Origin of the sequence: Falsiroseomonas sp., assembly GCF_051860665.1 — a bacterium.
Taxonomy (GTDB): Bacteria; Pseudomonadota; Alphaproteobacteria; order Acetobacterales; family Acetobacteraceae; genus Falsiroseomonas.
Genome location: NZ_JBHYDM010000002.1, coordinates 222,380 through 335,840, shown reverse-complemented (window position 1 = coordinate 335,840; position 113,461 = coordinate 222,380). Strand labels below are relative to the sequence as shown.

Sequence of the window (113,461 nt, the reverse complement as noted above, 5' to 3'; positions counted from 1 at the left end):
GCGGCGCATGCCGGCGCGGGAGGGGGAGGTGCCCTATCGCCCCGCCCCGCCGGACCGCCTCTATATCGACCATGACGGCTGGATCGAGATGCTGGAGGAGGCGCGGGTCTTCGCCTTCTCGCCCTTCGACCAGCCGGACCATGCGCCGGGCATCGACGCCGGCGGGCGGCTCGGCCGCATGTTCAACGATGTCCGCGCCGAGGGCCGCAACGTTTTCCAGGCCTACGGCGAACACGCGGCGGCGCTGGCCAAGCGCAACCTGCGGCCGGTGCTGGCGGCCTGGACGCGGGGCTCGCGCGAGCGGCTCGGCAATCTGCTGCGCGAGAACAATGTCCCCGCCGAGCCGGTCGAGCATTTCCTCGATGTCCAGAAGCTGAAGCTCGGCACGGTGGCGCTGGCCATCGTCGGCATCGAGCGTGGCTTCGTCGCACCCTCCGACAAGCACAGCGACGGCCTGGCGCTGGTCTGCGAGCAGGACCTGCTGGGCGAGCGCATCGCCCGCCCGCCGCGCCGTCGCAAGCGCGCCGACCAGTTCATCGCCGATGCGACAGAGATCGCGCAGGGCGACCTGGTGGTGCACCAGGACCACGGCATCGGCCGCTATGACGGGCTGGAGACGATCCGTATCAGCGAGGCGCCGCATGAATGCCTGCGGCTGATCTATGACGGCGGCGACAAGCTTTTCCTGCCCGTCGAGAACATCGAAGTCCTCTCTCGCTTCGGCTCCGATGCCGCCGGCGTTGCCTTGGACAAGCTGGGCGGTTCCACCTGGCAGGCCCGAAAAGCCAAGGCGAAGAATCGCATCCAGGAAATGGCGGCGGCGCTGATCCGCATCGCCGCCGAACGCCAGACCCGCGACGCCCCCGCCGCCATCCCGCCCGAAGGCGCCTGGGACGAGTTCTGCGCGCGCTTCCCCTTCGCCGAGACGGAGGACCAGCAGCGCGCGATCGCCGATGTGCTGGAGGATCTGGCCGCCGGCCGGCCGATGGATCGCCTGATCTGCGGCGATGTCGGCTTCGGCAAGACGGAGGTGGCGCTGCGCGCCGCCTTCGCGGTGGCCATGTCCGGCAACCAGGTGGCCGTCGTGGTGCCGACCACGCTGCTGGCGCGCCAGCATTTCCGCATCTTCTCGACGCGCTTCGAGGGGCTCCCGATCAAGGTCGCGCAGCTGTCGCGCATGGTGAATGCGAAGGACGCGCAGGCGGTGCGCGATGGGGTGAAGGACGGCAGCATCAATATCGTCGTCGGCACCCATGCGCTGCTGGCGAAGTCGATCGAATTCGCGGACCTCGGCCTCGTCATCGTCGATGAGGAACAGCACTTCGGCGTCGCCCACAAGGAACGCCTGAAGCAGTTCAAGGCCGATGTGCATGTGCTGACGCTGACCGCCACGCCCATTCCGCGCACCCTGCAACTGGCGCTGACCGGCGTGCGGGAGATGAGCGTGATCGCGACGCCGCCGGTCGATCGGCTGGCCGTCCGCACCTTCATCACGCCCTGGGACAGCGTCGTGATCCGCGAGGCGATCCTGCGTGAGCGGTTCCGCGGCGGCCAGGTCTTCTGTGTCTGCCCGCGGCTGGAGGATCTGCCGCGGCTGCGGGAGCGGCTGACGGAAATCGTTCCCGAGGCGCGCATCGTGGAGGCGCATGGGCGGCTGGCGCCGACCGAGCTCGAACGGGTGATGACCGAGTTCGGCGACCAGAAATACGACATCCTGCTGTCCACCAATATCGTGGAAAGCGGCCTCGACATGCCGGCGGTGAACACGCTGATCATCCACCGCGCGGACATGTTCGGGCTCGCCGGCCTCTATCAGCTGCGCGGGCGCGTCGGGCGCGGCAAGCTGCGCGGCTATGCCTATCTCACCTGGCCGCAGACGCACCGGCTTTCCGCGGCCGCCGAGAAGCGGCTGGAGGTGATGCAGACGCTGGACAATCTCGGCGCCGGCTTCACGCTGGCCAGCCACGACCTCGATATCCGCGGCGCCGGCAACCTGCTGGGCGACGAGCAGTCCGGCCATATCCGCGAGGTGGGCATCGAGCTCTACCAGCAGATGCTGGAGGATGCGGTCCAGAACCTGAAGTCCGGCGCGCGGGACGAGGAGGCGCGGGAGGATCGGGACTGGACGCCGCAGATCAACCTCGGCCTGCCGGTGATGCTGCCCGAGGCCTATGTGCGCGACCTGCCCGTCCGCCTCGGCCTCTATCGCCGCATCGGATCCCTGCAGAGCGAGGCGGAGATCGAGGCCATGGCGGCGGAGCTCGCCGACCGCTTCGGCAAGCTGCCGGCGGAGGCGGAGACGCTGCTGCAGGTGGTCTGGCTGAAGGCGCTTTGCCGCCAGGTGGGGGTGGAGAAGCTGGATGTCGGGCCCAAGGGCATCGTGCTGGCGTTCCGGGGCAACCGCTTCCCGAATCCGCCCGGGCTGATCGAATGGGCCACCCAGCAGCAGGGCTTTGCCAAGCTGCGGCCGGACCAGAAGCTCGCCTGGGCGCAGGAGATGCCCTACGAATCCCGCATCCGCACCGCGCGGGAATTGCTGGGCACCCTGGCCGAGGTGGCGCAGGGAAGGGTGCCCAAGGCTGCGAACCCGCCGCCGAAGCCGCAGGCCCCGCCGCCCGCCAAGCCCGCCGCCAAGGGCGCGCCCGCCTTCAAGAAGACCGTCTTCCGCGCCGGCAATGTGCCACCGGCGCCGAAGGGCGCCTCGACCAAGCCGATTCCCTTTCCGGGGCGGTGGAAGCGGTAAAGCATTTTCAAGCCTTGAGGCTTCGCAAGGCGACTCGGAAAATGCGCAAAGACTTCAGCTAGGCCTCAGCCCTCCACCACCGCCACGTCCAGCAGCCGCTCGATCACCTCCGGCTCCTGGGCGCCCGCGATGGCATGCCGCCCCTGCACCACGAAGCAGGGCACGCCATTGATGCCGAGGCGATGGGCGCGGAGATTGTCCGCATGCACCGCCTCCGACTCCGCCGTGCCGGAGAGCAGCCGGCGGGTGGCGGCGGGATCCATGCCGAGGCTGGCGGCGATGCCGACCAGCACCGCCAGCCCCCCGATATCCTGGCCCTCGCAGAAATAGGCCTGGAACAGCGCATCCACGGCATCCGCCGCGACCCCGTGCCGGTCCGCCAGCCTTACCAGGCGATGCGCATCGAGGGAGGGCGGGATGCGGCGGATGCGGTCGAACTGGAAGCCCAGGCCCTCGCCGCGGCCGAGCTCCGCAATCGTGGCATGCAGCCGGCGGGCCCGGTCCTCGCCGCCGAATTTGCGGATCACGTAGTCCTGCCGCGGCACGCCGCCGGGCGCGATATCCGGGTTCAGCAGGAAGGGCCGCCAGGCGATATCCGCGGCGATATCCGGCCGCGCCCGCAGCGTCCGCCGCAGCCGGCGCGTGCCGAGGAAACACCAGGGACAGACGAGGTCGTAGACGACCTCGATCTGCAGGCGGGCGCGCGGTGGGGCGAGGATGTTCACGGGCGGATGATAGCACCGCCCGGGGGCGGGAGTCAGGCGGCCGCGTGCAGGGGCGGGCCGGAGGGGCGGGCGGCCGTCATCATCACTTCCGCCAGCAGGCCATAGGCCGTGGTCCAGGCCTCCCGCACCTCCGCGGTGAAGCCCGCGCCCAGCGCGCCCTCCAGCGTCTCGATCAGGGCGCGGCCGACGGTCGCGTAATGCGCCTCCTGCACGCCGTAGCCGGCATGGCGGGCGCCCATCGCCGCCACCACGGGCAGCAGCTGGTCGGGCACCTTCAGATTGGCGACGACGAAGCCCAGCGCCTGCATCAGCTTGCGGCCCTGGGCCACGATATCCGTATTCCGGAACAGCGGCCGCAGGCTGGGGTCCAGCTCGAAAAGGCGCGCGTAGAAGCCGGCCGCCGCGGCCTCGGCCTGCGGGGCGACGAGGCGGAAGCTGCGTTCGATATGGTCGATCTGTCGGGGTGTCATGGAACTGCTCCGGTTGCGGGCGCAGCTATCCCAGGGTCTTGTTGCCGCCGGATATCTCCGGATTTCGGTCCTGCTGCGATGCAGCGAAACGCGCCTGAAACAGGCAGAGCAGCGGGGTCACCCCCAGCTCCATCATCAGCGCCGCGGCCATCGGCCAGCCGGGCCAGCCCTGCAGCGGCAGGGCCGCCGCCCGCCCGAGCCCGCCCAGCACCACGATCGCGGTCAGCAGGCGGAAGCGCGCCGTGCGGTGGGGCAAGGCGGGGATGGTGCTCCAGAAGCCCAGCCCGATTCCGAGCAGCAGGCCGGAAAGGTAGCGGAAGTGGCTATCCGCGGCCGCATCCGCCGCGCCGGGCAGGTTGCCCGCCCCCACAAAGCCCGCCTCTACAAAGCCTGGCCCCAGCAAAACCCCGCCCAGGCCGGCGCCGACCGGCACGCAGCCGCCCAGCGCCACGGCGAGGCGCATTGCCAATAGTCCGGGCGGGGTCGCGGCGGTGGCTACCAGCGCAGCAGCGGATCGTAGGGCTTGACCTGCGAAGGCGGGTCAAGCGCCGCGCTGACCACGTCGCCAAGACCGAGCGCCAGCGCCACCAGGCCAAAGACCGCCGCCGCCAGGGCTGCGGTGCGGATCAGGCGCTTACGGCGGATCTGCAAGGGGGTCGGCTGCATGGGCGGAACCTAGGCCCGCGCCGCGGCGGCGTCTACTCAAGGTTGCGACGGCGGATCGAGGACTCGCGCGCGACGCCCGGCGCCATCTCGTAACGATCGGAGTTGCGTCGCCCAGCGTGAATCGTAGGCAATCCGCCATCTTGGGCCATGCGGGCGGCGCGGGAGATATTAACGAAATCGTACCGAATCCAGCCTTGCGGGATTCGCAACGGTCCATGCGCCGAATTGGCATGCTGCGAGAAGGTCCGAAGGCGTGCCCGACTCGTTTCACATTCGCGTGAATCGACGGCGCGCCACGGCGGCTAAAGCTCGCCCAGCGCCTGCGTCGTCGCATCCCGCGTCGCGACCAGCGCGGCCAGCATGGCGCCGGCCTGCTTCACCGCCGCGGGCTCGCTGGCGTCGAGATCCGCGACCTGCTCCTCGGCATGGCCCACGCCGGCGGTCAGCTGCTCGTGCAGCTCATCCAGCCTTTCCCGGATCTCCAGCGCATCCGCCTCCGGCGCCGCGCGCCACTCGCCGGCGATCAGCGCGACCTCCCGCGCCATGCGGCCGGGGGCGACGCCCTTGCCGGCGAGCGCCAGCAGCCGGGTAATCGCGGCATCGACCGGCCGCACCGGTCGCTGCTTGCGTGCAGCCATGATCTTGAACCTCTCCGGCACCCATGAAGGACTCGCAGCGTATCATATTCTGGTTTTGTTCCAAAGAGCCTGCTGGATCAGCCGGGTGGCAGGCTGTGCCGGTCGAAAAAATCCAGCATGGCGCGGGAGGCATCGGGGCCGCGCGGATCGGTATAGCTGCCCGCCGGGTCGCCGCCCGACCAGGCATGGCCGCCGCCATGCACCAGCCACTGCTCCAGCAGCACCTGCCCGGCGCCGTCGCGATGGCAGGTCCGGGTGAAGCCATGGCCGCCCGGCACCGCGCCGCGCAGGGACTCGGCGCGCAGCCCGGCGGCGCCGGCGCGTGCCATCACCTGGTCGCCATTCACCGGATGCACGGTCTGGTCCTGGTCGGCATGGAAGACGATCGTCGGCCGCCCTGGCCCGGCGGCGGCGGCAGGGCTGCCGCCCTGGCGCATGGCCGCGAAGGCGGAGGGCACATCCCGCGCCGCGCCACAGGCGAGGCCGGAATGCACGCCGACCGCGGCAAACAGCTCCGGGTAGCTCTCCCCCATGATCGCCGCGGCCGCCCCGCCGGCGGAGAGGCCGGCGACATGCACCCGCCGCGGATCCACCGCATGCCCGCGCATCACCTGCCGCACCATGCCGGCGATGAGGCCCGGCTCGCCGTGGTCCCGTCGCTGGTCGGCCGGCTTGAACCAGTTCCAGCAGCGCTGCGCATTGGCCGCGCCCGATTGCTCGGGATAGAGCACGAGGCGCGGCGCGGCCTCGGCCAGCGCATTCATCCGCGTGCCGGTGGCGAAGTCCTCCGGCGTCTGGGTGCAGCCATGCAGCATGACCAGCAGCGGCACCGGCCCGGCCGGAAGGCTGGCCGGAATGTACAGCCGCCAGCCCCGCTCCCCGGCCGCGGCGCTGAAGCCGCCGCGCAGGAAGCGCGCGCCGGCCGGCATGGGCGGCGGCGCCGGGCGCGGGCGGCCCGGAGCCTGGAAGCCGCCTGGGCGCCCGGCACGGCCGGGCGGCGCGGCGGCGCCGGTCTCGGGGTCCACCTCGAAGATCCGGCCGGGCGGGGCAGGGCGGTCCGCGGCGGGCGCGGGGCGGGCGGGCGGCGCCTCCTTCCCGCCTCCCGCCAGGCTGCGCTGCAGCAGGGCGGTGGCTTCGCTCAGGCGGCCCTGGCGGGTCAGCCGCGCGGCCTCGGCGAGGCCGGGCGGGAGGCCGGATGGGGTGATACGGAACATGGGCGGGATCTTTCGGGTCAGGCGGTGCGGTCGGCGAGGGCGGCACGGACCGCGGCGCTCGCCTGCAACACGCCGAGGACGGAGACATGGGCGATGCTGGCGCGGGCCAGCTCCGGGGTGACATCCGGCGCGATGCTGGCCAGGCCGAGCACGCGGATCTCGATCATCCGCCCCTCGGCCCGCGCGGCCTCCAGATCGGCCCGGGTGAAATGGCGCAGGCCGAGATCCAGGCTGCGGCGCCGCACGGCGCTGCGCGCGGCCTCCGCATGGCGTTCCACCTGGTTGCGGATGGCGGTGCGGATGAAGTCGGTGCGATTGGAATAGAAGCCGTCCTGCACCAGCAGGTCGATATGGCCGAGGTCGACATAGCCGAGGTTGATGGTGATCTTCTCCGACTCCCCCGTCGCCCGCGCCCGCACCGCCTCGCTCATGCCATCCATCCGCCATCCAGGTGGATGGTAGATGGAGGGTGAGTGGGTCCCGAACAAGACGGTGAAGCTGTCACGGGCGCGGCATCCGGGCGGCTGTGATGCCGCTGCGGCGGGCCGGCCTAGGGCGCCAGCACCTGGCTCCACTCCGCCTGCGCCTGGATGCCCGCCCAGCCATGGAGCATCGGCACCATCGCCGTGCCGGCCCAGACCGGGTGCTGATCCGCGTAATGCGGGCTGCCGGGATGGCCGGAGGAGCCGTGGAACACGGACCAGCGGCTGTTCTCCCAGGCGCCGACATCGAAGGCGTAGCGCGCCAGGGCGCCATAGCCTGCGGCATTGCCGCCGGCGGCGAAGAAGCCGGTGGCCAGCACCGTGTCCATGTCGCCGCCGATCGGCAGGGAGGGCGGGTCCAGCAGCGTCGCCCAATCCGGGAAGAGGGGCGACAGCGGGTGGGTCAGGCGCGGGCGATGCACCTCGCCCCAGGGGCGTGCGCCGGCCGCCTCCGGCGCCGTGCGGCGCAGCGCCTCGGCCAGGGCCTCGGGCCAGCTCATGCCGTCCAGCAGGCTGGCATCATCCTCCCGCAGCAGGGTCGGCAGGGTCCACCACAGCTGGTTGATGGGCGGCACGCCGGGGCTGACGGACAGCGCCTCGTGCCCGGCCAGCGCGCCAAGGCCGCTGCGCTCCGCCAGGATCGCGGTCAGCGCCCGGCGGAAGGCGACATAGGCGGCGGGGGCGCTGGAATCCGCCGCCATGCGCCCGTCCCAGTCCAGCAGGCGCTGGCGCAGCGCGGCGGCCTCCGGCTCCGCGGGGGCGGGCAGGCCAGCGAGCTTCGCGCGGAACAGCAGCGCGTTCAGCGACAGCGTGTCGCCCTGCAGGCTGGCCGCCCCTTCCACGCTGCGGGCTTCCGGCGCCGCCCGCAGCCGGTCCAGCACGCGCTGGGCGCGGTAGGGCGGGTGGCAATCGGTGCAGAGATAGTCCGGCCCGTCATCCGCCACGACGCGGTTATTGGCGGTGACGATCAGCCCCTCCGGCGGATCCATCACGCGGGGCATGGCCTCATGCGCGATCATGCCCTGCCAATCCGCCTCGGCCCGCCAGCCGGGCACCGGCAGCCAGCCATTGGCGCGCGGGCGGCGCGGCACCAGGGCGCGGATCTGGTGGCCGATATGCCCGCTGGTGTCGCCGGCCACCAGATTGTGGTCGATCAGCCCCCAGCCGCGCGTCGCCTCGAACAGCGCCGCCACGGAACCCGCGCGCAGCATGCGCGGCAGGCAGTCGAAGGACAGGTCCGTTTCGGCGAATTGGACGGAGCGCAGGGACAGGGCGGCGCCGCTGCCCGGGTCGCCGGCGATCACCGGGCCGTGGCGTGTTTCCACCACCTCGAACGCACGTGCCGCGCCGCCGCGGATGGCGATGCTCTCCTGCCGCCGCTGCACCGGGACCCAGCCATCCGGGCCGAGCACGCTTGCCGCGCCGGCATCGAAGCGCTCGACAAAGACATCATGGATATCGACGAAGGCATGGGTGACGCACCAGGCGACCTGGCCGTTATGGGCGAAATGCGGAAAGCCCGGCACGCCGGGCACGGTCAGCCCGACCACGTCGAACTCGGAACAAGCCAGGTGCCCCTGCGCATACATATTGGGGATCTCGAAGACGCGGTGCGGGTCGCCGGCCACCACCGGGCGGCCGGTGGCGGATTGCGCCGGGGCCACCGCCCAGTTGTTGCTGCCGCCGCCCGTCGCATCCGGCGGCGCGCCGCCGAGCAGTGCCTCGATCGCCGGGCGCAGCGCGGCCAGGTCCGCCGCCAGGCGCTTCGCCTCCGCCCCCGGCGGCATCGTCAGCAGGTCCTGGCCGCCATCATCGTAGCGCAGCTTCGCCGTCTGATTCGCGCCCAGCAGCGGCAGCGCCGCGGCGCGCCACAGCTTGAACCAGACGGAGCCCATCAGCAGGCCGAGGCGCCGCATCACGGCGATGGCGTGCCAGCCCTCCCAGCGTTCCGGCACCGCCTCCAGCAGCGTGTATTCGATGGGCCGCGGCGCGCCGGAGTCGAGGAAGGCGTTCACGCCGGCCGCATAGGCCTCCAGCATCGCCCGCGCCTCCGCCCCCAGGGCCGCGAAGTCGCGCCGGCTGGCCGCCTCAACCCCCAGGCGGCGGGCCAGGATATCGCCCTCCGCCGCCGGGGCGCCCAGCCATTCGGCGCTGCGGCCCAGCGCGCGGCGGCGGTTCAGCTCCATCTGGAACAGCCGGTCCTGTGCATGCACGAAGCCCTGGGCGCGGAAGGCATCCTCGGCGCCGCCTTCGGTGCGGATATGCGGGATGCCCCAGCGGTCGCGCAGCACCGTGGCGGGCTGGCGCAGCCCGGGCAGGGGCAGCGTGCCATCCAGCGGCGGCAGGGCGGCGCGCAGGGCCTCATATCCGGGGGCGGGCGGCATCGGCGGTCCCTCCTGCGCGGTCGGGATTGCCGCGGGGTGGATATATCAAATACGATGGAGCGATGAGCGCAAGCGCCCCTAACCCCGACGACATCGCCTTCCTGTCCCCCGTGGGGCGGGAGAACCTCACCGGTCGCGTCTATGGCGAATTGCGCAATGCGCTGATGGAAGGCCGCATGCGGCCCGGCCAGCGGCTGAAGATCCGCGAATTGGCGCAGCAGCTCGGCACCTCCGAAACTCCGGTGCGGGAGGCGGTGATGCAGCTGGTGCGCGAACGCGCGCTGCGGATGGAACAGGCCAAGGCGATCACCGTCGCCGGCCTCACGCTGGCGCAATACCAGGAGCTGCGCCTGGTGCGCGCCGCGCTGGAAGGCCTGGCCGCCGAGACGGCCGCACGCCATATCACGCCCGCCGCGATCCGCGCCTTGGAGCGCAGCCATGCCGAGCTGGTCCGCGCCGAGGCGGCGGGGGAGGCGGCGCCCGCCATCCGCGCCAATTGGCGCTTCCACCACGGTCTGTATCGCGCCGCCGCCATGCCGGAACTGCTGGCGGTGATCGAGGGCATCTGGCTGCGCAATGGCCCGATGCTGACCTACCTCTACCCCGACGCCCGCCCGACCTATCCGGGCCGCCATCGCCACCTGGACATCCTGGACGGGCTGCGCGCGCGGGACGCGGCGGCCACGCGGGCGGCGGTGCAGGCGGATATGGAGGAGGGCGGCGCCGGCCTGCTGCGCCACCTCGCGGCGATGGAACAGGCCGCGAAGGGCAAGGGAAACGCCGCGTGAAGCTCAGCCCCATCGCCACCGAGACCCCCTGGTTCCGCCTGGAGGTCGAGGAAGCCGACTGGGCGGCGGAGGACCCCGCCGACCTCGCCCGCTGGATGGAGCAGCTGCTGCTGATCCGCCGCTTCGAGGAGAAGATCCTCGACCTGCACGGCGCCGGGCTGATCCATGGCCCGGCCCATGCCTCGATCGGGCAGGAGGGCGGCGCGGTGGGCGCGCTGTCGGTGCTCGGCACGCAGGACAAGATCAACGGCACGCATCGCGCGCATCACCAGATCCTGGCCAAGCTGCTGAACGCCGCGACGCCCGAGGGCTACGACCCGCGGCGCGATGAGGTGCCGGGGGAAGCGCGCGCCCATGTGCAGCGGACCATGGCGGAGATCATGGGCCTGGCGCAGGGCTATAATGGCGGCCGCGGTGGCTCCATGCATATGCGGATCGCGGAGGCCGGCGTGGTCGGCTCCTCCGCCATCATCGGCGGCAATGTGCCGCATGCGGTGGGCTACGGCCTGGCCGACAAGGTGCTGGGGCGGGACCATGTCTCGGTCGCCTTCTTCGGCGACGGCACGCTGATGGCCGGCCAGACGCTGGAGGCGATCAACCTGGCCGCGCTGTACCGGCTGCCGGTGGTCTTCTTCCTGGAGAACAATTTCTACGCCGTCTCCACCCATGTCGGCGAGCAGACGCGGGAGACGCGGCTGACCACGCGCGGCGCCATGTTCGGCGTGCCGTCCATCGAATGCGACGGCATGGATGTGCTGGCGGTGCGGCGCGCCATGCAATGGGCGCGCGCGCAGATCGCGGAGACCGGCGGCCCCGTCTTCGTGGAGGCGATCTGCTACCGCTTCCTGCACCAGTCCGGCCCGATGCTCGGCAGCCAGTTCGGCTATCGCGACAAGGCGGAGGAGGAGTTCTGGCGCGCCCGCGATCCCGTCACCACGCTGCCGCCGGTGCTGGAGCGGCTGGGCGTGCTGGATGCCGCAGGGCTGGCGCGGCTGGAGGCGCGGGTGCGCGCGGTGGTGGAGCAGGCGGCGGAGGCGCTGGTGGAAACGCCGCCTGGCGCCAATGCCCCGCAGCTGCGGCCGGGCCTGCTGCCCGATGTCGTAGATATCGAGCAGGGCATCCGGGGCGACCTTTCGGAACTGCGCGGCGCCAGGGTGCAGGAGGCCGATGCTTCCGTGCCGGCGCAGCCGACGAAGTACATCGACGCCATCGCCGCCGCGCTGCTGCACAACATGGAACGCGACCCGCGCATCGTGCTGATCGGCGAGGATATCCACCGGCTGCGCGGCGGCGTCTCCGGCTCCGCCCGCGGCGTGATGGAGAAGTTCCCCGAACGCGTCTTCGCCACGCCGATCTGCGAGAACGGTTTCACGGGCATGGCGCTGGGGGCCGCGCTCTGCGGGTTGCGGCCGGTGGTGGACATCATGTTCGGCGACTTCACCATCGTCGCGGCGGACCAGATGTTCAACGGCATCGGCAAGTTCGCGCATATGTTCGGCGGCGGCTTCGGCATTCCGCTGGTGGTGCGCGCGCGCGTCTCGCCGGCGGCGGGCTACGGGTCCCAGCATTCCATGGACCCCTCCGGACTCTTCGCCGCCTATCCCGGCTGGCGCATCCTGCATCCCTCCACGCCGCATGACTACGTGGGGCTGATGAATGCGGCGCTGGCCTGCGAGGATCCGGTGCTGATGATCGAGCATCAGGGCCTGTTCCAGACCAGCGGGCCGGTGCCGCAGGACCTCGACTACATCATCCCCTTCGGCAAGGCGCGCACCGTTCGCAGCGGCACGGCCTGCACCGTGCTGACCTACGGCGCCATGGTGACGGAGACGGAGGCGGCGGTGGCTGCGACCGGCATCGATGCCGAGATCCTAGACCTGCGCTGCCTGGATATCGAGGGCATGGACTGGCCCGCCATCGAGGCGAGCATCAAGCGCACCAACCGCGTGCTGATCGCGGAGCAGACGGCGCATGGCACGGCGCACGGCGCGCGCTGGGTGGATGAGATCCAGCGCCGCTGCTTCGACTGGCTGGATGCGGAGATCGGCCGCGTGCATGGCAGCCGGGCGGCGCCCGTCGTCTCCCGCCCACTCAATGCGGCGGCGCTGGCGGATGCGGCGAAGGTGGCGGAGGGGCTGCGGCGGCTGATGCGGTAGCCAAAAGCACCCTCTCCCCCTGACAGGGGGAGAGGGCTCCCGTCCGATTCAGCCGCCGCGCAGCCCCTGCACCCGGATCAGGCCGTCCGGGATCAGGCGCAGGCCGCTGACCGCCGCGGTGGTGCCGAAGAAGCTCTGCGGGTGCCACAGGTAGATATAGGGGCGGTCGCGCAACAGCACTTCCATGGCGCGGCCATAGGCGGCCAGCCGCGTCGCGGGCTCGACGCTGGTGCGGCCCTCGCGCAGTGCGGCGTCCGCCTGTTCGCTGCAGTAGCGCCCGCCATTCAGGCTCTCGCCGCAGGCGTTGAAGCCCCACAGATTGCCGTCCACATCGGTGCGGCCGGACCAGGCGATGATCAGCGCCTCGAAATCCCCGGCGGTCCAGGCGCGCAGCAGCGTCGCCACCTCCACCACCTGGATCTCCAGCGCGATCCCGGCCTCCGCCGCCATCGCCTGGATCACCTCCGCCGCCTGGGTGTATTCCGTGGTATTGGGGACGGAGAATTTCACCCGCACCCGCTCATGCCCCGCCTCCCGCAGCAGCGCGCGGGCGCGGGCCAGGTCGCGCCCCGGCACGGGCAGGGCGGCGATATGGTGCGGGTGGCCGGGCGGGGTGGACTGGTTGCCGGGGCGGTACAGCCCCTCGAAGGCCACCTGGTTCAGTGCGGTGCGGTCGATCGCCAGCTCCAGCGCCTGCCGCACCCGCGCATCCTGGCCGAGCGGCGTCCGGGCGCGGTCGCCATTGGCGACGTTGATGGCGATATAGACGGAGGCCAGCGACGGCCCCTCCAGCAGCTTCACCCGCGCATCGCGCCGCAGCGTGGTGACGTCCGAGGGGTTCACCCGCTCGATCACATCCAGCGTGCCGGAACGGAGATTGGCGGCGCGGACGGTGGTATCCGGGATCGGCCGGTACACGACCCGGTCGAAATGCAGCGCGCCGGCATTCCAGTATCCCGGAAAACGCTCCAGCTCGATGCGGTCCTGTGGCACGCGGCGCGTCAGGCGATAGGGGCCGGCGCAGGCGGGTTCCTTCTGGAAATCGGCGCCCAGCACATTCGCCTGGCGCGGCGAGACCAGCATGCCGGCGCGATCGGACAGCGCCGCCAGCAGCGGCGCGAAAGGCTCCGACAGGCGGATGCGGATCTGCATCGGCCCGGCCTCCTCCACCGTCGTCACCGGCCCCAGCTCCCCGCGTCGGGTGGAACCCTGGGCGGCAATGTGGCGGTTCAGCCCGGCCACGGCGGCGGCCGCATCCAGCGCCACGCCGTCATGGAATGTGACGCCGGGGCGGAGCGTCAGCAGCAGGGCGCGGCCGCCCTCCTGCCATTCCCAGGCGGTGGCGAGCTGCGGCACCAGCGCGCCCTGCTCATCCACCTCGATGAGCTTGTCGCACATCGCCATGAAGACCTGCCGCGCGGCGACGCTGCGCGACAGGGTCGGGTCCAGCACATCGGGGTCGGAGGCGATGCCGATGCGAAGGGTTTGGGCGCTGGCGGGCCAGGCCAGTGTCAGCCCCAGAAGGGCGGCGAGGAGTGGTCGCATGCGATCTTCTCCGTGTCTCTCCACGCATCCTTGAATCGTTTTCGCGGCCTGTCACCATATGATATATCCGCCCTCAGCCGATGGAGCGCCGGATGCCTGATACGCACACCACCAATCTCAGCCGCGACGCGGTGCTGCGCGAGCGGGCGGCGCGGGTGATCCCCGGCGGCCTCTGGGGCCACCTGAACGCGGCCCGCCTGCCCACCGGCTACCCGCAGTATTTCAGCCGCGCCGAGGGCTGCCGTCTCTGGGACGTGGATGGGCGGGAGGTGGTGGATTTCATGTCCTCCTGGGGCCCCATTGTGCTCGGCCACCACGACCCGGTGGTGGAGGAAGCCGCGCGGCGCCAGGCGCAGCTGGGCGATTGCATGAACGGCCCGGCGCCGGTGCTGGTGGAACTGGCGGAGCGGCTGGTCGCCACCATCCCGCATGCCGCGTGGTGCCTGCTGGCGAAGAACGGCACGGATGCGACCACCGCCTGCGTCACCATCGCCCGCGCTGCGACGCGCCGGCGCAAGGTGCTGGTGGCGCGCGGGTCCTATCACGGCGCGGTGCCCTGGTGCTCGCCCTCCACCGCCGGCGTCACGGCGGAGGATCGCGCGCATCTCGTGGCCTATGACTACAACGACCTGGACTCGGTGCGGGCGGCGGCGGAGGCGGCGCGGGGGGATCTGGCCGGCATCCTCGTCACCGCCTTCCGGCACGACATGTCCCGCACCCTGGAACTGCCGGATCCGGCCTTTGCCCGCGCGCTGCGCGCCATCTGCGACGAGACCGGCGCGGCGCTGATCCTGGACGATGTGCGCGCCGGCTTCCGGCTGGATCTCGGCGGGTCGTGGGAGACGGTGGGCGTGCGGCCGGACCTCGCCGCCTACAGCAAGGCGATCGCCAATGGCCATCCGCTGGCCGCGGTGACCGGCGCCGAATGGCTGCGCCGCGCGGCGACGGAGGTCTTCACCACCGGCTCCTTCTGGTGCGGCGCGGTGCCGATGGCGGCGGCGCTGGCGACGCTGGAGGAGTTGGCGCGCATCGATGGCCCGGCGCGGATGCAGGCGATGGGCCTGCGGCTGCGCGACGGGCTGGCGACGGGGGCGGCGCGGCATGGCCTGCGCATCCTGCAATCCGGCCCGCCGCAGATGCCGCTGCTGCAATTCGCGGGCGATGACGATTTCCGCCTCGGCGAGGCCTTCTGCGCCGCGGCGCTCGCGGCCGGCGCCTATTTCCACCCGCGCCACAACATGTTTCTCAATTGCGCCCATGACGCCGCCGCGGTGGATCGCGGGCTGGAGGCGGCGGAGGAAGGCTTCGCCGCCGTGGCGCGCCTCTCAGGCTGAAGGTGGCCGGTGCTGCGCCCAGGGGCGGTCCTGTTCCAGGATCGCGCCCAGGCGCAACAGGGACATGTCCGCCCCCCAGGGGCCGACCAGCTGCACCGCCGTCGGCAGGCCGTCCTTCGCGAAGCCGGAGGGGATGGTCAGCGCGGGGTGCCCGGTCAGGTTGAAGGGGTACATGTAGCTGGACCAGCCCTGCCGGGTGATGCCGCAGAGCTCGCCCTCGATCTCGATCTGTCCATCGGCGGCATCGAAATCCGCGGGCAGGGCGGTGCGCGTCAGCGTCGGCGTCACCAGCACGTCGTAGCGGCCGAACAGGTCCTGGATGGTGCGGAACAGCCGCGTGCGGGCGAATTGCGCCTCGCGGAACTGGGTCAGGGAGAAGCCCGATCCGCGCTCCATGAAGGCCAGCAGCACCGGGTCCATCTGGTTGTGCCATTGCGCCAGGTGCGGCGTGCAACTGACGAAGAAGCCGGCCTGGTACATGATGCGGCCGGGCAGCTCCATCCAGTCGATGGCATCCGTCACCTCCTCGACGAAGGCGCCACGGAAGGCCAGCGCGTCCAGGCTCGCCAGCGTATTCGCCGCCATCTCCGCCTGCACCTTGGCATTGCAGGCGCGCGCGATATAGCCGACCCGCAGCCCGTTTAGGTCGCCGCCGATCAGCCCCGGCGGCAGCGGCGCGAGGCCCGGGCCGCGCAGGCTCTGCGCGTCGCGCGCGCTCGGCCCGGCAATGACGGAGAGCATCACCGCCGCATCGCTGACCGTGCGCGTCATCGGCCCGGCATAGACGTTGTTCGCAAAAGTGTCGGCGGAGGCCTCCCAGGGCACGCTGCCGAGCGTCGCCTTCAGGCCCACAAGGCCACAGCAGGCGGCCGGGATACGGACGGAGCCCGCGCCATCCGTGCCCAGGCCGAGTGGCGCGAGCCCCGCGGCCACCGCGGCCGCGGCGCCGCCGGAGGATCCGCCGGTGGTGCGCGACAGGTCCCAGGGATTGCGCGTGGTGCCGAAGGCGGGCCCGTCCGTCAGGCCCTTATGGCCGAATTCCGGCATGGTCGTCTTGCCGACCAGGATGCCGCCCGCCGCCTTCAGCCGCGCCGCCGTGGCATCGTCCCGCACCGGCACATTGCTGGCGAAGATGGCGGAGCCATGCGTGGTCAGGACATCCGCCGTATCCACCTGGTCCTTGATATGCAGCGGCACGCCATGCAGCGCGCCGAGCGGCGCGCCGTCCATCACCGCCTGTTCCGCCGCCCGCGCCGCCGCCATCGCCTGGTCGTGCAGCACGGTGACGAAGCAGTTCAGCCGCGGCTGTTCGCGGTCGATCGCCGCCAGCACCGCGCGTGTCAGCTCCACCGGCGAAAGCTGGCGCCGGCGGATCAGCGCGGCGGCCCGCGTTGCCGGCATGAAGCGCAGTTCCGTGTCGTCCATCGCCCGTTTCCTTCTTGCGCATCCCGCGTCCCGGGCGTCATGCTGGCATAGGATATATCGAACGGCGAGGGGCCAACCCCGCCAGGGGAAGAGGAAATCGAGGCATGTCCGAAAGCTTGATCGGCCGCCGGGGCCTGATGGCGGCAGGCAGCGCGCTCGCCGCCGCCGGCATCATCCGCCCGCCGGGCGCCCGCGCCGCCAGCCAGCTCAACCTCGTGCTGGAATCGGAGGTGGTGATCCTCGACCCCTATATGACGACCGCGGCCATCACGCGGACCTTCGGCTTCCACATCTTCGATACGCTCTATGCGATGGATGGCCAGGGCCGCATCCAGCCGCAGATGGTGGAAAGCCACACCACCTCCGCCGACCGGCTGACCTGGAACTTCACCCTTCGGCCGGGGATGAAGTTCCATGACGGCTCGCCCGTCACCTCCACCGATGTGGTGCTGTCGCTGCAGCGCTGGATGCCGAAGGATGCGCTGGGGCGCATGCTGCGGGATGCGCACGAAAGCCTGACGACCAAGGGCACGCTGGGCTTCGAGCTGGTGCTGAAGCGGCCCTTCCCGCTGGTGCTGGACGTGCTGGGCAAGCCCAATGCGCCGGTGCCCTTCATCCTGCCGGAGCGCCTGGCGCGCACGCCGGGCGATGCGCGGATCACGGAGATCATCGGCTCCGGCCCCTTCCGCTTCCGCCCGGACCAGTACCGCCCCGGCAACTACATGGTGCTGGAGAAATTCGCGGACTACGTGCCGCGGCGGGAGGCGCCGGACTTCCTTGCCGGCGGCAAGGTGGTGAAGGTGGACAGCCTGTCGCTGCGCGTATTGCCGGACCAGGCGACGGGTGCCACGGCGCTGCTGGCGAATGAGATCGACTACCAGCAATACGTGCCCTTCGACTGGATCCCGCGCCTGGAACGCTCGCGCGACATCCGGCTGCTGTCGCTCGGCGGGCTGCACCAGTTCCAGGGCAACTTCCGGCTGAACCATGCCGCGCCGCCCTTCGACGATCCCGCGGTGCGGCGCGTGCTGTGGAAGCTGGTGGACCAGGCCACGGTGCTGCAGGCCATCGGCGTGCCGCCGCGCTTCCGCGCGCCGCAATGCGCCAGCTTCTGGATGTGCGATGCGCCCTACAGCACCGATGCGGGGGCGGAGGCGGCGAAATTCTCCATCGCCGAGGCGAAGGCGGAGCTGGCGAAGACCGCCTATCGCGGCCAGCCTGTGGTCTTCCTGCAGGTGGCGGGCTCCATCTCCCAGACCGCGGCGGCGGTGCTGGTGCAGAACATGAAGGAGGCCGGCTTCACGGTGGACGAGCAGCAGATGGATTGGGGCACCGTGCTCGCCCGCCGTGCGCGGCGGGAGGGCTGGAGCATGTTCGCCGTCTATTCCAACGGCGTCGACATGCTGACGCCGCTGACGCATTTCTACGTGGCCAATACCTGCGCCGACTATCCGGGCTGGTCCTGTGACGAGCGCATTCCGCGCCTGACGCAGGATTTCGCCAATGCGGAAACGCCAGCCGCGCGGCAGCGCCTGACGGCCGAGATCCAGCGGCTGTCCTATGAGCTGACGCCCTCGGTCATGTGGGGCCAGTTCACCATCCCCGCCGCCTATCGCACCTCGCTGCGGGGCCTGATGGAATCCTCCTTCCCGATCTTCTGGAATGTGGAAAAGGCCTGACGCCACCTGTCTCCGCTTGCCTTCGGGGGCGCGTGGTTCCTAGGCTTCCCCGGGTTCAAACGGGGAAGCAAGACAATGACGATCGGACGCAGGACGCTCGGCAAGGGCCTCGCGGCGGCGGGTGGAATCACGCTGCTGGGCCAGGAGGCGCAGGCGCAGAAGGCGCAGGACACGCTGCGCCTGGTGTTCCGCGACGCAGTGCCCAATATCGACGCCTATTTCAACAGCCAGCGCACCGGCCTGATCCTCGGTCACCAGGCCTGGGACGGGCTGGTGCATCGGGACCCCGAGACCTTCCGCGTGGTGCCGGCGATGGCGACCGAATGGCGCTGGGTGAGCCCGATGCTGCTGGAATTCACGCTGCGCCAGGGCGTGAAGTTCCATGACGGCAGCCCCTTCACCGCGAAGGATGCGGTCTACACGCTCAACACCGTCTCCAACCCGGAAACCCGCGTCGCGACGCCCAGCAACTATGCCTGGATCGACCGTGCGGAGGCGGATGGCGACTTCAAGCTGCGCATCCATCTGAAGCGGCCGACGCCGGCGGCGCTGGACTACCTGGCGCTGGTCACGCCGATCTGGCCGCAGGCCTATCGCGAAAGGGTGGGCGCCGAGGGCTACGGCCGCGCGCCGGTCGGCGCCGGGCCCTACCGGATCACGAAGTTCGATGTGGCCAGCGGCGTGGAATACGAACGCTTCGACGATTACTACCAGGGCGGCCCGAAGGGCAGGCCGGCGATCCGCCGCCTGAATGTGCGCTTCGTGACCGATGCGGCGACGGAGCTGACGGAGTTGCTGGCGCAGCGCGTGGACTGGATCTGGAACATGAACCCGGACCAGGTGCCGAACGTCAACCGCATTCCCTTCCTGCAGACGCTGCGCCAGGAATCCATGCGCATCGGCTATCTCAGCCTGGATGCGGCGGGCCGCAGCGGCGACAATCCGATGAAGAACCTGAAGGTGCGCCAGGCGGTGTGGCACGCGATCGACCGCACGACGATCGCGGAGCGTCTGGTCACCGGCGGGTCCCGCGTGCCGGTGGCCCCCTGCTACCCGACGCAGTTCGGCTGCAATGCCGATGCCGCCGTGCAGTATGACTACAACCCGGACAAGGCGAAGCGGCTGCTGGCCGAGGCCGGCTATCCGAACGGCTTCGACATCGAGCTGACCAGCTATGTCCAGCCGCGCCAATGGTCCGAGGCGGTGCAGAGCTATCTGCAGGCCGTCGGCATCCGCGCGCGCCTGAACCTGCTGCAGGTGGCGGCGCAGATCCAGCGCGCCTGGCGTGGCGAGCTGGCGATGTCGATGGGCAGCTGGGGCAGCTATTCCATCAACGACGTCTCCGCCATCCTGCCCAACTTCTTCGGCGACACGAACGACGACTACGCCCGCGACCCGGAGCTGCAGCGCCTGCTGGTGGAGGGCGGCTCCTCCGCCGATGAGGCGGTGCGCAACGCCGCCTATTCCGCCGCCATCAAGCGCATCACGGAACAGGCCTACTGGGTGCCGCTGCACACCTACGTCAATACCTATGCCTTCGCGCGCACGCTCGACTTCAAGGCCTTCCCGGACGAGCTGCCGCGCTTCTACCTGGCGAAGTGGAAGTGACTCACCCTTCCAGGTGACATTCGACGAGGCCCGCCGCGTAGGTGGTGGGCCTCGGCACCTCGGTCGCGCAGGGCGCGAAGACTTTCGGGCAGCGCGGGTGGAAGCGGCAGCCGGACGGCACATTCGCCGGGTCCGGCATGATGTCGCCGAGACCCACATCCGGCACGCCGAGCCCGGGTTCCGGCGTCAGCACGCTGGCCAGCAGCGCCTGGGTATAGGGATGGCGCGGATTGGCGAAGAGCGCCCCGCTCTCCTGCCGCTCCACGATGCGGCCGAGATACATCACGGCCACCTCGCTGGCCACGTGTTCCACCACCGCCAGGTTGTGGCTGATGAACAGATAGGTCAGGCCGAGGTCGCGACGCAGCTCATCCAGCAGGTTCAGGATCTGCGCCTGCACCGAGACATCCAGCGCGCTGGTCGGCTCGTCGCAGATGACGATGCGCGGCCGCAGCACCAGCGCGCGCGCGATCGCCACGCGCTGCCGCTGGCCGCCCGAGAGCTGGGAGGGGAAGCGCCCACCCTGTTCGGCGGAAAGACCGACGCGCTCCAGCGCCTCCGCCACCCGTCGCGCCACCGTCGCGCGATCGATGTCGCCCTGCGCCACCAGCGGCATGGCCACGATATCCTGCACCCGGCGGCGCGGGTTCAGGGAGGAGAAGGGGTCCTGGAACACCGGCTGGATCAGCCGCGCGCGCGCCTTGCGATCCATGCTGGACAGGCGCTGCCCATCCACCAGCACCTCCCCGGAGGTGGGCGGCAGCAGGCCGAGGATCATGCGGGCCAGGGTGGATTTGCCGCAGCCGCTTTCCCCCACCACACCCAGCACGCTGCCCGGCGGCACGGCGAAGGACACGCCATCCACCGCGCGCACCTGGCGCGGCGGCGCGAAAAGCCCCTGGCGCACATCGAAGATGCGGCGCAGATCGCGCACCTCGATGGCCGGCGTCATGCCGCCAGGTCCAGCGTGCACAGCACCTCGTGCCCTGGCCCCGCCTGCTGGCGCGGGATCGGGCCGGTGCAGGCGGCCTGGGCATGGTCGCAGCGATCGCGGAAGGCGCAGCCCCGAAACCCGGGCGGAATGCGCGGCACCACGCCGGGAATGCTGCCCAGCGGATCGCCCCGCTTCACCTTGCCCGGCACCGGCACGCAGGCCAGCAGCCCGCGCGTATAGGGGTGGCGCGGATGGGCGAACAGCTCCGCCGTCGGCGCGGATTCCACCACCTCGCCCGCATACATGACGGAGACGCGGTCCGCGATGCGCGCCACCACGCCGAGGTCATGCGTGATCAGCAGGATGCCGAGGCCGAGGTCGCGCTGGAGCCCGGCCAGCAGCCGCAGGATCTGCGCCTGCACCGTCACGTCCAGCGCCGTGGTGGGCTCGTCCGCGATCAGCAATTCGGGGTCGCACATCAGCGCCATGGCGATCATCACGCGCTGCCGCAGCCCGCCCGAAAGCTGGTGCGGAAACTGCCCGAGCCGCAGCCCCGGTGCCGTGATGCCGACGCGGCCGAGCAGCTCCGCCGCGCGGTCCACCGCCTGGGCGCGCGTCGCGCCACGGTGCCGGCGCAGCACCTCCGTCATCTGGCTGCCCACCGTATAGGCGGGGTTGAGGCTGGTCATCGGCTCCTGGAAGATCATCGCCATGCGGTCGCCGCGCAGGCGGGACATCTCCCGCTCGTTGAAGCCGCCGATCTCCTGCCCCGCGAAGCGCAGCGCCGTCGCCTCCCGCCGCCCGCCGCGCGCCAGCAGGCCCATGATGGCGAGCGAGGTGACGGATTTGCCGCAGCCGCTTTCGCCGACCAGGCAATGCGTCTCCCCCTTCTGCACCGCGAGCGACGCCCCGCGCACGGCTGCCGTGCCGCCGAAGGTCACGCGCAGGTCCTGCACCTCCAGCAGCGTGGTCATCGCGAAAGATCCGTGCCGAGCATGTCGCGCAGCGCATCGCCCAGCAGGTTCACGCCGAAGACCAGCACGAAGAGCGCGACGCCCGGCACCAGGATGACCCAGGGGGTGAAGAACATGTATTCCTTCGCCTCCGAGATCATCAGGCCCCAGGAGGGCAGGGGGGCCGGCACGCCGAGGCCGAGGAAGGACAGCGCCGCCTCCAGCAGGATGGCCAGCGCCATTTCCAGCGTCGCCACCACGGCCAGATGCGTCGCGATATTGGGCAGGATTTCGCGCAGCAGCACGCTGGCATGCGACGACCCCGCGCACCACGCGGCACTCACGTAGTCCAGGGTGCGCAGCTGCATGGTGGTGGAGCGGGCGACGACGGCAAAGCGGTCCCACAGCAGCAGGCCGAGCACCAGGATCACCAGCAGGAAGCTGGTGCCCAGCAGCCCCGCCACGGCGAGTGCCACGAGCACCACCGGGATCGAAAGCCGTGCCGTGATCAGGAACATCACGACATCGTCGATGCGCCCGCCGTAGAAGCCGCCCAGCACGCCGAGCGTGGTGCCGATGAGGCCCGAGGTGATGACGGTGGCGACGCCGATGATCAGCGAGATCCGCGCGCCGTAGATCAGACGCGACAGATAGTCCCGCCCGAGCTGGTCCGTGCCCAGCCAATTGGCCGTCGTGCCGCCCTCCATCCAGGCGGGCGGCACCAGGCGGCGGCCGAGGTCGATGGCATAGGGATCATAGGGCGCGATCCAGGGCGCCAGGATCGCGACCACCACCACCAGCCCCACGATCAGCGCGCCGATCACGAAGGTCGCGTTGCGCAGCAGCCTCCGTGTGGCGCTGCGGCCGGGCAGGACGGCCCCGCTCACGCCGTGCGCAGCCGCGGGTCGAGCACGGCGTTCAGCAGATCCGCCAGCAGCGTCAGCGCGATGTAGATCAGCGCCAGCACCAGGATCACCGCCTGCACCACGGGGAAGTCGTTCTTGCTGATGCTCTCCCAGGCCAGGTAGCCGACGCCATGCATGGCGAAGACGGTCTCGATCACGATGGAGCCGCCCAGCATGAAGCCCAATTGCACGGCGGCGATGGAGACCACCGGAATGGCCGCATTCCGGAACCCGTGCTTCACCAGGATGGAAATCCGGGACAACCCCTTGGCGCGGGCCGTGCGGATATAGTCGGACGACAGCGCCTCGATCATCCCGCTGCGTGTCAGCCGCATCAGCGACGGGATGGCGGAGAAGGACAGTACGATGCCGGGCATGACATAGTACTTCCATCCCCCGGTGCCCGAGATCGGCAGCCAGCCGAGGTTCAGCCCCAGCACCACCATCAGGATCAGCCCGAGCCAGAAGGAGGGCATGGCCTGGCCCAGCAGAGCCACCAGCATCACGCCGCGATCCACCCAGCTGCCTTCCCGCACCGCGGCGATGATGCCGAGCGGAAGCGCCACGACCAGCGCCAGCGCCAGCCCGACAAGCCCCAGCGTCAGGGTGATGGGCAGGCGATGCGCGATCAGGTTGGCGACGCGGTCCTTGAAGAAGTAGCTCTCGCCGAAATCGCCCTGCACGGCGCGCAGCAGCCAATCGAGATATTGCTGCGCCAGCGGCCGGTTCAGCCCATAGGCCTGGCGGATCAGCTCCACATCCTGCTGCGTCGCATTCGGCCCGGCGATGGAGATGGCGAGGTCGCCCGAGAGCCGCGTGAGCAGGAAGCTCAGCGTCAGTACCGTCAGGGCCACCAGGATCGCGACGGTGAGCCGGCGCAGGAGGAAACGGACCATGTGACGCCAGCCTAGTCATGCGCTGCACGGCCTTGCAAGCGCGCTGTCCGGCGGCGCGCTCGTGCCGGGATGCGGCCGCGGCCTGGGCTGTGCTGCTCCCTTGACAGTGAAAACCGCATGTCGGACGAATCGATCATCGCCTCGCCTTCCCCGCCGACCGGAGATCAGCCGTGACGATGCGCGCGCTTGCCCTGTTCGGCCCGGGCCTTCTGCGGGAAGGGGCGGTCGAGCAGCCGGGCGTGTTCCATCTCGATGGGCAGGCCCTGTCCTGCGGCATCCTGCGGCGCCCGCGCCCGCATTTCGATCCGGCCGACCCGGCGCAGGCCGAGCTTGTGCTCCTCCGCGTGCTGGCCTTCTCGGTCAATTTCCGGGATCGCGCCCTGGGCCTGCGCGCCGCGCTGCACGCGCCGCATGAGGATTGGAGCTACGCGCTCGGCTCGGAATTCTGCGCGCGGGTGGAGGCGGTGGGGCCGGCCGTCACGGGTCTCGCGCCCGGTGGGATGGTGATCGGCAATGGCGCCTGGCCGGAGAGCGGTGTCGCAGGGCTCCTCGCCGGCATCCCGACCAACCACGCCTCCCGCGAATGGCATGTGCTGCACCAGGCGAAGCTGCTGCCGGTGCCGCAGGCGATGTCGCCTGTCCATGCCGCGGGATTTTCCATCGGCGGGCAGACCGTGGCCTCGATGCTGCGGCGCCTGTCGCTCGCGCCCGGCGCCCGCGCCCTGGTCACGGCGCCGACCTCCAACACCTCGCTCTTCGCCATCGCGATGCTGCGCGCGGCGGGGGTGGTGGTGGATGGGCTCAGCCGGGGTGGACGGCATCGCGAAGCGCTCGAGCGCCTCGGGATCCGCCACCTGCTGGTCCATCAGCCCGCCGGCCCGCCGCTGAGCGAGCGGGCGGAGGTGCTCGCGCTGCTGGCGGCGGAAGGCGGCTACGATGCGGTGATCGATCCTTTCTCGGATCTCTGGCTGACCCACACCATCCCGCTGCTGCGCTCCGGCGGGCGCTACATCACCTGCGGCTTCGAGAACCAGTCGCCGGTGCCGCGGCAGGCCGCGCCGCCCCGCCAGGCCGGCGGGTCCCTGATGACGCGCGTCATGCAGATGAACCTCTCGATCATCGGCAATTGCATCGGCCAGACGGAGGATCTGCAAAGGGCCATCGCCGAGCACGCGACCGGCCGCCTGCCGGTGGTGATCGACAGCGTGCACGAAGCCGACCCCGCCGGCTTCCTGGCGCGTTCCTTCGTCGATCCGGCGCGCTTCGGCAAGGTGATCTGGAGGTGGAGCTGAGCCGGGCCCGGCCTGTCCGATGAGCCTTTCCGCCAGCGAGCGAGCCCGGCTCGCCGCCGCCGCGAGCTGGCCGGCGGAGCGGGACGCGGCGGGGCTGGTGCCCGTCGCGGATCCGCTCGCCGTGGCCCACCATTTGGCGCAGTGGCGGCAGCATGTGGCCAAGGGGGATGTCGCGGTCTTCGAACGTGTGCTGCGCTGGCGCGGCCTGGACCCCGCCCAGGCCGCGGCCCGCCTGGCGCCGGTGCGGCTCGCCGACCAGGCGCGGCTGCCCGACTGGATCAATACCCTCGCGGGGCTGCTCGCGCCGGCGCAGCCGGCGATCCTGGCCGAGCTGGCCGCCCTGGCCGAGGGCCTGCCCCATGCGGCCCTGCTGGCCCCGATCGTGGCCCAGGCCAGCCGGGCCCCGCTGCGCCGGCTGCGCGCCCTCGGCGCGGCGCCGGCCGCGCTCGCGCCGCTGCAGCGCGACCTGCTGCGCCTGCTGGGCCGCATGGCCGGCGAGGCCCTGGCCGGGCAGGCCGATGCCGCGGATCCGCTGCGGCAGGCGCTGCTGGCCCATCCTGTGCTGGCGCGGCTGATGGCGCGCTGCTGCGCCAATTGGACCGCGGCCCTGACGGAGATGCTGGACCGGCTGGCCGAGGATGCCGCGATCCTGGCGGATTTCCTCGGCACCGAACCCGGCCCGCCCGAGGCGCTCGAGACCACGGATGCGGACCCGCATGATGGCGGGCGGATGGTGGTGCTGCTGCGCTTCGCGGACCATCGGCGGGTCGTCTACAAGCCGCGCGACCTGCGGCTCGACCTGGGCTTCGCCGTCCTGCTGCGGGATCTCTGCGGCCGGGGGCTGGATCTGGAAGGGGCGGTGCCGCGCTGCCTGCCGCGCCAGGGCTATGGTTGGGTCGCCTTCATCACGCATCGCCACGCCGCCGATGCGGCGGAACTCGCGCGCTTCTGGACCCGCGCGGGACAGCTGCTGGGCGTGCTCTGCGCCATCGGCGGCACCGATATGCACGCCGGCAATGTCATCGCCGCCGGCGACAGGCTGGTGCTGATCGACCTCGAGACCGTGCTCTCCCCGGCGCTCATCGAGCCGCCGGACCTGCCCCCGGCCGGGGAGGATGCTGTGCAGCGGCTGGGTCGGCTGCTGGTGCACAGCCCCCAGCTCACCGCCATGCTGCCGCTGCTCTATCGCGGCACCGGGGAGCGGGTCTCGCACTACGGCGCCTTCGGCTCCCAGGGCGAGCCCGGCGCCACGCACCGCGCAACGCCCGGGCCCATCGAGGCCGAGTTGCGCCTGCACCATGCCACCATCGAAGCCGGCTTCCTCAAGGCGATGCGGGTGATGCGCGAGGCGGCGCCGGACCTCACCGGCGCGGCGGGGGCGCTGGCGGCGCTGGCGCCCGGCAGCGTGCGGCTGCTGTTCCGCGACAGCCGGATCTATGCCCAGATCCTGCGATCCTCCTTCCAGCCGGCCTGCCTGGCCGATGGCGCGGCCTGGGACGTGCACCTGGAACAGCTGGCGCGGATGCTTGCCCCCTTCGCGGCGCCGCCGCGCTTCGCGGGCCTTGTCGCGGCGGAGAAGCGGGCGCTGGCCGAGCTCGACATCCCGCGCTTCGACCTCGTCGCGGAAGGCACCGACCTGCGCGACCGGCAGGGCGTGGTGGTGGCCGGCATCGCGCCGCACGGGCCGCTCGCCAATGCCCGCCGGCGCCTCGCCCGCCTCGCTGCCGCCGACGAGGATTTCCAGCGCCGGGCGGTCGGCATGGCGCTGCAGCTGCGCATCCTGGGCCACCGGCCGGCGGACCCCGAACCGCCCCCTGCGCCGCCGATGCCGCCCCTGGCCGGCGCCCTGGCCATCGCCCGCAGCCTGCGCGGCACCGCCGTGGCGGGGCATGACGGCAGCCTGACCTGGCACTGCCCGCGGCACGACGTGCGGCTCGGCGCGATGGAACTGCTCGGCTTCAACTTCAGCCTCGCCGACGGCACGCTGGGCATCGCGGTCTTCCTGGCGGCCCTCGCCGCGGTGCAGCCGAGCGCCGAGACGCTGGCCTGGCGCGACGGCGCGCTGGCGGCGCTGCGCCCGACCGGCCTGCCCCCGGCCCAGACCAGCCTGGCGGAGCCACAGCCGGGACTGCTGGAGGGCATCGGCGGCGAGGCCTGGGGACATGCTGCGCTGGCCCGGCTCGGCGGGCCCGCCTGGTGCGCGGACCGCGCCCAGGCGCAGGCCGGGCGCCTGCTGGACCTGCAGGCGCGGGAGCCGAGCCTCGGCACGGGGCTGGCGGGGGCGGTGCTGGCGGTGCTGGCGGTGCATCGCCTGGATCCCGCCCGGCTGGCGCTGGCCGCGCTGGCGCCCCTGCTGCGTCGGCTGGAGTCGCGGTCCGCGGAGGTGGACGATGCCGGGCTGGTCACCGGCCGGGCCGGCATCGCCCTCGCGCTCCGCCGCGCCGCCCGGGCGGGGCTGGAGGTCGCATCCCCCGCCGGGCCGCCAATGGGCAGCGCGCCGGTCGGGGGCGGCTGGGGGCGGGGCGCGCTCGGCGTCGCGCTGGCGCAGGGCGCGCCGCCCGATGCGGCCATGGTGAACGCGGCCGTGGCCGGCGGGGACGGGCTCTGGCGCGGCCGCGCCGGCTTGCTGATGGCGCTGGACGCCACCGGCCAGAAGCGGGCGGCGGCGGCGCTCGCGGGGGAACTGGCCGGGCAGGCCTGCGCCGGGGCGCTGCGCCCGGTCCTGCCGGCCCTGCCGGGGGTGGTGATGCCCGGCCTCTGCAACGGCGTGGCGGGCATCGGCTACGCCCTGCTGCGCCACCTCCGCCCCGATCTGCCGGACCTCGCCTTGTTCGACTGAGGCGCTATCGCGGCTTGCGGACGCTGCCGTGCAATTCGCTGGCCGCCAGCGCCTCCCACAGCGCGCCGGCCGCCTCCGGCGACAGGGCGGCCAGATGGGCGCGCACGCGGTCCAGGCTTTCGGTCAGATGCGTGCGCAGGCGCGCCGCGCCCTCCGGATCCAGGCCCTGCCGGTCCGTCCCGGGCAGGCGGGCCGTCAGGGCACGGTGGGTCACCGGGTCGCGCATCAGCAATTGCTGCAACAGCTCCGCCGTGGTCATGCCGAAGGTTGCCAGCGTCAGCGCCAGGGACCCGCCCTGCGCCTGCGTCCGGTGCCAGCAGCCGGCGGGCAGGTAGAGCAGGTCGCCGGGCTCCAGCAGCACGCTCTCCAGCGTGTCATCGGCGGGGGCGCTCACCTCCCCCCAGGGCAGGGCGACCGTCTGGCGGTCGGGCGGCATCTGGAAGCTGCCGCCGGGCCGCACCGCGCCAGGGTGCCGCGAATACCACCAGCGCTTGCGGCCCTCGAGCTGCAGGATGAAGACCGGATGGTCGTCGAGGTGCAGCCGGAAGCCCAGCCCGTCCGGCGAGTAATAGGCGTTGAACTGCGCCACCCCCGCCAGGCGCAGCCCGGCCTTGTAGGAGGCGAGGAAGGCGCCCAGCGCGCCGGTCGGGCGCAGCTGCGTGGCGCAGAGCCCCATGCCCGCCTCGATCATGCGCGGGGCCTGGGCGGGCTCGATCTTCAGGTCGGCATACCAGCCCTTGGCGTCCCGGAACCCCGCCTTGACCACGGCGGCCTCGCCCAGCGCGGCCATGAAGCCCTGGAAGTTCAGCAGAGGCGCGAAGCGCCCGGGCGTGCCCTTGGCGTGGAAGGCCTCGCGTTCCCAATGCCTCGCGAAGAAGGTCTCCCGCGCCTCTCCCAGCATCAGGTCGAGCGCATCCGGTGCCGATGTGCCGCTGTCCATGGCTTTTCCCTCCTGCTTCATGCCGTGTCGCCCCGCGCGCCGAGCCCGGGGCGGTAGTCCAGCCCCTCGACCAGCACCCGCACCACCACGATGCCGCGTGCCGGCCCGGCGAGGCGGATGCGCCAGGCGCCGCGGCTGCCCCTGGCGATCAGCGCGCCGAGCAGCGCCGCGCTGTCCCGCGCCGTGCCCGGCGCCACCGCGGACCAGGGCAGCGCCGCCGGCATGTCGCGGAACCAGGCCTCCAGCCGGTCATGATGCGCGGCCGGGCGGAAGGCCTCGGGGGCGAGATCCTCGCGCGCCGCATGGATGAAGGTCAGCCGGGCCTGCGCGGCCTCCAGCAGCGCCGCGGTGGCGGCCCGCAGCGGGTCAGGGTGGCTGGCATGGCCGAGATTGACCCGCGTGGCGGCGCCGCTGGCCGAAGGGTCGACCAGCGCAGCCAGGAAGGTGGGGGCCACGGCATCGCGCAGCAGCACCAGCCGCGGCTCGACCCCGGCCGCGCGGATCTGCGCCACCAGCCCGGAGAGCGGCGCGGGCAGCTGGTCCAGCGCCAGGCCCGATGCCGCGTCGCCGAGGGCGAGCCCGCCCCGCAGCCCGCGCCGCACCGCATCCCGTTCCACCGCCTCCAGCAGGGCGTGGCGGGTCGCCGCCTCCAGCGTGAAGCCCGCGGCCAGGCCGTTGCTGCCGAAGGGCAGGACGAGCCGCGCGGTCAGATAGGCCGCCGCCGCCGGCAGCAGGACCGGCCTGCCCGTCGGCAGCCACTCGCCGGCGACCCAGGCGATGCGCCGCGCCGGCGTCCAGGCGCCGGCCTCCTCCCGATAGCCGGGCAGTTCGGCGGGGGAGACGGCCGGCCGGCCCTGTGCCTGCAACTCCTCCAGGCTGGCCTCGGCCACCGGCGCGGGCGGCACCTCGGCGAAGCGCTGCTCGGCCGCCTCCATCACCGCGCCCACTGCCGCGGCGGCCGGGCTCAGCCCCTTGCCGTTCGAGACCTGCAGCAGCACGGCGCACGGCCGGATCGCCGCGATGGTGGGCAGGCCCAGCCGGTCGAGCCCGGTGAGATCGGCGAGCCGCGTGATGCCCAGCCGCGGCAGTTCCGGCGCGAGCGCCGCGAGGGCCGCGCGCGCCGCCTCCTCGCCGGGGAAGGCGCAGGGGGCGCGCCGCCGCAGCGCGGCCGGGGCAGGGGGGCGGGGGGGCGGCAGGCCGCGCCAGCGGCGCCAGGCGGCCGCGGCGAGGGACCAGCCCGGCTGGCCGATGCCGCCCGGGCCGAGGGCGAGCAGCCGCCGGCGCAGCGCCGCCTCGCTCTCCCCGGGCAGGGGGCCCAGCCCCTCGGCCCGCGCGAAGGCCAGCGCCTGGGCGCGGCGCGCCGCGGGGTCGGGGTGGTGCGGATCGATGAACCAGCCGACCACCGCCGCCCGCAGCAGGGCCTGCCAGCCGGCCTCGTCCAGCGCGCAGCGGCGGCGCAGCGCGGCAAGCAGGGCCGGCTCCTCCACCGTGTCGAGCCCCATCTCGCCGGCCATCCGCGCCGCGCCCCACAGATCCGGCGCGGCCCCGGCGGCGGGCACCGTGCGGCGCCGCGCGGGGGTCCATCGGGCGGCAAGGCGCAGCGCGGCCCGGGCATCGGCGCGCTTGCGGTCGAAGCGGCGGGCCCGGCGCGCGGCGGCCAGCCAGGGCGCCGGCAGGGCCGCACCCTCGGCCGCGAAGGCGTCGGCGAAGGCCGTCCAGTCGCGCCGCGTGAAATCGAGCGCCTTGAGCCGCGTCACCGCCCCGGCGGCGGCCTCGGCCCGCACCAGCCCGGCCGCGACGGCCCCCCGCGCTGCGGCCCGCAATTGCACCAGGGGGATGCTCAGCGCCATGAAGCCGAGCTCCGCGGGCCCGTGCAGCAGGGCCACTTCGTCATCGCCGGTCAGCCGGCCGGCGCGGTAGTCGGCCCAGATGCCGCCGACGCCGCGCATGCCGAAGGGGGCGAGCTCCGCCGCGCGCAGCGCGCCGATCGAACTGGCGCCCAGCACGGTGCAGCCGCCCCGCAGCGCCTCCAGGATCTCGCGCTGCCAGACCGAGGGTTGCTGGTGGAAGACGCCGTCGATCAGCAGGATCCGGCGCGCGCCCTGCGCCACGGCGTGCCAGACATCGCCCCGCCGGGCCGGCGGGTGGTAGCTGGCCGGCAGCAGCGCCTCGGCCTCCGCCCGCCGCAGGCTGGGGCCGAGGAAGACGGTCCAGGGCGGCTCGGCCGGCGTCACAGCTGCGCCAGGCCGGTCTTCAGCGGCCCATCCGCCACCGTCGCCAGTTGCGCGGCGAGATAGGCCTTGGCCAGGGTCGGCCGCCCCGGCTCGAGCACCAGCTTCACATGGTGCAGCCGCCGCACCAGCACGGCGGAGGCGCCGGTGCCGGGGGCGAGGATCGCGCCGCTGAGCGCCGCGGGCCATTGCGCGCGGTGCCGCTGCTCATGCGTCAGGCCGTGCCAGGCGCGCAGCCCTCCCCGTTCCTGCACCGTGCAGAGGCCGAGCGCCGCGAGCCGGTCGAGATAGGCGTCGATCGCGTCCAGCCCCTCGGGTGGCGGCCATTCCAGGTGCAGGCGCGGCCCGATCGCGTCTTTCAGCAGGTCGAAGCCGAGGTCCAGGCGCGCGGCGACCGGTGCGAGGCTGTCGAGCACGCCGGGCAGCTCCGGGTGGTCCGCCGCGGGGTGGCCGCAGGCCCGCAGCAGCGCGGGCAGCAGCGCCGGCAGATTGGCCGCGCGCGAGAGGCCGCGGAGGCAGAGGCGCACCGCGCCCGGGCCACGGCCCAGCATGGCGCCGAACTGGAAGGGCAGGACGCCCGGCGGCATCGCCGCCAGCACCCGCGCCACGGCGGGCACCGCGAGGCCGAGCGATTGCAGCACCGCCGGGACGCTGGCCGCGCCATCGGCCGATCGCGCCACGCCGAAGAAGCAGCTCGGCGGCGGTTCCGGCGCGGCGGCGCTGTCGAATTCCAGCCAGACATTGTGGATGCTGCGCGCCCAGGGCGCCGCGCCATCGGTCCAGTCGCGCAGCACCCCGGCGACCTGCCGCCAGGCGGGATCGCCGCCTTCCGCGCGGCGCGCCGCGGCCGCGGCCAGCGCCGCGCCCTCCGCCCCGGCGCGGCTGCAGACCAGGATGTCGGGCGCGCCGGCCTGGCCATCCAGCCGGACCTCGAAGCCGAAGAAGCAGGTGGCGGCCGCGGGCAGAACCGCGATGGCCTGGAGCGCGGCGGCGGCCCGCGGCCGCGCGAAGAGCCGCGCCTGAGTATCGTCCGCCAGCGCCAGGGCGACCAGCGCGGCGCAGCCTGGATCCGGCGGCGGTTCAGCGGACAAGATAGGCCGGCAAGGCATGCGCGCCGAGATAGGCGAGCTGGCCGGCGGACTCGTAGCGCGGGTGCCGCGGCGGCAGCCCCGCCAGGGTCTCGTCCGGATCGGCCTGGCAGCCCAGGGCGCGCAGCGCCAGCGCGGTGACCACCGCGCGGGCCGTGTCCTCGTAGAGCGTGACGCGCAGATGGTGCGGCCCGATGCGCAGGCCGGGCTGCGGCAGCAGGGGCAGGGGATGTTCGCCGGTGGCGCGGGAGGCCGCGTGGAAGGGCGCCTCCACCGGCCAGCGGTTGCTGGAATCGAGCAGGCCGAGCAGGGCGATCTGCGCCCGCAGCAAGGCACGCCCATGGCCACCCGAGATGCCGAGCACCAGCGCCGCCGCCGCGGTTGCGGTGGCTGGCGCGAAGCGTCCGAAATGCCCCTCCGGCTCCTGCGCCGCGGCGACCTCGGCCGCGAGGCGGTCCAGCAGGGGGCGTCCCGCCGGATCATCCTGCAGCGCCAGGGCCAAGGCGAGGTCGGTGAGGAAGGGCGAGGCGAAGAACAGGCCGCCGCGCCGGGGAAACCAGGCCTGCAGATGCGCCAGCTGCGTGCTGCCCGGCAGCCCTGCGCGACGCTGCAGATGGCGCACCAGGCAGGTTGTCGGGAAATCCTCCTGGCACCAGAAATCCACCACCTCTCGCGCGCGCATCGTGCCGTCGCCGCCGGTCGCGCTGGTCCGCTGCGGCAGGAAGCCGGGGCCGCCGGGATCGGCGAAAGGGGCAAGGCAGGCCACCGGGGGCGGGGCCATGCCCAGCATGACCAGGGCGCTGTCGGTCGCGGTCGGCAGGCCGCCGGATTGGAAGGCGAAGGGGCCCTCCGGCGCCGGCCCGCGCAGGCTGCGTTCGGCCAGCTCGGCGGCCGCGGCGTTCTCCGGCGCGGGTTCGGCGCCGCGCAGGCCCCAGAGCGCAAGGCCCAGCGCCACCTGGTCGCCGGTCGGGCGGGTGCGGGCGGGTGCGGGCGGCACCTCGGTCATCGCATGCGGATGCTGGCGCAGCGACAGGATGGTCTGGCGCAGCTGTGCGGCGGCCAGCGCTCGGCCCTGGCGGATCCGCGCCGCGGCCGCCGCCTTGAGGCCACCTTCGATGACCGGGTCGATCTCGCAGCCCTGCACGAAGAAGCGGTTGCAATGCCCGGTGCGCGCATAGCCGGAGACGAGGCCCGCATGCAGGTGAACCGCGGTGTCGTGCGCGAAGCGCGCCGCGACACCGCCGCCCGGCTGCGGCTCATTGCCCAGGTGACGCAGGCCGATGGCCGGCAGCAGGTCGTAGTGGCGCGTCCCGGGCGCCTTCGGCAGCAGCGCCCGCGCCAGGCCGACGTCGCGTGCCACGCCGGCCGAGGCGAGCCGCGGCAGGACGAGCCAGGTCGGCGGCTGTCCCTCGCGCCATGTCACGCCGAGGCAGTCCGGCGCGGCGGGGAGATCCTCCAGCGCCTGCGTCATCGACCAGGAGGTCCCTGTCGGCAGGGCCGGCTGCTCGGGCGGCAAGGCCTGCGTGGCGAGTGGCGCGATGGCGCCATCGGCGGCCACCAGGTGCCGCCGGCCGGCTGACAGCGCGATATAGGCGACGTCTGCATCGGCCGAGGCGAGTGTGGCCGCCGCGGCATCGGCCAGGTGGAACATGGCGCCGATCTGCTCGGGGCCCGCGAAGGCGCGCAGGGCATCAAGACGGAAGGCGACGCACCAGCCGTGATCCTCGGCCAGGCGGCACAGCACATCGGGCAGGCGGATGGCCGCCTGTGCCGGCACGCAGGTGTCGTGATGCGTCTGCGACATTCTGTAATGGACGCTCCGACGACCCGTGCAATACTTGTGCGGCCGGCAGGTTTGCGAACCGCTTCGCCGGAGTCAAGAATCACGTTGCACCCGAACGCGGCCGGCTGCCGCCATGGCTGGGACGAAGGGACGCAGGATGAACAAGGCCGTTTCGCAGGTCTCCATCAGCGTGGCGCCGGAGGCCGAGGAAGTGCCGCGGGTGCTTGACGCCATCGAGGGATTCGCGAGCGGGATCAGCCTGACGGCGCGCGTCGCCAATCGCCTTTCCGTAGTGGTCGAGGAGCTGCTGGCCAATGTCGCGATGCATGCCCAGGGCGCGACGCAGGTCGGCATCAAGGTCGCGCTGATGGGGGATGCGCTCGAGGTGACCGTCGAGGATGATGGTCCCGCCTTCAATCCGACGCTCGGCGAGATCCGCACCGTCGACGAGGATCTGGACAATGCCGTGATCGGCGGCCTGGGCCTGAGCCTGGTCCGGCAGATGAGCTCGTCGCTGACCTATGAACGCAGCGACGGGACCAACCGGCTGACGGCGGTGCTCACGCTGCAATGACACTGCGCCGATGACAGGCACCGACGACACCGTTCATCGTCATCGCGCCGATAATATTGTTTCGATGTAACGGTGTCGACGACACTTGAAAAATCGGCTCGCGTGCCATGCCAGCTGGCCCCGCCCTGAATCGCCTGCCGGAATGAATCACGAGCACGTGAAGCCTCGCCACGACGTTGCGCGATCGGAAAACAACCCTGGCGCGAGTCATTCCTGAACGGCATAGTCCCATCGAGCCCGAGGGACACTCGCCGCTGAACGGGCCTCCGGTCGGAAGAGTCGCTGCCTCACGCAGGCTTTTCCCAGGACCGACGCGACCCGGCGGGGCAATGGAATGGAGGCGACGAAACCGTGAGCATCAGTTTTGAAGAGCTGCCCCAGAAGATTGCGGCGCGGGCTGCGAACAACCCCGAGTTCCGCGCCGAGTTCATGGCCGATCCGAAGGCCGCCTTCGCGAAGTACACGGACCTCACCCTGCCGCCCGAGCTCGAGATCAAGGTGCATGAGCAGAAGCCGGGCCAGCTGCATTTCGTTCTTCCGCCGGTGGTCCCGACCGGCAAGCTGAGCGACGAGGATCTGGAGCGCGTCGCCGGCGGGGTCGAGATCGGCTTCACCATCGCCTCCGCGATCATCAGCGGGATCTCCTTGTCGGTGACGGCCGTGAGCGCGGCCAATGACGCCGAGGATTTCTGGTAAGGGTCGCCCCGCCAGCTTCGGCCTGGCGAGAACGGAAGCGACGACGGGATCGGTTGATCGCGACCGGCGATCAACCGTTTCGTGTCGCTCAAGTCACGATCGGCCGTGGACGGAAGCGCGGTCCGCGAAAAGGCGCGCGGATGGTGCGCCAGGCCTAGTGCTGGTGATGCCGGGGATGCGCTCTCGCTCGCTCGGCCGGAGGGGATGCGTGCCCGGGCTGCACGGTTGAACGATCGCATGGCAGAAGCAGGAAACGGCGGTGGCAGAGCGGGCGCAGGGCGACACGCTTTTCCGAAGCGCGGCGCTGGACCGGGTCCATTCACCCGACCAGCTCGATCGTGTCCTCAAGGTCACGGGCCGGGGCGAGTGGATGGGCGTGCTGGCCATCTTCTCCCTCATCGCGACCCTGCTCGGCTGGGGCCTCTTCGGCTCCGTCGCCACCACCGTGGCCGGCCAAGGGCTGATGGTGCAGGAAGCCGGCGCCGTCTCGCTCGCCATCGCGCCGAGCGGGGGCGTGCTGACCCGTCTCCTCACCACGGAGAATGCCCGCGTCGAGGCGGGTGACCTGCTGGCCGAACTCTCCCGACCCGACCTCGTGGAGCAGATCGCGAGCTTCCGCGCGCTGCTGGAGGCGCGCGAGGCGGATGTCGAACGCGTGCGCGCCGATGCCGGACGCGCCGCCACCTTGCGCGCCTCGTCCCTGGGACGGCAGCGCGCGGCGCTGGATTCCAAGCTTGAATCGGCACAGGCTTCCGCCGCCTTCCTGCGCGAGCGGGTGCAGGGCGAAAGCCGCCTGCAGGCGCAGGGCTTCACCACGCGCAACCAGGTGCAGCAGACGCGCAACCAGCTGAACCAGGCGCAGCTCGACATCGCCGATACGCTGGCGCGGATCGCCGATCTCGATGCGCAGGCCGCCGCCAGCGAGGCACAGGACCAGGAACGCATCGTGCAGGCCGAGCGCGCCGCCCTCGATGCCCGCCAGCGCCTGCGTGAGCTTGAGGTGCAGGCGCTGTCCGCCACCCGCGTCACCGCACCGCTCAGCGGCAGGGTGGTGCAGATCAACGTCCGCCCCGGCGCGCAGATGAATGCCGGTGCCGAGATCCTGGCGATCGAGGCCGGACGCGGCGGGCTGCAATTGCTGCTGTTCCTGCCGCCGCGCGAGGCGCGCACGGTGGTCCCCGGCATGGCGGTGCGCGTCGTGCCGACGACGGTGCAGCGCGAGGAGTTCGGCAATATCCTGGGCGAGGTCGAGGACGTCTCCGACTTCCCGCTCAGCGAGCAGGGGCTGCGCGGCTTGTTGCAGAACGAGGCCCTGGCCCGCACCTTCATGCGCAACGGCGCGCCGCATCGCGCGCGCGTGCGGCTGCTGACCGACCCTGCCCAGCCCGGCCGCCTGCTCTGGACCTCGAATCGCGGCGCCGAGGTGCTGGTGGATGTCGGCATGTTGGCCGATGCGCTGGTCGAGGTGCGGCGGCAGGCGCCCATCACGCTCGTGATTCCCCTGCTGCGTCGCTACACCGGCCTCGAATGACGACCGCCGCGGCAGCGCCGGCCAAGGCCTGGCCGCGGTCGGCCCCGCGCCGTCGCGTGCCCTCGGTCCTGCAGCTCGAAGCCACCGAATGCGGCGCGGCGTCGCTGGCGATGGTGCTCGGCGGCTATGGCCGCTTCGTGCCGCTGGAGGAGTTGCGCGTGCTGTGCGGCGTGTCCCGCGACGGCTCCAAGGCCTCCACCCTGCTGCGCGCCGCGCGGGGCTTCGGCCTCGAGGCCGCGGGCTATCGGCTGGAGCCGGAGGAGCTGCCGCAGCACGGCTATCCGCAGATCGTGCACATGAACTTCAACCACTTCATGGTGCTGGAAGGCATCGATCCGCGCCGTGACCGGGTCTTCCTGAACGACCCCGCCGGCGGCCCGCGGGTGATGAGCCTGAAGGAGTTCTCCGACGCCTTCACCGGCGTGACGCTGACCTTCACGACCGGGCCCGGCTTCGCGCCGGGCGGCCGCAAGCCCAGCCTGCGTGGCCGCTTCGGGCCGCTGCTCGGCAGTTCCCGCGGCGCATTGCTCTTCGTCGGCCTGATCGCGCTGGCGCTGATCGTGCCGGGCATCGTCCTGCCGGCCTTCACCCGCGTCTTCATCGACGAGGTGCTGATGGCGAACCGCGACGCCTGGCTCACACCGCTGCTGATCGGCCTGGTGCTGACCGCCCTGTCGCGCTGGGGGCTGAGCTGGGCGCAGCAGGTGATGCTGGCGCGGCTCGAGATGCGGCTGGCCATCACCTATTCGGCCCGCTTCGTCTGGCACCTGCTGCGGCTGCCCTCGGGCTTCTACGCACAGCGCCACCCCGGCGACCTCGTCAACCGCGTCACCGCGAATGACCGCGTGGCGACGGCGCTGTCCGGCCCCCTGGCGGCGGCGGCGGTGGGCTTCCTGCAGATCGCCTTCTTCATGGCGGTGATGCTGACCTACGACCCCGTCCTGGCGCTGATCGTGGCGCTGCTCGCCATGGTGAACGTGCTGGTGCTGCGCGCCCTCGACGCAAGCCGGGAGATGGCCGCCAAGCGCCAGGTGCGGGAGGCGAGCATGCTCGCCGCCGTCGCCTCCTCGGGCCTGCAGCAGCTCGAGAGCCTCAAGGCCTCGGGGGCGGAGGACCAGTATTTCGCGCGCTATGCCGGCAGCCATGTGCGCACCCTGGCGGCGGCGCAGGAAGGTGGGCGGCTCAACGTGGTGCTGACCTGGGTGCCGGAGGCGCTGGGCGCGCTGACGGTCGCGGCCGTCACGGCCTATGGCGGGTTCCTGATCATGCAGGGGGCGCTGACCGTGGGCGGGCTGGTCGCCTTCCTGCAACTCACCGGCAGCCTGCTGGAGCCGATCCGCCACATCGTCACCTTCGGCTCCTCCGTGCAGGTGGTGAAGGCGGACCTGGCGCGGATCTACGATGTGCAGGACCAGGCGCTGCTGCCCGAGCTGGCCGGGGAGGAGACACCAGAGCAGGTGCCGGAGCAGGTGCCGGAGCAGGTGCCGGAGCGGGTCCCGGAGCGGGTGCCGGAGCAGGAGCCGGTGACGGTCCCGGCGCCCGCCATCCAGCCCGGCCGGCTGCGCCTGACCGGGCGGGTGGAGGCCGAGGCGATCACCTTCGGCTACAATCGCAGCGAGAAGCCGCTGATCCAGGCGCTGAGCTTCACCATCGCGCCGGGCCAGTGGCTGGCCCTCGTCGGCGGCTCGGGCAGTGGCAAGTCCACCGTGGCGAAGCTGGTCGCCGGCCTCTACCAGCCCTGGGAGGGCGAGATCCGCCTCGACGGCATCCCGCGGCCGGAGGTGCCGCGGCGGCGCGTCTTCGCCTCGGTGGCGACGGTGGACCAGGAGATCTTCCTGTTCGAAGGCACGCTGCGCGAGAACCTGACCATGTGGGACCCCACCGTGCCCACGCCGCTGTTGACCCGCGCCCTGGCCGATGTCGGGCTGCTCGACGTGGTGGCGATGCGGCCCGGCCGGCTGGATTGCGCGGTGGCGGAAGGCGGCACCAATTTCTCCGGCGGGCAGCGCCAGCGGCTGGAGATCGCCCGCGCCCTGGTGGGCGAGCCCAGCCTCCTCATCCTCGATGAGGCGACGGCCGCGCTGGATCCGGTCGCGGAGCTCCAGGTGATGAAGGCACTGCGCCGGCGGGGCTGCGCCTGCCTGGTGGTGGCGCACCGGCTGTCGACGGTGCGCGACTGCGACGAGATCATCGTGCTGGCGGCCGGCCGTGCGGTGGAACGCGGCAGCCATGCCGCGCTGATGCGGGCCGAGGGGGCCTATGCCCGCCTCGTCGGGGGGCACTAGCCATGGCCGACGACCCGCATCCGATCGTCATGCCCGAGACCGGCTGGGCGCCGGCGATGGCCGCCTACAACGACCCGCTGCAGCTGGATGACCCCTTCGCCCCCTATCGCATGGAGGCCGGTACCGGGACGCTCTTCCTGCAGGCGCTGCGGGATGGCCAGCCGAGCGGGGCAGCCGTGCCGCTGCTCGACCTCGGGCCCGGGCAGTTCGGCTTCGGCATGCCGGCCCTGGAGGATCCGGCGGAGCCTGGCCTGGTCCACGCGGTGCGCCTCGCCGCGCCACCCGATGCGGCGGTTGCGCGCGGCCCCCGGCTCTGGGACCTGCCCGCGGACAGGCGCGCGGAGGCGCTGGCCGGCTGGGTGCGCGGCTGGTGGGATGCGCTGGCGACCTTCACCGGCATCGCCGGCACCAACCTGCTGACCGCCCAGGCCGAGCCGGTCGTGCTCGCGGCCGGCCGCCGGGCCATGGGGCGCGAGGGACGGCTGGTCTGGGTGCGCCTGCTCGCCGGGGCGGCCGAGCTGCAGGGGCTTCCCGGCCGCCCGCTGGTGCTGGAGCCGGACGGGACACCCGTGGCGCTGGCGGGCGCCGTGCAGGTGGTGACCGGCCCGCGCGGCGCGACGCTTGCCGTGCAGGACACGGCGACGCTGCTGGACGGCCCGCGGGCCATGGCGGAGGCGACGCTCCTCGCCTTCAGCCAGGCCGCGATGCGGCTGACGCTGGAACAGCAGCAGCTGCGCGAGGCGCGGATCGCGACGCGCGAGCAGCACCGCGCCGCCAGTGCCACGCGCCGCTTCATCGGCGCGCTGGAGGGGCTGGGCAGCATGCTGCGCGGCCGGCCGGCGGAGGAGCCGCCGGAGCGGGACGATGCCCTGCTCGGCGCCTTCCAGCGCGTCGCGGACGCCATCGGCATCGCGCGGCGGATCGTGGCCCCGCCACCCGTCGCCACCGGGCGCGCGGCGAACGAGGACCCGATGCAGCGCCTCGCGCGCAGCAACGGGCTGCGCAGCCGCCGTGTGCAGCTGGAGGCCGGCTGGCAGCGGGGTGGCGGGCCGGCGATGGTGGGCTTCCGCGGCAAGGACGATGTCATCCCCGTCGCGCTGCTGCCTTCCGGCCGCGGCTATGTCGCCGTCTCCCCCCTGACCGGCAGGCGGGAGAGCGTGGATGAGACGCTGGCCGCGGAGATCGCCCAGGCCGCGGCCTACCTGCTCTACCGCCCCCTGCCGCGGGAGGCGCCGGACGCCACCACCCTGTTCCGCTTCGCCCTGTTCGGCCGGCAGCGCGACGTGGCCGCCGTGCTGGCCGCCGGGCTGCTGGTGGGCCTGCTGGCCATGGCCCCGCCCTACCTGACCGGCACCATGCTCAGCACCGTCATCCCCATGGCGGACCTGCCCACCCACCTGATCCTGTCCCTCGGGCTCTTCGTCGTGGCGCTCAGCCAGTTCGCGCTGCATCTCGTCCAGGGGCGCGCGATGCTGCGGCTGCAGTTGCTCATGGACCACGACGCCCAGGCCGCGATCTGGGACCGGCTGCTGGCGCTGCCCTCCAGCTTCTTCCGCGGCACCACCGTGGGGGACCTGTCCGACCGCGCCAATGCGGTCTCGGAGATCCGCTCGGTGGCGGCGACGGCCTCGGCGGAGGGTGCGCTGGGCGCGGCGACCACGGTGTTCAGCCTGGCGATGATGTTCTGGTATTCCTGGGAGCTCTCGCTGGTCGCGCTGGGGATGCTGGTCGTGCTGATCCTGGTGACGGGGGCGCTGACCAGCGCGCAGGCGCGCCGGCACCGCAACCTGCTGCGCCTGGCCGGGCGGATGGAGGGGATGCTGCACCAGCTGGTCTCCGGCATCTCCAAGCTGCGCACCTCGGGCGCCGAGAAGGCCGCCTTCTGGCGCTGGGCGCAGGCCTTCCGGGCCCAGCGCAGCGAATCCTTCGCGCTGCGGCGGCTGAAGGGCGCGCAGGTCGCCTTCAATGCGGGTTTCGCGGGCCTGTGTACCGCCGCGGTGCTGGCCTATGTCGGCCTCTCCCTCCTGCCCGCGACGCGTGAGGCGGATTCGCTGGAGGTCTTCGACGTGGCCGCCTTCATCGCCTTCAACGCCGCCATGGGCCAGCTGTTTGCGGCCTCGCTGCGGGTCGCCGCCGTGGCGGGGCAATTGGCCGCGGTGCGGCCCCTGTTCGAAAGGCTGCGCCCCGTGCTGGAAGCGATTCCGGAGGCGCGGGAGGGTGGGCAGGATATCGGCGCGATGACCGGGGCGCTCGAGCTGCGCAATGTCAGCTTCCGCTACGCGGAGGGCGGCCCGCCGGTGGTGGACAACGTCTCGCTCACCTTCCAGCCGGGCGAATTCGTCGCCATCGTGGGCGCCTCGGGTTCCGGCAAGAGCAGCCTGCTGCGCCTGCTGCTGGGCTTCGAGAAGCCGAGTTCGGGCGCCGTGCTGGTGGATGGCTACGACCTGGCGACGCTCGACCTGGTGTCGGTCCGCCGGCAGATCGGCACGGTGATGCAGGATGCGAGACTCGGCGCCGGCACGATCCTCGACAACATCGCCGCGGCCAATCGCCTGACCACGGCGGAGGCGCTGACGGCGGCGAAGCAGAGCGGACTGACCGAGGATCTGCGCCAGCTGCCGATGGGCCTCTACACGGTGCTGCCGGAGGGTGGTGGCACGCTGTCCGGCGGGCAGCGGCAGCGGCTGCTGATCGCACGCGCCTTCGCCCAGCGCCCGCGCGTTCTGATCTTCGACGAGGCGACCAGCGCGCTCGACAACCGCACGCAGGAGATCACGATCCGCGCGCTGGAGAGCCTGCAGATCACGCGCATCGTGGTCGCGCATCGGCTGTCCACCATCCGCAATGCCACGGTGATCCACGTCATCCATCGCGGCCGCGTCGCCGAGAGCGGGTCGTTCGACGAGCTGATGGCCAAGGGCGGCCTCTTCGCCGAGCTCGCGCAGCGCCAGCTGGCCTGATGTCGGATGCCGGGCGGTTCCGGCCGGTGGCTGGACAGGGTGGGGGACGGGTCCCTGGCGGATGGGGTGGGATTCGAACCCACGGTGGGCGTGAACCCACGGCGGTTTTCAAGACCGCTGCCTTAAACCACTCGGCCACCCATCCGGCGAGCGGAGCCTAGCCCAGACCGCTGCCGCAGGGAATCACCCGGCCAGGGCCAATTCCCCGATGAAGCCCAGGACCGTGTCGATATGCGTCGGCCAGTCCGGCGCCTCCCACCCCGCCAGGCGGCGCAGCTGGGCCTCGCGGCGGGGGGCCTGGGGGATGGCGTAGTCCTGCACCGCGGCGAGCCAGGCGGGCAGGTCGAGCGGGTCGAGGAAATCGGGCACCGCGCCGCCGATCTCGCGATGCGCCGCGATGTCGCTGCAGAGCACCGGCGTGCCGCGGGCCAGGGCCTCCGCCACCGGCAGGCCGAAGCCCTCGACGAAGGAGGGCATCAGCAGGGCGCGCGCCTGGTCCATCAGCCCCGCCACCACGGCATCGGAGACGCCGCCGAGCTCCATCACATGCGGCCGCAGCCGGGCGCAGCGGTCCAGCAGGTCCAGCACCTGTTCATTGTCCCAGCCGCGATTGCCGACGATCACCAGCTTCGGCACAGGGCCGGTCGCGGTCTCCTCCACCAGCCGCCGCCACAGATGCAGCAGCATCAGGTGGTTCTTCCGCGGCTCGATGGTGCCGAGGCAGAGGAAGAAGGGCAGGCCGCGCAGCGCCGGGGGCAGGGCCGCCGCCTGGCGCGGCGCGACTCCGAGCGGCGCGGGCAGCAGCGGCAGGCCCGGCGGCAGCAGCGGGGCGAGGCGGGCTGCGGTGGCGGCGGAATTGGCCACCACGGCGCTGGCGTGGCGGGTGATGGTCGCCATGCGCCGCTGGTGCCGCAGCGTCTCCGCCTTCCCCACGTATTCGGGCCAGTCCAGCGGGATCAGGTCGTGCACCAGCGGCACCAGGCGCGCGCCGCTGCGCGCCAGCATCCGCGCCACCGCCGCGGTCTGCGCCAGGGGGTGGTGCGAGACATTGAGATAGACCGGCGGCAGCGCGCCGGCGGCCGGCCTCGGCAGGGGGCGCAGCCGCGCGAGGCTGCCGGTGAACAGTGCCAGCGCCGAAGGTGCCAGCCCGGCCAGGGTGCCGGCCTGCCAGGCGGGGCCCACGGCGCGCACCAGCGCGGCGGTGCGCGCCTGCGGCAGCAGGCCGAAGCCGCCGCGATAGTCGTAGGCGACGAAGCGCAGCCGCTCGCCGGCCTCCATCAGCAGATGTTCGGCATAGGCCAGCTCAACCCGGTCCACGCCGGTCAGCGTGCCGCGGAAGACGCGCCACAGCAGGCGGGAGAGGTCGAGCCAGATGGGCGGCTGCGCGCTGGCGCGCCATGCAGGGCGCGCGGGCGGGCGGGGGGGTGGCGGCGGCGCGACCGGCGCGTCCAGCAGGCCCAGCGCGGCGGGCGTCATGCGCGGCACCCGGCAAGCTGCGGCGATGAGCCAATCTCAAAAATACTACAATTTTTGCGAATCATGACCGACATCTTGTCGCCAGGGTTGAACATCGTCGGGCCCACACTCTTGCAAAGCGTTGACGCAAAGGTGTATTGATCTACCCTGAGTTGCTGAACAAACGCAAACAGGAACGCGCAGGCTGTGCACATTGCAACCAAAACGCGTCACTCGGCTCATCGGATGACGCAGCGCCCGCGCCTTGCGATCGTCAGCACCTATGACGAGCTCTGCGGAATTGCGGGCTATACCAGGGCCTTGGAACAGCAGTTGCGCGACAGCATGGCGGTTCAGGTCTTCGACCTCGACCAGTATCTGCTCCGCAGCAACCACCATCGCGTGCAGCAGCTGGGTGATGCGCACATCCAGGAAATAGCGTCGCGTCTCTCGGATTTCGACAGCGTCAATCTCCAGCTCGAACACGGCACGCTCGGCCGGACCGTGCCGCAGATCCTGCGCCGCCTGCGCATGCTGGCGCGCGCGGCGCCGGCGCTTTCGGTCACCTTCCACACCATCCTGGATGAGGCGGTGCCGCCCATGGGGCAGGTCTGGCAGCAGGCCGCGCGCCTGAAGCTCGGCGCCGCCACCGCCGCGGCGCTGGATGGACTTCGGTCCTGGACGCTGGCGCATGGCGTCTATGCGGAGCTGCGCCGGCAGCAGCGCCGCAAGCCGGTGCATGTCATCACCCATACGCGGCGCGACATGCGCCTGCTGCGGGACGTGCATCGGCTGGCCGATGTGCATCACCACCCGCTGTCCTTCGTGCCGCCGGAGACCGCCGCCGCCATCCGCGCCGCGGCGACGCGCGACGCCTTCCCGATGATGAAGCGCCTGCCGCCGGGCGCGAAGCTGATCGGCACCTTCGGCTTCCTCTCGCCCTACAAGGGCTTCGAGACGGCGGTGCAGGCGCTGCGCTACCTGCCGGAGGATCACCACCTGCTGGTCTTCGGCGGCATCCATCCCCAGGCGATCGCCCGCAACCAGCCGCGCGACCGCTACATCACGCAGCTGCTGCAGGAAGGCCATATCGGCCAGAGCGTGATCGACACGCTGCGCGAAGGCAGCGCAAGCACCAGCCTGGCGCTGGATGGCTCCGCCGCGCAGCTGCTGGCGCGGCACCCGCAGGACCTGCACGACCGGCTGCATTTCATGGGCGTGCTGGACGATGCGCAGTTCATGACGGCCATGGCGCTCTGCGACACCGTCGTGCTGCCCTATCTCGAAGTCGGCCAGTCCAGCAGCGGGCCCATCGCCATGGCGGTGGAGATGGGCTGTCGGGTCATCGCCTCGCGCACCCGCGCCTTCCTGCAATTCGCCCGCTACCATCCGGGTCGCGTCGAGTTCTTCGATATCGGCAACTTTGCCGAGCTTGCCCGGCGGATCGAGGCCGGGCCGCCGCCGCCGGCCGAGCCGCGCGGCCCGGTGCATGACACGGCGAGCAATGCCGCGCTCTACCTCCGGGTCAGCCTGCCGCCGGGCATGCTGCCGCCCGAGGCGGCGGTGGCGGAGGCCGAGCCCTTGAGCGCCGCCCCGCAACGCGCCGAAACCGTCGGCTAGCGGGAAGGGCGCAGGCATGGCGGCGGGGCAGGATGCTCGGCGGCCTCTCGCGGCGATCGGCGCCGCGATCGAGGCCGGGTTGCCAGGACAGGCCGCGGCCTTGTTCGAGGCCTGGTCCGATCCGGACCCGGCCGCGGCGCTGGTCGCGCTGCTGCTGCTCGACCGGCGCGAGGGCCTGGCCGCGCTGCTGCCGCGGGCGGAGGCGCCAGGGTCTGAGGGGGGGCTGGCGGCGGCGCTGCGCGAGCTCGGCCTGCCGGTCGGCGGGCCGGGGCCGGATATGGTGGCCGCGCTGCTGGGCCTGGCGCGGGGGCCGGAGGACGAAACGGCCCGGGTGCATTTCGCCTCCCTCGTCCTGGTCGCCGGGCGGCACCGGCTGGCGGAGGCGCTGCTGCTGCCGGCCTGGGCCGGCCATGCCAGCAGCGCCATGGTGGCGCGCGCCCTCTCCGGCACCTGGATGCTGCTGGGGCGTGAGGCGGAGGCGCTGGAGGCCGCGCGAATCGCGGCGGAGGCCGCGCCCCAGGCGCCGGAGCCGATGGAGCATCTGGCCGGGCTGCTGTTGCGCGCCGGCCAGCCCGGCCCGGCGCTGCTCGCCGCGGGGCGGGCCATCGGTGCCGCGCCGCAATCGCACCAGGGATGGCGGCTGGCCTCCACCGGGCTGCTCGATCTCGGCCAGACGGCGGAGGCGATCGCGGCGGCCAATCGCGCCGCGCGGCTTTCGGCCCTGCATGCGCCGCATGCCGAGCAGATCCGCACGGCGCATGCGGCGGACCTGCCCGCCGCCGAACCCGCGCCGGCCGCGCCACCGCGGGCACAGGCCGGCTGGGCACAGGCCGGCTGGGCGCAGGCCGGTTGGGCGCAGGTGCCGGCGCAGGTCGCACCGCCGCCGGCGCCGCCGCTGGGCCGCGCCGTGGTGGCGCGCGCGCGCATCGTCGATGCGCTGCTGCTGCGGGAGACGCGCACCATGTTCAGCGCCAGCCGCCTCGGCTACGCCTGGGCGCTGGTCGAGCCGCTGTCGCATGTGCTGCTGCTGAGCGCGGTCTTCTTCTTCCTCGGCCATGACAGCCGGCCGCCGATCGGCGATGCCATGCTGACCTTCTACATGACCGGCGTGCTGTCCTTCCTGTTCTTCGCGCATATGACGGAGCGCGCGATGGACCTGCCGGCGGCCAACCGGTCGCTGCTGCTGGTGCCCGCCGTCGGCCTCTTCGACATCCTGGCGGCGAAGTCGGTGCTCTCCGCGGTGACGGATCTCGTCGTCGCCGCCGTCACCTTCGCGCTGCTCATCGCGCTCGGCGTCGGCAAGCTGCCGGAGGATCCGGCGGCGATGGTCGCCTGCTACCTGGTGCTGTTCCTGCTGTCCTTCGGCGTCGCCTGCGTGAACATGGTGGCCTCCAGCGTCACCTCGGCCTGGGAGAAGCTGTGGCCGAGCTTCCTGCGCCTGCAGTATTTCACCTGCGGCGTCTTCTACCATCCGCTCGACATGCCGGAGGATATCCGGAACCTGATCCTGCTGAACCCGCTGGTGCATGTCACCGAATGGATGCGGCAGGCCTATTTCCACGGCTACGAGAGCCCCTTCCTCGACGTTCCCTATCTGCTGCAATGGACCATCGGCTGCCTGCTGGCCGGCACCGCGCTCTTCGCCGCCAGCGCGCGGCAGATGCGGCGGCCCGCCTGATGGTCATCCTCGATGGCGTCAGCAAATCCTACCGGACGGCGGATGGCGGCAGGCGGGCGATCCTGCGCGACGTGACGCTGGCCTTTCCCGCGGGGCTGAAGGTGGGTGTGCTGGGGCCGAATGGCGCGGGCAAGTCCACGCTGCTGCGGCTGATCGCGGGGACGGAGCCGCCGGATGCCGGGCGCATCCACCGGCATGGGCGCGTCAGCTTCCCCATGGGTTTTTCCGGCACCTTCCACCCGCAGCTCAGCGGGCGGGAGAACCTGCAGTTCCTGGCGCGCGTCTATGGGCTGGATGCGGCGGCGATGGTCCGCTCCGTCGCCGACTTCACCGAAATGGCCAGCGAGATGGACGCGCCGCTGGAACACTACTCCTCCGGCATGATGGCGAAATTCGCCTTCGGCGCCTCGCTCGCCATCGATTTCGACGTCTATCTGGTGGATGAGATCACGGAGGTCGGCGATGCGCGCTTCCGCGCGCGCTCCGTCGCCGCCTTTCGCGAAAGGCTGCGCCAGGCCTCGCTCATCCTGGTCTCGCACAACAGCCACACGATCCGCAGCCTCTGTGACTGCTGCGCCATCCTGCATGGCGGGGACCTGATCGCCTTCGACACGGTGGATGCGGCGCTGGAGCGCTATGCGGAATTGATGGGAGTGGCCGATGCTTGAGACGGTGACCCGGCCGGCGCCGGTGCTCGACAAGGTTCGCGCGGCGGAGGCCGGGCTGCAGCGCCCGCCGCCGCAGCGCCCGCCGCCGCCCTCCCTTCCGGCCAAGCGCTGGCGGCCGGGTGCCTGGTTCGGCTTCCTGCTTCTGGTGGTGCTGCCCACCCTCGGCTTCGGCGCCTGGCAGGTGTTTGGTGCGGCGGACCAATATGCGGTGGAGATCCGCTTCGCCGTGCGGCCGGCCGATCCGGCGCGCGCCGCGCTGCCGGCGGGCATGCTGGCGGGCGCCACCGCCGGCAACACGGATGCCTATGCGGTGGTGCAGCACCTGCAGAGCCGTGCGGCGATCCTCGCCGTCTCCCGCTACACCGATGTGCGCGGCATCCTCGGCCGGGCGCAGGCCGATCCGCTCGCCTGGCTCGACCCCGCCGCGCCGCTGGAGATCGCGCTGCGCGCCTGGCGGCGGCAGGTGCAGCCCTATTTCGACCGCGCCAGCGGCATCGTCTCCGTCGAGGTGCGGGCCTTCGGCGCGGCCGATGCGCTGGCGCTCGCCCAGGCGGTGGAGGCGGCCTCGGAGGAGCTGGTGAACGGCATGTCCGAACGCAGCCGTGCCGAGCTGATGGCGGCGGCGGAGCAGGAGGTGGCGCAGGCGGAACGCCGCTTCGCCGCCGCGCGTGCCGCCGTGCAGGCCTTCCGCGACCGCAGCCAGGAAGTGGACCCGCGGCGGGACGCGCAGGCCTATGCGGAACACCTGGTGAAGCTGCGCTCCGAGCTGATCGCCATGCAGGGCCAGCTCGCCACGCTGCGCGCGGTGATGAGCGACACGGCGACGCCGGTGATGCAGCTGCTCGGCAATATCCGCAGCACCGAGCAGCAGATCGCCGCGGTGCAGGGGCGGCTGACGGAGCGCGATCCGGGCAGCCGCACGCTGAGCCACAGCATCGGCGGCTTCGAGGCGGTGGAGACCGAGGCGATCTTCGCCCAGCGCGCCTATGAGGCGGCGATGGCCGCGCTGGACCGCGCCCGTGCCGAGGCCTCGCGCCAGCAGGTCTATCTCGCCCCGGTGGTGCGGCCCGTGGCGCCGGAGCGCGCGGTCTATCCGGCGCGCATCGCCAATACGCTCACCGTCTTCGCCGCCGCGCTGCTCGCCTGGTTCGTCGGCCTCATCGCCCTGCGGGCGCTGAGGGAACACCTGGCATGAGCTACCTGCAGAAGGCCACCGGCACGGTCAGCGAGGCGCGGCCGCGGGACCGGCGGGTGCTGCCGCTCGGGCCCGGCGAATTGCTGGTGGAGGCGGCCTGGGGCGGCTTCATGGTGGTGCCGGCCTTCAACCTCGATGTCGCCATCGGCGTGACGCGCGACGGGCTGCATGAGCCCTGGACCACGCGGCTGGTGCAGGAGCTGCTGCGGCCCGGCGATACCTACCTGAATGCCGGCGCCAATTTCGGCTATTTCGTCTGCCTCGCCGGGCGGCTGGTGGGGCCGGGGGGGCATGTGGTGGGCGTCGAGCCCAATCCGCATATCCTGCCCTTCCTGATGAAGTCGCTCTACTGGAACGGCAGCATCGGCAATACGGAGATCATCGCCCGCGCCCTGGCGGAGACGCCGGGCGAGGAGATCGCCTTCCACTTCGACCCGCAATATCTCGGCGGCGGCGCCGCCAGCGGCCTGCCGCAGGACGCGCCGCCGGGCGAGGGCGCGCCGCCGGGCTTCACGGATGTGCTCTGGTCCGCCGCGACGGTGGGCCGGCTGCAGGATGGGGCGGGGCGCTGGATCAAGGGCATGGGGCTGATGCTGCCCTTCACCGCGCGCAGCACCACCATCGACACGGTGCTGACGCATCTCGCCCTGCCGAAGCTCGACCTGCTGCACCTGGATATCGAGGGCGCCGAGCCCTTCGCGCTGCTCGGCGCGCTGGAGACGCTGCGCGTCTCGCCGCGCCTCAAGCTCATCACCGAATGGTCGTCAGGCCATTACCGCCTGGGCGCGCCCCGTCTGCGCGCGGCCTTCGATGCGGTCTGGGGGCATCTCGCGGCGCTCGGCTACCGGGTGCGGCTGCTGCAGCCCTCGGTCGCCGCAGATGGCGCCATTCGCCTGACGCCGCCGCTCAACCACGAGACCATGACCACCACCGCGCCGCATGGCGACTACGTCTGGATAAAGACCGAGGAGGATCCCTTTCCATGAACGCACCCGTCACGGCGCTGCCGCCCCGGCATGAGATGGTCAGCGGCCCCGGGGCGCGGCAGCCCGGCTGGGCGGCGGGCCTGCGGCTGGCCTTCCTGCATATTCCGAAGACCGCCGGCACCGCCTTCGGCGCGGCGCTGGCGCAGCACTTCGCCGAGCACGAGATCGCCAGCACCCTGCGCATGGCACTGACCGCCGGCACGGCGGATCCGGCGCTGCAGCAGATGGCGCCGCATTTCCGGGCGCTGGGCATCGGCAGCCACCTGGACCACGACCAGCTGGATGCGATCGCCGCCGGCCTGCCGGCGGGGGAGCGGCTGTTCACCGTGACCATGCTGCGCGACCCGCGCGCCCGGCTGATCAGCCAGTACCGCTACTGGCGCCGCAAGGTGGATTCCAGCCTGGCCGATCTGCCGGAGGAGCAGCGCAACGCCTTCCTCGCCGCCCGCGACCTGACGCTGTCCGAATTCCTGGAGGCCAGGATCCCCTATGCGGAGGCGCATTTCCGCAACCTGCAGGCCCGCATGATCTGCGGCCTCGGCACCTCCGAGGTGATGGACGAGGCGACGCTGCTGGCCACCGCGCGGGCCAATCTGGCCGCCTTCGACGTGGTCGGCACCACGGATGCGGTGGATGAGGCGCTGGCGCGGATCGCCGAGGCCTATGGCTGGTCGCCGCCCGACCCGGTGCGGCCGCTGAACGTGGCGCCGGCGGAGCCGCCGCTTCTGCTGGGGGCGGAGGCGGAGGCGCTGCTGGCGGAGTATACCGGCATCGACCAGCTGCTTTGGGAGGAGGCGCGCGGCAGCCTGACCACACAGCCGCCGCCGCGCCGCGGCCGCAGCTTCCACCGGCCGGACCCCGCCCTGGTCGCCACCCTGCTGGATGGCGCCAGCACCCGCTTCCGCATGGCGGATGCGCTGGATGGCCAGGGCTGGCATGTGCGGGAAGGCGAGGGGGAGACCCTGTCGCGCTGGACCGGGCCCGGCCGCCGCGCCAGCATCCGCCTGCGCGCGCCTCAGCTGCGCCAGCTGGAATTGTCCCTGCACCTTGTCTCGGTGCTGGACTGGGCGATGGTGGAGCAGGTGGCACTGACGCTGGACGGCGTCCCGCCCAGCGCGCCGCCGCAGGTGGAACACGGCCTCGCCCAGCCCATCCTGCGCGCCCGCTTCGACCTGCCCGATGCCGGCGACGGCTTCCGCATGTTGGCCATCGAGGTGCCCTTCACCCGTTCGCACCAGGAAATCGACGCCAGCATCGACGATAGCCGGCAGAAGGGCCTGGCCATCGGCGACATCGTGCTGGCGGCGCTGCCCGAGGCCGGCCAGCCTCCGGCAAGCCTGGGCGCGCTGTTCTGGCCGGGCCAGCCCTGGTCCGAGACGGCGCCGGCCAATCTGCTGGACCTGCTGAAGCGCGGTCCGGCCGAGGCCACGCCGCCGCCCTGCGAGCGCAACCTGGTCTTCGACCTGCCGCTGCTGCGCGGCCTGCTGGATCTGGTGGCGCCCGACCATGTCTGGGCCGCGGCCCGGCGCAGCATCCTGGAGCCCCTGGAACGCGGCCGGCCGCTGGCCCTGCCGGCGCGCGGCGGCAGCCTCGCCATCATCGCCACGCTGTTCGAGATCGCGGGGCGCGGCGTGCCGATGGCGCAGGTGGCGGCGCGCCACGAGGCGGCGGTGCTGGTCCTGCCCTGCGCGGAGGATTTCCGGCTGCGCGAACTGGCGGCCAGCCCGCTGCTGGCGCCCTTCGTCCATGTCATCGGCTGCACCAATGCCATCCTCGTCGCCAATCTCTCGGCCATGCGGCGGCAGGGCGGGCCGGGGCGGGTGGAGGCCTTCCTGCTGCTGCTGGACCGCATCTCCACCACGCTGCCGGAGAAGCTGGGGGTGCTGCGCGGCGAGTTCGGCGCCAGCTACATGCTGCAGCAGCTGGATGCGACGCTGCGCGGGGCGGAGGCGCTGAATGCCGGCCGCGCCGCGCCGCGCGACATCCTGGCCACGCTGATGCTGGACCGGGTGCCGGAGCCGCCGACACCGCAGGCGCTGCAGGACCGGGCGCGCCACCTGCTGCAGGCGCCGGGCAGCCCCATCCAGCTGGTCGACCCCGACCTGACCCTGCGGCTGTCCGCGCTGATGCAGCACCTGGCGACGCTGCCGCCGGGCGAGGATCTTTGGAATGCCGCCGTGGCCGCGCAGGAATGCGCCTTCCGCATCACCGCGCTGCTCGCCGGCTGGGCGCGCTTCGACCTCAAGGCGAACCGCACCGCGCAGCTGGCCCTGCGGCTGCGGGCGGAGGCGCCGCGCCCGCCGCTCTACCCGAAGCCCGCGAAACCCTTCGGCGAATACATCGACTTCTACAAGGCGGAGGCAGCGGCCATGGGCGCGCATGCGCCGGCGCCGGGCCTCGTCACCCGCCTCGATTCGCTGCGCGGCGGGCTCGATCATGTGACGCGGCTGAACCAGGCGGCGCGGGAGATCGAGGTGGCGCTGCGCCTGCTCGGTGACCGCTTTCCGGAGGAGGAGATCCTCTGGGTGGATGCCGGCTGCTCCTATGGCGTCATCATGAATGCCGTGCAGCCGCCGCGGAACATCCAGGGCCGCTGCAGCTTCCTCGGCTTCGACTTCAACGCGCCGGCGATCCGCACCGCACGCGCGGTGGCCGGCAATCTCGGCCTGGCGCATTGCCGGTACGAGGTGGGCGATGTCGCGGAAGCCCGCAGCCTGGCGGCCGGCCGGCGCATCCACCTGATCACCGCCTTCGAGGTGCTGGAACATTGCCCGGACCCGCTGGCGGTGCTGGCCGAATACCGGGCCATGGAGCCGGGCATGCTGGTGGTGGGCTCGCCGCTGGCGGAGCTGCAATCCATCTTCCCGGCGGAACAGCATATCTGGGCCTTCAACGCCCGCGGCTTTGCCGCGATGGCGGAGGCGGCCGGCTTTGCCGTGATCGGCCTGAACCAGCGCCAGGTCGGCGCCTTCGTCGGCGGGCATGACTGGGTGACGGTCACCGCCACCACCGGGGCGGCGGAGGCCATGGGCATGGTGTGATGCCGCGGATGTGACCGCCCCGGGTGCGATGCCAGGGTGCCGGGGGCGGGGGCGGGCGTTTGCTTGCGTCCCCCGCAACGGATAGATCGCGCCATGCGCCAAGCCACCCTGCTGCCCCTCCTTCTCCTCGCCACCTCCGCCCTGGCGCCGGCCGCCCTCGGCCAGGGCGTGCTGCCGGCCCTGCCAGCCCTGCCGGAGGCCCTGACGCCCACCATCGGCACGGTGACGCCGCCGCCGCCCGACCCCTATGGCAGCTGGACCTTCAACTACGAGAACGACACGCTGGGCGGCACCGACCGCAACTATACCAGCGGCCTGCAGATCGCCTGGCGCTCGCCCTCGGCGGAACTGCCGACGCCGCTGCGCTGGCTGAACGAGCAGGCCACGCGCCTGCTGGGCCCCGGCCAGGTGCGCTGGGGTGCCGGCCTGGTGCAGGCGATCTACACGCCGGAGGATACGCAGCGCCGCATCCCGGACCCGACCGACCGGCCCTATGCCGGGCATCTCTACGGCGCGCTGGTGCTGCAGCGGGAAACGGGCTTCTCGCTGAACACGCTGGAACTGCAGGCCGGCGTGGTGGGCCCCTCCGCGCTCGGCGAATTCGTGCAGAACACGGTGCATGAGGCGATCCGCGTCGATACCACCAAGGGCTGGGACCGGCAGCTGAAGGACGAGCTGGCGCTGAACCTGGTCTTCGAGCGCACGCTGCGCAGCGCGCCGCTGGAATTCGGCAGCCTGCAGGCGGATATGCTGACCTCCTATACCGTCTCGCTGGGCAATGTCTCGACCTATGGCGGCCTCGGCGCGACCTTCCGGGTGGGGCAGGGGCTGGAGGCCGATTACGGCGCGCCGCGCATCCGCCCGGGCCTGGTGGGCTCGGCCTTCTTCCAGCCGCGCGAGGAATTCGGCTGGTATGCCTTCATCGGCGGCCAGGGCCGCGCCATCGCCCGCGACATCTTCCTGGATGGCAATACCTGGCGCGACGGCGGGCCCTCGGTCGACAAGCGGCCGCTGGTGGTGGATGCGACGGCGGGCGTGGTGGCGCATTGGCGCGGGTTTCGTCTCGCCTATAGCCATGTCTGGCGGACCGAGGAGTTCTACGGCCAGCGCGGTGGGCTGGCGAGCTTCGGCTCCGTGGGCTTCACCGCGCGCTTCTGAGGATCATTGGGTCGCGTGATTCAGACCTTCGGTGCCTTCGCACCTGCGGTCATCACGCTATCCTCCCAGCAGGGCCGCGCGCTGGCGCTGGAACAGCGCGGCCACGGCCTCCGCCACCGCGCGGACGGCCGGCAGCGGCGCCAGGTCCTCATGCATCACCAGCCAGGCATCCTCGTCGCACTCCGGCGGGATGCTGGCGATCCGGCGCAGCCGGCCGCTCGCCTCGGCCGGCAGGCAGGGCAGCAGCGCCAGGCCTAGGCCCTGGATGCAGGCGCGCAGGCGGATCGGCGTATCGTCCAGCACCGCGATGGGCGGGCGCAGCCCCACCAGCGCCTCCAGCGCCCGCACCGTCTGGGACTGCGCGGCGGGGCGGGCCAGGCCGATATAGGGCAGGGCGCGCAGATCCGCCGCCGCCGGGTCCGGCACCAGCGACGGCGCGGCATAGAGGGCAACCCGCACCCGCGCCAGGCGGCGCATCACCAGGCTGCCGGAATCGGGCGGGGTGCGCATGCGGATGGCGATCTCCGCCTCCCGCCGCGCCAGGCTGAGGATGGCCCGCGACGGCAGCAGGGAGATGACGACGCCCGGCGTCGCCTCCGCCAGCGTGGCCATATGCTCGACCAGCACCAGGGCCATGGAGGCGGTGGCGGAGATCCGCACCACCTCCTGCTCCCGCTCCGCCGTGGCGCGGCGGATGCTGTCGGCCGCCTGGCCCATCTGCTGCAGCGCCGCCATCACCCGGGCGCCGCGCGGGGTCAGGCGCAGCCCGTCGGGGCGGCGTTCCAGCAGCTTCTCCCCGGCCCAGGCCTCGAAGGCATCGACGCGCCGGCTGGTGGTGGCCGCGCTCAGGCCGAGCCGCGTGGCCGCGCGGCGCCAGCCGCCGGCCTCCACCACCGCCGCGAAGATCTTGGCATCGTCCCAGGAGAAGTCGCGCATCCGCCACCAGGGTCCCTACCGATCCAGCGCGCGCAGCGCGTACCAGGGCAGGGGCCAGGCGGAGAGGTGGCGTGGCGCGGCGTGCTGCAGCTGTTCCGGCGCAGCATAGACCGGCCGGCGGCTGGCCCGGAAGGCGCCCTCCAGCCCCGGCGCGGCGCCGAGCAGCACCGCCGCATCGCAGAAGCGGGCGAGGCGCCGGGCGGCCCTGGCGCCGGGACCGTCGCTGGCCAGCGCCTGTTCCAGCGCGGCGGCATCGATCGGCAGATGGCCGGACTGGCGCAGCGTCTCGGCCGCCTCCTGCCAGCCGCGCCCGGCCGGGGCCGAGAGGAGGATGAGGAGTTCGGGGTGGGGCATCGCAATCTCCGCCGTGGCGGGCGGGAGAGTGGCGGCCGGCGGGCGGGCGGGGGAGGGGCCAAGCCTGCAACGCGGCGTTTCAGCCACGGGGACGGCTTGCAGATGCAATCGATTGCGGGCATCCTCCGGCCGCTGGCCTTCCGGTGCGGGGGGCGGCGGGAAGAAACGGACCCTGCAATGAACAAGACCGAAGCCCAAGGGCTCGGCCGGCGTGGCCTGCTGGCCGCCGGCACCGTGGCGCCCCTGCTGGCGGGGCTCGCACGACCCGCCGCGGCGCAGGCGCCGTCCGCGCTGCCGGCCGCCGGCCAGCCCATCCTGATCCGCGGCGCCTTCATCCTCTCCATGGACCCCGCCATCGGCGACCTGCCGCAGGGCGATATCCTGGTGCAGGACGGCGTGATCCGGGCGGTGGCCGCCAGCATTCCCGCGCCGGAGGGTGCGCTGGTGCTGGAGGGCGCCGGGCGCATCGTGCTGCCGGGCATGGTCAATGGCCATATCCACCTGGCGCAGACCATGCAGCGCGGCCTTTCCACCGAACATTCCTTCGGCGGCTATTTCCAGACCATCGTGCTGCGCCATTCCAACCGGATGACGCCGGCCGATGTGCAACTGGCCGACCAGGCCGGCGGGTTGGAGCAGATCGCCGCCGGCGTCACCACCGTGATGGACTGGTCGCGGGAGACGATGTCGCCCGACCATGCCGATGCGGCGCTCGCCGGGCTGGACGCCGCCGGCATCCGCGCGGTTCTCGCCTATACCGCCCCCCCCATCCCGCAGGGCGGCGACGCGGCCGCGATCAATGGCCGGATGATCGCCCATGCCCGCAGCCTGCTGGCCGCCCGCGCCGAGGGGCTGGTGCGGATCTGGACCTGCCTGCAGGGCCCGGACTTCACGCCGCTGGCCCCGGCGCTGGCCGATATGAAGCGCCTGGCCGAGCTCGGCGTGCCCATCGCCATCCATACCGGCGCCGGCATCTATCCCAATCGCAAGACCCGCCTGCTGGCGCAGCTGGATGCCGAGGGCCTGCTGAACGAGCGGCTCCAGATCGTCCATGCCAATACCCACGAGGCGGATGAGTACAAGCTGGCCGCCGATCGCGGCGTGATGCTGTGCTCGACGCCGGAGGTGGAGATGCGCATGGGCCATGGCCACCCTTCCATGTTCCAGGCGGCCGCGGCGGGGATGAAGGTCTCGGTCGGCACGGACATCCCCTCCATGGTCGGCGGCGGCATCCTGCCGCAGCTGCGCGTGGCCATGGCGGCGGAGCTGCACCGGATCAATGCGGCGGCGCTGGCGGCCGGGCAGGGGGTGCCGGCGACGCCGCCCGTCACGGCGCGTCAGATGCTGGAATTCGCCACCATCGGCGGCGCCCGCGGCCTGGGGCTGGACCGCGTGACGGGCAGCCTGACGCCGGGCAAGCGCGCCGACATTCTGGTGGTGCGCGCGGACCAGCCGCTGACCACGCCGCGCTCCGACCCCGCCGGCCTGGTGCTGCTGCAGGCGGGCGCCGGGGAGATCGAGACGGTGCTGGTCGATGGCCGCATCCGCAAGCGCGACGGAAGGCTGACCGTACCGGGCTCGGACGCCGTCTTCGCCCGGCTGCAGGCGCGCGCCGAGGAGATGGCGGCCGCCGCCCGATAGCAGGTGGCGGGCGCCGGGCCGGGGGCCAGCGCAACCGTGCGTTGCCCCGGCCCCCCGGCCTGTGGCATCCAGCGCCGATGGTTCCGACTCGGCGCATCCTCCTCTCCCTTCCCGCCCTGCTGCTGGCCCCGCGCGCGCAGGCGGCCAGCGAGAGTTTCCCGGCCTTCCTCAACGGGGTGCGGGCGGAGGCCCGCCGCGCCGGCGTCTCCGCCAATACGCTCAGCCGGGCGCTGGACGGGCTGCAGCCGAATGACCGGGTGCTGGAGCTGGACCGGCGGCAGCCGGAATTCACCCAGACCTGGGAACAGTATCGCGATGCCCGCCTGTCGCAGCAGCGCATCGATGCCGGCCGCCGCGCCTTCGCCGACAATCGCGCCACGCTGGAGACGGTGCAGGACCGTTTCCGCGTCTCGCCCCGCATCGTCACGGCGATCTGGGGGCTGGAGACGAATTATGGCGGCTTCACCGGCAATATGAACGTCATCCAGTCCCTGGCGACCCTCGCCTGGGACGGCAGGCGGTCCAGCTATTTCCGCAACGAGCTGTTGGCCGCGCTGAAGATCCTGGATGCCGGCCATGTCACGCCGGATCGCATGCGCGGCAGCTGGGCCGGCGCCATGGGTCATCCGCAATTCATGCCCAGCAACTTCGACCGCCTGGCGGTCGACATGGATGGCGATGGCCGCCGCGACATCTGGGACAATCGGGCCGATGCGCTGGGCTCGATCGGCAACTACCTCGCCCGCTCCGGCTGGCGCGACGACGAGCTCTGGGGGCGGGAGGTGGTGCTGCCCGCCGGCTTCGACACGGAGCAGGCGCGGCGCGAGAATATGCGCCCGCTGCGCGACTGGGTGCGGATGGGCGTGCGGCGGCCGGATGGGGTGGAGCTGCCGGCGCTCGACATGCAGGCGGCCATCCTGATCCCAGGCCCCAGCGGCCAGGCTTTCGCGGTCTATCACAACTTCAACGTGATCCGCCGCTACAACCCCTCCAACTTCTATGCACTGGCGGTGGGCATGCTTTCGGATCGCGTCGCCTGATGCGGCCGGCCCGCTTCGGGCTGGTGGCGGCGCTGGCCGCGGCGGTGCTGGCCGGCTGCGCGCCACGCCCCCCGGCGCCCACCGCCCAGCCGCGCTACATGATCGGCGAGCCCTATCAGATGGGCGGCCTCTGGTCCTATCCGCGCGAGGATTTTGCGCTGGAGCAGACGGGACTGGCCACCGTGGCGACGGATAGCCGCGCCGGGCGCCGCACCAGCAATGGCGAGATCCATGACCCCGCCGCGCTGACCGCCGCGCATCGCACGCTGCAACTACCCGCCGTGCTGGCTGTGACCAACCTGGAAACCGGCCTGCGCATCGAGGTGCGGGTGAACGATCGTGGCCCCCAGAACCCCGGGCGCGTGGTGGCGCTGTCGCGCCGCGCGGCGGAGCTGATCGGGATCCGCCCGGGTGGGGCGGCCCAGGTGCGGGTCGAGGTGGTGGGGGAGGCCTCCCGTGCCCTGGCCGGCGGCCTGCCGAGCACGGAGGCGCAGACGCTGGAGATCGCCGCCGCCCCGCTCGGCGCCGTGGGGCGGGAAGAGCTGGCCCCGCCACCGGGCGCGACGCAGGCCACCCGGCTGCGCCAGGCGCGGCAATTCCCCGGCGCCGGCGCCGCCGGTGGCGCCACCGCGGCCAGCACGGGCCCGGCCCCGCCGCTGCGCCTGCCGGAGCGTGTCTCCCGCGTGCCGGCCCGGCCCGGGCTACTCTGGGTGGAACTGGCCACCTTCTCCCGCCGCGACATGGCGGACCGGCAGGCGGCGCGGCTTTCCGGGCTTTCCGCGCGGGTCGATGTGCTGGGCGGGCGGGGCCGCGGCGCCCAGCCCAGCTACCGCGTGCGGCTCGGCCCCTTCAATGCCGTGGCGGAGGCCGACAGGGCGCTTGAGGGGACTCTGCGCGCTGGCGTATCCGAGGCACGCATTCTCGTGGACTGACCACGAGTCGAACTTATAACGCATTTGCCGAAGCGACCGCCTTGTGCCGCTGCAAGGCCTGGAATGCTTCAGGAGGGAGGCTGCCGATGCGCCGCCGGGACATGATGGGGGCCGCCGCCGGCCTCGCCACGGGTTTGGCCGCCACCGAGAGCCTGGCACAGCAGCGCCAGGCGCCGGCGCCGCGCGCCGCGCGCCCGGCCCCGCCGCCGACCAGCCCGGCCAGCACCCCGCTCGGCCCGCTGGATACCGCCGCGCGGCATGCGCTGATCCTGGATTTCGACACCGGCGCGGTGCTGCTGGAGAAGGCGGCGGATGACCGCATGCCGCCTTCCTCCATGTCCAAGCTGATGACCATGTATGTGGTCTTCGAGCTGCTGAAGAATGGTCGGCTGCGCATGGATCAGCAGCTGCCGGTCAGCGAACGCGCCTGGCGCATGGGCGGCAGCAAGATGTTCGTCGAGGTCGGCAGCACCATCAGTGTCGAGAACCTGTCGCGCGGCGTCATCATCCAGTCGGGCAACGACGCCTGCATCGTGCTGGCCGAGGGCATCAGCGGGTCCGAGACGCAATTCGCCGAGCTGATGAACGAGACGGCGCGCCGCATCGGCCTGCGCGACAGCACCTTCCGCAATGCGACGGGCTGGCCGGACGCGGAACACCGCATGACGTCCCGCGACCTGGCGACGCTGGCGCGCCGGATCATCCGCGACTTCCCCGAATACTACAGCCTCTACAACGAGCGCAGCTTCCGCTGGAACGACATCACCCAGGAGAACCGCAACCCGGCGCTGAGCCGCGTGGCGGGCGCCGATGGGCTGAAGACCGGCCATACGGAGGAAGCCGGCTATGGCCTGACAGCCTCCGCCATCCGCGGCGGGCGGCGGCTGATCCTGGTGGTGAACGGCCTGCCCTCGATGCGCGCCCGCGCCGAGGAAAGCGAGCGGCTCTTCGAATGGGCTTTTCGTGAGTTCGAGAACGTCGTGGTGTTCCGCGCAGCGGACACCGTGGAAGAGGTGCCGGTCTATCTGGGCGAGCGTCCGACCGTGCCGCTGGTCGCCGGGCGCGACCTGGTGCTGACCCTGCCCCGGCAGTGGCGCCGCAACCTGGAGGTGCGGGTGCGCTACGAGGCGCCGGTGCCGGCGCCGGTCAGCAAGGGCCAGGGCATCGGCACGCTGCTGATCGCGGGCCAGGGCGTGCCGGAGATGAATGTGCCGCTGATCGCCGGCGCCGATGTGGACCGGCTGGGCCTGCTGCCGCGCATCCCGGCCGTGATCGGGCGCTGGTTCGGCAGCTGAGGGCCGCTAAAGCCCTCTCCCTCCGTCCGGGGGGAGAGGGTTTAAGAGACCCGCGACGGCCTTAGGCGGCTCGGATGCCGGCCAGGAACTTGTCCACCTGGCTGCGCAGCCCCTCCGCCTGCCGCGACAGCACGCCGGAGGCCGCGCGCACGTCGTTCGCCGCCTGATTGGTGCGTTCGGCGCCATCGGCGAGGCCGGAGGCATTGCGGCTGGCATTCTGGGTGCCATTGGCGGCTTCCGCCACCGAACGGCCGATTTCCTGCGTCGTCGCCGCCTGTTCCTCGGCCGCCGCGGCCACCTGGGCGGCGATGCCGTTGAGCGACTGCACGGTGCGGGCGATGCTCTGGATGGCGGATACGGCGGCCTGGGTCTCGGCCTGCATCTGGCCGATCTGGCCGCCGATCTCCTCGGTCGCCTTCGCGGTCTGCGCCGCCAGCGTCTTCACCTCGCTCGCCACCACCGCGAAACCCTTGCCGGCCTCGCCGGCGCGCGCGGCCTCGATCGTCGCATTCAGCGCCAGCAGATTCGTCTGGCTGGCGATATCGCCGATCAGCCGCACCACATCGCCGATCTTCTGCGCGCCGGCGGCGAGGCTGGAGACCGCCTGGTCCGTGGCGCGGGCTTCCTCGGCCGCCTGGTTGGCGACGCGGGCGCTTTCCGCCACCTGGCGCGCGACCTCGGCGATGGAGGAGGCCATTTCCTCGGTCGAGGCAGCGACCGTCTGCACATTGGCGCTGGCCTCCTCGGCCGCGGCGGCGACCGTGGTGGCCTGGGACGCGCCCTGTTCGGCGGTGCGGCCCATCTCGCCGGCCGTCGCATCCAGCTCCGTCGCCGCGGCGCTGACGGCGCCCAGCACTTCCGCCGCCTCCGCCTCGAAGCCGCGGACCAGCGCATCGATGCGCCTGGCGCGCTCGACCTGCGCCTGGGCGGCTTCCTCCTGCGCCTCCCGCGCCTTGCGGCCGGCGGCCAGGCCATCGCGCAGGCGCAGCAGGCTGGCGGCCATGCGGCCCACCTCGTCATGCCGGTCGGCACCCTGCACCGCCGTGGTGTCGTCGCCGTCGCGGATGCGGCCCATGGCGGCCTCCAGCTCCGTGATCGGCCGCACCACGCTGCGCTGCACGAAGGCCAGGACGCCGAGCGCCACCGCCAGCAGCAGCAGCGCGATGCCGCCAAGCACCGTCAGGGCCGTCTGCCGGCCCTCCGCCTGCATGGCGCGAGCATCGCTGCGCACCTTGTCGCGCATCGTCTGCGCGAAATCGGCGATGCGGTTGTACAGGCCGAGCACCGCGGCGCGGCCATCCGGGCTGGTCCACAGCGCCTCGATCGCCTCATGGTGCCCAGGCGCGCTGGCGCGCTTGGCCGCGATGATCTGGTTGGTGATTGGGCGGATGCGCGCGACCGTGGCGCGGGTCTCGGCCACCATCTGGGCCGCGATTCCCTGGCCGGTCTGCTCCATCAGCCCGGCGCGCCGCTCGACCTCGGCCAGCAGCGCGTTGACCGAGCTCTCCAGCGGCGGAAGCGCCTCCGGCTGGTTGTTCAGCAGGCGGATGTTGTTGATCTGGCGCGCCATGTTCTGGATGTCGCCACGGATGGTCAGCGCATGGCCCACCACCTCGACCTCCCGGCCCAGCATATCGTCGTACTCGCTGCCGTCATTCAGCCAGTGCGAGACCAGGAAGCCAGCCGAGCCCAGGTTGAGGACTCCCAGAACGGCGATCACCATCAGGATCTTCACCCTGAGACTTGCCTGGGAAAGCCATGCCATTGCGCATCATCTCCATGAATCCACGGCGCGGCCGTGTCACCGTTCACGGCATTGTGCCGGATGCGGCTTAACGGCGCGTTTCCCGTGGCACCCGGCTTGAGTGCCGCGCAGGAAGCGGCGAGATAGGGCCATGCGACAAAGCGGCAGGTTCATCACGCTCGAAGGCGGGGAGGGGGCGGGCAAGTCCACCCAGGCCCGGCGGCTGGCCGCGCATCTGGCCGCGCGCGGCCTGCCGGTGCTGCTGACGCGGGAGCCGGGCGGCGCGCCGGGGGCGGAGGCGATGCGCCGGCTGCTGCTGGGCGGGCAGGGGCTGGATCCGGTGGCGGAGGCGCTGCTGGTCTTCGCCGCGCGCCGCGACCACCTCATCACCACCATCCGCCCGGCGCTGGCCGCCGGACTCTGGGTGATCTCCGACCGTTTCGCGGACAGCACCCGCGCCTATCAGGGGCATGGGCAGGGCGTGGCGCAGGCCGCGATCGCGCAGCTGGCGGCGGTCGCGCTGGAGGGGTTCGCGCCGGACCTCACCCTGGTGCTGGACCTGCCGGTGGAGACCGGCATGGCCCGCGCGCGCGGCCGCGGCGTGGCGGCGGATCGCTACGAGCGGCTGGACACCGCCTTCCACCAGCGCATCCGCGACGGATTTTTGGCGATCGCCGCGGCAGAGCCGGCGCGCTGCGCCCTGGTGGATGCGACGGCGGGGGTGGAGGTGGTGGCCGCGAGCATCGCGGCGCTCGTCGATGCGCGCCTGCCATGAGCCGCGCACCCCGGGCGCCCAAGGAACAGGTCTTTGCCGAGGATCCGGACCAGGCGGTGCGCGCCATGCCGGAGCTGTTCGGCCATGTGGCACAGGCCGAGACGCTGCAGCGCGCGGCGCTCTCCGGCCGGCTGCCGCATGCCTGGATGCTGGCGGGGCCGCCCGGCATCGGCAAGGCAACCCTCGGCTACCGCTTCGGCCGCTGGCTGCTGGCCGGCGGCGCGGAGGGCAGCCTGCCCCTGGGCGGCACGCCGCTGCACCTCGACTCCCAGCACACCACCTTCCGCCGCATCGCCGCCGGCGCGCATGCCGACCTGCGGGCGCTGCGGCCGAATACGGGCGAGAAGGGCGGCGTGAAGCTTGTGATCCGGGTGGAGGATGTGCGGGATGCCATCCGCTTCCTGGCCATGACGCCCGCCGAGGGCGGCTGGCGCTTCGTGCTGGTGGATGGCGCGGAGCTGCTGCGCCCCGAGGCCGCCAATGCCCTGCTGAAGACGCTGGAGGAACCGCCGCCGCGTGCCGTGCTGGTGCTGACCACGGCGGCGCCGGACCGCCTGCTGCCCACCATCCGCAGCCGCGTCCGCCGCCTGGATCTGTCACCACTCGATGCCGCCGCGCTGGACCCGCTGCTGATGCGCCTGCTGCCGGAGCTGAACGCGACCGAACGCGCTACGCTGGGCCGGATCGCGGAAGGCTCGGCAGGGCAGGCCGTGGCGCTGGCGGAAGGCGAGGGGCTCGCGCTGCAGGCGCTGGTGGACCAGGCGCTGTCCGAACTGGGTGAGCGGCGGCATTGGCACAGGATCGCGGAGGCGGTGGCCGCCAAGCGCGACGGCAGCGGTTTCTCGACATTTGTGGCGCTGCTGCGGCGCGCGATCTCCTCGGCCGTGCGGCAGGCGGCGCGTGGTGAGAGCGCGCCGGCCTGGCTCGGGGCGCGTCCGCTTGCCGAGTGGTCGACCCTGTGGGATAGCCTGGGACGGCTCGCAGCCGAGACGGATGTGCTCAGCCTGGACCGCAAGCAGGCGGTGCTGACGGCGCTACTCTGGCTCTCGCCGTCCCGTCGCTGATGGATGGGCGCTGATGGGCGAAAACCGGAAGCGAATGCTGTGACCCAAGGCTCCTACATCACCACGCCCATCTACTACGTGAACGACAGGCCGCATGTCGGCCACGCCTATTCGACGCTGGCCGCCGATGTGCTGGCGCGCTGGCGGCGGCTGCAGGGGCGCGAGGTCTTCTTCCTGACCGGCACGGACGAGCACGGCCAGAAGGTGGAAAAGGCCGCGCAGGACGCCGGCATGGATCCGCAGGCTTTCACGGACAAGGTCAGCCAGTCCTTCCGCGACCTGACCGCCACCATGGGTTTCTCGAACGACGCCTTCATCCGCACCACCGAGGAGCGCCACAAGCGCGCCTGCCAGGCGCTGTGGGAGAAGCTGGTCGAGCGCGGCGAAATCTACCTCGGCGCCTATGAGGGCTGGTACGCGGTGCGCGACGAGGCCTTCTATGGCCCCGACGAGCTGGTGGAGCGGGACGGCCAGAAATACGCCCCCTCCGGCGCGCCGGTGGAATGGGTGAAGGAGCCCTCCTACTTCTTCCGCCTGTCGAACTGGGCCGAGCGTCTGCTCGACTATTACGAGGCCAATCCCGACTTCATCCTGCCGGCCAGCCGGCGGAACGAGGTGGTGGCCTTCGTGAAGGCGGGCCTGTCCGACCTCTCCATCTCCCGCACCTCCTTCACCTGGGGGGTGAAGGTGCCCGGCGACGACAGCCATGTGATGTATGTCTGGATCGACGCCTTGACCAACTACATCACGGCGCTTGGCTATCCGGACGAGGCCGCGCCGGCATGGAAGCTGTGGCCGGCGGAGCTGCATGTGGTCGGCAAGGACATCCTGCGGTTCCACGCCATCTACTGGCCGGCCTTCCTGCTGGCGGCCGGCCTGCCGGCGCCGCAGCGCGTCTTCGCGCATGGCTGGTGGACCAATGAGGGGCAGAAGATCTCGAAGTCCCTCGGGAACGTCATCGACCCGGTGGCGCTGGTCGAGGAATTCGGCCTGGACCCGCTGCGCTACTTCCTGCTGCGGGAAGTGCCCTTCGGCCAGGATGGCGATTTCTCCCGCACCGCGCTGGTCAACCGGCTGAATGGCGAGCTGGCCAATGCGCTGGGCAACCTCGCCAACCGCACCCTCTCGCTGATCCAGCGCAATGCCGAGGCCCAGTTGCCGGAGGCCACCGCGCCGACCGAGGCCGATGCCGCGCTCGCTGCCCAGGTGGAGGCGCTGCCCGGCGTGGTCGGCGCGCATCTGGATCGCCAGGAATTCCACCTGGCGCTGGAGGTCATCATGGCCGCGGTGCGCGATGCCAATGGCTATATCACCGTCGCCGCCCCCTGGGCGCTGAAGAAGACCGACCCGGCGCGGGGCCTCGCCGTGCTGCGCCACCTGCATGACGCGCTGCGCGCCTTCGCCACCGTGCTGCAGCCCTTCATGCCTGGGACCATGGCGAAGCTGCTGGACCAGCTCGGCGTGCCGGAGGCGGCGAGGGGGCTGGATGCCCTCGCCACCCCGCTGCCCGCCGGCCTCGCCTTGCCGCCGCCGGAGCCGCTGTTCCGAAAGATCGAGGCTGCCGCCTGACCATGCTGATCGTCGACAGCCACTGCCACCTGGACCACTTCGCGGGGCAGGAGCAGGAAGATGTGGTGGCCCGCGCCAAGGCGGCGGGCGTGGGGGTGATGGTTTCCATCGGCACCCGGCTCGGCGAACAGGCGGCCACCGTGCGGGCCATCGCGGACAGGTACGAGGGCGTCTTCTGCACCGTCGGCGTCCACCCCCAGAATGCCGGCGAGGCGCCGGTGCCGGAGGTGGCACAGATCCTGGCGGAGGCGGATCATCCGCGGGTGGTCGGCCTCGGCGAAAGCGGGCTCGATTATTTCTACGACAAGGCGCCGCGGGAGGTGCAGCAGGCGGGCTTCCGCCGCCACATCGCCGCCGCCCGGCAATCCGGCCTGCCGCTGGTGATCCATGCGCGGGACGCGGATGCGGATATCGCCGCGATCCTGGAGGAGGAGGATGCGGCGGGCAAATTCCCCTTCCTGCTGCACTGCTTCTCCTCCGGCGCCGAGCTGGCGCGCACCGCGGTGCGGCTGGGCGGCTATATCTCCTTCAGCGGCATGCTGACCTTCCCGAAGTCCGATGCCATCCGCGCCGTGGCCGCCGAGACGCCGGCGGACCGCCTGCTGGTGGAGACGGACAGCCCCTACCTCGCCCCCGTGCCGCTGCGCGGCAAGCGCTGCGAGCCGGCCTATGTGGTGCATACGGCGGCCAGGCTGGCGGAGGTGAGGGGCCTCGGCATGGCGGCGCTGGCCGAGCTCACCACCGGGAATTTTCGTCGCCTGTTCAACCGGGCGATCTAGATGCGGGTGACGCTGCTGGGCTGCGGCGGCTCCGCCGGGGTGCCGCAGATCGGCGGCGCGGAGGGGCGCGGCGCCTGGGGCGTCTGCGACCCTGCGGAGCCGCGCAACCGGCGCAGCCGGACCTCCGCCGTGGTGGAGGATGCGGCCGGCAGCCGGCTGCTGATCGATGCCGGGCCGGATCTCCGCCATCAGTTCCTGTCCTGCGGGATCGCAACGATCGATGCGGTGGCCTTCACCCATGCGCATGCCGACCATGTGCTGGGCATCGATGACCTGCGCAGCGTCAACCGGCTGACCGGCAGCGCGCTGGAGGCCTTCGGCAGCGCCGAGACCCTGGAGCTGCTCGCCCAGCGCTTCGACTATGCCTTCCGCCCGCCGACGCCGCCCGGCTTCTACCGGCCCGCGCTGACGCCGCGGCGCATCGTCCCTGGCGAGGCGGTTCAGATGGCCGGGATGGCGGTGCAGGTCTTCCGCCAGGACCACAAGGTGATGGAGACGCTGGGCTTCCGCATCGGCCGCTTTGCCTATTCCACGGATGTGGTGGCGATGCCGGAGGAGACGCTCGCCGGGCTGGTAGGGCTGGATACCTGGGTGGTCGGCTGCTTCCAGCGCACGCCGCATCCGGTCCATGCCCATGTGGCGCAGGTGCTGGACTGGGTGGCGCGGCTGCGGCCGCGGCGGACGGTGCTGACGCATATGGGCATCGACCTGGATTTCGGGGAACTGCGCCGGACGCTGCCCGCGGGCGTGGAGCCGGGGCATGACGGGATGGTGCTGGAGGTTCCGGAGGGCTGAGTTCACCCTCCGTTCCAGCGGTCCCTTGGACGTCCAGCCTGGCAAGCGGCCTTCATCCCGGATCTGAACTTCTCCCCAGCTTATCCCCAGGGCTTTTCTTTCCATAATATTGATTATGCGACAAGCCGACATGGGGATAAGAGGCGGGAGGGTTTTGGGATTGCCGGGGCTGCGCCAGGATGCGGCCGCCTTCCCCGGAGATTCGCCGCCCATGTCCACCGACCCCGCCTCGGCCCTGACGCGGCTGCTCGAGATCATGGCCCGGCTGCGTGCACCCGATGGCTGCCCCTGGGACCGGGTGCAGGATTTCGCCTCCATAGCGCCCTACACCATCGAGGAAGCCTACGAGGTCGCCGATGCCATCGGCCGCGGCCCCGATTTTCCGCAGCTGCTGGATGAGCTGGGCGACCTGCTGTTCCAGGTCGTCTACCACGCCCAGATGGCCGCCGAGGCCGGGCATTTCGGCTTCGCCCAGGTGGCGGAAGCCATTTCCGCCAAGATGATCCGGCGCCATCCTCATGTCTTCGGCGAGGCCGCGGCCCGCGACGCCGGGATGCAGGTCGCGGCCTGGGAAGCGCAGAAGGAAGCCGAGCGCGCCGCCCGCGCCGAGACCGGGACGCTCGCCGGCATCCCGACCGGCCTGCCTGCCCTCACCCGCGCCCTGAAGATTTCCCGCCGCGCCGCCCGCGTCGGCTTCGACTGGGCGGAGGCCGGCCAGGTGCTGGACAAGCTGGAGGAGGAAGCGGCGGAGCTGCGGGCGGAGCTGCCTGCCATGGACAAGGCGCGCCAGGCGGATGAGCTCGGCGACCTGTTCTTCGTCATGGTGAACCTGGCCCGCAAGCTGGACCTCGACCCCGAGGCCTGCCTCGCCGGCGCCAATGCCAAGTTCGAACGCCGCTTCCGCGCGGTGGAGGCCCGCCTGGCGGCGCGCGGCCTGGCGCCGGCGGATGCCGGGCTGGGCGCGATGGAAGCGGAGTGGCAGGCGGTGAAGGCGGCGGAGAATCGATAATGGATGTAGTAGCGCTACATAGATTTCGTAGCGCTACTACAGGCTGACGCCGCGCATGCGTGCCACCGTTCCGCAGAGACCACTCGAACGGAGGGTGAACGTTGCGGGTCGCCTCAGATAGGCGTTGCCTGAGGCGCATCCACCGGGCTTTCATTTCGACAAAAGTCGATCCAGGTGGTCCAAGTCGATGGAAGTCCGCTCAGGCCTGCAGGAGCGCGTCCGGCGCCTCTGGCGCAAGCTGGACTTGCGCCAGCGGCGCATCGCCAGGCTGATCCGCACCGGAAACCAGGCCCGGGACCGGCGGGACTGGCCCGGGGCGGCCACGGCCTATGCGGCGGCGCTGGCACTCGACCCCCGGCGCGCGCCCATCCAGGTCCAGCAGGGCCATGCATTGAAGGAGATGGGCGATCACGCCGGCGCGCTGGCGGCCTATCGCGCGGCCTGGGAACTCGCCCCTGAAAGCGCCGATGCGGCGCTGCATTTCGGCCATCTGCTCGGCCGGCATGGCGACCGTCGCCAGGGCCTGGCACTGCTGCGCGCGGCCCTCGCCCGCTGCGGCACGGATCCGCGCCTCTCGGCCGCGATCGCGGATCTGGCCTGCCTGGAATTCAGCGAAGCCTGGCAGGCGGCCGAAGCCGCCCTCACCCGCGGCGACCGGACCGAGGCCGCGGCGCACTACCTGGCCGCGGCGGCCGAGGTGCCGGCGGATGCGGTGGTGCTCGCCGGGTTGGCGGATCGTCTCTATGAGACGGGTGCCCGCAGCGCCGCTGCGGCGGCCTGCCGGCAGGCGCTGGCCCTATGCCCCGACCAGCCCCAGGCCGAGACCGTGCTGGCCCTGGTGGAACGCGATGAGGGCGCGCTCGAGCCCGCCTTTGCCCGGCTGGAGGCGACCCTGAAGCGGCAGCACGCCAATCCCCGCGCCTGGGCGGCAATGCGGGAGCTGCGCGCCGAGTTGAACCTCCGCATTCGCCGACGGATCGCGGCCGAGCGCGGCCGGCGGGCCGAGGATCTGCCGGCGGCCTTCGATTTCGTCTGCTTCGGCACCACCGGCAGCTGCAACGCCTCCTGCATCCATTGCCCGACCAACAAGCCGGAAACCGCCCACGCGCCGCGCCACCCCATGCCGATGCCGCTCTTCGAAGGCATCCTGCGGCAGATGGCGGAGCACCACTTCTCCATCCGCGGGCAGATCTCGCTCGGGCTCTGGGGCGATGGGCTGGTCGATCCCCTGGTCGTCGAGCGCGCCCGGCTGGTGCGGGCGCTGCTCCCGGAAGCGCTGGTCTCGGTCAATACCAATGGCGCCGCCTACAACCCGCAGCGGCACAGGGCGCTGTTTGACAGCGTCACCCAGATCGCCGTGCACCTGGAGTCCCTGGTGCCGGAGACCTACACCGAGCTGATGGCACCGCTGCGGCTGGAGCGGGTGCTGCCGAAGGTCGAGGCCATCCTCCGGGACTTCCCCGGCAAGGTCTATGTCAGCGTCCCCGTCAGCCGGCTGAACCTGGCGGAGTTGCCGGCGATCCGCGCCTGGTTCATGGAACGCGGCGCCAATGGCGTGGCCTTCGACGGGCTGGCCAGCCGCTGCAGCCGCGACCGGACCAGATTCGACCGGCTCAGCCTCGGCGCCCGCCCGATCCGCTGCCGGCCGGAGCAGGTCTCGGACTGCCTGATCGTCGATTGCGACGGCACGGTGATGATCTGCTGCATGGATTTCGAACGACGCGAGCCGGTCGGCAACCTGGCGCGGGACAGCCTGATCGACACGCTGCTCTCCCCCGCCCGGCGGGAGGTGCTGGAGCTCTTCGCCGCGGGACGCCATGCGGAGCGTGAAAGCTGCCGGCTCTGCTACGGCGACCCGCAGACGGTCGTGGCCTGAGCCTCAGCTGGTCGGCGACCCCTCCCCGGCCCGGACCACCTTCCGCTCCGGCAGCGGGATCCACTCGGTCTCGCCCGGCACGGGCATGCCGAAGCGGTCGCGCGCCCAGTCCGCCTTGGCCTGCTCGATCCGGTCGCGGGAGGAGCTGACGAAATTCCAGAACAGGTAGCGCGGGCCATCCATGCTGGCGCCGCCCAGCAGCAGCAGCCGCGCCCCCTCCGGCCCCGCCCGTAGCGACATCCGGTCCCCGGCGCGGAAGACCAGCATGCGGCCGGCCGTAAAAATCTGGCCCGCCACCTCGACGCTGCCGGAGAAGACATAGGCGCCGCGCTCCTCCTGCTGGTCGGGTAGCGGCACCTGCGCGCCGGGGGCGAGCACGGCGTCCGCGTAGAACAGCTCGCTCGGCGTCACGACCGGCGAGGCGAGGCCCCAGCCCTGCCCGGCCACCAGGCGCAGCTTCACCCCCTCCGCATCCAGCGTCGGCAGCGTGGCGCTGCCGTGATGCACGAAGGCCGGCGCCGTCTCCTCATGCGACTTCGGCAGCGCCACCCAGGACTGGATGCCGGAGAGGCGATGCGGCGCCACGCGGCGGGGTGCGGCGGTGCGCTCGGAATGCACGATGCCCTGCCCGGCCGTCATCCAGTTCACGTCGCCGGGCGCGATGGGCAATTCGGTGCCCAGGCTGTCCCGGTGCAGGATCTCGCCCTCGAACAGATAGGTCACGGTGGACAGGCCGATATGCGGATGCGGGCGGACATCGACGCCCTGGCCGGTCAGGAACTCGCCCGGCCCCATCTGGTCGAAGAAGATGAAGGGGCCGACCATCTGCCTCTCGCGGGCCGGCAGGGCGCGGCGCACCTCGAAGCCACCGATGTCATGGCTGCGCGGCAGGATGACGGTCTCGATCCCGGCAGGCATCGGATTGGCCGGATCGGCGAAGTTGGACATGGCGCTGTCTCCCCTGGGGTCGATGCACCAGATGGACCGGCGGCATCCCCAGCGCGAATCATCGCCCCGTATGACCGCCATCCGCAAATCGCATCAGCGCGCCAGGCGGAATTCCGCCAGCACGCGGCGCCCTTCCGGCGACATGCGCGGCGCCACCTCCTGCACCAGGGCGGCCAGTTCCACGGCCAGATCCGCACGCCCTTGCTGCACCACGGCGAGGGTGGAAGCCAGCGAAGCAGGGTCCACCACCTCCCGCAGCAATTCGCGGCGCACCGCCATCAGCGCCTCCCGCTGCGCCATGAAGCGCGCCAGCACGGCCTGGCGGCGTGGCACGAAGGCCTGGCGGAGCTGCGCCGCATCGGCCTCCGGCAGCGCCTCCATCAGCCGCCGCAGCGGGCGCTCGCTCAGCTCCAGCGCGAGGCCGGCAATCTCGGCCGGCGCCGCGCCGCGCCAGGCCTGCGCCGCCAGATAGCCCCCGGCGAAGAGGTTGAGCGCAAGCGAGGCGAGCAGCGCCAGGCGCAGGCGGGCAAGGCCGGTCACGAGACGTCCTCCTCGAAGAGCGAGAGCGGTTCGGTCAGCAGCAGGTCCAGCACCGGGTCACCGCGCGGCGGCAGCGGCAGCAGGCCCTGGCCGGCGAACCAGCCGGCCAGCACCATTCCCGCCAGGCCAAGCCCGACGGGGCGGGCGAAGAGCCAGCGCCATTCCTGCCAGAGCCGCGCGGCGGGTCCGGCCTCGTGCCGCGCCGTCTCGGCGCGGATGCGGGCCATGCTGGCGGCGACCACGCGGGCGGCGCGCAGCCGGTCCCCGGCGGTCTCGGGCGGCCGGTCGCGCAGCAGCGCATCCAGCCGCGCCGCCTCCCGCCAGGCGGCGCGGGCGGCGGGGTCGCGGTCCCGCAGCGCCAGGGCGGCGGCCCGCAGGTGCTGGGGCCAGCGCGCCGGATCGGCGCCATGCGTGTCGAGCAGCTGGCCAAAATCCTGGATCTGCATGGTCATTCCCCCCGCATGCGGGCGCGCAGCGCGGCCCGGCCCCGGCGCAGCAGCGACCAGAAGGCCCTGAGGTCCAGCCGCAGCACGGAGGCAGCCTCCGGCCCCTCCATTTCCTGGTGGTAGAACAGCGTCAGCGCGGCCCGCTGGCGCTCCGGCAGCGCCGCCAGATTCGCCTCCAGCGCCGCCAGCTCCGCCTGCCGGCTGGCCAGTTCCAGCGGCGAGGGTGCAGCATCCCGCGTCTCGGCCGCCGCCTCCAGCGGCAGTTCCGCGCCGCGCCGGCGCAGCCGGTCCAGGCAGAGCCGCCAGGCGATGGCATGCAGCCAGGTGCCCAGGCGGGCCCGGTCCGCATCGAAGCGGCCGGCCTGGCGCCAGAGCCGCCAGAGCGTCTCCTGCACCACCTCCTCCGCCTCCGCCCGGCCACCCAGCATGCGGTCGGCGAAGCGCAGCAGGGGGGGCGTGTGGCGCTCCGCCAGCAGGCGGAAGGCGGCCTCCTCCCCCGCCGCGACGCGGGCCATCAGCGCCGCCTCGCCAGCCTCCGCCATCGCCGGGGTCGCGGCCCATTCCGCCGTCACGCCCATCCTGCCGTCCGCATCGGCCCCACCATCGCAGCGGCGCCCCCGCGGCGCACGCCATCCTCGGGCTGATACGGCCGGCGGGGGCGGAATCGTCGCGGGGGCGGGCGAAAATTTTCGGCCCTCCGGCACGGCGACTTTTCCCGGGCGCGCCGTATCAGCCCCGATGACCCGCACCAGCCGCCTCGCCCTGCCCCGGCGCCTTTGCCTCGCCGCCCTGCTGCCGCTCGCGGCTTGCAGCGGGCAGAGCGTGGAGTGCCTGACCCTCGACCTGGATTCGGGCCTGGCCTGGCGGATGCGCGGCGATTCCTGGCGGCTGCTGGGTGCGGCCGAGCCGATGGCCTGTGCGCCACCGGCCCTGCCGCCGCCGGAGGGCCGGCCGCCGGCCCTGTCCCCCCCGGGCCGCCCGCCGGAGCCGGCGCCCATGCGCACCTGATTGAAAGGAGAACCGAGATGTCCCGCAAGCTGATCCTGGCCGCGCTGCTCGCGGCCGCCACCGCCCTGCCCGCCGCCGCCCAGCAGGGGCCGCAGCAGCGCGCCCTGATGCAGGCCTGCGGCGCCGATTACCGCGCCCATTGCGCCAATACGCCGCGTGGCGAGGGCCGTATCCTGGCCTGCCTGCGCCAGAATTCCGCGCAGCTTTCGCAACCCTGCCGCGATGCGCTCTCGCGGCTGCCGAGCCGGTGACCGCCATGCGGCGCATCCTGGCGCTCGCCGCCCTGGCGATGCTGGCAGCCCCCGCCGCCCGCGCCTGGGAGCGATCGGGCAGCCTGACCACGCCGAACGGGACCTGGACCGGCAGCCGCTCCGCCAGCTGCGCCGATGGCAGCTGCAGCCGTTCCGGCAGCCTGAGCAATCCGCAGGGCCAGTCCTGGACCCGCCAGGGCCAGGTCACCCGGCAGGCGCCCGGCCAATGGAGCGGCAGCCGCAGCGCCACCGGCCCGAATGGCCAGGGCTATGCGCGGAGCTGGACGCGCAGCCGGTAGGTCAGGCCGCGGGATAGGCGATCGACACCACCTCGATCTCCTCCGCCCCCGCCGGCGTCCGCAGTTTCCGCGTATCACCGACGCGCGCGCCCAGCAGCGCGCGGGCGATGGGTGCGACCCAGGAGATGCGGCCGGCGGCGCTGTCCGCCTCATCCACGCCGACGATGGTGATGGTCACCTCGGCATCGTCCGAGGCGCGGGCATAGGTGACGGTGGCGCCGAAGAAGACCTGGTCACGCCGGCTCTGCGCCGCCGGATCCACCACCTGCACCCGCTCCAGCCGCTTGCGGAGGAAGCGCACGCGGCTGTCGATCTGGCGCAGCCGGCGCTTGCCGTACTGGTAGTCCGCATTCTCCGACCGGTCGCCAAGGCCGGCGGCCCATGAGACGACCTCCACCACCTTCGGCCGCTCCTCGTCCCAGAGCTTGCGGAGCTCCGCGCGCAGCGCCTCATGCCCCGCCGGGGTCATGTAGAAGGGCGTGCCGGTGGGCAGGCCGGGCGGGCCTTCCTCCCCCTCATCCTCCTCCTCAGCCAAGCAGCGTGTCCCGCGCTTCCTGCCAGGAAGCCTGGTCGGGGGCGCAGATCAGCCCGCCGGAGACATGCTCGGCGGCGCGGTAGCCGCTGCCGTCGAAGCGCGCCGAATAGCCGCCGGCCTCCCGGTGCAGCAGCCAGCCGGGCGCGTGATCCCAGGGCATCAGCTTGTTGTAGAACAGCAGATGCGCGTGCCCGCTCGCCGCCAGGCGATACTCATGCGCCGCGCATCGAAAGTTCACGATGCCGGCCAGCTTGGGCAGGCGGGAGGCCACCTGGCTGCGCTGCGGTTCCTTGAGAAAACCCCAGGAGACGGCGCCGATCATGCGCCCCATGGGCACCGGCGCGGCGACGCGCAGATCAGCGAAGCGGTGGCCCTGCGCATCCTCGAACCAGGCCCCCTCCCCGCGCAGCGCCACGGCCGTGTCGTCGCCCAGCGGGTCGTGGATCCAGGCGCCCACCACCTCGCCCTTCACGAAGGCCGCGGCCATGCAGCCGAACAGCGGCATGCCGGCGGCGAAATTGGCGGTGCCGTCCACCGGGTCCACCACGAAGGCGAGGTCGGCATCGGCCAGCTTCGCCAGAAGGGAGGCATCGGCCGCCGTCGCCTCCTCCCCCACCACCACGCAGCCGGGAAAGCGGGCGCGCAGCGCGGCCTCGATCATGCGTTCGGCAGCCTCGTCAGCCTCCGTCACCAGGTCCAGCGGGCTGGACTTGGTGCGCACATCGCCGGCGGCCAGGCGCCGGAAGCGGGGCAGGATTTCCGCCCTTGTGGCGTCGCGCAGCAGCACGGCCACGTCGCGCGCCGCCTTGGTATCGAAGCGCATCACTGCCCCCGTTGTTCGAAGCGTGCCCGATCGGCGGGGGTCAGACGGACGGAGACGCGGATCGTCTCCTCCGTATCCTCCCGCGCCAGCACCTCGCCATGCTCATAGAGCCAAGCGAGGCTGGCGCCATCGGCGGGTGCCAGGCGGTAGTCGAGGGTTTCCATCCCCGCCGTCATCCGGGCGTCCAGCGCATCGCGCAGCGCATCCAGCCCGTCGCCGGTCAGCGCGGAGACGGCGATGGCGCCGGGGATTCCGGGCACCGCATCCACCCCGCCCATCAGATCGGCCTTGTTCAGCACCTCGATGACGCGGGCCGGCCAGCCCTCATCCATGGTGGCGTCCTCGCCCTCCGCCATCTCGGCGAGCACGCCCAGCACATCGGCGCGCTGGGCGGCGCTGTCGGGATGCGCGGCGTCGCGGACATGCAGGATGATATCGGCCGCCGCCACCTCCTCCAGCGTCGCCCGGAAGGCTTCCACCAGCTGCGTCGGCAGGTCGGAGATGAAGCCCACCGTGTCGGAGAGGATCACTGTGCGGCCGGAGGGCAGCTTGATCGCCCGCATGGTGGGGTCCAGCGTGGCGAAGAGCTGGTCCTGGGCGAAGACGCCGGCGCCGGTCAGGGCGTTGAACAGGGTGGATTTCCCCGCATTCGTGTAGCCGACCAGCGCGACCACGGGATAGGGCACGCGGGCGCGTGCGGAACGGTGCAGGCCGCGGGTGCGGCGCACCTGCTCCAGCTCCTTCTTCAGGCGCACGATGCGCTCGTCGATCAGGCGGCGGTCGATCTCGATCTGCGATTCGCCGGGGCCGCCGAGGAAGCCGAAGCCGCCGCGCTGCCGCTCCAGGTGGGTCCAGGACCGCACCAGGCGGGTGCGCTGGTAGGACAGATGCGCGAGTTCCACCTGCAGCGAGCCTTCCCGCGTGCGCGCGCGCTCGCCGAAGATCTCCAGGATCAGGCCGGTGCGGTCGATGACCTTGGCACCCCAGGCGCGTTCCAGGTTGCGCTGCTGCACCGGGGACAGGGCGGCATCCACCACCACCACCGTCACGCCATGGCGCGCGCATTCCTCATGCACCATCTCGACCTGCCCTTCGCCGAGCAGGGTGGAGGGCCGGGTGGTGCGCAGCGGGAAGATGGCGGAGTGGACGATGGTGAGGCCGATGGACGCGGTGAGCCCCACCGCCTCGGCCAGCTTCGCCTCCGCCGCGCGATTGGCGCCGGATTCGCCATGCGCCGTGCTGCCGCGCAGCGATCGGTCATGGGGCAGGATGACGGCGGCCTTCACGGGGCCGCCGCCGGTCTCCAGGGACTTGCCCTCCCCGGTCTTAATCGCGCGATCCGACAGGGTTCACCTCGCGGCCCAGGGTCAGACGGCTTTCACGGAGTGGGGCGGCCGCGCCTTCGGCGGATTGCGCCGGCGGCGCCGCGCCGGCGCCGGCCGCGGTCGCATCGAAGAGCATGATCGGCGCGCCGGGCATCACGGTGCTGATGGCGTGCTTGTAGACCAGCTGGGTATGCCCGTCCCGGCGCAGCAGGACGGAGAAATTGTCGAACCAGGTGATGATGCCCTGCAGCTTCACGCCGTTCACCAGGAAGATCGTCACCGGGGTCTTGGACTTGCGGACGTGGTTCAGGAAGACGTCCTGCACGTTCTGGGATTTTTCGGCGGCCACGGGGCGGTGATCCTTCTTCTTCTTGGCCGTTGATCGGCCGGATGAGGGCGGCGCGCCGGGCGACAGGTGGCATTGGACCACCATCAGCCATCCGGCGACGTCATCCGGCAACCGGGGCCAACCATGGGGGGCGAACCAGCGGCGCGGACGCCGCTAATCTCCCTCGCCGACCCCTGCCCTGGCAAGGTGCTGCAACCCTGCCGCGAGCGCATGGCCGTCATCGAATACGAGATCCGGCCGCGCCGCCGCCACGCCCCCGTCATGCGGGGCGCGGCCGAGCAGCACGGCGGTGCAGCCGGCGGCCCGCGCCGCGTCCATGTCCAGCACCGTATCGCCGATATACCAGACCGAAGGGCCGGGCTTCACGCCGCAGGAGTCGAGCGCCATCAGCAAGGGCGCCGCGCTCGGCTTGTCCGCGCTGGCATCGCCCGCGCCGACCAGGGCGGTGAAGTGGCCAGCCCAGCCGAGATGCGCGGCCTCCGCCCGCAGCAGCGGCCCCTGCTTGTTGGAGACGACCCCCTGCGGGCCGAGCGCGGCGGCGGCCCGAATGGCCTCGGCGGCGCCGGGCATGGGGTTCAGCACCTCCAGGTGGCAGGACCGCACGGCGGCGTAGAAGATATCCCGCGCCCGCTCCCATTCCGCGCCGAACATGCCCGGGAAGGTGTCCCGCAGGGACCCGCGGACATTGGCCAGCACCGTCTCCCGGTCCCAGGACGGCATGCCGAACTCGCGAAAAGTCGCGTTCAGTCCGTGCTGGATGGCGGCCCAGCCATCGACCAGGGTGTTGTCCCAGTCCCAGAGGATGCAGGTTGGGATGCAGGCGGGGCGGGTCACGCCGCGTTCTTCACGTCGCCCTTCACGTGGCGGGCAAAGATGTCGAAGAGCCGCCGCACCACCGGGCCGACCTGGCCATCGCCCACCGGCTGGCCGTCGATCTTCGTGATCGGCTTCACGAAGGAGGTGGCGGAGGTGATGAAGGCCTCCCTCGCCCGGCGCATCTCCTCCAGCGAGAATTCGCGCTCGTCATAGGCCATGCCCAGCGTCCGCAGTTCCGCCATCAGCGCGGCGCGGGTGCAGCCGGGCAGGATCACGTGGTCCAGGAAGCGGGTGCGGATGGCGCCATTCTCATCGACGATCCAGAAGGTGGTCGCCGCCCCCTCCGTCACCATGCCGGTCGCCTCATCATAGAGGATCGCCTCGATCGCACCGGCCTCCCGCGCCTTCTGCCGGGCCAGGCAATTCGGCAGCAGGTTCACGGACTTGATGTCCCGCCGCGCCCAGCGCTGGTCCGGCAGGGTGATGCAGGCGGCCTGCCACTTGTCGACATTCGTGGGATAGGGCGGCACCCGGCGGATGGTGACGACCAGCGCCGGCGGCACCGGCCTGGTCGGGAAGGCATGGTCGCGGCGGGAGACGCCGCGGGTGACCTGCATGTACAGCAGCCCTTCCCGCACCCGGTTCCGCTGCGCCACCTCCCGCAGCACCATGGAGAGCGCGGCGCGGGACATGGGCATGGGCAGCTGGATCTCGCCGAGGGAGCGTTCCAGCCGCGCCAGGTGCAGCTCCTCATCCACATAGCGGCCGTCATGCAGGTGCACGACCTCGTAGATGCCGTCGCCGAACTGGTAGCCGCGATCCTCGATATTCACCGAGGCTTCGGACTGCGGCAGGTAGCGGCCGTTCACATAGGCGATCTTCGACATCTTCGGCTTTCCTAGGCGGCCTGCCACCGCGAGGCTCCGGCGGCAGATTGGGCGAAATGGGTGAGGCCGGGTCAGCTCCCGGCCGCGGCGGCCGGGGCGCGGTCCTCGGCATGAACCCCCAGGAACTTCAGCTTGCGATGCAAGGCGCTGCGTTCCATCCCGACGAAGGCCGCCGTGCGGCTGATATTGCCGCCGAAGCGCAGCAGCTGCGCCTCCAGGTATTGCCGCTCGAACAATTCCCTGGCTTCCCGCAACGGCAGGGTCATGATTTCGGAGGAGCGGTCCAGCTTCAGCACCGCGGGGGCGGAGGCGCCGACCTGGGGCGGCAGCATGTCCGGCCGGATCGGCTCCCGCGCATCGCCGGGGGCCATGATGAGAAGCCAGTCGATCAGGTTGCGCAGCTCCCGCACATTGCCCGGCCATTCATAGGCCTGCATCGCCGCCAGCGAATCCTCGGACAGCTCGCGCGGCGGCATGCCGCTGGTCTCGCCGGAGCGCGCCATGAAATGGCGGGCCAGCGCCGGGATATCCTCCCGCCGCTCCCGCAGCGGCGGAATCTTCAAGGGCACCACGGCGAGCCGGTAGTACAGGTCCTCCCGGAACCGCCCGGCCGCGATCTCGGCCTGCAGGTCGCGGTTGGTCGTCGCGATCACCCGGACATCGACGGTCACGCGCTGCGCGCCGCCGATGCGGACAAATCCCTGCTCCTGCAGGGCGCGGACGATCTTGCCCTGGGTCTCCAGCGGCATATCCGCCACCTCGTCCAGCAGCAGCGTGCCGCCATGGGCGCGTTCCAGCACCCCGGCACGCCGCGGTGCGGCGGTGGGGTCCGTGCCGGCCTCGACGCCGAACAGCTCCTCCTCGAAGCGGGTCGGGGCCAGCGTCGCGCAGTTCAGCGCGACGAAGGGCCCGTCGCTGCGCCGCGACCGCGCATGCAGCATCCGCGCCGCCACTTCCTTGCCCGAACCGGCCGGGCCGCTGATCAGCACGCGGGACCCGGTCGGCGCCACCCGGTCGATCGCCTGGCGCAGCTGCGTCACGGGGCCGGAGACGCCCACCAGCTCCGCCTCCGCCCCCGCCCGCAGCCGCAGCTCGCTATTCTCCCGCTGCAGGCGGGACGCCTCCAGCGCGCGGGAGATCACCAGCAGCAGGCGGTCGGCCTTGAAGGGCTTTTCGACGAAGTCATAGGCGCCGTTCTGGATGGCCTGCACCGCCGTCTCGATGGTGCCGTGGCCGGAGATCATCACGCAGGGAACGCGGGGCTCCTCGCCATGCAGCGCCGCCAGGATGCCGAGGCCATCCAGCCGGGAGTTCTGCAGCCAGATGTCGAGCACCACCAGCGAGGGCCGGCGCGCCTTGAAGGCCGCGATCGCCTGGTCCGAATTCGCCGCCTGCCGCGTCTCGTAGCCCTCATCCGAGAGGATGCCCTCGATCAGGGCACGGATGTCCGGCTCATCGTCGACGATCAGGATTTCATGCGCCATGATCAGCCTGCCCCATCGCCGCGCCCAAGGGTTGCGCCCACGCCCGGCGGTTCCTCGCGCTCTTTTACCTGAAGCGGTCCCGAGTCCTTTGCATCCCTCGGCGCGACCCGCGGAAGAATCAGCAGGGCCCGGGCGCCAGGACCATCGGGACGATCCTCGAGTTCGAGGCGCCCCCCATGGTCCTCCATGATCTTCTTGACGATGGCAAGGCCGAGGCCGGTGCCTTTCGCCTTGTGGGTCACATAGGGTTCGGTCAGCCGCGCACGCTCCTCGCCATCCGGCAATCCAATGCCGTTATCCTCGACCACCACCGCGAAACCTTCCGCCACCGGCTCCACCCGCAGGCCGATCCGGCCCTGCTCGCCTTCCTCGCGCGGGGCGGAGGTCACCGCATCGGCGGCGTTCTGCAGCAGATTGGTCAGCGCCTGGCCGATCAGCCGGCGGTCCATCGGCAGCAGCGGCAGATCCTCGGGGAATCCCGTCTCGTAGCGGATATCCGGATGCGCGCCCTGCTGCAGCACCAGCGCCTCCCGCACCACCTGGTCCAGCCTTTCGGGGCGTATGACGGGCTGCGGCATCCGGGCGAAAGCCGAAAATTCGTCCACCATCCGGCCGATATCGCCGACCTGGCGCACGATGGTGTCGGTCAGCGTCCGGAAGGTCTCGGGATCGCTGCCGATCTCCTTGAGATATTTGCGCTTCAGCCGCTCGGCGGAGAGCATGATCGGGGTCAGCGGGTTCTTGATCTCATGCGCGATGCGCCGCGCGACGTCGGACCAGGCGGCCTTGCGCTGGGCGGATTGCAGCTCGGTGATGTCGTCGAAGGTCAGCACGAAGCCGGCGACGCGGCCGGGCTGGCCCTCGGCGCCGATGCGGGCGATCAGGCTGCGCCGATGTGAGGGCGGGCCGATCGGGATCTCGGCCGTGCGCACCCGGTCCGGCTGGCCGCGCGCCTCCGCCACCAGGGCGGCGAATTCGGGGGCGACGCCGGCCAGCGGCAGGCCGATGGCCGCCTCCAGGTCCACGCCCAGCAATTCGCTGGCGGTGCGGTTCGGCAGGTTGATGCGGCCTTCCGCATCCAGCCCCACCACGCCTGCGGAAACCCCGGAGAGCACCGTTTCGGTAAAACGCCGCCGCTCGTCGATCTGGCGATAGGCCTCCATCAGCTCGCCGCGCTGGGCCGAAAGCTGGCTGGTCATGCGATTGAAGGCGCGGGAGAGGCTGGCGAGCTCGTCATCCTGCGTCCCCTCCTCCACCCGCGTGGCCAGGTCGCCGGCCCTCACCCGCTCGGCGGCGGTGATCAGGCGCGAGATCGGCCGGGCCATCTGATTGGCGAAAACGAGGCCGACGAGCACCGCTGCCAGCAGCACGAGCAAGGCCGCGCAGGCGAAAATGAGAGCAAACGTGATCTGCAGGCTGCCGCGGTTGCGGTCCAGCTGGTCGTATTCCTGAAACGCCAGTTCCGTGGTCCGCATATGGTCCAGCACGCTGCCATCCAGCGGCCGCCCGATCAGCAGCAGCAGGCCGGGCGGGATGTCGAGGTTGGTCACGGCGCGCACCCGCGCATCCGATTCGCCCGGCACCACGGCGACCTCCCCCTGGCGGACCTGTTCCAGGGCCCAGCCGGGCGGCGGCTCGATCATCGCGCCGGGGGTGAAGCCGGCGGCGGCCACCACGCGGCCGAGCGTGGGTTCGAAGACCACCGCCTCGGTCAGGCCGCGAATCGAGGTCTGGGTCGCCAGCAGCCGCTCGAAGGCCGGCATATTGTCGGGCAGGAAGACCTGGGCGGCGCGGTTCAGGTCGGCCGCCATGGCCAGCGCATCGACCCGGATCTCGTCCCGGTGCTGGTCCATCCAGGCGCGGGAGGCGACCAGCGAGGCCTCCAAGGTCGAGCGCACCCGGTCGCTGAACCAGGCCTGGATGCCGAGGTTGAAGAAGACGGCGGCGAAGGCGGCGACGATCAGGGCCGGCACCACGGCGACCCCTCCGAACAGCAGCACCAGCCGCACATGCAGCCTGGCGCCCGCGCTGCCGCGGCGCCGTTCCGCCCAGACGCGGACGAGGCGGGAGGCGAGCGAGCCCGCCAGCAGCAGCAGCACGCCGGCATTGCAGAGCACCACGGCGACGATCTGCCCCGGGCTGGTCGGCCCGAAGGGGCTGCCGCCGGCCAGCAGCACGAAGGTGGCCACGCCGAGCAGCACGGCGGTGATCGCCAGGCCCAGCGTGGTGGCGCGGCCGAGCAGGATATCGCTCAGGCGTCGGGTGAAGGTGGCGGTCATGCCCGGCCCCTTATGCCCGAGCCGGGGCGCGAGGCGAAGGGTGCCCCCCCGCCCGGCGCGATCAGGGCAGGCCCCGCACCACCGGCAGGTCCAGCTCCCGCAGCTTCTTGCGCAGCGTATTGCGGTTCAGCCCCAGCATGGCGGCGGCCTTGATCTGGTTGCCGCGGGTGGCCGACAGCGCCAGCTTCAGCAGTGGCCGCTCCACCTCCGCCAGCACGCGGTCGTACAGGTCGCGGATCGGCATGCCGTCCTTGTGGGCGGACATGAAGCCGGCCAGGTGCCGCTCCACCGCCTGTTCCAGGGTTTCGGGCGCGCGCGGGCCTTCCTCGGGCGGGGCGGCGGCTTCCGCCAGCTCGGCGCCCACGGCATCGGCGCCGATGATCTCCTGCGGATAGAGCGCCGCCATGCGGCGCATCAGGTTTTCGAGTTCGCGCGCATTGCCTGGCCAGGCGTGCTGCTTGAGGCGGTCCAGGGCGCCCTGGTCGAGCTGCTTCTGGGGCAGGCCAGCGGCGCGAGCGCGTTCCAGGAAATGGCGGGCCAGCAGGGGGATATCCTCCAGCCTTTCGCGCAGCGGCGGCAGGCGGATGGGCACCACGTTCAGGCGGTAGAACAGGTCCTCGCGGAACATGCCGCCGCGGATGGATTGCCGCAGGTCGCGATGGGTGGCGGCGACGATGCGGACATTGGCCTTGATCGGCTGGCGACCGCCGACCGTGGTGAATTCGCCTTCCTGGAGGACGCGCAGCAGCCGGGTCTGCGCCTCCGGCGGCATGTCGCCGATCTCGTCCAGGAACAGCGTGCCGCCGGCGGCCTGTTCGAAGCGGCCGACGCCGCGGTTCAGCGCGCCGGTGAAGGCGCCGCGCTCATGGCCGAAGAGCTCCGACTCGATCAGCTCGCGCGGGATCGCCGCCATGTTGATGGCGACGAAGGGCCCGCTGCGGCGGCGGCCGTAATCGTGCAGCGCGCGCGCCACCAGCTCCTTCCCCGTGCCGCTCTCGCCCGTGATCATCACGGTGAGGTCGGTGGTGGTGAGGCGGGCGACCGTCCGGTAGATCTCCTGCATGGCGGCGGAGCGGCCGACCAGCGGCAGCCTTTCCTCCGTCTCCTCCGCCTCCACCTCCGAGGGCTGCGTCGGCGCCGCCAAGGCGCGGCCCACCACGGCCAGCAATTCCTTCAGATCGAAGGGCTTGGGCAGATAGTCGAAGGCACCGCGTTGGGTCGCCTTCAGCGCGGTCGAGAAGGTGGATTGCGCCGACATCACCACGACCCGCAGATCCGGCCGCACGCGGCGGATGCGCGGCACCAGGTCCAGCCCATTCTCGTCCGGCATGATCACGTCGGTGATCACCAGGTCGCCCTCGCCATCCTCCACCCAGCGCCAGAGGGTGGCGGCGGAGGAGGTTGCGCGCACGTGGTAGCCGGACCTGCCAAGGGCCTGGGACAGAACGGTTCTGATGGCCCGATCGTCATCCGCGATCAGGATGGTGCGGGTGGTGGCGGAGACCGCGGCAGCGTCACTCATGCGGCAACTCCGGATCGGCGGGGGTTGGGGGGCGGCACGGGGAGCGAAAGGCGAAAGGCGGTGCGGCCCGGGCGCGTGTCGCATTCGATCAGCGCGCCCTGGTCGGCCACCAGCTTGGCGACGAGCGCGAGGCCCAGACCCTGCCCGCCCCGCTTGGTGGTGACGAAGGGCTCGAAGAGGGTGGCGCGGACGGCATCCGGAATGCCCGGCCCATTGTCCCGCACCACCACCTGCAGCGGCAGGTCCACGCGTTCCTGGCTGCCCGGCACGGCAATGCGGACGCCATGGTGGTAGGCGGTGCCGAGCCAGATCTCGCCATCACGCGAATCAACGGCTTCTGCTGCGTTCTTCACCAGATTCAGCAGGATCTGGATCAGCAGGTCCCGATTGCCCCAGACCGGCGGCAGGGAGGGGTCATAGTCCTGGTGGATCTTCAGATGCGCCGCGAAGCCCGACAGCGCGATGCGGCGGACGTGGTCCAGCACCTCATGGATATTCACCTCCGCCTGCTCCACCGGGCGGTCGGAGAACATGTCCATCCGCTCCACCAGGTTGCGGATGCGGTCCACCTCGTCCTGGATCAGCTGGCACAGCTCCCGGTCGCCCTCGCTGGCGCCCTGTTCCAGAAGCTGGGCGGCGCCGCGGATGCCGGAGAGCGGGTTCTTCACCTCATGGGCGAGCATTGCCGCCATGGCCGAGGCGCTGCGCGCGGCGCCGCGAAAATTCAGCTGCCGGTCCAGCATCTGCGCGGTGGAGCCATCCTGCAGCGTCAGCACCACCCCGCCCGGCATTTCCGGCAGCGGCGCCCCATGGGCGGCGACGCCGAGCCGGCGGAGACGCGGGCTTTCCAGCGCCAGGTCGTGGTCGGAGACCGGCGCATCATGCGCCCGGATCTGCGCCAGCATGGCAAACAGCCGGTGGTCGGCCGGCAGCAGGTCACCCAGCGCGTAGCTGCGCAGGGAGGCGGCGGAATGCTGGAAGAACAGCTCCGCCGCGGGATTGGCGAAGCGGAAGCGGTCCTCGGCATCCAGCACCACGGCGGCGATCGGCAGGGCGCCGAGCACGGCGATGGAATCGGGCGGCAGGGGCGCGGCCGCCGGCATCGGCAGCCGCAGGGCGCGGGCGGCGCGCGTCAGGGCGGTGGACCTCATGCGGCCAGCCGCTCCTCGGCCCCGCGCTCCATCAGCGGCAGGTAGAAGCGGTCGATCAACTCCAGCACGGCTTCCACCGAATCCGTGCGCATCACCTCTGACCGGAATTCAGCCGAGCCGTGCAGACCCTTGGAATACCAGGATATATGCTTACGGGCCAGGCGCATGCCCGGATCCCGCCCATGGTGTTCCAGCATGGCGTGGTAATGCGTCAGCAGCGTCGCATATTGCAGGGCGATGTCCGGCTCCGGCTCCAGCACGCCGGTCTGCAGGAAGGTGGCGACGCGGCGCGGCAGCCAGGGGCGGCCATAGCAGCCGCGGCCGATCATCACCCCATCGGCGCCGGACTGGCGCAGCGCCTCCGCCGCATCCTCCGGGCTCAGGATGTCGCCATTGACGATGACGGGCAGGTCGACCGCCGCCTTCACCTGGGCGACGAAGGCCCAGTCGGCGGTGCCGTTGTAGAACATCTGCCGGGTGCGGCCATGCACCGTCACCATGCGGATGCCGCTCTCCTGCGCGATGCGGGCGAGCTTCGGCGCGTTCAGCGACTGGTGGTCCCAGCCCATGCGCATCTTCAGCGTGACGGGCACCGGGACGGCCTTCACCACCGCCTCCAGGATCCGCGCCGCGCCGATCTCGTCCCGCATCAGGGCGGAGCCGGCGGATTGGCCGAGCGCGACCTTCTTCACCGGGCAGCCGAAGTTGATGTCGACGATGGCCGCGCCGTGCTGCACCACCAGCTTCGCGGCCTCGGCCATCACCTGCGGATCGCAGCCGGCGAGCTGGACGGAGGCCCCTTCCCCATCCACTTCCGCCATTTTCAGCGTGGTCCGATTCTCCCGCACCATGGCGTTGGAGGCGATCATCTCGCTCACCACCAGGCCGGTACCCTGGGCGCGGGCCAGGCGGCGGAAGGGCAGGTCGGTCACGCCGGACATCGGCGCCAGGATCACCGGCGTTTCGATCACGGCGCCGCCGAGGTCGATCGGGCGCAGTCGGGGAACGGGGGCAGTCGCGGTGATGCTCATGATTTGGGCAAGATAGGGCTGGCCTCGCCTTTCGGCAATGCGAAGCATGCGGCGCCAAGGGGCTCTGCCGCTTTATCCGGCAACCCCTTCCCTCACCGCCCCGCCCTGGGCCGATCCGCGGCGCTCGGCTAGCCTGGGTGCATGACCTGCATCGCCCTCCTGATGGCCGCCGGCAGCGGCAGCCGCTTCGGTGCCGACCGGCCGAAGCAGTACCTGGACCTCGCCGGCCGCCCCGTGCTGCGTCATGCGGCGGAGGCGCTTCTCCGAGACGCCGGTGTGGACGCCCTGCTGCCCGTCTGCGCGCCCGATCAGCGCGCGACGGTGGCGGCGATGCTCCAGGGCCTGCCCTGCCTGCCGCCCGTGGCCGGCGGCGCCACCCGCCAGGCCAGCGTCCGGGCGGGGCTGGAGGTGCTGGCCGCCAACCCGCCGGAGTTCGTCCTGGTGCATGACGCGGCCCGCCCGGTGGTGCCGCCCGGCACCATCGCCGCCCTGCGCGCGTCCCTCGCCGACCACCCCGGCGCCATCCCCGCCCAGCCGGTGACCGATACGCTGAAGCGCGGCGCCGCAGGGATGATCGCGGAGACGGTGCCCCGCGCCGGCCTGTTCCGCGCCCAGACCCCACAGGCTTTTCGGTTCATCGCCCTGCTGGAGGCGCATCGCGCCAGCACGGCGGAGGCCACCGACGATGCCCAGCTGCTGGAAGCCGCCGGGCTGGCGGTGGCCCTGGTGCCGGGGCACGAACAGAACATCAAGATCACCTGGCCGGAGGACCTGGCCCGGATGGAGGCGGCCCTGACGACACCCATGATCCCCCGCATCGGCACCGGCTTCGACGTGCATCGCCTGGTCGAGGGCCGCCCCATGGTGCTGTGTGGCGTCACCATTCCCGGGCCGATGGGCCTGGATGGCCATTCGGATGCCGATGTCGGCCTGCATGCGCTCTGCGACGCCATCTATGGCGCGCTGGCGGAGGGCGATATCGGTCGCTGGTTCCCGCCCTCCGACAACCAGTACAAGGACGCCGACAGCGCCCGCTTCCTGCGGCATGCCGCCGGCCGCATCGCCGCCCGCGGCGGAACGCTGGCCAATGCCGATGTCACGCTGATCTGCGAGCGGCCGAAGATCACCCCGCATGCGACCGCCATGCGCGAAAGGCTGGCCACGCTGCTCGGCGCGCCGCTCGACCGCATTTCGGTGAAGGCGACCACCACCGAGCGGCTGGGCTTCCCCGGCCGCGGCGAGGGCATCGCGGCGCAGGCGGCGGTCTGCCTGCTGCTGCCGGGCTGACAACCCGCGGTTAAGGCGTGCCGGCGCATCCTGCGGTCCCACCGCGATGCTGGATGCCACGATGCGCAGGATGAGTCTGACGGCGCTGCTCTACCTCCTGGCCGCGCTGTCCCTGGTGAGCGTGCTCGCCATGGCGGCCCCACAGGCGGAGCGCGTCTATGCCGTGTGGCGGGAGACCGACCGCATGCTGCGGCTGGAGGCGCTGAGCAGCAGCACGACCCGCGTCCTGGCCAGCCTGCCGATCGAGGCAACGAGCTCGCTGCCGGTCCTGCAGCAGGGCACGCCGGAGGCGATCGCGACCAATGCCGCCGCGGCGCGGGAGACCGATGCCGCCATGGCCGAGCTGCGCGCCCGCGCCGCCGCGCTGCCGAACCTCTCGCCCGTGGCACGGGAGCTGATCGGGCGCATCCTGGGCCAGGAACCCCGCATCGCCGAATTCCGCCGCGGCCTGGCCGCACGGACGGTCGGTCCCACCGATTCCGCGGCGCTCTTCGTCCCCATTTCCGAAACCGCCCTGGCCCTGGCCGGGCAGATCGCCATCGCCACGCAGGATGGCGAGCTGGTGCGGATCGGCCTGGCCATCCACGCCCTGCTGAACCTGCACAATGCCAATATGATGGAGCGTGGCGGCGGGCTGCGGATGCTCGGCTCAGCCACGCCCCCGCCGCCGGCCGTGGCGCTGTTCCGGCGCGGGCTGGTGATGCAGGACGTCTATCGCGAGCGGGTGGGCAGCCTCGGCTCCCCGGCGCTGAACGCCCGCCTCGCCGCCTTCGATGCCACGCCGGCCCGCGCCGGCCTGCTTGCGCAGCGCGCGGCGATGCAGGCGGACCAGGGCACCAGCATCCCCGCCGCCAACTGGATGGCGGGCTTCTCCGCGCAGACGGATGCCTATAGCGAGATCATCGCCGCCGGGCAGCGGGAGCTGGCCGAGGCGGTGGCGGAGCGGCGCGAGGATGCCCAGCAGCAGGCCCTGCTGCTGATCGCCGGCCTCGGCGCCATCCTGGCCGTGCTGTTGCTGGTGACGCGGCAGATCCTGCGCATCGTCTCCCGCATCGTCGGCGAGATGGGCGAGAGCCTGCGCGCGCTCGGCGAGGGCCGCTTCGATGTCGCCATCCCCGGCGTGGACCGGAAGGACGCGCTGGGCCTTATCGCACGCTCGGCGCAGCAGATGCGCGAGAGCCTGGCCGAGGGCCGCCGCCTGCAACAGCAGCAGGAGGCCGAGGCAAGGGCGCGGGAGGAACGTGCGCTGCGGGTTGCCGGCCATGTGCGCGGCTTCCAGGAGACGATCGGCACGCTGGTGCGCACCGTCTCCGACGCCTCCTCCACCCTGGAGCAGACGGCGCGCGGCATGAGCCAGGGCGCGCGCCAGGTGGACGACCAGAGCCAGCAGGTGGCCAGCAGCGCGGGGCTGGCCGATTCCAATGTGCAGTCCGTCTCGGCTGCGGCGGAGGAGCTGGCGAGCTCCGTGCAGGAGATCAGCCGCCAGCTGGCGCGCTCCACCGAGGTGACCAGCCGCGCGGTGGAGGAGACCCGGCGCAGCGACGGCCTGGTCGGCTCGCTCGCCGAGACGGCCCAGAAGATCGGCGATGTGCTCGGCCTGATCTCGAACATCGCCGGCCAGACCAATCTGCTGGCGCTGAACGCGACCATCGAGGCTGCCCGCGCCGGCGAATCCGGCAAGGGCTTTGCCGTGGTGGCGAGCGAGGTGAAGACGCTGGCCGCCGAGACCGCCAAGGCGACCGAGGAGATCGGCGCGCAGATCGGCCAGATCCAGGGCGCGACGCGCCATGTGGTGGAGGCCTTCCGCAGCGTCTCCGCCGTGATCGAGGAGGTGAACCAGATCGCCGCCGCCATCGCCGCGGCGGTGGAGGAACAGGGGGCGGCGACGCAGGAGATCGCCCGCAGCATCCAGGCGGCGGCGAGTGCCACGCGCGATGTCGCCGGCACCATCCAGTCCGTGCGCGAAAGCGCCTCCGGCAGCGGCCGCGCGGCGAATGACGTGCTGGGCGCGGCCGAGATCCTGTCCGCCCAGGCGACCACGCTTTCGCGGGAGGTGGGGACCTTCATCGGGCGGGTGGAGGCGGCCTAGGCGAGGAGGGCCTCCAGCTCGACGGCCGGAAAGATCCAGTTCTCCGGCAGCTCCGTCACCGCGCCGGAGGCGACGCGGGCGGAAAGCTGGTCGATGAAGCCAGCGATATCCTCCGGGTCCAGGTCGGCGAAATCCGTGTAGCGGTAGCGCCACCAGGCGAGGTCCAGAAGGCGCGCAATGACCTTCTCCTCGAAGCGGAAGCGCTTGATGCGGGCGGGGGAGCCCGCGACGATCGCATAGGGCGGCACGTCGCGCGTGACGATGGCGCGCGCGCCCACCACGGCGCCATGGCCGATGGTAATTCCCCGCTTCAGCAGCGCCTCCTGGCCGATCCAGACGTCATGGCCGATGACCGGCGCCGGACCCATCACCGCAAAAGGGCGCAGCGGGTAGTGCTTGCCGAATTCCGCCGCGCCGAAGGACTGGAAGCTGCCGCGATAGCTGAAGACATGGGTGGAGACCCGCTGCATCGGGTGCTCATCCGCGCTGACGGCGATGCGCGCGGCCAGCGAGCAATAGCGCCCGGCCTGCAGCCCGGGGCTGTGGCTATAGCTGAAGGCGCCGAGGCTGGCGGTGCCGCGCCGCGGCATGGCGGAATAGGCCTCCGTCTGCCAGGCATAGGGCAGGCTGACCGTCTCCCCGTGCTGGAAGACGCCTTCGACCTTCAGCGGATGGGCGAGGAAGACCCGGCGCCGGCGGAAGAAGTCCTCGATCTCCGCCGACCAGGTGCAGGTGAAGGATCCGGTCCGCTTCGGTCCCGGCGCCTGGCTCACACGCACTCCAGGATCGAGCAGTAGTTCGCCACCGCGGCGCCGCCCATGTTGAAGACGCCGGCGCGGTCCGCCTTGGCCAGTTGCATCTCGCCCGCCGTGCCGGTGAGCTGCATGGCGGCCAGCACATGCATCGAGACGCCGGTGGCGCCGATGGGGTGGCCCTTGGACTTCAGCCCGCCGGAGGGATTCACCGGCAGCCGGCCCTCCTTCGTGGTCCAGCCCTCCAGCGCGGCACGGGCGCCCTGCCCTTCCGGCACCAGGCCCATCGCCTCGTATTCGATGAGCTCCGCCACCGTGAAGCAGTCATGCGTTTCCACGAAGGACAGGTCGGACAGGGCCATCCCGGCCTGGCCCAGCGCCTGGCCCCAGGCGGCGCGGGCGCCTTCGAAGCGGATCACGTCGCGCTGCGCGATGGGCATCAGGTCCGTGGCCTGCACCGCGGCCCGGAAGCGCACAGCCTTGGCCATGGACTTCGCGGTTTCCTCATCGGTCAGGATCATCGCCGCGGCCCCGTCGCTCACCAGGGAGCAGTCCGTGCGCTTCAGCGGCGGCGCGACGAAGGGGTTCTTCTCGGATTCGGCGCGGCAGAAGGCGAAGCCGAGGTCCTTGCGCATCTGCGCATAGGGATTGGCCACGCCGTTCCTGTGGTTCTTGGCCGCGATGGCGGCCAGGGCGTCGGACTGGTCGCCGTGCCGCTGGAAGTAGCTTTCGGCGATGCGGCCGAAGACGCCGGCGAAGCCCGCGGGGATCTCGCCCTCGTCCTTCCGGTAGCTGGCGCCGAGCAGGATGTCGCCCACCTGCGCACCGGGCGTCGCCGTCATCTTCTCGGCGCCCACCACCAAAGCGAAGCGGCCGCGCTTGGCGGCGAGGAAGTCGAGCGCGCCATGGATGGCGGCGCTGCCGGTGGCGCAGGCATTCTCGTAGCGCGTGGTCGGCTTGAAGCGCAGTTCCGGCACCGTCTGCAGCAGGAGCGATGCGAAGAAGTCCTGCTTGGAGAAGCCGCCATTGAAGACGCCGACGAAGGCGCCATCCACCTCCGCCGCGCCGATCCCCGCATCCTCGATCGCCGCGCGGGCGACGCGGCCGAACAGGCTCTCGATATCCGGATCCTCGAGCTTGCCGAAGGGCGTATGGGCCCAGCCGACGATGCAGGCGGTCATGGCAAGATCCTCCCGTTGCTATGAAGGCCGCTGACAGGCGGTTGATGCAGCCTGCATCACCCGAGCGGCCGAATGGCCGCCGCGGCCCGTGCCGCGAAGCCAGGTCGGCGAAGGCCGACGCCCGGCGTCCGAGGGCAAGGTCACGCCAGCATCCAGCTGGGCTTGCGGCGCTGCTTGAAGCTGGCGATGCCTTCCTCGGCCTCCGGGCTCGCGGCGCGGCGGGCGAAGCTTTGCGCGCCGGCCTCGGCATATTCGGGCGGCGAGACGGGGCCGAGGGCGGCGAGCAGCGCCTTGGTCTCCGCCAGGGCGCCCGGCGCGCCCTGCAGGATATCTCCGATGGTGGCCTGGACGGCGAGTTCCAGCGTCGCCGCATCCGCCAGCACCTGGTGCACCAGGCCGCAGCGCGCGGCCTCCGAGGCATCCATCACATGGCCCTGCAGGCACAGCCGCGCGGCCTCGCTGCGCCCCATGCGGCGCACAAGCCAGGGCAGGATCTGCGCCGGCACCAGGCCGCGCCGCACCTCGGGGGCGGAGAAGCGCGCATCGGCCGAGGCCAGGCAGATATCGGCCGCCGTGACGAAACCAAGGCCGCCCGCATAGGCCGCGCCCTCCACCGCCGCGATCACCACCTGGGGCAGTTCCGCGATCGCGTTGAAGCGGGCGCCGGTCTTCTGGTTGCGGGCATGCTGGCGGGCCAGCTTCTCCTCCGGCGTCTCGGGCGCACCGACCTCGGTCAGGTCGAGCCCTGCGCAGAAATGGCCGCCGGCACCGGACAGCACCAGGACCCGCGCGGTGGTATCGGTCTTCAGCTCCGCCAGCAGGGCGTCCAGCGCCTCCACCAGCGCCTGGCTCATCGCATTGCGGCGATGCGGGCGATTGAGCACGGCACGCACCACCGGTCCGTCCCTGGTGACCAGAACAGGGTTCTCGTCGGTCATGCGTCTCTTGCTCCCTTGATCGCCGGGCGAACCTCCGCCCGGCAACCAGGCACGTCAAGCCGGGGTCAGACGCCCTCGCATTCGCCTTCCCGCGCGCCTTCCCTCTGGCTGGCCCGCAGCGCCGCCAGTTCCGCGCGCACCGCCACGAGCTCCGCCCGCAGCGCCGAAAGCTGTTCGCCGACCGGATCCTCATCCACCGCCGCGCCGAGCCCATAGCCGATGGAGGGGTCCTGGCAGGGCTGGCCGCGCGGCGGGCGGGCGGGGATGCCGACCACGGTGCAGCCTGGCGCCACCGCGCCGACCACCACCGCATTGGCGCCGATGCGGGCGCCGCGCCCCACCCGGATGGGCCCCAGCACCTGCGCGCCGGCGCCGACCGTCACATGATCCTCCAGCGTCGGATGGCGCTTGCCGGGCTGGCCGGACAGGCCGCCCAGCGTCACGCCGTGGTAGATCAGCACATCGTCGCCGATCTCGGCCGTCTCCCCGATCACCACGCCCATGCCGTGGTCGATGAAGAGACGGCGGCCGATTTTCGCTCCTGGATGGATCTCGATGCCCGTCAGCCAGCGCGCGAGATGCGAGGAAAAGCGCGCCGCCGCCGGCAGGCCAAGCCCCCAGAGCGCGTGGGACAGGCGATGCCAGAGTACGGCGTGCAGCCCGGCGTAGCACAGCATCGCCTCCACCCAGCTCGGCCGCGCCGGGTCCCGGGCGCGGATGGTGCGGGCGAGTTCCAGGATCTCGAGCGCCATGGCCTGTCACTCCAGCCAGGGTGGCGTGGGCAGGCCACGCTCACGCAGGAAGCCAGGATTGAACAGTTTTGATTGGTAGCGCGCCCCACCGTCGCACAGGATGGTCACCACCGTGTGCCCGGGGCCCAGGTCCCGCGCCACGCGGATGGCCGCCGCCACATTCAGCCCGGCGCTGCCGCCGACCGAAATCCCCTCATGCATCTGCAGGTCGAAGACCTGTTGCAGCATCTCGGGATCCTCGATGCGGATCGCGTCGTCGATCAGGTCGCGCGCCTGGGCCAGGTTGCCGGGCGCGCGGGCGGCCTGGCCGATGCCCTCGGTGATGGAATTGCCCTCCGCCTTCGGCGTGCCGGTCTTCACCCAGTCCAGCAGGCCGGAGCCGCCGGGATCGGCCAGCACGATCCGCACGCCGGGCTTCTTCGCCTTCAGCGCGCGGGCGACGCCGGCCAGCGTGCCGCCGGTGCCGCAGGCGCAGGTGAAGGCATCCACCTGGCCGCCGGTCTGGTTCCAGATCTCGGGGCCGGTGTTCTCCTCATGCGCGCGGGCATTGGCCAGGTTGTCGAACTGGTTGGCCCAGACCGCGCCCAGCTCCTCCGCCAGCCGCTTCGAATAGTGCACGTAGTTGCCGGGGTCGCTGTAGGGCCTAGCCGGGATCGCGCGCAGGTCGGCGCCGATCATGCGGAGGTAGTCCAGCTTCTCCCGGCTCTGGGTTTCCGGCACCACGATGACGCTGCGCCAGCCCATGGCATTGGCGGCGAGCGCGATGCCGATGCCGGTATTGCCGGCCGTGCCCTCCACGATGGTGCCGGGCTGGCCGGGCACCAGCCGCCCTTCCGCCATGGCGGCGCGCAGGATGCCGAGCGCGGCGCGGTCCTTCACGCTGCCGCCCGGGTTCATGAACTCCGCCTTGCCCAGGATCTCGCAGCCCGTCGCCTCGGAGGCACGACGCAGGCGGATCAGCGGCGTCTCGCCGACCGCACCCCAGAAACCGTCGGCGATGCGGGCCACCGCGGTCAGGCCTTCACCTCGACCCAGCGGAGATAGGGGCGCTCGGCCTCCCACCCCTGCGGGAACAGCGCCTTGGCCTGCTCATCCGGGATCGAGGGCGGGATGATGGCGCGGTCGCCCGGCCGCCAGTTCACCGGCGTCGCCACCTTCTTCCCATCGGTCAGCTGGAGGCTGTCGATGACCCGCAAAATTTCATCGAAGTTGCGGCCGGTGCTGGGCGGATAGACCATGAAGAGCCGCACCTTCTTCGCCGGGTCGATGACGAAGACGGTGCGCACGGTGATGGAGGGATCGGCCTCCGGATGCACCATGCCGTAGAGCGCCGCGACCTTCTTCTCGGGGTCCGCGATCATCGGGAAGTTCACCGCATGGCCTTGCGTATCGGCGATATCCGCCTCCCACCCCGCATGGCGGTCGAGGCTGTCCACCGACAGGCCGATGACCTTCACGCCGCGGCGGTCGAACTCCGGCTTCAGGCGCGCGGTCTCGCCGAGCTCCGTGGTGCAGACGGGGGTGAAGTCCTTCGGATGGCTGAACAGCACGCCCCAGGCATTGCCGAGCCATTCATGGAAGCGGATCTTGCCGTGGGTGGTCTCGGCCTCGAAATCCGGGGCCACCTGGCCGAGCTGGATGGTCATGGCGTCACCTTTTCTGCCTTGCGCGCCGCCTGCGGGGCGGGCCTTGGGTAACGATAAGGGCATTCCGAAGCCCGATTCCAGCGGCCCCGGAGGTCCGTTCCGGGCCGGCATGGGATCGTGCATGCTTGCTTTGCATGGCCGCGCCGCTTGCCTTCCCCCGGCCCGGCGGGATGGAGACGGAGAGGCGCGCGGAGGGCGCGAGATGGGGAAAAATATTCAGTTGCAGGGTGCGGGCCTGACCCCTTCGCTGGCGGAGCAGCTGGCCGGGATCGCGCTGGGCCATGTCGGGCAGGAATGGCCCCAGAAACTGGACCATGTGCTGACGGGGCCGGAGGATCTGCAACGGCCCGCCGCACTGCATCCCATCTTCCATGGCAGCTTCGACTGGCATTCCTGCGTGCATGCCCATTGGCTGCTGGCGCGGCTGCAAAGGCTGTTCCCTGGGCTGCCGGCCGCGCCGGCCATTCGCGCCCGCTTCGATTCCGCCTTCACGGCGCAGAATGTGGCGGGCGAGCGGGCCTATCTCGCCCGCCCCTCGGCGCGCGGCTTCGAGCGCCCCTATGGCTGGGCCTGGCTGCTGAAGCTGCATGCGGAGCTGGCGGGCAGCCCCTGGGAGGGCGTTCTGGCCCCGCTGGCCGAGGATTTCGCCGCGCGCTTCCGCGCGTATCTGCCCTGCGCGGACTACCCGGTTCGTGCCGGCATGCATGGCAATACCGCCTTCGCCCTGCTGCTGGCCGCGGACTGGGCGGAGGCGCATGACCCGGCGCTGCTCGCCCTGCTGCGGGAGACGGCCTGGCGCTGGTATGGTGCGGATGCCGATTGCCAGGCCTGGGAGCCTTCGGGCGAGGATTTTCTCTCGCCCGCCCTGGTCGAGGCGGCCTGCATGGCGCGTCTGCTGCCGCCCGCGCGCTTCGCGCCCTGGCGTGACGCCTTCCTGCCCCGCCTGGCCGCGCGGCAGCCGGCAAGCCTCTTCACGCCCGCCCGCGTCTCCGACCGACAGGATGGCCGGATCGTGCATCTGGACGGGCTGAACCTGTCCCGCGCCTGGTGCCTGCGTCGCCTGCTCGCGACGCTGCCGCAAGGCGATCCCCGCGCGGAGGCGCTGCGCGCGGCGGCGGCGGCGCATCTGGCGGCCAGCCTGCCGCATCTGGAGGACAGCTACATGGGCGCCCATTGGCTGGCCAGCTTCGCGCTGCTGGCGCTGGAGGGCTGAGCGCCCTCAGGCGCCGGGCGAGAGCCAGGGCAGCCGGAACTGCCAGAGCCCGGACCAGATGACGAAGAGCATCAGCCCGGCGCCGAGCGAATGCGCGCCCAGCAATCCCGCCGCGCCGATCCGCCCGCTGCGCCAGGCCAGCACGCTGACCCAGATGGCAATCGGGTAATAGAGCAGCGTGGCGCTGACCAGCCCCGGGGAATAGCTGTCCGCCATCAGGGTGGTGACCAGATGAAAGATAAAATTCCAGAAAAGATTACCGCTGGCCCAGCTCATGAAGAGGAAGGCGGAAATCGCGGAACGGCTGCGGGAGGCCCAGGCGGAGAGTCCCAGCAGAATGCACATGAAGAGGAGATTGTTCAGCAGGAATCCCCGGTCGTCCATCCGGGCCTGCATGTGCAGGGTCATCCATGCCGGGAATCCGGCCAGGAATTCCTCGGGGATATGGATCGCATAGGCGATCGGAAGGGCCCAGAGAAAGCGTTCGAACCGCAATGCCACCGCCATTGGCCAGGCGCCGCGCGACGATCCTGAAGTGTGGCCCGCCCCCAGCGGGGCGGGCCGCCGGGTTCAGGCCCGGAAATCCTCGACGGACTTGCCCTTGGCCAGGGCCTCGGTCAGCCAGCCGGGCCGGCGGCCGCGGCCGGACCAGGTGTCGCCCGTCGGCGAGCGGTACTTCACGGCCACCGGCTGGCCTGCATCCTTGCGCGGCTTGCGGCGCCCGGTGGCGGCGGAAGGCTCCTGCGGGCCGCGGCCATAAAGCTCCCCGACATCGATTCCCAATGCGGCGGCCTTCTGCGCGAATTCCTCCATCAGCGCCGCCTTGGCGCCTTCCAGCTTTTCCTGCCGCTTTTCCTCCGCCGCCGCGATGAGGGCGGTGAGTTCCGCAACGCTCAGGGCGTCGAGATTGATCGGTGATTTTTCGGCCATGTCCTGCATCCCAGTTCGCCTAGTGGAACTGCGCTACTCCGCTTTGCAGCATTTCGCAAGATTCGCGTGCAATGCGGCGCGCGGGCATTGGCCTGGGCGCAAAGATAATCACTTTGCGGGATTTCCGGAATTCGTCCAGCGCCGGATCGTATTGGAAATACCAAGCAGCCCATGCAGCGCGAAACGCGGGCGGATGCCGGGCGGCGGAATGGGAAGGGAGAATGGCGCACCCGGAGGGATTCGAACCCCCGACCAACGGAGTAGAAATCCGATGCTCTATCCAGCTGAGCTACGGGTGCGAAGCCGGGGTCAGTGGGACCAGTTCTCGCCGCGGCCGAACTTGAAATTGTCCGCATAGGCCTTCGGCTTGATATCGGCGCGGACCGTCGGCGGCTGGGCCAGCTCGTAGCGCCAGCCATGGCTCTCGGCATAGGCGATCGCCGCCTCCGCCGTGGGGAAGCGCAGCTTCACCTGGGCCCTTGTATCGCCGGAGCCGGGCCAGCCGGTCATCGGGTCCAGCCGCTTCGGCTCGCCGGGGGCGAATTCCAGCAGCCAGGCGCCGGCGCCGGCGCGGCCGGACTGCATGGCGGATTTGGGCTGGCGGTGGATGCGGGCAATCTGGCTGTCGCGCGACATGAGGCTGCGGTCTTCCTCGGAAGGCTTCGGGCTTGCGCCGCTTCCATACACAAAAGCGCGCCGCCTGTCGCCGGGGTGGCGACAGCCGCAGCCTGCCTGGGATCCGCTAACCAGCGGTCAAGTAACCAGCGATCAAGCCTCGCCGGCCGAAGATGCGCCCCCGCCCCGGAGGCCGCCTTGACCCAGCCCTTCCTTGCCCCGCCCCTGATTCTCTACGACCTGCCGGAAGCCGCGGTCTATGCCATCTATATGCTGGGCGCCGGCCTGCTGGCGGCACTGGCCTGCCGCCTGGTGGCGCCCAGGCTGTCGCTGCCCAGCGACAAGGCGCATCTCGACATGGCACTGCGCACCACCGCGGCCGTGGTCTCCGCCCTCACCCTCACCCTCGCCTTCTGCGCCATCCAGGCGCGCACCCAGCTGAACGAGGCGCAGAAGGTGGTGGGGGTGGAGGTCTCGGCCATCGGCGGCCTGGCCCGGATGGCGGATCGCCTGGGCGCGGCCGGCCTGCCGCTGCATGCCGGGCTTACCGCCTATCTGCGCAGCGTGATCGACCAGGAATTCGCAACCATGGCCGATCACGGCCGCCATGCGGAAACGCAGCGCCTGGCGGATGCCGTGGAACATGCCGGCTATGCCGCCGCCGCCAGCCTGTCGGATGTGATGGCGCAGGACCTGCTGCAGCAGCTGGACGAGCTGGATACGGCGCGGGAGGAGCGGCTGCGCCACGCCGAGGATGGCCTGCCCGGCGCCTTCTGGATGCTGATCCGGCTGCTGATGCTGCTGCTGATCGGCACCGGCGTGCTCTATCCGCCACGCGGCCATGTGCTGGCCATGCTGGCGATCCAGTCGGCGGGCGTCGCCGCGCTGATCGCCTTCGTCTTCCTGATGGACAAGCCCTTTCGCGGCTCGCTCTCGGTCTCCCCGGCCCCCTATGTGACCCTGCTGCAGGGCGTGACGCACCGGGCGGAGGTCTCGGCTGCCATCCGGCGCGGGCTGATGGTGGCGCAGCCGCCGGCCAATGCCGGCGCGGCCCGGCTGGCCGGGGATGACCTGTCGCCGCCCAGGCCCTAACTAGCCCTCCACTCATGGAGGGTTCGCGATGGCCTGGGTCTACCTGGCAGGTGCCGGATTGCTGGAGATCGGCTGGGCCATGGGGCTGAAGCACACCCACGGCTTCAGCCGGCTCTGGCCCTCGGTCTTCACCCTCGCCGCCATGGCGGCCAGCTTCTGGCTGCTGGCGCTCGCGCTGAAGACGCTGCCGATCGGCACCGCCTATGCCATCTGGACCGGCATCGGCGCGGTCGGCACCGCCATCCTCGGCATCTGGCTGCTGGGCGAGCCGGCCACCGCGGGGCGGCTCGCCGGCATCGCGCTGATCGTCGGCGGGATCGTCACGCTGAAGCTGGCGAGCTGAGCCCGCCAGCCCAGGGTCCTCAGATCGGCGCGCGGTTCTCCGCTCAGATCGGCGCGCGGTTCTCCGCGACGCGCCGATCATCCGCCTCCGCCATCATCGCCACCATCTCGGCAAAGCTGGTCTCCGGCGCCCAGCCCAGATGCTGCTGCGCCTTGGCGGCGGAGCCCACCAGCAGGTCCACTTCGGCCGGGCGGTAGAAGGCCGGATCGACGGCGACGATCACCTTGCCGGTCCTGCGGTCGCGGCCCGTCTCCGCCTCGCCCACGCCCTGCCACTGGATGTCGAAGCCCAGCGGCTCCGCCGCGCGCTCGACGAATTCGCGCACCGTGCGCGTCTCGCCGGTGGCCAGCACGAAATCATCGGGCTGATCCTGCTGCAGCATCAGCCACATGCCGCGCACGTAGTCGTCCGCATAGCCCCAGTCGCGCCGCGCATCGAGATTGCCGAGGCGCAGCACATCCAGCTTGCCGTGCTTCAGCAGCGCCAGGCTGTAGGTGATCTTGCGGGTGACGAAGTCGATGCCGCGCAGCGGCGACTCATGGTTGAACAGGATGCCGCTGGCGGCGTAGAGGCCGTAGCTCTCGCGGTAGTTCACCGTCAGCCAATGCGCATAGAGCTTGGCCACGCCATAGGGGCTGCGGGGGTAGAAGGGCGTGCCCTCCACCTGCGGAACCGCCTGCACCTTGCCGAACATCTCGGACGTGCTGGCCTGGTAGAAGCGCGTGTCGCCGCCCGCCTTGCGCACCGCCTCCAGCAGCCGTGCCGGGCCGAGCGCATCGATCTCGGCGGTGTAGATCGGCTGTTCGAAGGACAGGCCGACGAAGCTCTGGGCGGCCAGGTTGTAGACCTCGTCCGGCTTCACCTTGTCGAAGGCGCGCAGGATGTTGCTCAGCTCATAGAGGTCGAGGTCGACCCGCTCCACCTGGTCCTCGATGCCCAGCTCGCGCAGCCGGCCGTCATTGGAGGAGGAGGAGCGGCGGAAGGTGCCGGCCACCTTGTAGCCCTTGGACAGCAGCAGCCGGGCCAGATAGGCGCCGTCCTGGCCGGTGATGCCGGTTACCAAAGCAGTCTTCGTCATAGGCTTGTCTCCACGGCCGCGGCCGCATTGCACTCAAGGTGGGGGCACTGAAGGGGTGGTCTGCAATCCCCGTGGCGACAACGCGCGAAGGCGCCGCGGGATGCAGGGGTAGGGATCGCGCCGCGGCTGCTTCAGTGCGGCGGTCGCTGCAGCAGCGCCTGGTAGTCGGGCGCCGGGAAGGCGTGCGGCGGGGGCCGGCACAGCGCGGGGGTTTCGGCGATGCGCCGCAGGAACTGCGCCGCCGCGGCGACATCGGGCTCCGCCCAGGCGGCGCCGGGCACGTCGTAGGTGGCCTGCAGATCCTCAGCCGGCCGCAGTTGCACCGGCACCGCATGCGCCCCGGGCGCATCCATGAAGTCCAGGTTGCCGGACCAGCCGGTGGCCACCACCGGCCGGCCGAGCGCCAGGGCTTCCGCCAGGGTGAAGCCGAAGCCTTCCGCCCGGTGCAGGGAGACGAGCACGTCGCAGGCCAGGATCAGCGCGGAAAGCTCGCTCTCCGGCAGGCTGGCATCCAGCACGCGGACATTGGGGCGGGCCGCGGCCAGCTCCGCCACCTCGCGCCAGGCCTCCCCGGCGCGGGCCGTATTGTGCACCTTGAGCAGCAGGATCCGGTCCGGGTCGTCGCCGAAGGCCGCGCCATGCGCGGCGATGGCCGCCGCCGGGTTCTTCCGCGCGATGGAGGACGCGGCATCGAAGACCTGCAGCGCGACGAAGGCGCCGGGCGGCAGGCCGAAGGCGTCCCGCCCCAGCGCGGCCGGCGCGGCGGGCAGCACCGGATAGGGCACGATCCGCACCGGCACGCGGCTGCTTCCGACAGGGCCGGAAAAGGCCTCCGCCGTGAAGCGGGAGCCGGCCCAGATCTCGTGGCAGCAATCGAAGCCGCGCCGCCAATCGGCCGGCAGCACCGGCAATTCCCAGTTCCAGACCGCGATCACCCGCTTGCCCGCCACCACCTGCCGGCCGAGTTCCACCAGCGCCCAGGGCAGCATGGGCCCGTTGACATGCACCAGCAGCGTGCCGGGGCCCGGCGCCACATCCCGCGCCGTCCCCTGCCCCGGCGCCACCGGCCCCTGGCGCAGCGGGCCGGTCAGGTCGATCTGCGCCGCCGCCAGGCCGCGCGTGGCGAGCCCGGCCTGCAGCCGCCGTGCGGCGGTGCCGAGGCCGCTCATCGCGCTGAAATAGCCGGCATGCGCCAGCGGGCCCTGGCCATCCGGCGCCGGCCGCGCGATGCGCGGCGCGCGCAGCGCCATCAGCCCGAACAGCGCCTCCCGCCGCATCCGGCGCGGCAGCAGGCTCCAGCCGCGGTGCAGCAGGCTCAAGCCGGGTTCCTCGCCTCGGCCGCCGTCGCGGGCTTCACCGCCTCGAAGACCCGCAATTCGGCATCGGCGCCGGGGATGCGGACCTCGTGCTCGCGCAGGGTGAAGCCCACCGATTCGATCAGCTCCGGCAGGTCCAGCCCGAAATCGGTGAAGACCAGCGCGCCGCCCTCCCGCACCGGGTCGCCGTGATAGGCGGCCGGCAGCAGGTGTTTCAGACCCTGCGGGCCGAGCCGCGTGCGGGTCACGCTGTGCCGCAGGTCGCGGTTCTGCGGGATGGTGAAGATATGCGCCCCCCCCGGCCGCAGCACGCGGAAGGTCTCGGCGAAGCCGCGCCGCGGGTCCGGCACATGCTCCATCACGTCCTGGCTCAGCACGATGTCGAAGCTCTCATCCGCGAAGGTCAGCCGCGTCACATCCTCGCAGCGCACGCCCTGCGGGCCCGTCTGGCCCGGCGGCACATCGTCGAAGTATTCGGAGGAGGAATAGCCGCCCCAGCCGCGCAGCGTCTCCGCGATGCCGCCGACGAAGCCCAGCTCATGCAGCCGCAGCGCCGGCTCCCCGCGCCGCAGCTCGGCCAGCGATTCCTCGCCGCCCTGGCCGAAGCGGTCGAGCAGCACGCGTGCCACCGCCTGGCTGCGGCCGAGCGCGAAGCAGCTGGTGCAGCGGATCGATTCGCGCAGATCTGCACCCTCGATCGGCGTCAGCCGCGCGGAGCCGCAGACGGTGCAGCGCCGCGTGTCGAAGACCTGCGCGGCGGCGCGCCGCCCGGCGCTGCGGGAGAAGCGCCGCCGCACCAGCGCCGCGCCCGCCTCGGACAGCGCCGCGCAGCGCGCCGGGTCGCGCAGCAGTGCGAGCGCCGCGGCGGCCAGCGCGGTCGGGCTTTCCTCGACCAGCGCCTCCGTGCCGGGCTCGAGGCCGATGCCCTCCGCCCCCACCGCGGTGGTCACCACCGGCACGCCGTTCTGCAGCGCCTGCACCACCTTGCCCTTCACCCCCGCGCCGTAACGCAGCGGCGCCAGGTTCAGCCGGGCCTCCTCCAGATAGGGCTCGACCTTCGGCACCTGGCCGGTCACCACCACGCGCGGCCCGGCCAGCGCCTGCACCTCGGGCGGTGGCGCGTAGCCGACCAGCACCAGGCGGGCCTCCGGCTCCTCCTGCCACACCTCGGGCATCACCTCGTTCACCAGCAGCAGCGCGGCATCGACATTGGGCGTATGCGGGAAGCCGCCGACGAAGACGACGTCGCGCCGCGTCGCGAAATGCGCCGCCTCATGCGCGCGGATCTCGTGGTCCTCGAAGAAATAGGGCGGGATGGCCAGCACCTCGCGCCCCGGCACCAGGGTGCGGATCAGCGCGGCCTCCGCCTCGCTCGGCGTGGTCACGCGGTCCACCGCGCGGAAGATCCCGGTCTCCACCGCCTCCATGCGGTCGGCCTCGGCATGCAGCGCCGGATCCTCCCGCAGCTCCGCCTCGCGCCGCATGCGCTGGTGGTGCAGGTCGTGGGTGTAGTAGGCGAGCAGGGCCTTGCTATGCGCCCGCACCGGGCCGATCAGCCGCTGCGCCACATCGGGCCGGGCCAGCCAGACGGCATGCAGATGGCGGCCATGAGCGGCCAGCCAGTCCTCCGCCGTCTTCGGCGCGCGCACCAGCTCGATGCCGCGCATCTCCAGCGCCTCCGCCGCCGGGCCCTCGGCCAGGCCATCGATCGGCGCGAAGACCACGCGCCAGCCGGAGGCCGCCATCAGGTCCAGGTAGCGGAACATGGTGACGTCGCCGGCATGGCGGTCCGGCCGCGGCACGGCATGGTCCACCACCAGCAGCACCGGCCCCTCGCCCGCCGCGTGGCGCAGCTCGAATTCATCGCCGCGGTCCCAGGGGTGCTTGCGTAGCACATCGGCGAAGCGCGCGGTGAACTTGGCGTGGTTGGCCGAGGACAGCCGGTCCCGTGCCTCCGCGCCGTAGGAGGCGCTGCCGAGGTGCACGACGCGGCTGCGCGGCTCGTAGATCACGGACAGGCCCCGCGCGCGGGCGCGGAAGGCGAGGTCGAATTCCTCGTAGAAGGCGGGCGCGTAGTGCTCGTCGAAGCCGCCCAGCGCGTCGAAGACCTGCCGCGCCATCAGGAAGCAGGCGCCGGTGACGCAATCGACCTCGCGCCGATAGGTATAGGCGCCGTCCGCGGCGCTGGCATCGCGGCCGATCGGGTAGCCCCAGCCATTGCCGCAGATGCGCCAGCCGGCGTCCTGCACCGTGCCGTCGCGGTTCAGCAGCATGCCGCCGACCAGGCCGGCGCGCGGCACCGTCTCCGCCACCTCGACCAGCGCGGCGAGCCAGCCGGGCTGCACGATCGTGTCGCTGTTCAGGAAGCACAGGTGCCGCCCGCGCGCCGCGGCGGCGCCGCGGTTGCAGCTGCGCAGGAAGCCGAGGTTCTCGGCATTGGCCAGGCGCTGCAGGCCGGGGCTTTCGGGGATGGCGGGCAGCACGGGATGGGCCGGGTCGTCATCGACCAGCACCACCTCGAAGCTCGGCCCGCCATCCCGCGTCGCGACCAGGGAGCGCAGGCAGGCCTCCAGATCCGCCAGGCCCCGATAGGCCGGGATGATGACGGAGACGGCGGGCGCCGCGACCGCCGGGAAGGCGATGGGCAGGTCGCCATGCGCGGCGGTGAAGTCCTGGCGCAGGTCGCGCTTCGGCGGCGGCGGGGGCGCCGGCGCGACGGCAGGGGCGACCTCGAAGACGGTCGGCGGTGCGATCGCCTCCGCCACCGGCGCTTCCCCCGGGGGCGCCGCTGGGGGCGCCGCGGGGGCTTCCAGGATGGGGGCCGGCTCGGGCGCGGCCAGGCGCAGCCGCGCCTGGTTCTGCCGCCATTGCTGGTAGCGCGTGCCGAGCTGCAGGGTCGCGGTCCACCAGGCCAGCTTCACGCCGCGGCCCAGCATGCGGGCGGCCCCAGGGTGCCGCCGGCCGAACCAGCGCAGCGGGCCCAGCGCGCGCCAGCCGGTGCTGGTGTGGATATTGTGCAGAAGGTTCAGCAGATGCGCCTCATGCGCCTCCGCCCGCGCGCGGGCCTGCTGGACGGCATGCAGCCGGGCATGCGCATCGGCCTCCTGCCGCGCCAGCTCGCCGCGCGCGGTCTCGCGCTGCTGGCGCAGCGCCGCCTCCATGGCCGCGGCGCCGCCGCGGCGCGCCTCGTCGCGCTCCATCACCGTCCGGCGCTGCTGCAGCTCCACCGCCTCGCGCCGGGCGCGCTCGGCTTCGAGTGCCTCTGCAAGGGCCAGCTTCTCGGCGGCGTGACGCGCGGCCTCCGCCTGGCTGGCCCGCGATTGCGGCGCCAGCGCCTCCAGCTCCTGCCGCAGCCGCGCGGCTTCGGCGCGGGCCGCGTCGCGCTCGGCGACCACGGTCTCCAGCTGCGCCTGGGTGGCGGGGAAGCGGGTCGCCGCCTCCATCACATCATGCACGCGCCTGCGGTCGAGATAGGCGGAGGAGGCGAGCGGCGGCAGCGCGCCATCGCCGGCCAGGCCCAGCAGGTAATGCGGCCGCGCCAGGCCGGAGGTCGCCTCGATCACCTCCGCCGAGCGGCGCTCATAGCTGCGCCAGCCCGGCTCGGCGCCGGCGATGACGGAGCCCAGCGCCGGGCGCTGCCGCAGCACCTGGCTGGCGGCGAAATGGCGCGAGAGCAGGGTGCCGAACTCGGCCTCCGTCAGCTCCAGCACGTGATAGGGGTTGGGGTCGCTGCCGGCGGCCGAATAGACCATGCGTTCCGGCGTGCTGACCAGGAACAGCCCGCCCGGCCGCAGCACGCGCCGCACCTCGGAGAGGAATTTCGCCTGGTCCGGCAGATGCTCCAGCGTCTCGAAGGAGACGACGAGGTCGATGCTGGCATCGGGCAGCGGCAGCGCCAGGGCGTCGCCCTGGAGGAAGCGCAGCTTGTCGGAGGCATATTGCGCCTTCGCGTGGTCGACCGAGTCCTGGTCGATCTCGACGCCCACGACACTGCGCGCCAGCGAGGCCAGGATGGCCGCGCCATAGCCCTCGCCGGAGGCGACATCCAGCACGTCCAGCCCATCGCACAAGTCACGCGCGATGCAGTAGCGGTGCAGGTGCTCGAATTCGATCTGACCCTGCACCGAACTCGTCATGCGTTCCCCAGTGAAGGGAAGCGACTGGCGCGGTTGCAGAAAGCGGAAGTTGCCGTCCGCGCGCGTATGGACTTGAACTTCCGGCGATCTATTTAGCACAATATCGTGATCCCCCAAAACCGCATCAGGCTCGATTGGTGAGACTGATAGGTTCTAGGGCGCCGCGCCGCCAGAGGTCTTTGCCATCCGTCTCGCTTGGCCTAAGGCACCGCCCAGGCCGCGGGACCCCCCGCGGCGGTCTTCGGTTGGATGGTGCAATGGATTTCCGCGGCCCGGATGCCTCCCCCTCGCTGCTGGTGGATCTCCGCAACTGCTATGAGGGTTTTGCAGGCATTCCGCAGGAATTGAGGCTGCTCTTCGCCCATTTCAGCGAGATGCCCTTCGGGCGCCTGGCGGGCCTCGCCTCCGGCATTCACCACCGCGCCCCGCGCGAACGGGCGCCGCGTTCGGCCTACGAGAACGTGATGCAGCAGACCCGCATGATCATCGCCCAGGACAGCAAGCGGCACCCCCTGCCCCTGCCGCTGCGGCTGCTGCCCGGGCGACTGCGGAACCGGATTCTCTATCCCTTCTCCGCCTTGGTGACAGCGCATCGGCCGGAGACGCTGGACCGGCCGATCGACCGGGAGATGTTCGAGGACTATCTCTGGACCAAGCTCTTCGACAAAACCCTGCCGCCCGAGCGCCGCGACATCATCGGCCGGGCGCAGTTCTTCGCCACCGAGCTGGGCCATGAGAATGCGCGGCATCTCGCGATGCTGCCGAAGCCCTTCGCGAAGAAGCTGGACAGCACGGGATGGGACCTGTTCTTCGCTGCCAGCGTCTCGCCCTATCGGATCCCGGCCAGTACGCAGATGGTGGTGCGCTATTACGACGCCCTGCCGCTGACCAGCCCGCATACCATCGGCGATCCCTGGCCGCATGCCACCAGCCATGGCCGCATGATGGCGCGGAACATGGAAGCCGGCGCCACCTTCGTCTGCGACTCGGAGCCGGTGCGGGAGGATGTGCTGAAGCTCTTCCCCGAGGCGGAATCGCGCGTGCTGACCATCCCCGCGCTGCTGTCCGCCGAGTTCCGGCCGGAGTCCATCGCCTGGCCGATGGTGCAGGAGATCCTGGCCCGTCGCGCCAGCCCGAAGACCGGCGGTGGCGTGAAGCCGCCGGCCGAGGGCACGCGGCTGGTGATGGCGGTCTCCACGCTGGAGCCGCGCAAGAACTACATGAAGCTCTTCGAAGCCTTCGAGATGGCGCAGCAGATGAGCCAGGTGCCGATGCGCCTGGTGGTCGTGGCCAATCCCGGCTGGCGCTCGGATGCCGAGATGGCGGCGCTGAAGGGGCTGGTGAAGCGCGGCGCGGCGCATCACCTCTCCGCCGTGCCGCTGCCGGAGCTGCGACGGCTCTACTCCGCCGCGCATTGCGTGGTCAGCCCGAGCCGGGCCGAGGGCTTCGACTATTCGGGCGTGGAATCCATGGCCTGCGGCACGCCCGTCATCGCCTCCGACATCCCGGTCCACCGCTGGGTCTATGGCGAGGGCGCGGAGTATTTCGACCCCTATAGCGCGGAAGCGATGGCCGAGCTGATCGCGCAATTCGCCGAGCTGCCGGCGCAGGAGGGCTATCTCGCCCAGCTCGGCGCGACGGGGCTGCGCCAGGCCCGGCTCTACAGCCCGGCCACGCTGATGCCGCGCTGGGAGGAGCTGCTGATGCGGCTCGGCCGCGCGAAGCGGGGCTGACTCAGCGCCAGCTTCGCGGCTGGCGCGGCGCGGGCGCCAGTACGATGTCGTCGTCGGTGGCCCAAAGGTTCGGATTGACGAAGGGGTCGTGCTGCATGGCCTCCGGCCAGCGCTGCATCACCCAGGCCTGTTCCCTCTCGAAGCGGGCGATGCGCGCGGGGTCGCCGGCATCGGCGCGGGTCGCGGATTCCAGGTGCAGCAGCTCCGCATGCGGCGTGAACAGCACGCGGTAGCCCTGCGCGCGGGCGCGGATGCAGATCTCGATATCGGACCATTCGAGGGCCAGGTGCTCGGCCTCGAAGCCGCCAAGCGCTTCGAAGGCGCGGCGCGGCATCGCCATGCAGGCGCCGGTGACGGCACCCACGTCCCGCACCACCGCGAGCTGGCCGAGATAGCCGGGGTCGGTCGCCTGGGCGAAACGCTGGATGTGCTTCGCCGCGCCATCCGGCCCCAGCGCCACGCCGGCATGCTGCACCCGCCCATCGGGATAGAGCAGCTTGGCGCCGACCACGCCGATGCCCGGCCGCATCGCCTGACCTGCCAGCTCGCCAAGCCAGCCGGGCTGCGCCATCACCGTGTCGTTGTTCAGGAAGACCAGCACCTCGCCGCGCGCCTCGGCGGCGGCCTGGTTGTTTGCGGCGGACCAGTTGAAGGGGCCGGGGCGGTGCAGGATTCGCACGCGCGGATCGGGCCGCAGCTTCTCCAGCAGCGCCAGCGCATCCGGCTCCGTGCTGCCGGTATCCACCAGCAGGATCTCCAGCGACGGGTGGTCCGTGCGGTGCAGGATGCCCTCGATGCAGGGGCCGAACAGGTCGGCGCGGTCGCGCGTCGGGATGATGATCGAGACCAGCGGCGGCGTGCCGCTGAAGACGGCGGGCGCGGTGCGGGTTTCCAGTGGCGCCGGCGCGGCGCGGTGCAGCAGCACAGCCGGGATGTGGCGCACCGCCTCCGGCCGGGCCAGCGCCACCTGCCGCACCATCGCCAGCGCCGTGCCGGGCTGGGCGAGGCGCGACCGGCGCAGGAAGAACGGCCGGCCCACCGAATCCAGCGATCGCAGCGGCTCCGGGCTCCAGCCAGGCTTGAAGCGCGGCGCCATGCGCTGGCCGCCGGGCGCGATCGCATCCTCATCGGCAAAGACCAGGTCGAGATCGGGCTGCGCCTGCAGGGCGATGGCGACCTCCGCCAGCGCCTCCGGCGCCAGCGCGTCGCCGGGGTCGAGCAGGGTGAGAAACTCACCCTCCGCCGCGGCGATCGCCTCGGCGAGGGTGGTGCCCACCGGCTCCACGGGCGCCTCTCCGGCCCGCCGCAGCCCATCCCGCAGCGCCGCCCGCCGGCCCTCCGGCACGGCGAGGCAGAGCTGCCAATTCGCGAAGATCTGGGCCCGCAGCGCGCGCAGGCTGTGCAGCGCCGGCAGCACCGGCCCCTCCCCCAGCGCCAGGCAGACGGAGATGCGCGGCCCCTCTCCGATCCGCGCGCGGATCGCCGCGACATCCGCCTCGTCGAGCGTGGCGAAGCATTGGATCCAGAGGCGATAGGCGGCGGCATCCTGCAGGCTGGCGCCCTGCGGATGGGCCAGGGTGAAGTCGGGCGTCGCATCCGCGGCCACCGCTTCCTCCGCCAGCCGCGCCAGCGCGGCTGGCGTCAGCCCGGGCTGGGACGCATGCCGGCCGAACTCGGAGGAGGCGATGAGGCCGGCCGCCGCGGCCTCCCACCCCATCCCGCCGCGCAACGCCGCGACCAGCCCGGCCAGCCCCGCCGCATCCGGCGCGCGGCCGAGGGCGAGGCGATAGAGGGCGAAGATCCGGGGCGCGAGACGGCGCAGCTCCTCCATCGAGTCGAAGGGCCCGAGGCCGGGGCTGGATGAGGACATGGGCAGGCCGCCTTGAAGTCACGGGGCGTGAGGTAGCGGCCAGCCCGCCCGCGCGGCAAGCATCGGACCGATAGCGGACCAGCATCGCAGCCGGCCATGACTTGCACCGCGCCCCCCGCTTCAGCTGCCGCTGGTGCTCACAACCGCGCGAGGTCTTGGGCCCATCGGCGAATGGCCGGCCGGGACAAACCCGGTGTGCGGCCGAGGCTTGACCCCGCCCCGCCCTGTCGCGACCCTTCGGCCCATGGAGGAGCCGAGCATGACCGAAGACCTTGAGAAACTGGCGAAATGGCGCGGCTTCGTGCCGGATGAGGAGCTGGAGACCTATCGCAAGGGCGGCTTCGCGCGGCGCATCGGCATCGGCCGCCGCCCCGCCCTGCTCAACATCGACACCACCTACATGTTCGTCGATCCCGCCTATTCGCAATGCGGGCGGGAGGATCCGGCGCTGATCGCGGCGCTGACGCGGCTGACGGCGCTGTTCCGCCGCCTCGACCTGCCGATCTACTACAGCCGCCGCGACGACCGTCGGCACCCGAGCTATCGTGGATTGTGGAACCTGAAGCTCGGCACCGCGAACGACCACCAGTACAGCCGCGACCCGCGCGCCGATGAATGGCCCGAGGCCTATGCCCCGCGCGAGGCGGATCGCGTGGTGATGAAGAACAAGCCCTCCTGCTTCTTCGCGACCCCGCTGGAGGCCTTCCTGCGCTATGATGAGGTGGATACCGTCATCATCTGCGGCGTCTCCACCAGCGGCTGCGTGCGGGCCGGCGCCATGGACGCCTTCAGCCACAACTTCCGGACCGTGCTGGTGGAGGAGGCCTGCGGCGACCGCAGCCCCAGCGCGCATCGGGCGAACCTGTTTGACCTCGACATGAAGTTCGCCGATGTCGAAAGCCTCGACTACGTCGAGCGGGAGTTGAACGCGCGCTTCGGCATGGCGCGCGCGGCGGAGTGACGGCTACAGCCTGGTGACGCCGATCATGCCGTCGCGCGTCACCAGTCCCGCCAGCCGGGCCTCGTCCCAGCCCTCGGTGCCGGCGGGGCGCTGCGGCACCACCAGGTAGCGTAGCTCCGCATTGCTGTCGTGCACGCGCAGCTCCACCCCCGGCGGCAGGGTGGTGCCGAATTCGGCCAGGATGCCGCGCGGGTCGCGCACCGCGCGCGCCCGGTAGGCGCGGGATTTGTACCAGGCGGGTGGGCGGCCGAGGATGCTGCGCGGGTAGCAGGAGCACAGCGTGCAGACCACCAGGTGATGGCGCGTCTGCGTGTTGAACAGCGCGGCGAGCTTCGTGCCCGCCGCATCGAGGCCGAGTTCCGCCGCCGCCGCCACGGCATCCGCCTGCAGGCGCTGCGCATAGGCCGGATCGGTCCAGGCGCGTGCGACGATCGCGGCGCCGTTATGCGGGCTGCGCGCATCCATGCGCGCGATTTCCTCCCGGATCTCGGCCGCGGTCAGCACGCCCTTGGCCAGCAGCAGGTTGCGCATGGCAAGGCCCCGTAGCCGCAGCGGAGACAGGCGCTCCTCCGCCGCGTCGTGATCCGCCTGGTAGGGGTGATGTTCGTGGTCGTGGTCATGGTCGTGATCATGGTCGTGATCATGGTCGTGATCATGGTCGTGATCATGGCCGTGATCGTCATGGTGGTTGTGATGATCCTCCACCACGTCGAGGCCCGCGTCGCGCAGCCGCGCCTCCTCGGCCAGCAGCTCGGCCTCCGGCACCACGCCCTTCGAAACCATCAGGCTGGAAAAGGCCAGGATCCAGCGCTCGTAATAGGGCATGGCCCAATAGGTCGCATCGTCCAGCTGTTCCTGCACCCGCCGGCTTTCATCCGTGGTGAAAAGGCGGCGCTTCGCGTCCGACAGCAGCATGCGGATCGCATCCGCCTCCTTCTCCCAATGCGCGGCCTCGTGCTCCGCGCGGATCACGGGGCCGTCGAAGCGGCCGCCGGCGTCGTGCGGCGGGTGGTTCGGGGGCAGCTCGGGCATCGGGCGCGTCCTCTGGAATGCAGCCGGTACGCTAATCGGACCCCAGCGTCATCGGAAGCCTCGACAGGGCGGCGCTCATTGGCGAAGGTCGGAAAAACAACCGGGAGACCGATGGGAATGACCACCAAGAAGCTGGGCCGCCGCACCCTGCTGGCCGCCGGCGGCGCCACGCTGGCCGCCCCCGCACTGGCACAGCCCGCCTGGCCCAGCCGCGACCTGCGGATGATCGTCCCCTTCCCGCCCGGCGGCACCACCGATGTGGTGGCCCGCCTGGTGGCCCAGGCGATGCGGGACCGGCTGGGCCGCGCCGTGGTGGTGGAAAACCAGCCCGGCGCGGGCAGCACCACCGCCGCCGGCCGCTTCGCCCGGGAAGGCGACGACCATGCGATGTTCGTCTCGCAGATCGCCTCGCACGGCATCGCGCCCGCGCTCTACCGCAACCTGACCTACAATGCGGAGACGGATTTCCGGGCCCTGACGCTGATGGTGACGGTGCCGAATGTCTGGGTCGCCCATCCGGGCAAGGTGCCGGGCGGCGATGTGCGGGCCTTCCTGCGCGATGCCAGAGCACGGCCCGGGATGCGCAACTTCGCCTCCGCCGGCAATGGCACCTCCACCCACCTGACCGGGGAGCTGATCAACCAGCAGACCGGCGCCGGGCTGCAGCATGTGCCCTATCGCGGCGCCGGGCCGGGCATGGTGGCGGTGATGGGCGGGGAGGTCGACAGCTTCATCGACAACCTGCCCACCGCCCTGCCGCAGATCCGCGCCGGCACCGTGGTGCCGCTGGCCGTCACCTCCGCCACCCGCCTGCCGGAGCTGCCGGATGTGCCGGCACTCGCCGAGCTGGGGGCGGAGTTCAACCTGGTGGGCTTCTCCTCCGAGGCCTGGTTCGGCCTGCATACCCATCGCAGCGCCTCGGATGCCGTGGTGCAGCGGATGGGGGATGCCGCCCGCGCCGCGCTGTCCGACCCCGCCATGCAGGCCCAGCTGGCGGAGCGTGGCACCCAGCCGCGGCCGGTGCCCTCGGCGGAATATGCCGCGCTGGTGACGGCGGAGCTGGCCCGCTGGCGCCAGGTCGTCCAGCAGGGCAACATCCTGGTGCAATAGAGCCTGATCGCTTGAGGTTGGCTTCAGCCGAAAGCGTGAATCAGCCTCTCCAACAGCATCCGGGGTATGACTTGCCTGACCTGATCGAAGACCTTCTGGGCCTGGCGCCGGACAGCCCGCTGGGGCTGCTCCGCCGCCGGCGCCCGGAGGCGCTGCGCCATGCCGAGGGCGCCTATCGTGAATTGCTGCTGCCGGAGGATCCCGGCGGGCTGAGCCTGGCCGAGCGCGCGGCGCTCGCCCGCCACGTGGCGCAGCGCGAGGGCGATGCGGCGCTGGCCGCGCATTTTGCCGGGCTTTCCCCTTCCCCCGCCCCCTCCCCGCGTCTGGACGCGCTGCTGGCCTATGCGGAGAAGACGGCGATGGCGCCGGAATCCACTTCCAAGGCGGATATCGATGGGCTGGTGGCGCTCGGCCTCACCTCCCGCGACATCGTGGCGGCGACGCAGCTGATCGCCTTCGTGCCCTACCAGGTGCGGCTGCTGGCCGGGCTGCGCGCCCTGATGCAGGAGAAGGCCGCATGAGCCGCTTCACCCTGAAGCCGGTCGGCTGGCGCCCGCGCCTGGCCCCCGTGAAGGCCGAGACCGCGACGCCCGAACAGCTCGCGGCGCTGGAGGCCTGCCCGCCGGCGCAGCGCCGGTCCACCTATTTCCTGACGCTGGCGCATGACCCGGGCTCGCTCGGCGAGCGTGGCGCGCTGTTCAATATCGTCATGTATGCCGAAGGCGGGCTGGATCGCGCGGATCGCGAGCTGTCCACCGCCGTGGTCTCCATGGTGAATGGCTGCGTCTTCTGCACCTCGGTCCATGCCAAGCGCTTCGTGGAGCTGACCGGCGAGGAGCCCGCCATGCAGCGCCTGCTGGATGAGGGCTGGGCCGCCGAGCCCGATCCGCGCCGCAAGGCGGTGGCCGATTTCACCGAGGCGCTGACCCGCGCCCCCGGTGCCGTCACCGCTGCCCATCTGGCGCCGCTGCGCGCGGCGGGGCTGGACGACCTCGAGATCCTGGACCTGATCCATTCGGTCGCGATGTTCGCCAATGCCAACCGGCTGATGCTGACGCTGGGCGATCCGCTGCTGCCGCGCGGGATGTAGCCCTCAGTTGATCTGCGCGCCGGAGATGCGCACCAGCTCCGCGTGGCGGACCAGCTCCTCCCGCAGATAGGTGGCGAGGCGTTCCGGCGTGCCGCCGCCATCGAAGGCCATGCCGGCGGCCTCCAGCCGCTGGCGCGCCACCGGGTCGGCCAGGACCTCGTTCGCCAGGGCGTTCAGCCGCGCCACCACGGCCGGCGGCGCGCCGCGCGGCAGCATCAGGCAGAACCAGGTGCCGAAGGCGAGGCCGGGCATGCCGAGCTCCGCCGTGGTCGGCACATCCGGCAGCTGCGGCACGCGGCTGTCCGCGAAGACCGCGATGGCGCGCACCCGCCCGGCCTCGACCAGCGGCTTGGCGCCGGTCACCAGGTTGAACATCGCCTGGATGCGCCCGGCGACGAGGTCCGTGGTGGCCGCCGCCGGCGCCGCATAGGGCACATGGGTCAGCTGCGTCCCGGTGCGGGAGGCGAAAAGCTCCGCCGCCAGATGCATCGAGGACCCATTGCCCGTGGTGCCGTGGTTGATGCGGCCCGGATTGGCCTTGGCATAGTCGGTGAAGCTGGCGAGGTCGCGCACCGGCACGTCGTTGTTGACGGTGAGGATATTCGGCACGCTGCCGATCAGCACCACCGGCGTGAAATCGCGCACCGGGTCGAAGGGCATGTCGCGATACATGGCGGGGTTGGTCGCCAGGGTGCCGGCCCAGCCCCAGAGAATGGCATGGCCATCCGGATCCGACCGTGCCGCCGCATTGGCGCCGATATTGCCGGCCGCGCCGCCCCTGTTCTCCACCACCACCGGCTGCGGCAGGCGCTTTTCGAGTTCCTGCGCGAAGATGCGCGCCAGCGTATCCGCCGTGCCGCCGCCCCCGGGCGCCGGCACGATCAGCCGCACCGGCCGCGTCGGCCAGGCCGGCTGCGCCGCGGCGGGCATGGCCACGGCCAGGGCCGTGGCGGAAAGCAGCGTGCGGCGGCTGAGGCTCATGACGGCATCCTCTCTCGGGAGGATGACGCTAGGGCCTGCCGCCGCCTGCCATCAATAGCCCCGCTGGGGCTCCACCCGGTTCGGCGCGGGCTGGCCTGCCCGCATCGCGAGCAGGTTGCGGAACAGGATGTCCAGCGTGTCGTCATTATAGGTGGCGGGATCGTCGGAGGAGACGTGGGGCACCACCAGCATCCCCGGCGTGCGCCACAGCCGATGGCCCGCCGGCAGCGGCTCCGGCACCGCGACAT

At 71.8% G+C, this 113,461-nt stretch carries 97 protein-coding genes and 2 tRNA genes (2 of these 99 cut by a window edge); 44 read left to right on the top strand and 55 right to left on the bottom strand.

Features of this window, described 5'->3' with window-relative positions; all coding sequences use genetic code 11:
* Positions 1–2,743: the 3' portion of a transcription-repair coupling factor gene (gene mfd / locus ACTIF1_RS03330; protein WP_439594946.1), read on the top strand. The gene continues 881 nt to the left of window position 1, outside the view; only the last 2,743 of its 3,624 coding nucleotides appear in the window; the start codon falls outside the window, past its left edge; it ends in the stop codon at positions 2,741–2,743.
* 65 nt (positions 2,744–2,808) lie between these two features.
* Here the strand turns inward: mfd and ACTIF1_RS03325 are convergent, their stop codons facing one another.
* The 8 genes from ACTIF1_RS03325 to ACTIF1_RS03290 form a co-directional block, all read right to left on the bottom strand.
* On the bottom strand, positions 2,809–3,468 hold the full coding sequence (locus ACTIF1_RS03325; RefSeq protein ID WP_439594945.1) for a DsbA family oxidoreductase: 660 nt from the start codon (positions 3,466–3,468) through the stop codon (positions 2,809–2,811).
* Between the two features lie 32 nt (positions 3,469–3,500).
* On the bottom strand, positions 3,501–3,938 hold the full coding sequence (locus ACTIF1_RS03320) for a globin family protein (protein ID WP_439594944.1): 438 nt from the start codon (positions 3,936–3,938) through the stop codon (positions 3,501–3,503).
* 25 nt (positions 3,939–3,963) lie between these two features.
* Complete coding sequence (locus tag ACTIF1_RS03315; RefSeq protein WP_439594943.1) at positions 3,964–4,401, bottom strand: DUF4345 domain-containing protein; 438 nt, start codon at positions 4,399–4,401, stop codon at positions 3,964–3,966.
* 32 nt (positions 4,402–4,433) lie between these two features.
* Positions 4,434–4,604: a hypothetical protein gene (locus tag ACTIF1_RS03310; RefSeq protein ID WP_439594942.1), complete on the bottom strand. Its 171-nt coding sequence runs from the start codon at positions 4,602–4,604 to the stop codon at positions 4,434–4,436.
* A gap of 302 nt (positions 4,605–4,906) precedes the next feature.
* On the bottom strand, positions 4,907–5,242 hold the full coding sequence (locus ACTIF1_RS03305) for a hypothetical protein (RefSeq protein ID WP_439594941.1): 336 nt from the start codon (positions 5,240–5,242) through the stop codon (positions 4,907–4,909).
* A 77-nt stretch (positions 5,243–5,319) separates the two neighbouring features.
* The gene (locus tag ACTIF1_RS03300) at positions 5,320–6,456 is read right to left on the bottom strand and encodes an extracellular catalytic domain type 1 short-chain-length polyhydroxyalkanoate depolymerase (RefSeq protein WP_439594940.1); all 1,137 of its coding nucleotides are present in this window, start codon (positions 6,454–6,456) and stop codon (positions 5,320–5,322) included.
* 17 nt (positions 6,457–6,473) lie between these two features.
* Positions 6,474–6,887 (bottom strand): CopG family transcriptional regulator, encoded by a 414-nt coding sequence (locus ACTIF1_RS03295; protein ID WP_439594939.1) that lies wholly within the window; start codon positions 6,885–6,887, stop codon positions 6,474–6,476.
* 119 nt (positions 6,888–7,006) lie between these two features.
* Entirely contained in the window at positions 7,007–9,322 is a 2,316-nt protein-coding gene (locus tag ACTIF1_RS03290; protein ID WP_439594938.1) for a penicillin acylase family protein, read from the bottom strand.
* Between the two features lie 62 nt (positions 9,323–9,384).
* Here ACTIF1_RS03290 and ACTIF1_RS03285 point away from each other — a divergent pair, with 62 nt between their 5' ends.
* Complete coding sequence (locus tag ACTIF1_RS03285; RefSeq protein WP_439594937.1) at positions 9,385–10,110, top strand: GntR family transcriptional regulator; 726 nt, start codon at positions 9,385–9,387, stop codon at positions 10,108–10,110.
* The gene (locus ACTIF1_RS03280; protein WP_439594936.1) at positions 10,107–12,266 is read left to right on the top strand and encodes an alpha-ketoacid dehydrogenase subunit alpha/beta; all 2,160 of its coding nucleotides are present in this window, start codon (positions 10,107–10,109) and stop codon (positions 12,264–12,266) included. Before ACTIF1_RS03285 ends, ACTIF1_RS03280 begins: the two co-directional genes overlap by 4 nt.
* A 48-nt stretch (positions 12,267–12,314) precedes the next feature.
* On the opposite strand, the gene ACTIF1_RS03275 is transcribed toward ACTIF1_RS03280, so the two are convergent.
* Positions 12,315–13,811, bottom strand: coding sequence for an ABC transporter substrate-binding protein (locus ACTIF1_RS03275; RefSeq protein WP_439594935.1), 1,497 nt, complete (start codon positions 13,809–13,811; stop codon positions 12,315–12,317).
* Positions 13,812–13,903: 92 nt separating this feature from the next.
* On the opposite strand from ACTIF1_RS03275, the gene ACTIF1_RS03270 reads away from it, so the two are divergent.
* Positions 13,904–15,145 (top strand): aminotransferase class III-fold pyridoxal phosphate-dependent enzyme, encoded by a 1,242-nt coding sequence (locus ACTIF1_RS03270; protein ID WP_439594934.1) that lies wholly within the window; start codon positions 13,904–13,906, stop codon positions 15,143–15,145.
* Here the strand turns inward: ACTIF1_RS03270 and ACTIF1_RS03265 are convergent.
* Positions 15,137–16,570, bottom strand: a complete 1,434-nt coding sequence (locus tag ACTIF1_RS03265) for an amidase (protein WP_439594933.1) — start codon at positions 16,568–16,570, stop codon at positions 15,137–15,139. The two genes, ACTIF1_RS03270 and ACTIF1_RS03265, sit on opposite strands and share 9 nt — an antisense overlap.
* Before the next feature lie 104 nt (positions 16,571–16,674).
* Between ACTIF1_RS03265 and ACTIF1_RS03260 the strand changes: the two genes are divergently transcribed.
* Both ACTIF1_RS03260 and ACTIF1_RS03255 read left to right on the top strand, forming a co-directional pair.
* The gene (locus tag ACTIF1_RS03260) at positions 16,675–18,249 is read left to right on the top strand and encodes an ABC transporter substrate-binding protein (protein WP_439594932.1); all 1,575 of its coding nucleotides are present in this window, start codon (positions 16,675–16,677) and stop codon (positions 18,247–18,249) included.
* Between the two features lie 75 nt (positions 18,250–18,324).
* Positions 18,325–19,857 carry an ABC transporter substrate-binding protein gene (locus ACTIF1_RS03255; RefSeq protein ID WP_439594931.1) on the top strand — a complete coding sequence of 511 codons (1,533 nt, stop codon included), beginning with the start codon at positions 18,325–18,327 and terminating at the stop codon, positions 19,855–19,857.
* A gap of 1 nt (position 19,858) precedes the next feature.
* Here the strand turns inward: ACTIF1_RS03255 and ACTIF1_RS03250 are convergent, their stop codons facing one another.
* Genes ACTIF1_RS03250 through ACTIF1_RS03235 form a run of 4 tightly spaced genes read right to left on the bottom strand, consistent with a single transcriptional unit; the run spans position 19,859 to position 23,545 of the window.
* Positions 19,859–20,809 (bottom strand): ABC transporter ATP-binding protein, encoded by a 951-nt coding sequence (locus ACTIF1_RS03250; RefSeq protein ID WP_439594930.1) that lies wholly within the window; start codon positions 20,807–20,809, stop codon positions 19,859–19,861.
* The gene (locus tag ACTIF1_RS03245; RefSeq protein WP_439594929.1) at positions 20,806–21,765 is read right to left on the bottom strand and encodes an ABC transporter ATP-binding protein; all 960 of its coding nucleotides are present in this window, start codon (positions 21,763–21,765) and stop codon (positions 20,806–20,808) included. Before ACTIF1_RS03245 ends, ACTIF1_RS03250 begins: the two co-directional genes overlap by 4 nt.
* The gene (locus ACTIF1_RS03240; RefSeq protein ID WP_439594928.1) at positions 21,762–22,631 is read right to left on the bottom strand and encodes an ABC transporter permease; all 870 of its coding nucleotides are present in this window, start codon (positions 22,629–22,631) and stop codon (positions 21,762–21,764) included. Before ACTIF1_RS03240 ends, ACTIF1_RS03245 begins: the two co-directional genes overlap by 4 nt.
* Entirely contained in the window at positions 22,628–23,545 is a 918-nt protein-coding gene (locus tag ACTIF1_RS03235) for an ABC transporter permease (RefSeq protein WP_439594927.1), read from the bottom strand. Before ACTIF1_RS03235 ends, ACTIF1_RS03240 begins: the two co-directional genes overlap by 4 nt.
* A gap of 176 nt (positions 23,546–23,721) precedes the next feature.
* Here ACTIF1_RS03235 and ACTIF1_RS03230 point away from each other — a divergent pair, with 176 nt between their 5' ends.
* Together ACTIF1_RS03230 and ACTIF1_RS03225 are read left to right on the top strand one after the other, a co-directional pair.
* Complete coding sequence (locus tag ACTIF1_RS03230; RefSeq protein ID WP_439594982.1) at positions 23,722–24,837, top strand: quinone oxidoreductase family protein; 1,116 nt, start codon at positions 23,722–23,724, stop codon at positions 24,835–24,837.
* 19 nt (positions 24,838–24,856) lie between these two features.
* Positions 24,857–27,676 carry a DUF4135 domain-containing protein gene (locus ACTIF1_RS03225; RefSeq protein ID WP_439594926.1) on the top strand — a complete coding sequence of 940 codons (2,820 nt, stop codon included), beginning with the start codon at positions 24,857–24,859 and terminating at the stop codon, positions 27,674–27,676.
* A 4-nt stretch (positions 27,677–27,680) separates the two neighbouring features.
* Here the strand turns inward: ACTIF1_RS03225 and ACTIF1_RS03220 are convergent, their stop codons facing one another.
* From ACTIF1_RS03220 to ACTIF1_RS03205, 4 genes are read right to left on the bottom strand one after another with little or no spacing between them, the layout of a single operon-like run.
* Positions 27,681–28,616 carry a JmjC domain-containing protein gene (locus ACTIF1_RS03220; RefSeq protein WP_439594925.1) on the bottom strand — a complete coding sequence of 312 codons (936 nt, stop codon included), beginning with the start codon at positions 28,614–28,616 and terminating at the stop codon, positions 27,681–27,683.
* Between the two features lie 17 nt (positions 28,617–28,633).
* A complete protein-coding gene (locus ACTIF1_RS03215; RefSeq protein WP_439594924.1) occupies positions 28,634–30,850 on the bottom strand; it encodes a YcaO-like family protein in 2,217 nt (738 codons plus the stop codon).
* Positions 30,847–31,938 carry a hypothetical protein gene (locus ACTIF1_RS03210; protein ID WP_439594923.1) on the bottom strand — a complete coding sequence of 364 codons (1,092 nt, stop codon included), beginning with the start codon at positions 31,936–31,938 and terminating at the stop codon, positions 30,847–30,849. Before ACTIF1_RS03210 ends, ACTIF1_RS03215 begins: the two co-directional genes overlap by 4 nt.
* Positions 31,928–33,739, bottom strand: a complete 1,812-nt coding sequence (locus tag ACTIF1_RS03205) for a hypothetical protein (RefSeq protein WP_439594922.1) — start codon at positions 33,737–33,739, stop codon at positions 31,928–31,930. Before ACTIF1_RS03205 ends, ACTIF1_RS03210 begins: the two co-directional genes overlap by 11 nt.
* 136 nt (positions 33,740–33,875) lie before the next feature.
* Between ACTIF1_RS03205 and ACTIF1_RS03200 the strand changes: the two genes are divergently transcribed.
* The 5 genes from ACTIF1_RS03200 (at position 33,876) to ACTIF1_RS03180 (ending at position 41,764) form a co-directional block, all read left to right on the top strand.
* Entirely contained in the window at positions 33,876–34,292 is a 417-nt protein-coding gene (locus ACTIF1_RS03200; RefSeq protein ID WP_439594921.1) for an ATP-binding protein, read from the top strand.
* Positions 34,293–34,643: 351 nt separating this feature from the next.
* Entirely contained in the window at positions 34,644–34,988 is a 345-nt protein-coding gene (locus ACTIF1_RS03195; RefSeq protein WP_439594920.1) for an NHLP leader peptide family RiPP precursor, read from the top strand.
* A gap of 259 nt (positions 34,989–35,247) precedes the next feature.
* Positions 35,248–36,519 carry an NHLP bacteriocin system secretion protein gene (locus tag ACTIF1_RS03190; protein ID WP_439594919.1) on the top strand — a complete coding sequence of 424 codons (1,272 nt, stop codon included), beginning with the start codon at positions 35,248–35,250 and terminating at the stop codon, positions 36,517–36,519.
* Complete coding sequence (locus ACTIF1_RS03185; protein WP_439594918.1) at positions 36,516–38,804, top strand: NHLP family bacteriocin export ABC transporter peptidase/permease/ATPase subunit; 2,289 nt, start codon at positions 36,516–36,518, stop codon at positions 38,802–38,804. The genes ACTIF1_RS03190 and ACTIF1_RS03185 overlap by 4 nt, the downstream gene beginning before the upstream one ends.
* A 2-nt stretch (positions 38,805–38,806) precedes the next feature.
* On the top strand, positions 38,807–41,764 hold the full coding sequence (locus ACTIF1_RS03180) for an NHLP bacteriocin export ABC transporter permease/ATPase subunit (RefSeq protein ID WP_439594917.1): 2,958 nt from the start codon (positions 38,807–38,809) through the stop codon (positions 41,762–41,764).
* A 55-nt stretch (positions 41,765–41,819) separates the two neighbouring features.
* Here ACTIF1_RS03180 and ACTIF1_RS03175 read toward each other — a convergent pair.
* Together ACTIF1_RS03175 and ACTIF1_RS03170 are read right to left on the bottom strand one after the other, a co-directional pair.
* Positions 41,820–41,909, bottom strand: a tRNA-Ser gene (locus ACTIF1_RS03175).
* Between the two features lie 38 nt (positions 41,910–41,947).
* Positions 41,948–43,240 carry a glycosyltransferase family 4 protein gene (locus ACTIF1_RS03170; protein WP_439594916.1) on the bottom strand — a complete coding sequence of 431 codons (1,293 nt, stop codon included), beginning with the start codon at positions 43,238–43,240 and terminating at the stop codon, positions 41,948–41,950.
* 225 nt (positions 43,241–43,465) lie between these two features.
* On the opposite strand from ACTIF1_RS03170, the gene ACTIF1_RS03165 reads away from it, so the two are divergent.
* From ACTIF1_RS03165 to ACTIF1_RS03135, 7 genes are all read left to right on the top strand, one after another.
* A complete protein-coding gene (locus tag ACTIF1_RS03165; protein ID WP_439594915.1) occupies positions 43,466–44,839 on the top strand; it encodes a hypothetical protein in 1,374 nt (457 codons plus the stop codon).
* Between the two features lie 16 nt (positions 44,840–44,855).
* A complete protein-coding gene (locus tag ACTIF1_RS03160) occupies positions 44,856–46,517 on the top strand; it encodes an ABC transporter permease (protein WP_439594914.1) in 1,662 nt (553 codons plus the stop codon).
* Positions 46,517–47,185 (top strand): ABC transporter ATP-binding protein, encoded by a 669-nt coding sequence (locus ACTIF1_RS03155; RefSeq protein WP_439594913.1) that lies wholly within the window; start codon positions 46,517–46,519, stop codon positions 47,183–47,185. The genes ACTIF1_RS03160 and ACTIF1_RS03155 overlap by 1 nt, the downstream gene beginning before the upstream one ends.
* Positions 47,178–48,380, top strand: a complete 1,203-nt coding sequence (locus ACTIF1_RS03150; protein ID WP_439594912.1) for a hypothetical protein — start codon at positions 47,178–47,180, stop codon at positions 48,378–48,380. The genes ACTIF1_RS03155 and ACTIF1_RS03150 overlap by 8 nt, the downstream gene beginning before the upstream one ends.
* Positions 48,377–49,366, top strand: a complete 990-nt coding sequence (locus tag ACTIF1_RS03145) for an FkbM family methyltransferase (protein WP_439594911.1) — start codon at positions 48,377–48,379, stop codon at positions 49,364–49,366. The genes ACTIF1_RS03150 and ACTIF1_RS03145 overlap by 4 nt, the downstream gene beginning before the upstream one ends.
* Complete coding sequence (locus tag ACTIF1_RS03140) at positions 49,363–52,407, top strand: class I SAM-dependent methyltransferase (RefSeq protein ID WP_439594910.1); 3,045 nt, start codon at positions 49,363–49,365, stop codon at positions 52,405–52,407. Before ACTIF1_RS03145 ends, ACTIF1_RS03140 begins: the two co-directional genes overlap by 4 nt.
* Positions 52,408–52,500: 93 nt before the next feature.
* Complete coding sequence (locus tag ACTIF1_RS03135; protein ID WP_439594909.1) at positions 52,501–53,565, top strand: lipid A deacylase LpxR family protein; 1,065 nt, start codon at positions 52,501–52,503, stop codon at positions 53,563–53,565.
* Between the two features lie 57 nt (positions 53,566–53,622).
* On the opposite strand, the gene ACTIF1_RS03130 is transcribed toward ACTIF1_RS03135, so the two are convergent.
* Both ACTIF1_RS03130 and ACTIF1_RS03125 read right to left on the bottom strand, forming a co-directional pair.
* Positions 53,623–54,501 carry a LysR family transcriptional regulator gene (locus ACTIF1_RS03130; protein ID WP_439594908.1) on the bottom strand — a complete coding sequence of 293 codons (879 nt, stop codon included), beginning with the start codon at positions 54,499–54,501 and terminating at the stop codon, positions 53,623–53,625.
* Between the two features lie 15 nt (positions 54,502–54,516).
* The gene (locus ACTIF1_RS03125; protein WP_439594907.1) at positions 54,517–54,855 is read right to left on the bottom strand and encodes a hypothetical protein; all 339 of its coding nucleotides are present in this window, start codon (positions 54,853–54,855) and stop codon (positions 54,517–54,519) included.
* 177 nt (positions 54,856–55,032) lie between these two features.
* Between ACTIF1_RS03125 and ACTIF1_RS03120 the strand changes: the two genes are divergently transcribed.
* The 4 genes from ACTIF1_RS03120 to ACTIF1_RS03105 all read left to right on the top strand — a co-directional run bounded on the left by ACTIF1_RS03120 (position 55,033) and on the right by ACTIF1_RS03105 (position 59,763).
* Positions 55,033–56,496, top strand: coding sequence for an amidohydrolase family protein (locus ACTIF1_RS03120; protein ID WP_439594906.1), 1,464 nt, complete (start codon positions 55,033–55,035; stop codon positions 56,494–56,496).
* A 77-nt stretch (positions 56,497–56,573) separates the two neighbouring features.
* The gene (locus ACTIF1_RS03115; RefSeq protein WP_439594905.1) at positions 56,574–57,536 is read left to right on the top strand and encodes a lytic murein transglycosylase; all 963 of its coding nucleotides are present in this window, start codon (positions 56,574–56,576) and stop codon (positions 57,534–57,536) included.
* Positions 57,536–58,468 (top strand): septal ring lytic transglycosylase RlpA family protein, encoded by a 933-nt coding sequence (locus ACTIF1_RS03110; protein ID WP_439594904.1) that lies wholly within the window; start codon positions 57,536–57,538, stop codon positions 58,466–58,468. Before ACTIF1_RS03115 ends, ACTIF1_RS03110 begins: the two co-directional genes overlap by 1 nt.
* A gap of 86 nt (positions 58,469–58,554) precedes the next feature.
* Positions 58,555–59,763: a D-alanyl-D-alanine carboxypeptidase family protein gene (locus tag ACTIF1_RS03105; protein ID WP_439594903.1), complete on the top strand. Its 1,209-nt coding sequence runs from the start codon at positions 58,555–58,557 to the stop codon at positions 59,761–59,763.
* 61 nt (positions 59,764–59,824) lie between these two features.
* Here ACTIF1_RS03105 and ACTIF1_RS03100 read toward each other — a convergent pair whose 3' ends face one another.
* Positions 59,825–61,498 (bottom strand): methyl-accepting chemotaxis protein, encoded by a 1,674-nt coding sequence (locus ACTIF1_RS03100; protein WP_439594902.1) that lies wholly within the window; start codon positions 61,496–61,498, stop codon positions 59,825–59,827.
* A 160-nt stretch (positions 61,499–61,658) separates the two neighbouring features.
* On the opposite strand from ACTIF1_RS03100, the gene tmk reads away from it, so the two are divergent.
* The 7 genes from tmk (at position 61,659) to ACTIF1_RS03065 (ending at position 69,374) form a co-directional block, all read left to right on the top strand.
* Positions 61,659–62,282: a dTMP kinase gene (gene tmk, locus ACTIF1_RS03095; protein WP_439594901.1), complete on the top strand. Its 624-nt coding sequence runs from the start codon at positions 61,659–61,661 to the stop codon at positions 62,280–62,282.
* A complete protein-coding gene (locus tag ACTIF1_RS03090; RefSeq protein ID WP_439594900.1) occupies positions 62,279–63,346 on the top strand; it encodes a DNA polymerase III subunit delta' in 1,068 nt (355 codons plus the stop codon). Before tmk ends, ACTIF1_RS03090 begins: the two co-directional genes overlap by 4 nt.
* A 39-nt stretch (positions 63,347–63,385) precedes the next feature.
* Positions 63,386–64,915 (top strand): methionine--tRNA ligase, encoded by a 1,530-nt coding sequence (metG, locus tag ACTIF1_RS03085; RefSeq protein ID WP_439594899.1) that lies wholly within the window; start codon positions 63,386–63,388, stop codon positions 64,913–64,915.
* Between the two features lie 2 nt (positions 64,916–64,917).
* Complete coding sequence (locus tag ACTIF1_RS03080) at positions 64,918–65,694, top strand: TatD family hydrolase (protein ID WP_439594898.1); 777 nt, start codon at positions 64,918–64,920, stop codon at positions 65,692–65,694.
* A complete protein-coding gene (locus ACTIF1_RS03075; RefSeq protein WP_439594897.1) occupies positions 65,695–66,489 on the top strand; it encodes an MBL fold metallo-hydrolase in 795 nt (264 codons plus the stop codon).
* A 211-nt stretch (positions 66,490–66,700) separates the two neighbouring features.
* Positions 66,701–67,498, top strand: coding sequence for a nucleoside triphosphate pyrophosphohydrolase (gene mazG / locus ACTIF1_RS03070; protein WP_439594896.1), 798 nt, complete (start codon positions 66,701–66,703; stop codon positions 67,496–67,498).
* Positions 67,499–67,685: 187 nt separating this feature from the next.
* Complete coding sequence (locus tag ACTIF1_RS03065) at positions 67,686–69,374, top strand: SPASM domain-containing protein (protein WP_439594895.1); 1,689 nt, start codon at positions 67,686–67,688, stop codon at positions 69,372–69,374.
* A gap of 3 nt (positions 69,375–69,377) precedes the next feature.
* Here ACTIF1_RS03065 and ACTIF1_RS03060 read toward each other — a convergent pair whose 3' ends face one another.
* The 4 genes from ACTIF1_RS03060 to ACTIF1_RS03045 form a co-directional block, all read right to left on the bottom strand.
* Positions 69,378–70,322, bottom strand: a complete 945-nt coding sequence (locus ACTIF1_RS03060; RefSeq protein WP_439594894.1) for a pirin family protein — start codon at positions 70,320–70,322, stop codon at positions 69,378–69,380.
* 93 nt (positions 70,323–70,415) lie between these two features.
* Complete coding sequence (locus ACTIF1_RS03055; RefSeq protein ID WP_439594893.1) at positions 70,416–70,862, bottom strand: periplasmic heavy metal sensor; 447 nt, start codon at positions 70,860–70,862, stop codon at positions 70,416–70,418.
* Positions 70,859–71,314 carry a hypothetical protein gene (locus tag ACTIF1_RS03050; protein WP_439594892.1) on the bottom strand — a complete coding sequence of 152 codons (456 nt, stop codon included), beginning with the start codon at positions 71,312–71,314 and terminating at the stop codon, positions 70,859–70,861. The genes ACTIF1_RS03055 and ACTIF1_RS03050 overlap by 4 nt, the downstream gene beginning before the upstream one ends.
* A complete protein-coding gene (locus ACTIF1_RS03045; RefSeq protein ID WP_439594891.1) occupies positions 71,311–71,880 on the bottom strand; it encodes a sigma-70 family RNA polymerase sigma factor in 570 nt (189 codons plus the stop codon). The genes ACTIF1_RS03050 and ACTIF1_RS03045 overlap by 4 nt, the downstream gene beginning before the upstream one ends.
* A gap of 166 nt (positions 71,881–72,046) precedes the next feature.
* Here ACTIF1_RS03045 and ACTIF1_RS03040 point away from each other — a divergent pair, with 166 nt between their 5' ends.
* Genes ACTIF1_RS03040 through ACTIF1_RS03030 form a run of 3 tightly spaced genes read left to right on the top strand, consistent with a single transcriptional unit; the run spans position 72,047 to position 72,866 of the window.
* Positions 72,047–72,316, top strand: coding sequence for a hypothetical protein (locus tag ACTIF1_RS03040; RefSeq protein ID WP_439594890.1), 270 nt, complete (start codon positions 72,047–72,049; stop codon positions 72,314–72,316).
* A gap of 17 nt (positions 72,317–72,333) precedes the next feature.
* Positions 72,334–72,567, top strand: a complete 234-nt coding sequence (locus ACTIF1_RS03035) for a cysteine rich repeat-containing protein (RefSeq protein ID WP_439594889.1) — start codon at positions 72,334–72,336, stop codon at positions 72,565–72,567.
* On the top strand, positions 72,564–72,866 hold the full coding sequence (locus tag ACTIF1_RS03030; RefSeq protein WP_439594888.1) for a hypothetical protein: 303 nt from the start codon (positions 72,564–72,566) through the stop codon (positions 72,864–72,866). Before ACTIF1_RS03035 ends, ACTIF1_RS03030 begins: the two co-directional genes overlap by 4 nt.
* 1 nt (position 72,867) lies before the next feature.
* Here ACTIF1_RS03030 and greB read toward each other — a convergent pair whose 3' ends face one another.
* From greB to dusB, 11 genes are all read right to left on the bottom strand, one after another.
* Positions 72,868–73,335: a transcription elongation factor GreB gene (greB, locus tag ACTIF1_RS03025; protein ID WP_439594981.1), complete on the bottom strand. Its 468-nt coding sequence runs from the start codon at positions 73,333–73,335 to the stop codon at positions 72,868–72,870.
* 58 nt (positions 73,336–73,393) lie between these two features.
* Positions 73,394–74,224: an inositol monophosphatase family protein gene (locus tag ACTIF1_RS03020; RefSeq protein ID WP_439594887.1), complete on the bottom strand. Its 831-nt coding sequence runs from the start codon at positions 74,222–74,224 to the stop codon at positions 73,394–73,396.
* Positions 74,224–75,510 (bottom strand): GTPase HflX, encoded by a 1,287-nt coding sequence (hflX, locus tag ACTIF1_RS03015; protein ID WP_439594886.1) that lies wholly within the window; start codon positions 75,508–75,510, stop codon positions 74,224–74,226. The genes ACTIF1_RS03020 and hflX overlap by 1 nt, the downstream gene beginning before the upstream one ends.
* A 40-nt stretch (positions 75,511–75,550) precedes the next feature.
* A complete protein-coding gene (gene hfq, locus ACTIF1_RS03010) occupies positions 75,551–75,898 on the bottom strand; it encodes an RNA chaperone Hfq (RefSeq protein ID WP_439594885.1) in 348 nt (115 codons plus the stop codon).
* 153 nt (positions 75,899–76,051) lie between these two features.
* The gene (locus ACTIF1_RS03005; protein ID WP_439594884.1) at positions 76,052–76,732 is read right to left on the bottom strand and encodes an HAD family hydrolase; all 681 of its coding nucleotides are present in this window, start codon (positions 76,730–76,732) and stop codon (positions 76,052–76,054) included.
* Positions 76,729–77,601, bottom strand: a complete 873-nt coding sequence (locus ACTIF1_RS03000) for a D-amino-acid transaminase (protein WP_439594883.1) — start codon at positions 77,599–77,601, stop codon at positions 76,729–76,731. Before ACTIF1_RS03000 ends, ACTIF1_RS03005 begins: the two co-directional genes overlap by 4 nt.
* A 71-nt stretch (positions 77,602–77,672) precedes the next feature.
* A complete protein-coding gene (ntrX, locus tag ACTIF1_RS02995; protein WP_439594882.1) occupies positions 77,673–79,085 on the bottom strand; it encodes a nitrogen assimilation response regulator NtrX in 1,413 nt (470 codons plus the stop codon).
* A 2-nt stretch (positions 79,086–79,087) separates the two neighbouring features.
* Entirely contained in the window at positions 79,088–81,364 is a 2,277-nt protein-coding gene (locus ACTIF1_RS02990; RefSeq protein ID WP_439594881.1) for an ATP-binding protein, read from the bottom strand.
* Positions 81,365–81,425: 61 nt separating this feature from the next.
* The gene (gene ntrC / locus ACTIF1_RS02985; RefSeq protein ID WP_439594880.1) at positions 81,426–82,886 is read right to left on the bottom strand and encodes a nitrogen regulation protein NR(I); all 1,461 of its coding nucleotides are present in this window, start codon (positions 82,884–82,886) and stop codon (positions 81,426–81,428) included.
* Positions 82,883–83,989 carry a two-component system sensor histidine kinase NtrB gene (locus ACTIF1_RS02980; protein ID WP_439594980.1) on the bottom strand — a complete coding sequence of 369 codons (1,107 nt, stop codon included), beginning with the start codon at positions 83,987–83,989 and terminating at the stop codon, positions 82,883–82,885. Before ACTIF1_RS02980 ends, ntrC begins: the two co-directional genes overlap by 4 nt.
* Positions 83,990–84,033: 44 nt before the next feature.
* A complete protein-coding gene (gene dusB / locus ACTIF1_RS02975; protein WP_439594879.1) occupies positions 84,034–85,068 on the bottom strand; it encodes a tRNA dihydrouridine synthase DusB in 1,035 nt (344 codons plus the stop codon).
* Positions 85,069–85,209: 141 nt separating this feature from the next.
* Here dusB and ACTIF1_RS02970 point away from each other — a divergent pair, with 141 nt between their 5' ends.
* Both ACTIF1_RS02970 and ACTIF1_RS02965 read left to right on the top strand, forming a co-directional pair.
* The gene (locus ACTIF1_RS02970; RefSeq protein WP_439594878.1) at positions 85,210–86,355 is read left to right on the top strand and encodes a bifunctional 2-C-methyl-D-erythritol 4-phosphate cytidylyltransferase/2-C-methyl-D-erythritol 2,4-cyclodiphosphate synthase; all 1,146 of its coding nucleotides are present in this window, start codon (positions 85,210–85,212) and stop codon (positions 86,353–86,355) included.
* Between the two features lie 70 nt (positions 86,356–86,425).
* Positions 86,426–88,444 (top strand): methyl-accepting chemotaxis protein, encoded by a 2,019-nt coding sequence (locus tag ACTIF1_RS02965; RefSeq protein WP_439594877.1) that lies wholly within the window; start codon positions 86,426–86,428, stop codon positions 88,442–88,444.
* Here ACTIF1_RS02965 and ACTIF1_RS02960 read toward each other — a convergent pair.
* The 6 genes from ACTIF1_RS02960 to ACTIF1_RS02935 form a co-directional block, all read right to left on the bottom strand.
* Positions 88,441–89,217 (bottom strand): CatB-related O-acetyltransferase, encoded by a 777-nt coding sequence (locus tag ACTIF1_RS02960; RefSeq protein ID WP_439594876.1) that lies wholly within the window; start codon positions 89,215–89,217, stop codon positions 88,441–88,443. The two genes, ACTIF1_RS02965 and ACTIF1_RS02960, sit on opposite strands and share 4 nt — an antisense overlap.
* Complete coding sequence (locus tag ACTIF1_RS02955; protein WP_439594875.1) at positions 89,214–90,377, bottom strand: acetyl-CoA acetyltransferase; 1,164 nt, start codon at positions 90,375–90,377, stop codon at positions 89,214–89,216. Before ACTIF1_RS02955 ends, ACTIF1_RS02960 begins: the two co-directional genes overlap by 4 nt.
* 140 nt (positions 90,378–90,517) lie before the next feature.
* On the bottom strand, positions 90,518–91,315 hold the full coding sequence (locus ACTIF1_RS02950) for an enoyl-CoA hydratase/isomerase family protein (RefSeq protein WP_439594874.1): 798 nt from the start codon (positions 91,313–91,315) through the stop codon (positions 90,518–90,520).
* A gap of 65 nt (positions 91,316–91,380) precedes the next feature.
* Positions 91,381–92,067 (bottom strand): serine O-acetyltransferase, encoded by a 687-nt coding sequence (gene cysE, locus ACTIF1_RS02945; protein ID WP_439594873.1) that lies wholly within the window; start codon positions 92,065–92,067, stop codon positions 91,381–91,383.
* 6 nt (positions 92,068–92,073) lie between these two features.
* Positions 92,074–93,075 (bottom strand): cysteine synthase A, encoded by a 1,002-nt coding sequence (locus ACTIF1_RS02940; RefSeq protein WP_439594872.1) that lies wholly within the window; start codon positions 93,073–93,075, stop codon positions 92,074–92,076.
* 5 nt (positions 93,076–93,080) lie between these two features.
* Positions 93,081–93,713, bottom strand: a complete 633-nt coding sequence (locus ACTIF1_RS02935; RefSeq protein WP_439594871.1) for a peroxiredoxin — start codon at positions 93,711–93,713, stop codon at positions 93,081–93,083.
* A 202-nt stretch (positions 93,714–93,915) separates the two neighbouring features.
* On the opposite strand from ACTIF1_RS02935, the gene ACTIF1_RS02930 reads away from it, so the two are divergent.
* On the top strand, positions 93,916–94,926 hold the full coding sequence (locus ACTIF1_RS02930) for a DUF2891 domain-containing protein (RefSeq protein WP_439594870.1): 1,011 nt from the start codon (positions 93,916–93,918) through the stop codon (positions 94,924–94,926).
* 6 nt (positions 94,927–94,932) lie between these two features.
* Here the strand turns inward: ACTIF1_RS02930 and ACTIF1_RS02925 are convergent, their stop codons facing one another.
* From ACTIF1_RS02925 to ACTIF1_RS02910, 4 genes are all read right to left on the bottom strand, one after another.
* Complete coding sequence (locus tag ACTIF1_RS02925) at positions 94,933–95,421, bottom strand: HXXEE domain-containing protein (protein ID WP_439594869.1); 489 nt, start codon at positions 95,419–95,421, stop codon at positions 94,933–94,935.
* A 75-nt stretch (positions 95,422–95,496) separates the two neighbouring features.
* A complete protein-coding gene (locus ACTIF1_RS02920; RefSeq protein ID WP_439594868.1) occupies positions 95,497–95,856 on the bottom strand; it encodes an H-NS histone family protein in 360 nt (119 codons plus the stop codon).
* A 222-nt stretch (positions 95,857–96,078) separates the two neighbouring features.
* Positions 96,079–96,155 (bottom strand) — tRNA-Arg (locus ACTIF1_RS02915).
* 10 nt (positions 96,156–96,165) lie between these two features.
* Positions 96,166–96,492, bottom strand: coding sequence for an ETC complex I subunit (locus tag ACTIF1_RS02910; protein WP_439594867.1), 327 nt, complete (start codon positions 96,490–96,492; stop codon positions 96,166–96,168).
* A gap of 177 nt (positions 96,493–96,669) precedes the next feature.
* On the opposite strand from ACTIF1_RS02910, the gene ACTIF1_RS02905 reads away from it, so the two are divergent.
* Positions 96,670–97,563, top strand: a complete 894-nt coding sequence (locus ACTIF1_RS02905) for a hypothetical protein (protein WP_439594866.1) — start codon at positions 96,670–96,672, stop codon at positions 97,561–97,563.
* Positions 97,564–97,591: 28 nt separating this feature from the next.
* Positions 97,592–97,906 (top strand): quaternary ammonium compound efflux SMR transporter SugE, encoded by a 315-nt coding sequence (sugE, locus tag ACTIF1_RS02900; RefSeq protein WP_439594865.1) that lies wholly within the window; start codon positions 97,592–97,594, stop codon positions 97,904–97,906.
* A gap of 43 nt (positions 97,907–97,949) precedes the next feature.
* Here sugE and gmd read toward each other — a convergent pair whose 3' ends face one another.
* The 3 genes from gmd to ACTIF1_RS02885 all read right to left on the bottom strand — a co-directional run bounded on the left by gmd (position 97,950) and on the right by ACTIF1_RS02885 (position 104,436).
* Positions 97,950–98,984 carry a GDP-mannose 4,6-dehydratase gene (gene gmd, locus ACTIF1_RS02895; RefSeq protein WP_439594864.1) on the bottom strand — a complete coding sequence of 345 codons (1,035 nt, stop codon included), beginning with the start codon at positions 98,982–98,984 and terminating at the stop codon, positions 97,950–97,952.
* Positions 98,985–99,115: 131 nt separating this feature from the next.
* A complete protein-coding gene (locus tag ACTIF1_RS02890) occupies positions 99,116–100,303 on the bottom strand; it encodes a glycosyltransferase (protein WP_439594863.1) in 1,188 nt (395 codons plus the stop codon).
* Positions 100,300–104,436 carry a methyltransferase domain-containing protein gene (locus tag ACTIF1_RS02885; RefSeq protein ID WP_439594862.1) on the bottom strand — a complete coding sequence of 1,379 codons (4,137 nt, stop codon included), beginning with the start codon at positions 104,434–104,436 and terminating at the stop codon, positions 100,300–100,302. The genes ACTIF1_RS02890 and ACTIF1_RS02885 overlap by 4 nt, the downstream gene beginning before the upstream one ends.
* 257 nt (positions 104,437–104,693) lie before the next feature.
* On the opposite strand from ACTIF1_RS02885, the gene ACTIF1_RS02880 reads away from it, so the two are divergent.
* Complete coding sequence (locus tag ACTIF1_RS02880; RefSeq protein WP_439594861.1) at positions 104,694–106,169, top strand: glycosyltransferase family 4 protein; 1,476 nt, start codon at positions 104,694–104,696, stop codon at positions 106,167–106,169.
* A gap of 1 nt (position 106,170) precedes the next feature.
* On the opposite strand, the gene ACTIF1_RS02875 is transcribed toward ACTIF1_RS02880, so the two are convergent.
* A complete protein-coding gene (locus ACTIF1_RS02875) occupies positions 106,171–108,039 on the bottom strand; it encodes a glycosyltransferase (RefSeq protein ID WP_439594860.1) in 1,869 nt (622 codons plus the stop codon).
* A 259-nt stretch (positions 108,040–108,298) separates the two neighbouring features.
* On the opposite strand from ACTIF1_RS02875, the gene ACTIF1_RS02870 reads away from it, so the two are divergent.
* Positions 108,299–109,000, top strand: a complete 702-nt coding sequence (locus ACTIF1_RS02870) for an isochorismatase family protein (RefSeq protein ID WP_216836315.1) — start codon at positions 108,299–108,301, stop codon at positions 108,998–109,000.
* A gap of 3 nt (positions 109,001–109,003) precedes the next feature.
* Here ACTIF1_RS02870 and ACTIF1_RS02865 read toward each other — a convergent pair whose 3' ends face one another.
* Positions 109,004–110,032, bottom strand: a complete 1,029-nt coding sequence (locus ACTIF1_RS02865) for a nitrile hydratase subunit alpha (protein WP_439594859.1) — start codon at positions 110,030–110,032, stop codon at positions 109,004–109,006.
* A gap of 117 nt (positions 110,033–110,149) precedes the next feature.
* Between ACTIF1_RS02865 and ACTIF1_RS02860 the strand changes: the two genes are divergently transcribed.
* The 3 genes from ACTIF1_RS02860 (at position 110,150) to ACTIF1_RS02850 (ending at position 112,232) form a co-directional block, all read left to right on the top strand.
* Complete coding sequence (locus ACTIF1_RS02860; RefSeq protein WP_439594858.1) at positions 110,150–111,142, top strand: Bug family tripartite tricarboxylate transporter substrate binding protein; 993 nt, start codon at positions 110,150–110,152, stop codon at positions 111,140–111,142.
* 71 nt (positions 111,143–111,213) lie between these two features.
* Positions 111,214–111,663, top strand: coding sequence for a CMD domain-containing protein (locus ACTIF1_RS02855; protein ID WP_439594857.1), 450 nt, complete (start codon positions 111,214–111,216; stop codon positions 111,661–111,663).
* Complete coding sequence (locus tag ACTIF1_RS02850) at positions 111,660–112,232, top strand: peroxidase-related enzyme (protein ID WP_439594856.1); 573 nt, start codon at positions 111,660–111,662, stop codon at positions 112,230–112,232. Before ACTIF1_RS02855 ends, ACTIF1_RS02850 begins: the two co-directional genes overlap by 4 nt.
* Before the next feature lie 3 nt (positions 112,233–112,235).
* On the opposite strand, the gene ACTIF1_RS02845 is transcribed toward ACTIF1_RS02850, so the two are convergent.
* Together ACTIF1_RS02845 and ACTIF1_RS02840 are read right to left on the bottom strand one after the other, a co-directional pair.
* Positions 112,236–113,213 carry a Bug family tripartite tricarboxylate transporter substrate binding protein gene (locus ACTIF1_RS02845; RefSeq protein WP_439594855.1) on the bottom strand — a complete coding sequence of 326 codons (978 nt, stop codon included), beginning with the start codon at positions 113,211–113,213 and terminating at the stop codon, positions 112,236–112,238.
* A 51-nt stretch (positions 113,214–113,264) separates the two neighbouring features.
* A protein-coding gene (locus ACTIF1_RS02840) for a D-2-hydroxyacid dehydrogenase (protein WP_439594854.1) crosses the window boundary here: on the bottom strand, positions 113,265–113,461 show its 3' end. Its footprint extends 796 nt past the window's final position; the window shows 197 of its 993 coding nt (coding positions 797–993); the start codon falls outside the window, past its right edge; it ends in the stop codon at positions 113,265–113,267.

Bases quoted from the DNA above. Each gene is read 5' to 3' on its own strand.
- ACTIF1_RS03320 (WP_439594944.1), bottom strand. From the start codon at position 3,938: ATGACACCCCGACAGATCGACCATATCGAACGCAGCTTCCGCCTCGTC.
- ACTIF1_RS03315 (WP_439594943.1), bottom strand. From the start codon at position 4,401: ATGCGCCTCGCCGTGGCGCTGGGCGGCTGCGTGCCGGTCGGCGCCGGC.
- ACTIF1_RS03310 (WP_439594942.1), bottom strand. From the start codon at position 4,604: ATGCAGCCGACCCCCTTGCAGATCCGCCGTAAGCGCCTGATCCGCACC.
- ACTIF1_RS03305 (WP_439594941.1), bottom strand. From the start codon at position 5,242: ATGGCTGCACGCAAGCAGCGACCGGTGCGGCCGGTCGATGCCGCGATT.
- ACTIF1_RS03300 (WP_439594940.1), bottom strand. From the start codon at position 6,456: ATGTTCCGTATCACCCCATCCGGCCTCCCGCCCGGCCTCGCCGAGGCC.
- ACTIF1_RS03295 (WP_439594939.1), bottom strand. From the start codon at position 6,887: ATGAGCGAGGCGGTGCGGGCGCGGGCGACGGGGGAGTCGGAGAAGATC.
- ACTIF1_RS03290 (WP_439594938.1), bottom strand. From the start codon at position 9,322: ATGCCGCCCGCCCCCGGATATGAGGCCCTGCGCGCCGCCCTGCCGCCG.
- ACTIF1_RS03285 (WP_439594937.1), top strand. From the start codon at position 9,385: ATGAGCGCAAGCGCCCCTAACCCCGACGACATCGCCTTCCTGTCCCCC.
- ACTIF1_RS03275 (WP_439594935.1), bottom strand. From the start codon at position 13,811: ATGCGACCACTCCTCGCCGCCCTTCTGGGGCTGACACTGGCCTGGCCC.
- ACTIF1_RS03270 (WP_439594934.1), top strand. From the start codon at position 13,904: ATGCCTGATACGCACACCACCAATCTCAGCCGCGACGCGGTGCTGCGC.
- ACTIF1_RS03265 (WP_439594933.1), bottom strand. From the start codon at position 16,570: ATGGACGACACGGAACTGCGCTTCATGCCGGCAACGCGGGCCGCCGCG.
- ACTIF1_RS03260 (WP_439594932.1), top strand. From the start codon at position 16,675: ATGTCCGAAAGCTTGATCGGCCGCCGGGGCCTGATGGCGGCAGGCAGC.
- ACTIF1_RS03255 (WP_439594931.1), top strand. From the start codon at position 18,325: ATGACGATCGGACGCAGGACGCTCGGCAAGGGCCTCGCGGCGGCGGGT.
- ACTIF1_RS03250 (WP_439594930.1), bottom strand. From the start codon at position 20,809: ATGACGCCGGCCATCGAGGTGCGCGATCTGCGCCGCATCTTCGATGTG.
- ACTIF1_RS03245 (WP_439594929.1), bottom strand. From the start codon at position 21,765: ATGACCACGCTGCTGGAGGTGCAGGACCTGCGCGTGACCTTCGGCGGC.
- ACTIF1_RS03235 (WP_439594927.1), bottom strand. From the start codon at position 23,545: ATGGTCCGTTTCCTCCTGCGCCGGCTCACCGTCGCGATCCTGGTGGCC.
- ACTIF1_RS03230 (WP_439594982.1), top strand. From the start codon at position 23,722: ATGCGCGCGCTTGCCCTGTTCGGCCCGGGCCTTCTGCGGGAAGGGGCG.
- ACTIF1_RS03225 (WP_439594926.1), top strand. From the start codon at position 24,857: ATGAGCCTTTCCGCCAGCGAGCGAGCCCGGCTCGCCGCCGCCGCGAGC.
- ACTIF1_RS03220 (WP_439594925.1), bottom strand. From the start codon at position 28,616: ATGGACAGCGGCACATCGGCACCGGATGCGCTCGACCTGATGCTGGGA.
- ACTIF1_RS03205 (WP_439594922.1), bottom strand. From the start codon at position 33,739: ATGTCGCAGACGCATCACGACACCTGCGTGCCGGCACAGGCGGCCATC.
- ACTIF1_RS03200 (WP_439594921.1), top strand. From the start codon at position 33,876: ATGAACAAGGCCGTTTCGCAGGTCTCCATCAGCGTGGCGCCGGAGGCC.
- ACTIF1_RS03185 (WP_439594918.1), top strand. From the start codon at position 36,516: ATGACGACCGCCGCGGCAGCGCCGGCCAAGGCCTGGCCGCGGTCGGCC.
- ACTIF1_RS03180 (WP_439594917.1), top strand. From the start codon at position 38,807: ATGGCCGACGACCCGCATCCGATCGTCATGCCCGAGACCGGCTGGGCG.
- ACTIF1_RS03170 (WP_439594916.1), bottom strand. From the start codon at position 43,240: ATGACGCCCGCCGCGCTGGGCCTGCTGGACGCGCCGGTCGCGCCGCCG.
- ACTIF1_RS03165 (WP_439594915.1), top strand. From the start codon at position 43,466: ATGACGCAGCGCCCGCGCCTTGCGATCGTCAGCACCTATGACGAGCTC.
- ACTIF1_RS03160 (WP_439594914.1), top strand. From the start codon at position 44,856: ATGGCGGCGGGGCAGGATGCTCGGCGGCCTCTCGCGGCGATCGGCGCC.
- ACTIF1_RS03155 (WP_439594913.1), top strand. From the start codon at position 46,517: ATGGTCATCCTCGATGGCGTCAGCAAATCCTACCGGACGGCGGATGGC.
- ACTIF1_RS03150 (WP_439594912.1), top strand. From the start codon at position 47,178: ATGCTTGAGACGGTGACCCGGCCGGCGCCGGTGCTCGACAAGGTTCGC.
- ACTIF1_RS03145 (WP_439594911.1), top strand. From the start codon at position 48,377: ATGAGCTACCTGCAGAAGGCCACCGGCACGGTCAGCGAGGCGCGGCCG.
- ACTIF1_RS03140 (WP_439594910.1), top strand. From the start codon at position 49,363: ATGAACGCACCCGTCACGGCGCTGCCGCCCCGGCATGAGATGGTCAGC.
- ACTIF1_RS03135 (WP_439594909.1), top strand. From the start codon at position 52,501: ATGCGCCAAGCCACCCTGCTGCCCCTCCTTCTCCTCGCCACCTCCGCC.
- ACTIF1_RS03130 (WP_439594908.1), bottom strand. From the start codon at position 54,501: ATGCGCGACTTCTCCTGGGACGATGCCAAGATCTTCGCGGCGGTGGTG.
- ACTIF1_RS03125 (WP_439594907.1), bottom strand. From the start codon at position 54,855: ATGCCCCACCCCGAACTCCTCATCCTCCTCTCGGCCCCGGCCGGGCGC.
- ACTIF1_RS03120 (WP_439594906.1), top strand. From the start codon at position 55,033: ATGAACAAGACCGAAGCCCAAGGGCTCGGCCGGCGTGGCCTGCTGGCC.
- ACTIF1_RS03115 (WP_439594905.1), top strand. From the start codon at position 56,574: ATGGTTCCGACTCGGCGCATCCTCCTCTCCCTTCCCGCCCTGCTGCTG.
- ACTIF1_RS03110 (WP_439594904.1), top strand. From the start codon at position 57,536: ATGCGGCCGGCCCGCTTCGGGCTGGTGGCGGCGCTGGCCGCGGCGGTG.
- ACTIF1_RS03105 (WP_439594903.1), top strand. From the start codon at position 58,555: ATGCGCCGCCGGGACATGATGGGGGCCGCCGCCGGCCTCGCCACGGGT.
- tmk (WP_439594901.1), top strand. From the start codon at position 61,659: ATGCGACAAAGCGGCAGGTTCATCACGCTCGAAGGCGGGGAGGGGGCG.
- ACTIF1_RS03090 (WP_439594900.1), top strand. From the start codon at position 62,279: ATGAGCCGCGCACCCCGGGCGCCCAAGGAACAGGTCTTTGCCGAGGAT.
- ACTIF1_RS03080 (WP_439594898.1), top strand. From the start codon at position 64,918: ATGCTGATCGTCGACAGCCACTGCCACCTGGACCACTTCGCGGGGCAG.
- ACTIF1_RS03075 (WP_439594897.1), top strand. From the start codon at position 65,695: ATGCGGGTGACGCTGCTGGGCTGCGGCGGCTCCGCCGGGGTGCCGCAG.
- mazG (WP_439594896.1), top strand. From the start codon at position 66,701: ATGTCCACCGACCCCGCCTCGGCCCTGACGCGGCTGCTCGAGATCATG.
- ACTIF1_RS03065 (WP_439594895.1), top strand. From the start codon at position 67,686: ATGGAAGTCCGCTCAGGCCTGCAGGAGCGCGTCCGGCGCCTCTGGCGC.
- ACTIF1_RS03060 (WP_439594894.1), bottom strand. From the start codon at position 70,322: ATGTCCAACTTCGCCGATCCGGCCAATCCGATGCCTGCCGGGATCGAG.
- ACTIF1_RS03050 (WP_439594892.1), bottom strand. From the start codon at position 71,314: ATGACCATGCAGATCCAGGATTTTGGCCAGCTGCTCGACACGCATGGC.
- ACTIF1_RS03040 (WP_439594890.1), top strand. From the start codon at position 72,047: ATGACCCGCACCAGCCGCCTCGCCCTGCCCCGGCGCCTTTGCCTCGCC.
- ACTIF1_RS03035 (WP_439594889.1), top strand. From the start codon at position 72,334: ATGTCCCGCAAGCTGATCCTGGCCGCGCTGCTCGCGGCCGCCACCGCC.
- greB (WP_439594981.1), bottom strand. From the start codon at position 73,335: ATGACCCCGGCGGGGCATGAGGCGCTGCGCGCGGAGCTCCGCAAGCTC.
- ACTIF1_RS03020 (WP_439594887.1), bottom strand. From the start codon at position 74,224: ATGCGCTTCGATACCAAGGCGGCGCGCGACGTGGCCGTGCTGCTGCGC.
- ACTIF1_RS03000 (WP_439594883.1), bottom strand. From the start codon at position 77,601: ATGTCGAAGATCGCCTATGTGAACGGCCGCTACCTGCCGCAGTCCGAA.
- ntrX (WP_439594882.1), bottom strand. From the start codon at position 79,085: ATGGCGCATGAAATCCTGATCGTCGACGATGAGCCGGACATCCGTGCC.
- ACTIF1_RS02990 (WP_439594881.1), bottom strand. From the start codon at position 81,364: ATGACCGCCACCTTCACCCGACGCCTGAGCGATATCCTGCTCGGCCGC.
- ntrC (WP_439594880.1), bottom strand. From the start codon at position 82,886: ATGAGTGACGCTGCCGCGGTCTCCGCCACCACCCGCACCATCCTGATC.
- ACTIF1_RS02980 (WP_439594980.1), bottom strand. From the start codon at position 83,989: ATGCCGGCGGCCGCGCCCCTGCCGCCCGATTCCATCGCCGTGCTCGGC.
- dusB (WP_439594879.1), bottom strand. From the start codon at position 85,068: ATGAGCATCACCGCGACTGCCCCCGTTCCCCGACTGCGCCCGATCGAC.
- ACTIF1_RS02970 (WP_439594878.1), top strand. From the start codon at position 85,210: ATGACCTGCATCGCCCTCCTGATGGCCGCCGGCAGCGGCAGCCGCTTC.
- ACTIF1_RS02965 (WP_439594877.1), top strand. From the start codon at position 86,426: ATGAGTCTGACGGCGCTGCTCTACCTCCTGGCCGCGCTGTCCCTGGTG.
- ACTIF1_RS02955 (WP_439594875.1), bottom strand. From the start codon at position 90,377: ATGACCGCCTGCATCGTCGGCTGGGCCCATACGCCCTTCGGCAAGCTC.
- ACTIF1_RS02950 (WP_439594874.1), bottom strand. From the start codon at position 91,315: ATGACCGACGAGAACCCTGTTCTGGTCACCAGGGACGGACCGGTGGTG.
- cysE (WP_439594873.1), bottom strand. From the start codon at position 92,067: ATGGCGCTCGAGATCCTGGAACTCGCCCGCACCATCCGCGCCCGGGAC.
- ACTIF1_RS02935 (WP_439594871.1), bottom strand. From the start codon at position 93,713: ATGACCATCCAGCTCGGCCAGGTGGCCCCGGATTTCGAGGCCGAGACC.
- ACTIF1_RS02930 (WP_439594870.1), top strand. From the start codon at position 93,916: ATGGGGAAAAATATTCAGTTGCAGGGTGCGGGCCTGACCCCTTCGCTG.
- ACTIF1_RS02920 (WP_439594868.1), bottom strand. From the start codon at position 95,856: ATGGCCGAAAAATCACCGATCAATCTCGACGCCCTGAGCGTTGCGGAA.
- ACTIF1_RS02910 (WP_439594867.1), bottom strand. From the start codon at position 96,492: ATGTCGCGCGACAGCCAGATTGCCCGCATCCACCGCCAGCCCAAATCC.
- sugE (WP_439594865.1), top strand. From the start codon at position 97,592: ATGGCCTGGGTCTACCTGGCAGGTGCCGGATTGCTGGAGATCGGCTGG.
- gmd (WP_439594864.1), bottom strand. From the start codon at position 98,984: ATGACGAAGACTGCTTTGGTAACCGGCATCACCGGCCAGGACGGCGCC.
- ACTIF1_RS02885 (WP_439594862.1), bottom strand. From the start codon at position 104,436: ATGACGAGTTCGGTGCAGGGTCAGATCGAATTCGAGCACCTGCACCGC.
- ACTIF1_RS02880 (WP_439594861.1), top strand. From the start codon at position 104,694: ATGGATTTCCGCGGCCCGGATGCCTCCCCCTCGCTGCTGGTGGATCTC.
- ACTIF1_RS02875 (WP_439594860.1), bottom strand. From the start codon at position 108,039: ATGTCCTCATCCAGCCCCGGCCTCGGGCCCTTCGACTCGATGGAGGAG.
- ACTIF1_RS02870 (WP_216836315.1), top strand. From the start codon at position 108,299: ATGACCGAAGACCTTGAGAAACTGGCGAAATGGCGCGGCTTCGTGCCG.
- ACTIF1_RS02865 (WP_439594859.1), bottom strand. From the start codon at position 110,032: ATGCCCGAGCTGCCCCCGAACCACCCGCCGCACGACGCCGGCGGCCGC.
- ACTIF1_RS02860 (WP_439594858.1), top strand. From the start codon at position 110,150: ATGACCACCAAGAAGCTGGGCCGCCGCACCCTGCTGGCCGCCGGCGGC.
- ACTIF1_RS02850 (WP_439594856.1), top strand. From the start codon at position 111,660: ATGAGCCGCTTCACCCTGAAGCCGGTCGGCTGGCGCCCGCGCCTGGCC.
- ACTIF1_RS02845 (WP_439594855.1), bottom strand. From the start codon at position 113,213: ATGAGCCTCAGCCGCCGCACGCTGCTTTCCGCCACGGCCCTGGCCGTG.